The organism is Malikia sp. (genome assembly GCF_028687635.1).
Taxonomy (GTDB): Bacteria; Pseudomonadota; Gammaproteobacteria; order Burkholderiales; family Burkholderiaceae_C; genus Malikia.
On the sequence record NZ_JAQTZS010000013.1, the window covers coordinates 1 to 87,158 of the forward strand.

The following is an 87,158-nucleotide window of genomic DNA, read 5'->3' on the forward strand; positions in this document are numbered from 1 at the left end:
ACAAGAGCAAGGCCACCGAGCTGTTTGCCAAGATGCAAGCCGTGGTCGACACCATCGCCGACAAGGGCATCTTCCACAAGAACAAGGCCGCTCGCGACAAGAGCCGCCTGTCCGCCAAGGTCAAGGCCCTGGCCGCCGCCTAATCAGGCAACCATCGCCCGGTTCGATCGCAGGATCGAACCGCGTTTGCCCCGGGTGCGCTGCCAGCAGAACAGTCAACCCAGCAAAAAGCCGCTACCGCAAAACGGGAGCGGCTTTTTCTTTGCCCGGCGCCAGCCGACGGGAAAACCGCCAGGGCCGTTCCTTGAAAAGGAATAAAATAATAAAAATTACATTGTTGCTGCCACTTGACGAAAATTCGACGGTTCGTGAGGTGATCGCGGCTTAAAACCATTGAAGCGTTATGCACTGCAGATCCTGCGGCTTTGAGCTGCCCGACGAAGCCAAACTCTGTACCGCCTGCGGTGTGGAACAGCCCGCAGGACTCACGGCCGCCACCGAGACCGATTCCGGGCTGGCTCAGCAAAGCCCGGTGACTGCGTCCGATGCAACCGACCAGCAAGCGGCCGATGCCCAGGCACTGCTGGCCTTGATAGGCTCCAAGTCGTCCTTGGTCGCCGACCTCGACGCTGGCGCGCCTCCGCGGACAAGCGAGACAGGCGACGGCACGGCGACGGAGCCAGCGCCAGAGCCCAAGCGCAAGCGCAAGCCCAGGAAGAAGCCCGAGCCAGATGAGGCAGTCTTGCCACCCGAGCCCGAGCCCGAGCCAGAACCAGAACCCGTGCCTGCGCCCAAGCCCAAGCGCAAGGCCAGGAAGAAGTCCGAGCCGCCCGAGGTGGTCTTGCCGCCTGAGCCGGAGCCAGAGCCAGAACCAGAACCAGAGCAAGTTCCAGCCGCAGCGGAACCAGCACCTGCCGCAACGGCCGCACCCATCGTCTCCGAGGACGCCCTGGCCTTGTTCCTGGCGGAAACGCTGGGGGTACCCTCTGCCACGGAGGACAGCAAGCCAGCCGAGAGCCTTGATGAGTCGCTTGAGCAGCCGCCCCGGGCCGCCGAGGATGAAGCTCGATCGGCGGCGGCCAACGAATCCGTCCAGCAGGCCAAGGCCCCTGACGAGATCGTGCCGCTTGCCGACGAAGTCATGACGGCCGGCACGGTGGCAACGGTGGAAAAGACCGCCGAGCCAGAGCCCGAGCCCGTGTCAATGCCAGAGCCAGAGCCAGCCATCGTGGAAGACCGAACGAACATCCCCCTCCCCCCCGAGGAGGCCAGCGCGCTCGCCCAAACGACTGCCGCGCCCGCGCCCGCGCCCGCGCCTGAGCCCGCGCCTGAGACTGGCAAAGCGCCCGATCCCGTGCTGGAACCGCAAGACATTCCATCCCCGCAGCGGCCCGAGCCCAAGCTGAACCACGAACCGGAATCCGCTACATTCAGCGCGAAACCGCTGCCTGCAGCCGGCGTCGAGCCAGTGGCGGCGGTGAAAAAATACAAGACCTGGCTCTATGCGGGAGCCGCCTCGCTGGTGGTCGCTGGCGCCGGCGCAATCGGGTACTGGGGCTGGAGCCAGAAAGCCGTGATCGAGGAGCAGGCGAACGTGATCGCCCGCTATCAGCAGGAAACCCTGATCCGCCTGGCCGACGAAGCGCGAAAGAAAGCCGAGGAGGAAGCGGCCGCGGTGGCAGCCGCCGCCAAGACCGAAATCGAAACCGAAAGCCCGCCGGCAGCCACCGAAGCCGCTGCGCCGACCGCCGGAACGGTCGAGACCGCCAAAACCGGCAAGAACCAGCCAGGCACCGAGGTGAAGCCGCCGCCAGTCAAGCCGAAAGCCCAACCGAGGGAGGACATCGTGCCGGCGGCGCCCAACCCTTCCATGAGGGAGGCGACCCACCACGCGCCGCGCCCGCGCGCGCGCAGCACACCCGAGGAAGCCAGCGGCATGCCGGTGCTGGTGACCCATGCGCCGCGCCCGCGCAGTGCGCCAGTCGAAAGACTCGCGCCGGTCGAGGTCAGATCGGAGCCCGTGGCAATGGTTGCCGCGAATGGCCGCCCCAGCTACAAGCCGGCTACCCAGACGAGCGAGCCATCCATCTCGATCAGCGCCGATATGTCACTGCGGGCACGCTACATGACCGCGACACCGGAAGAGCTGGTGACCCATGCCTCGCAATGCTCGGGCATCAACCCCTGCGCCATGGTCATGATGGCCGCCGCCGACCCACACAACGAGGCCGCGATCCAGGCCGCGATGGCAAAGGCCCAGGCCTACAACCGTGCCCCAACGGGTAACCGCAAAGCCGCCGCCAACCTGAGCCAGCAAGGCCAGGCCGAGCAGCAAAGGGGCAATCACCAGCGGGCCATCGAACTGTTCCGACAAGCCTTGGCATCGGATCCTTCACATGCCGGCACGCTGTCCCTGCTGGCGCAGTCGCTGCTGAGCAGGGGCGAACTCGAAGAAAGCGGCCAGGTACTGGCATCGGCGCTGGCGATAGATCCGTCCCGGACCTCGACCTGGATCGAGGTCGCCGATCTGTTCGCGCTCAAGGGCAATAACGAGATCGCCCACAACGCGATGGTGCTGGCCTACCGCCTATGGCCGGACAAGGTCAGGGCGAGACGGTACTTCCAGGCCAGCGCCCAGAACGATGAACGCCCTGAACTCAGGCCACTCTACCAATCGGCGTTACGCTCGATCCAGAAGATCTCACTCAGAGGCAGCTGACGGCCTGGGGCCGGAGGCGAGTCAGGTGGCGGGAAGGTCGGGTAGCAGGCAGGCCTCGACCACCTGCAGGTCGTTGTCGCGCGCGAAGCCCATCACGAAGTTCCAGGCCATCAGGTCGAAGTCGCGCAGGTCGGCGTGCACCACGACGCACTTGACGCCGTTGATGACCTTGGGAATGCACCAGGGCGAATAGCTGAGGTGGGCACCTGGCAGATTGCCACCCGGTCTGAACTGGCTCATCACGCCCGCCAGCCGCTCCGCCCAGTCACTGGGGCGGAAGGTCCGGCCACTGTGGGTGACACCCTGAATGAAGAATTCTTTGGCGGAGGGAGAGAGCATCGGGGCAGAGTCCTCTGGAAACGGATGGACATGACGGCGCTGAGGATCGCTCAATTCCGTGTGAGGAGTGAGCGAAATTCTATCTTATATAAGACTCAGGACAAGCCATGGCACTTATGCCGGCGCGATATGGGAAGCCGCATCCCGGCGTCATGAAAGCATGCCAGGACTGGACCTAAAATGCCAACAGACGCCATCCGGTCAATGCCCGGGTCCGGCCCGTCCAACACAGACTCACCGTTTTTCACGTTTTTTGGAAACCTCGCCATGTCCAACGCTGCTCCGGTCGAACCGCATGTCATGAACACCTACGGCCGCCTGCCGATCGCGCTCTCGCACGGCCACGGCTGCCGCGTCTGGGACGTGAATGGCAAGGAATACCTGGATGCGCTCGGCGGCATCGCCGTCAACACGCTGGGCCACGCGCATCCCAAGCTGGTACCCGCGCTGCAAGAGCAGATCGGCAAGCTGATCCACATCAGCAACTACTACTACAACCCGGCCACCGAGCAGCTCGCCGCCATGCTGTGCGAACGCTCGGGGCTGGACAAGGTGTTCTTCTGCTCCAGCGGCCTGGAAGCCAACGAGGCCGCGCTCAAGCTGGCGCGCAAGTTCGGCCATGACAAGGGCATCGACCGGCCCGAGATCGTGGTCTACGAGAAGGCCTTCCACGGCCGCTCGATCGCCACGCTGAGCGCGACTGGCAACCCCAAGGTGCAAGCCGGCTTCGGCCCGCTGGTCGAGGGCTTCATCCGCGTGCCGCTCAATGACATCGAGGCGATCAAGCAGGCCACCGCCGGCAACCCGAACGTGGTGGCGGTGTTCTTCGAGGCGATCCAGGGCGAAGGCGGCGTGCACCCGATGGACGCCGACTACATGCGCGAGGTGCGCGCCCTGTGCGACGCCAACGACTGGCTGCTGATGATCGACGAGGTGCAGTGCGGCATGGGCCGCACCGGCAAATGGTTCGCGCACCAGTGGGCCGGCATCCAGCCCGACGTGATGCCGCTGGCCAAGGGCCTGGGCTCGGGCGTGCCGATCGGCGCCGTCGTCGCCGGCCCCAAGGCCGCCAGCATCTTCGGCCCCGGCAACCATGGCACCACCTTCGGCGGCAACCCGCTGGCGGTACGCGCTGGCCTGGAAACGATCCGCATCATGGAGGAAGACGGCCTGCTTGAGAACGCCGCCCAGGTCGGCCAGCACCTGCAGACCGCCCTCGTCACGCAGCTGATGGGCGTGGCCGGCGTGAAAGAGGTGCGCGGCAAGGGCCTGATGCTGGGCATCGAGCTCGACCGCCCCTGCGGCGTGCTGGTCAACCGCTGCGCCGAGGCCGGCCTGCTGCTGAGCGTGACCGCCGACAGCGTGATCCGCATGGTGCCGCCGCTGATCCTGTCGGTGGCCGAGGCCGACGAGATCGTCGCCAAGCTGGTCCCGCTGATCAAGGCCTTCCTGGCCGAACAAGCCTGAGCCCGGTCATGAACGCGTCCATCACTCCCCCGGTGCCGGTCCGGCATTACCTGCAGTTCAAGGACTTCAGCGCCGACGAATACGCCTACCTGCTCGAACGCATCTGGCTGATCAAGCGCAAGTTCAAGACCTACCAGAAGCACCACACGCTGACCGATCGCACGCTGGCCATGATCTTCGAGAAGGCCAGCACCCGCACCCGCGTGAGCTTCGAGGCCGGCATGTACCAGCTCGGCGGCAGCGTGGTGCACCTGACCACCGGCGACAGCCAGCTGGGCCGTTCGGAGCCGATCGAGGACAGCGCGCGCGTGATCAGCCGCATGACCGACATCGTGATGATCCGCACCTTCGGCCAGGAGAAGATCGAACGCTTCGCGGCGCATTCGCGGGTGCCGGTCATCAACGGCCTGACCAACGAGTTCCACCCCTGCCAGATCCTGGCCGACCTGTTCACCTGGCTCGAACACCGTGGCCGGCGCGCCGATGGCAGCATCGACCCGGACGCGCTGCGCGGCAAGACCGTGGCCTGGGTCGGCGATGGCAACAACATGGCCAACACCTGGCTGCAGGCGGCCGAGCTGCTGGGCTTCAAGGTCCATGTCAGCACGCCGAGCGGCTACGAGGTCGATGCCAGCATCGCCGGCGTCAACCGCGGCGACTGCTGGCAGGTGTTCGACGATCCGATGGAAGCCTGCCGTGGCGCCGATCTGGTCACGACCGACGTCTGGACCAGCATGGGCTGGGAGGCCGAGAACGAGAAGCGCATGCAAGCCTTCGCGGCCTGGTGCGTGACGCCCGGGATGATGGCGATGGCGCAGCCCGATGCGCTGTTCATGCACTGCCTGCCGGCGCACCGAGGCGAGGAAGTCACGGCCGACGTGATCGACGGGCCGCAGAGCGTGGTCTGGGACGAGGCCGAGAACCGCATGCATGTGCAGAAGGCGCTGATGGAGTATCTGCTGCTGGGCCGTCTGGCCTGAGCGCGCAGCCGATGCAAGCCCTGCTCGACGCGATCGCGCGTGCCGACAAACCCGCCGAGGCGTCACGCCTGTTCCACGGCCGCGGCGGCCTCTACCCGGGCTGCGAGCACCTGGCGCTCGACGCCTATCCGCCGGTCTGGCTGCTGACCAGCTTCCAGCCGCTGGGCGAAGACGAGCTGGACCAGATCCAGGCAGCGCTGGCCAGGCGCTGGAACGAGATCGCCCCGGGCGAGCCGCTGAACTGGGTCTACCAGTGCCGCTTCGAGGGCCGCACCGACACCCGGCTGATGGCCGGCAGCGTGCCCGAGCCGCATGTGGTGAACGAGCGCGGCGCGCGCTACCTGGTGCACCTGCTCAGGGGCCAGAACCACGGCCTGTTCCTCGACATGGCCGAGGGCCGGGCCTGGGTGCGCGACCACGCGGCCAGCCATCCGCGCCTGAAGATGCTCAACCTGTTCGCCTACACCTGCGCCTTCTCGGTCGCGGCGCTGCAGGGCGGCGCGCGCCAGGTGGTCAACCTTGACATGAGCGCGGGCGCCATCGCTACGGGTCAGCAGAACCACGCGCTCAACGACCTGCGGGGGCGCGCCAGCTTCCTGTCGCACGACCTGTTCAAGACCTGGGGCAAGATCACGCGCGGCGGCCCCTACGACCTGATCGTGGTCGACCCGCCCAGCTACCAGAAGGGCAGCTTCGTCGCCAGCCAGGACTACCGCAAGCTGATGCGCCGCCTGCCCGACCTGCTGATTCCGGGCGCACGGGTGCTGATCTGCCTCAACGCCCCCGAACTGAGCCCGACCTTCCTGCGGGAGCAGATGCAGGAGGCCGCGCCCGAACTGGTCTTCGAGCAGCGGCTGCCGAACCCGGCGGCATTCGCCGACATCTCGCCCGACCGCGCGCTCAAGGTACTGGTGTACCGCGCGCCCGACCTGCCATCACCATGAGCCAATGCCAGAGCTGCGGCGCCTGCTGCGCCAACTTCCGCGTCGATTTCTCGATCTACGAACTCGATACCGAGGGCGGATCCGTGCCCGCCGGCCTGACGGTCGAGGTCAACGGCAACACCGCGCGCATGCGCGGCACCGACCATGTGCCGATCCGCTGCGCCGCGCTGTGCGGCAAGCTGGGCGAGCAGATCGGCTGCGGCATCTACGAATGGCGGCCCTCGCCCTGCCGTGAGTTCGAGGAAGGCAGCGATGCCTGCAACCGCGCGCGGGCGCGCCACGGCATGCCGGCGATCGGCAGCCCCTTCTGAGCCGTGTCATGAGCCGGATCTGGGACATCTCGCCGCCGGTCGCGGCGTCCAGCCCGGTCTACCCGGGCGATGCGCCTTACCGCCGCGAGTGGCAGAGCCGGATCGGTCCGGACTGCGCGGTCAACCTCAGCGCCATCACGCTCACGCCCCATGTCGGCGCCCATGCCGATGCCCCGCTGCACTATGACACGGCGGGACAATCGGCTGGCGGGATGGACCTGGCGCCCTTCATCGGCCACTGTCGCGTGATCCATGCCATCGGCTGCGGCCCCCGGGTGCGGTGGCGCGACCTCGCCCACGCGCTGCCCGCTGACCAGGCCATCCCGGCGCGCATCCTGATCCGGACCTACCGGCGGCAACCCAGGCAGTGGGACCCGGACCTGGCCGGCATCGCGCCCGAAGCGATCGAACGCCTGGCCGGGCTCGGCGTGCGGCTGATCGGCATCGACAGCGCCAGCATCGACCCGGCCGACAGCGTCGCGCTGGAAAGTCACCAGGCGCTGCGCCGCGGCGACCTGCGCGTGCTGGAAAACCTCTGCCTCGACGCGGTGGCCGAAGGCGACTACGAGCTGATCGCGTTGCCGCTCAAGCTGATGGACTGCGAGGCCAGCCCGGTGCGCGCGGTGCTGCGGCCGTTCACGGACGGGCCGCCCTTGGCCATGCCAAGGTAGTACCGCCCGCCGCGTCAGGCGGACTTGAACACCGCGATGACCTGGAGCAACTGCTCGGCCTGGTTGTTGAGGCTGCGCGCCGCGGCCAGCGACTGCTCGGCCAAGGCCGCGTTGCGCTGCGTCGAGTCATCGAGCATGTTGACGGAATCATTGATCTGACGAATGCCACTCGCCTCCTCGCCCGTGGTGCGGCTGATGCCTTCGATGATCACGCTCACCCTGCCCGCGCTCTCGACCACCTCGGAGATCGTCGTTCCAGCGGAACGCACCAGCAGGGTGCCGGCCCCGACCTTTTCGATGCTCGCGCCGATCAGCTCCTTGATTTCCTTGGCGGCGAGCGCGCTGCGCTGCGCGAGCGTGCGCACCTCGGCGGCCACCACGGCGAAGCCCCGGCCCTGCTCGCCGGCGCGCGCGGCCTCGACCGAGGCATTGAGCGCCAGGATATTGGTCTGGAACGCGATGCCGTCGATCACGCCGATGATGTCGCCGATCTTCTGGCTGCTCTCGTTGATGTCGTCCATCGTGCTGACCACCTTGCCGACGACCTGGCCACCACGCTGCGCGGCATCGGCGTTGAGCTGTGCCATCTCCCTGGCCTGGTGCGCGAAATCATCGCTCTGCCGGATGGCGGAGGTGAACTCCTCCAGGCTGGCCGCCGTCTGCTCGATGCTGCTGGCCGCGCTCTCGGTACGGGCGCTGAGGTTCTGGTTGCCCGCGGCGATCTCCTCGCTGGCCGAGCGCATGTGGTCGATCGAGTCACGCATCGTCGTCACGGCCTGCTGCATGCGCTGCAAGGTGGACTGCAGCGCCTGACCCAGCGGCGTGCTGGCCTCGAAACCCTGGGCGTCGAGCGCGATGCCGTCGGGCTGGTTGACGCGCTGCACCATGACCTGCAGCTCAACGCCCTCGCGCGCCACGCGCACCAGACCCGCGACCAGTATCAACTCAAGAGAGGTCTGCACGACGACATAGATCGCGTGCAAGACGACACGCGCGAAATCGGGTTCATTGAGGCAGTAGAAGCCCAGGCCGCTCGCGAGCAGGCGATCGAACAGCAGATGGTGGACGGCGAACAGCACGGCCCCCAGCACGATTGGCCGCCAGTCCAGGTAGACCATCACCAAGGACAGCGTCACGAAAACACCGAAATGGAATTCAACCATGCCGCGCGCGAGCTGGATGTGCAGGATCACGAGACCGACCAGGGTGGCGGTCAGCACCAGGCGCGAACCCAGGCTGGCGCGCGCGGTGAAATAGGCACCAGCGGCCAGCAACATCAGCACGGCCGCGACCACGAAGGCCAGCGTGGACTCAACGAACTGCAGGCCGAGCACGACGGCGCCCACCGCGCCAATGGCATTCGAGAGCAACAGGATCTTGTCGCCCAGCAAGGCACGCTGATCCACGGTGGAAACACTTTGGGCAGCCAAGGTCATGAGTTCACTTTCAGGGGCTGGTGAGGGACGGAAACGAGCGACAAGCCAAGGCGAAGCCGACACCTGGAAGCGGCAGCAGACTCAGCACGTCATGGTCTATGTGCAGAGTGTAACGTTCTCGTCAAAACGGTCAGATCTACCCTTGGTCAGCCGCGATCGCACATCCCATGATCGAGCTGGTCGAGGCGGCGACGGCGCTGGGCTGGCTCGCGCCAGCCGGCGTCGGCTAGCCAGGCACGAGCTCGCGCAAGGCCTGCGCCAGCAGTGGCGCCATCGCCACCACATTGCTGGCATGCGGGATGCAGTCGGTGCTCCAGACCGCGCCGACGCCGGCCTCATGCAGCGCCTGCTCGGCCCCCTCGGCGAACAGCGCATGCGTGACCGCGACATCGACCGAGACCGCGCCCGCCGCCAGCGCCAGCCGCGCGGCCTGCGCCACCGTGTGGCCGGTGCTGGCCATGTCGTCGAGGATCACGACCGAGCAGCCGCGCAGCTCGACCTTGGGCAGCACGATCTCGACCGCTCGGTCACCATGGCGCACCTTGCGGCAGACCGCGCTGTCATGACCGATGCGCAGCGCCGCCTGGCTGATCCACTGGGCTGACTCCTCGTCGGGTCCCAGCAGCAGCGCGCCCGGGCGCTCGCGCGCGATCCAATCGGCCAGCGCCGGGGCGCCGCTGATCCAGATCGGGTCGGGGATTGGGATCGCCTCGCCCAGGGTCGCGATGCGGTGCAGGTGCGGGTCGACCGTGATCACGGCGTCAAACAGCTCGGCCAGGAAGCCGCCGATGACGCGCTGGCTGACCACCTCGCCGGGCGAGAAGGCCATGTCCTGGCGCATATAGGCCAGATAGGGCGTGACCAGCGTCAGGTGGCGCGCGCCAAGCTCGCGCGCGCTGCGCGCGACCAGCAGCAGCTCGACCAGCTTCTCGTTGGGCTGCTGCAGGCCGCGCAGCAGCACGACGCGCTCGGGCAGCCGCGGTGGCAGCCTGAGCTTGAGCTCGCCGTCGGGGAAGCGATGCCGCGCGACGGCGACCGGGGTCAGGCCGGACTCGGCGGCCAGGCGCGAGGCCATCACGGCCTCGTCATCAAAATACAACAGCATCAGAATTCCACGAAAACATGAGGCAGCTCGCCCGGCTGGCCGAGCTGGTAGCCGCTGGATTTGTCACTGGCCTGGCGCGCGAAGTCGAGGTCGGACTGGAAGCCGGCGTGCACGCGATAAAGCAGATCGCCCGGCTGCACCGGATCGCCGAGCTTGCGCGCCAGATCGACCCCGGCGGCGCTCACCTTGGGCGCGCCAGCCAGCCGCGCGATGCGCGCGATCTGCAGATTATCGATGCCCGTGACCACGCCGACCTGGGTCGCGCGGACCTCGAAGCTCAAGGCGCCGAGCCGGGGCCGCTCGTGCTCGAACGGCCTGGCGCCCTGGGCCTCGATGATGGCGCGCATCTTCTCGAGCGCGCGGCCCGAATCGAGGATGTCGCGCGCGATCGCGAAACCGTCGCCGCCCCGGATGTCGGGATCGCATTCGAGCAGGCGGCCTGCCAGGCGCAGCGCCTTCTGGCGCAGGTCCTGCGGCGCGAGCGGGTGGTTCTCGAGCACGCGCATGACATCGCGCGCCTCCAGCACCGGCCCGATGCCGTTGCCGATCGGCTGGCGGCCATCGGTGATCACGACGTCGAGCGAAAGGTCGAGCCGGCGCGCCACGTACTCGAACAGCCGGCGCAGCTTTTGCGCCTCGGGCATCGATCGCACCTTGGCGGTGGGACCGATCGGGATGTCGAGCACCAGGTGGTTGGAGCCGGCGGCGATCTTCTTCGACAGGATCGACGCCACCATCTGCCCCGGCGAATCGAGCGAGAGCGGGCGCTCGACCGAGATCAGCACATCGTCGGCCGGCGACAGGTCGGCGGTGCCACCCCAGGCCAGGCAGGCGCGGTGCTCGCGCACGATCTCCTGCAGCCGCTCCAGCGGCAGCTCGACATCGGCCAGCACCTCCATGGTGTCGGCGGTGCCGGCCGGCGAGGTGATCGCGCGCGACGAGGTCTTGGGGCAGACCAGGCCATGCGCCGCGACGATCGGCACCACCAGCATCGAGGTCCGGTTGCCCGGGATGCCACCGATGCAATGCTTGTCGACCACCAGGCGCTCATGCCAGTCGATGCGGCGACCGGAGGCGATCATGGCCTCGGTCAGGAAATAGACCTCCTCGCGGTCGAGCTCGCCCCGGTTGGTCGCCACCACGAAGGCCGACAGCTCGATCTTGGAATAGCGGTGCTCGGCGATGTCGCGCACGATGGCCTGGAAGTCCTCGCGCCCGAGCCGCTCGCCGTCGATCTTGCGGTGCAGCGCCGAGATCGAGACCGGCGGCTCGGCCTGCGCGATCACCGCCGGATGACCCTTTTCGCAGCCCAGCTGGTCGAACGCATCCTGCGACAGGCCGACCTCATGACACTGCACGATGCGCGGATCGCTCGTGACGTTGAGCGTGGCCAGGATGCGGCGCCCATTGGCCCGGACCTCGACCTTGGACAGGGCCTGAAAGCCCTCGGCGCGATAGACCGCGCAGTCGCGGTTCAGGTAGGCGACGTTCTCGCGGTAGGTGTCGATCGCGACGCGGCGCAGGCGCAGCGGGGCGGTGTCCGGCCGGGTCTGGCAGGGGGTGGCTCCCTCGGCGGTGGCGGGTTCAGCGGGCTTCATGGCGGGCAATCTCCGTGCACGGGGCATGCCCGCACGATACTCCAGTTCAGACTGGCCGCGGCGGACCCCGATAGAGCTCGGGCAGGTCGATCAGGCGCTCGCCCAGCAATCCCATCGCGAGATCACGCCCCCAGCGCAGCGGCCCCGAGGCATGGAAGATGAGGCCGTTGCGGCGCGAGCGCTGCTGGATCCAGCCATTGCGGCGCCAACGCTGCTGCGCCAGCGCCTGCAGCAGGCCGGGCCAGTCGAGCCGGCCCGCCACGCGCCAGCGCGGCTGCTCCAGCAGACGGCCCAGCGTCCAGGCGTCTTCCAGCGCCATCGCCGCGCCCTGCGCCAGGTAGGGCCGGGTCGGGTGCGCGGCGTCACCCAGCAGCGCCACCCTGCCCCGCGCGTGCTCGCGCGGGCCGCGCATCGGCGGGCGAACATTGAGCGGCCAGAGCCGCCATTCGGCCACGGCCTGCAGCAGGCGGTCGAAGTCGCCATGCACGGCCCCCAGCGCGGCGCGCAGCCGCGATGCCTGCGCGGCGTGGTCCCAGCTCTCGGGGTCGGACGGGATCTCGCCCTCGACCACCACGATGATGTTCATCCACTCGCCGGCGCGCACCGGGTAGTTCACCGCGTGCAGCCCGGGCGCCAACCAGACGGTGACCTCGTTGCGGCGCAGGTCCGGCGGCAGATCGGCGACGGGCACCATGGCCCGATAGGCCAGGTCGCCGCTGAAGACGGGCGGGCCGTCGGCCAGCAGCTGGGCACGCACCCGGCTCCAGAGTCCGTCGCAGCCCAGCAGCGCGTCGGCCTGGTAGCGCGCGCCATCCTCGGTCTGCAGCCTGACCCGGGCCTCGTCCTGCTCGAAACCCTGCACCCGCTGGCGCAGCCGGCAATCGACGGACCCCAGCACCTGACGCAGCAGGATCTGGTGCAGGTCGGCGCGGTGCAGGGTCGCGTAGGGCTGGCCGTAGCGCTGGCGTATCGCGGCGCCCAGCGTGAGCTGCCCCAGCAGGCCGCCCGAACGGGCGTCGCGCACACATAAGGCCTCGGGGAAGGCCGCGACCGCGCGCAACCTGGCCTCCAAGCCCCAGTCGTGCAGCACGCGCACCGCATTGGGGCCGAGCTGGATGCCGGCTCCGACCTCGGAGAAGACCTCGGCTTGCTCCAGCAGCGTGACCTTCAGCCCGGCGCGGAGTGCCACCAGCGCGGCACTGAGGCCAGCCATGCCGCCACCCGTCACCAGCAAGTCGTCCATGGCCCCCCCTTAACGCAGCGCCGGCACGGCACGCTGCAACAACAGCATGGCGCTCTCGCCCACGCCGGCGCCGAAGCGCTTGACCAGACGCGAGGCCACGTTCTCGTGCTGGGTGTAGTCGACGATGTCCTCGGCCTTGACCACCTCGCGTGCGACCTGGTCCAGGCTGCCGAAGTCGTCCGCCAGGCCGAGCGCGACCGCCTTCTGGCCGCTCCAGGCCAGGCCACTGAAGAGTTCGGGCGTCTCCTTGAGTCGGTCGCCACGGCCCTGACGCACGACGGCGATGAACTGGGCATGGATCTCGTCGAGCATCTCCTGCGCGTAGGCGCGGTGGGTCGCGTTCTGCGGGCTGAAGGGGTCGAGGAAGCCCTTGTTGGCGCCGGCGGTCAACAAGCGGCGCTCGACGCCGACCTTGTCCATCAGGCCGGTGAAGCCGAAGCCGTCCATCAGCACGCCGATGCTGCCGACGATGCTGGCCTTGTCGACATAGATCCGGTCCGCCGCCGCCGCGATGTAATAGGCGGCCGAGGCGCAGGTCTCCTCGACCACGGCATAGACCGGCTTGTCGTGCAGCTTGCGCAGACGCTGGATCTCGTCGTTGATGAGGCCGGCCTGCACCGGGCTGCCGCCAGGCGAGTTGATCAGCAGCACGATCGCCTTGGCGCCCTCGTCCTCGAAGGCCGTGCGCAGCGAGCCCAGGATGAACTGCGCGCTGGCCTCGGTGTCATGCGAGATCTCGCCACGGATCTCGATCATGGCGGTGTGCGGCGTGGTGATCGCCGCGCCGTCCGGCATCTCGCGATAGGCCAGCCAGAGCAGCACCGACAGGAAAGCCAGCCAGAGCAGGCGCAAGCGGACCTTCCAGCGCCTGGCGGCGCGCTGCTCTTCGAGCGCGGCAAAGGCCAGCCGCTCCAGCGTCTTGCGTTCCCAGCCAGCCTCGGCGGCGGGAGCCGTGGGAGTGGGAATGGATGAAACGGGATCGCTGGCGGGGGCCTGTACGGGGTCTTGCATGGGAGGAATCTGGTGTCGTCGGGCGCGGGGTCCTGCCCTGACTGCCAGCACAAGACGCCATCCCGCTCCAAGAGTGCTATTTTCACCAGCGGACGACGCCCCGTCCCGCCAACCGAGGTCGTGGTGTCGGGTAAAAACAACGCTCCAGAGGCCCGATCATGCCGGATCGAGGTGGCAAGAATCCTGACAATAGCGGTCATGACGCAACAACACCCACTGTCCCACGGCGCCCGCGCGCTGGTGCTGGGCTCGACCTCGCGCTACCGCCGCGAGCTGCTGCAACGCCTGCGCCTGCCGTTCGAGGTGCTGGCCCCCGAAGTCGACGAAACCCCGCTGCCCGGCGAGGCACCGGCCGCGCTGGCGCAGCGCCTGGCGCTGGCCAAGGCGCGCGCCGTCGCCGCGCAGCGCCCCGACGCGATCGTGATCGGCAGCGACCAGGTCGCCGACCTCAACGGCGAGCCGCTCGGCAAGCCCGGCAACCACGAGCGCGCCGTCGCCCAGCTGCGCCGCATGAGCGGCCAGACCGTGCTGTTCCAGACCGCTCTGGCGGTGGTCTGCCAGGAAACTGGCTTCGAGGCCAGCGAGCTCGCCGTGGTCGAGGTCGTGTTCCGCACGCTCGACGACGCCACGATCGAGCGCTACCTGCGCGCCGAGGAGCCCTACGACTGCGCCGGCAGCGCCAAGAGCGAGGGGCTCGGCATCGCGCTGCTGGAGCGCATCGTCAACGACGACCCGACCGCGCTGATCGGCCTGCCGCTGATCCACACCGCCCGCCTGCTGCGCCAGGCCGGGCTGCAGCTGCCATGAGCGCGGCACAGCCACGCGGCAAGCTGTATCTGGTGCCGACGCCGCTGGACTTCGGCTGCGAGGTCGACGCCGGGCTCGGCGCCGCGCTGCCAGATCAGACCATTGCCATCGCCGCCGGCCTGACGCATTGGATCACCGAGAACGCCAAGAGCACGCGCGCCTTCCTGAAACGGGTCGGCGGCTTGCGGGAACTGGCCGCGCCGCTGCAGGAGCAACGGATCACCGAGCTGCCACGTCAGGTGCACAAGAAGGGCGACCACGACGTCGGCGGCGGCTTCGACGCCAAGCCGCTGCTGGCCGCCGCGCTGCGGGGCCAGGACATCGGCCTGGTCAGCGAGGCCGGCATGCCGGCGATCGCCGACCCTGGGTCATCGGTGGTGCGCGCCGCGCACGCGCTGGGGCTGGAGGCGGTGCCGCTGGTGGGGCCGATCTCGCTGATGCTGGCGCTGGCCGCCAGCGGGCTGAACGGCCAGAACTTCGCCTTCGTCGGCTACCTGCCAGCCGACGCCACCGGCCGCGCGCAGCGCATCCGCGAGCTCGAAGCCTTGGCGCAGAAAACCGGCCAGACCCAGCTTTTCATCGAGACGCCCTACCGCAACGCGGCGCTGCTGCGAGGCCTGCTGCAGACGCTCAAGGGCACGACCCGGCTGGCGGTCTGCTGCGGCATCACGCTGCCGCAGCAGCGCGTGCACAGCGGGCTGGTGGCGGATTGGAAGCAGCGTGCGCCCACGCTGCCGCTGGAGCTGCCGGCGGTGTTCTTGATCGGGAAGTGAACTTTTCGATCAGGTGAGGCCGTGCGGGGGCGGGTCCATGGCCTCATCTGTCCGTTACGCGGCCAGCAAATCGGCCATGGGCCTGCCCCCGCACGGCCAAAAACTGGGTGGCCAACGTCCTTCTGCCTGCTCAGAGTTGCTGGTGTGAACCGTCGCAGAAGGACTGCTGCTGGCTCTCGCCACAGGCACACCAGAAGTAGCTCTTGCCCGCCTCGACCTCGACCGGGTAAGGAGCTTTTTGTGCGATGTGGGGTTGCATTGTGAAACTCCCGTTGTTGGACCGAATGGCTCAGGCAGCGAGCTGGCTGGCCTGATGCGCCTTCAGACGACGGCGCAGCTTGCGCATGTAGCCGAAGGCGGCAAAAGCCCCCAGGATGGCAGGCGGGGCGGGAACCTCTTGGTTAATTACAGTCTGGCGCACAGCCCAGTCCTCGGAGCCTGACGAAGCACTCACACCACTTTTTCCTGCGGCGGTTGCCAAATTAATTGCCGCCTGACAATTGGCATCGTAATCTGCATCAGCAGTTGTCGAACAGCCGAACCTCGTATAGAAGAAGACATGGGTGCCTGCCGCTGGATTATAAATTCGCGGCAAATAGACTGTCATGTCCGGACGCCCCCCTCCCGACCCCAGCAAGCCGTAATCAAGCAAGATCGCTCTATCAAAAGGATCAAGATCACCATCAGTGTCAGTGTCTTTCAAATCCAGATCAAAAGCCTTTATCGTTTGGTGACCCGCATTGGGATCGGTCAGCGTCGTGGTAGCCCAAGACTCCAGTGTCGACTGCTTGCCATCAAAGCCTGTGAGATTAGGACTATCAGAGATATAAACCTTCAATTCCGATAGGATGACATACGAAGGGTCATTATCCGGCTCATTCACATCCAGCAAAAACTCGCGGTAGAACTTGTCACGATAAGGATCAGCCAGTCCCGGTATGTTGTAGCCACTAAGAACCGAACTCTCCTCTCTCCTCAAGCTATGAGTCCATGTCCCTGCAGATTCGTCGTATTGAAGATCACTCTGTTTCAGATCGCTATTGATACCTCTTTCAACCGGTGAATCCTGAACTCGAAGGAATGGCTGCATGACACCCGCTCCCGAACTACCCACCCAGTAATTAGGCTGCGCCGTCGTAAATACACCCGCAAAATCACCGATATATGGAAAGATTTCCGTCTTGTTCAGGCTCCCCGTCAAATCGATGAGTTGCTGAGCATGCACTGGAACGCTCGTCAGCACTGACACCAAGCCAGCCAGCGCAATGATTGATTTTTTTGTTTTCAACATACCACCTCCCAAGAAAGTTAATCAGATTCAATCCATAGCAGAAATTACCTGGCATACACACCGATCCAAGCTGCTGGGCAGCCAAGAAAACAAGCCAACCCAGCCACACTCCACGCAACCGTGGCTGATCCTAGATGCACCACCATCAAGTGTCAATATACTCATTTAACCCAGGACATCCCGCAGGAATAGAGGACAAATATCCTATAGGCCTGCTATCTGGGGCTGGGCCAAGATGCACGAATTGCCCGCATCCATTCGGAGACTGCTTGCCAACTGCGGCCTATCATTCCCCTGAAAAGAAGCCATCAGCTCAACAGCCCGGACAAGATTCATCCAATATGAAATACGGCTTTATCGCTAAAAACAGCAAATATATCAAACGAAGGGAGGAAATCAATGGACAACGACAGGTACTCGATAGGGATCGGTGAACAAGCTGCGGCCAGCAGATGGCGCGCAGGCAGTTCCCGGCTGGCGTGGCTCGTGCTGCTGATCACCCCGTGCTGGCTGGCGTCGACTGGCCACGCGCAACAGCTCGCCACCGAGCCCAGTGGCAAACGCGTCGCTGCGCAGGTCAATGGCGCCGAAATCAGCCTGGCTGAAGTCGATCTGCTCTACCGCCGCTCCGCCGCCCCCAACATCCCGCCTGCCGCCGCTGCGGCCCAGCGCCGCGCCATACTGGAGCAGCTGGTGCACACCGAGCTGATGGCGCAGCGTGCGGTATCCATGGGCATGGACACCAACCCCGACCTCAAGGTCGAGGCCCGCCTCCAGCGGCGCCAGGCCCTGGCGCGACTGTTCGAGGCCAAGGCGGTGACGCTCATCCCGGGGACAACGGCCGAGATGGTGCGCCAGACCATCGCGGATAACCCGCTGGTTTTTGCGCAGCGCCATATGATCGAATTCGACCAGGTGCAGCTCGCGCCCGCCGACAAGGCGCTGCTGAAGAAGCTGGACGGTGAGGCCGCCAAAGGCGCCAGCCTTGAGCGCCTGATCGAGCTCGCGCAGGAGGCCGGCGCCAAGCCACGCCGGGTGCTGCGCAAGCATTCGACCGAAAGCATTCCGCCGATACTGGCCCGGGCCATGCTGGCCTCCAAGCCTGGCAAGCCGATCGCCGCCATCCTCGATGAACGCAGCGGCGTCCTGCTGACCGTACGCTCGGCCACCCCGACTCCGCTCGTCGGCCAGGCCGCCGAAAAAGCGGCAGCAGCACTCCTGAACCGACAGCGCAGCCGGGCCGGTCTAGCAGGCTTCAGGGCACAATTTGCCAAGACGGCCTCGATCAACTACTACGGCGAATTCGCCGCCGGTGCCCAGCCCCTGCGCGCTGACAGCGCAGCACTGAAGGACGAAACTGCTGATGCGACGGGGCCGGAAACCCTCGGTCTGGCACTGGATGCCGTACCGTTGCGCGGCACTCCGATTGCACTGACCGCTGCAAGCGCGCTGCTGGTGCTGGCATCCGTCACGCTGGCGGTGCTGCTGCTGCTCACGAGCTTGCGCTGGATCCGTGGCGAGTTCTGGCTGCCGCGCCTGCGCTTCTGGCGCCAGCAAACCCAGCCTGAACTGCTTGTGCCCACCCCGGTGGCAACACCGCCCATGTCGGACGACGACGCGCCCGAAGTGCCGAGCGAGACGCTGCAGGAGGAGGAGCGTGCAGGTCTGCTCGGCCACCTGTTCCTGCTGTCATGGGTCGGCGCCAGCCTGGCACTGCTGGGCTGGCAGTTGCTCATGGTTTGGCAGCGCCTGCCCTGGTGGCTGCTGTCACTGGCGACATTGACCGGCCTGCTGCTGGGTGCCGTGGCAAGCCATGGGTTCGCCCAATCGAACCTGCGCCTGTGGCAGCGTCAGAGGATCTGGTGGCAGCCGCTGCTGTTCGGGTCGCTGCTGCTGGTGAACGCTTTCATCGGCGGCCTGCTGGCAGCGCTGCGCTGAAACCTGCCACTCAGTAATGGTAAGCTGGCGGGTGAAGTCAATCCTCAAGAAAATTCGACAACCCCCAACCCAGGAAACAAGCAATGTCTTCCCTCAAGAACCAGACTGTCGGCGAAGCCATCGGCTACGAAATGATTCTCGCGGTGCTGTTTGCGTCGCAGGACTGCATCAAGCCCGAGTCGCTGTCCGAGATCAGCCAGTCGCTGATCCACACCAACATGTTCGATGCCGTCGAGTCCATGGAGTCGCACGAGAAGCAGGAAATCATCGATGCCGCGCAAGGCGTGGTCGAGCGCGTGAAGAACCTGGCGAGCGCGATCCGTACCGCGACCGGCAAGCAAGGCGACTGACAGTCGTCGCGGCGGCGAGCCCAGAAGCCCGCCAGTTTGGCCAATGCCAGTCGGTTCACGCTGACTGGCATTTTTCGTTGCCGCCTAAAAAGGAGGCGAAAGCCCATGACGGGGTCGGGACGGGAGCTGACGGCCGATTTGCTGGCCGCGCAGCGGACAGATGAGGCAGGCGCGGCTCCCGCCCCGACCTCGTCTGCCTCCAGAAGCACAAAAAGCGATCAGTGACGGAAGTGGCGCACGCCCGTGAAGACCATCGCCACGCCGCGCTCGTTGGCCGCGTCGATGACTTCCTGGTCACGCATCGAGCCGCCCGGCTGGATCACGCAGGTCGCGCCCGCATCGACCACCACGTCCAGACCGTCTCGGAACGGGAAGAAGGCGTCGCTGGCGACAGCCGTGCCCCGCAGCGTCAGCTTGGCGTGCTCGGCCTTGATGCTGGCGATGCGGGCCGAGTCCAGGCGGCTCATCTGGCCGGCACCGACGCCCATGGTCATGCCGTCCTTGCAGAACACGATCGCGTTGGACTTGACGTACTTGGCCACCTTCCAGGCGAACAGCAGGTCTTCCATCTGTTGCGCGGTCGGCTGCTTGACGGTCACGACCCTGAGGTCGGCCAGCGTCATGTCGTGGTTGTCGGCGCTTTGCAGCAGCAGGCCGGAACCGATGCGCTTGATGTCGACCGCGTTGCGGCTGGCTTCGGCGGCGCCTTGCGGCAGCTCGATCTTCATCAGGCGCACATTGGCCTTGGCCTTGAACACGGCCAGCGCCTCGGGCGTGAAGTCGGTCGCGATCAGCACCTCGACGAACTGCTTGGAGACCGCCAGCGCGGCCTCGCCGTCGAGCGGGCGGTTGAAGGCGATGATGCCGCCAAACGCGCTGGTCGGATCGGTCTGGAAGGCCTTGCCGTAGGCTTCGAAAGGATTGGCGCCCACGGCCACGCCACAGGGATTGGCGTGCTTGACGATCACACAGGCGGGCACGTCGAAGCTCTTGACGCATTCCCAGGCGGCATCGGCATCGGCGATGTTGTTGTAGGACAGCTCCTTGCCTTGCAGCTGCACGCCGGTGACCAGCGAGCCCTGGGCCGGGTTCATGTCGCGGTAGTAGGCGGCGCTCTGGTGCGGGTTCTCGCCATAGCGCAGGTCCTGCAGCTTGACGTAGTTGGCGTTGCTTTGACCCGGGAAGGCCAGGCGCTGTGGCTCGGCTTCGTCGCCCGGCACGCCAGCGCTCAGGTTGACCGAGGACAGGTAGTTGCTGATCGCGGCGTCGTAGTTGCTGATGCGGTTGAAGGCAGCGACCGACAGCTTGAAGCGGGTCGTGCTGCTGATGCCGCCGGCCTTGAGCTCGGCCACGACTCCGGCATACTGACCCGCGTCGGTCAGGACCGCGACGTCCTTCCAGTTCTTGGCGGCGGAGCGCACCATGGCCGGGCCGCCGATGTCGATGTTCTCGATCGCATCACCCAGCGTGCAGCCAGGCTTGGCCACGGTGGCCTCGAACGGATACAGGTTGACCACCAGGATGTCGATGGTGCCGATGTTGTGCTCTTTCAGCGCCGCCATGTGCTCGGGGAAGTCACGGCGTGCCAGCAAGCCGCCATGTACCATCGGGTGCAGGGTCTTGACGCGGCCGTCCAGCATCTCGGGGAAGCCGGTCACCTCGGCGACCTCGGTCACGGGCAGGCCGTTGTCGGCCAGCAGCTTGGCGGTGCCGCCAGTCGAGATCAGCTGCACGCCCAGGGCATTGAGTTCGCGCGCGAGCTCGAGCACGCCGGTCTTGTCGGAGACGGAAAGGAGAGCTTTCATGGGTTTTCCAGAGTGAGTAAACAGTAATGCGGTCGCCGCGGCTTCAGCCGATCAGGCCATGCTCTAGCAGCTTCTTGCGCAGGGTGTTGCGGTTCAGGCCCAGCCAGGCTGCGGCACGCGACTGGTTGAACTGGGCACGCGCCATCACGACTTCGAGCATCGGCTTTTCGACCGCGTGCATCAGCATGTCGTGCAGGTTGGCGGGCGCGGTGCCATCGAGATCGGCGAAATAGGTTTCGACGTTCTCGCGCACGCAGTCTTGCAGGGATTGCTTGGGGGGGCTCATGCGGCCAGTTTCCAGGGTTCGAAGGGGGTGGCATCGAAGAATTCGCGCACGCAGTCCAGCTGCGCCGCGCAGTCCTCGATCGCGTTGATGCGGGTGCGGAACTGCGCCACGGCCAAGGGGTCGACCGGCAGCGCGCGCGCGTACCAGCCCAGGTGCTTGCGCGCGCTGCGCACGCCGGTGTACTCGCCGTAGAGCTCGTAATGCTCCTGCAGGTGCTCCAGCATCAGCGCGCGCAGCTCGGCCGCCGTCGGCGGCGCCAGCTGAAGACCCGTGGCCAGGAAATGTCCGATCTCGCGAAACAGCCAGGGCCGGCCCTGCGCGGCGCGGCCGATCATGACCGCGTCGCAGCCGGTGCGGCTAAACACATCCCGCGCCTTTTGCGGGCTGTCGATGTCGCCGTTGGCCACCACCGGAATGCGCACGCGGGCCTTGATCGCGGCCACGGTGTCATGCTCGGCGACGCCCTGGTAGCCCTGCTCGCGGGTGCGGCCATGCACGGTCAGCATCTGCACGCCGGCGCGCTCGGCCGCCAGCGCGAGCGCCGGGGCGTTCCTGACCGACTGGCACCAGCCGGTGCGCATCTTGAGCGTGACCGGCACGCCATGCGGCGCGCAGGCGGCGACCACGGCCTCGACGATCCGCAGCGCGAGCGCCTCGTCCTGCATCAATGCCGAACCGGCCCACTTGTCGCAAACCTTCTTGGCCGGGCAGCCCATGTTGATGTCGATGATCTGGGCGCCACGCTCGAGGTTGTAGCGCGCGGCGTCGGCCATCATCGCGGCATCGGTGCCGGCGATCTGGACCGCGATCGGGCCTGGCTCGCCACGGTGGTCGGCGCGGCGCGAGGTCTTCAGGCTGTCGCGCAGGTCGGGGCGCGAGGTCACCATCTCGCTGACCGCGTAGCCGGCGCCGAGCTGCTTGCACAGCCGGCGAAACGGCCGGTCCGTCACCCCCGCCATGGGGGCAACGAACAGGGCGTTCGGAAGAACGTACTGGCCTATGCGCATGCGATCGTGAAGGTCTTCGGGGGAATAAAAGAAAAAGCCGCCGACCGACGCAAGGAATGGCGCCGGACAGCGGATGCTCAAAAAGGAGGCACGAATTGTAGCCGGTCGCGCGGGTCGAGGGGGAATTTTCCGTTGCGCGAGGCTGTGCCGTGCGGCCTATACTGCGACGATGGAAGCCTGGATGACGACGCTGCTGCAGACGCTGAGCCTGCCCGAATACGGACTGGTCACGGTGTTCATCGTCGCCTTGGTCTCGGCCACGCTGCTGCCGCTGGGCTCGGAGCCGGTGGTGTTCGGCCTGATCAAGCTCAACCCCGAACTGTTCTGGCCCGTCATCGGGGTCGCCACGCTCGGCAACACGCTGGGCGGCATGGTCAGCTGGGCCATGGGCCGAGGCGCGCACGAACTGATCGATCGCGAGCGCGGCCATCCGACCCACCTCAGGGCGCTGGACTGGCTGGAGCGCTTCGGCCCCAGGGCCTGCCTGCTGTCCTGGCTGCCGCTGGTGGGTGACCCGCTTTGCCTGATCGCGGGCTGGCTCAAGTTTGCGCCGCTGGCCTGTGCCTGCTACATGGCGATCGGCAAGTTCCTGCGCTATCTGACGATGACCGGGCTGCTGCTGTGGGCCGCGCAGGGCGTGCAGCTGCCGGCCTGGCTGCTCAAGACCGCAGGCTGAAGGTCGAGACCATGCGAGCGCGCAACTCGCGCCAGCCTGTGACGGCAAGTTCCCAGGGGGACTGTTCAACTGCCAGCTCGACGCTCTTGGCAAGGGCGGAAAGTTCGGCATGGCCCAGCGTCAGCAGCACGCCCTTGAGCGTGTGCGCGGCGCGGCGCAAGGCCTGGACGTCGCCTGCGGCCTCGGCCGCATCGCCCTGCTGCAAGTCAATGGGGAACTGCGCCAGCGCCGAGGCACGGAAGACCCGGTAGAACTCGGCATCGCCTTCGAAATAGGCGACGACGGCTTGCTGCTCGTGGGCGGGAAGTTCGTCTCGCGGCCCCATGGCAAGGGTCACGTCGCGTCGACGCTGCTGTCAGCCACGGTTTCTTCTTCCTGCGCCTCTTCGGGCTGGGCGGCAGGAGCGAACAGGTGACCGAGCGCCTTGTCGATCAGCGGGGGCAGCTCGCTGACCAGGCGCGGCTTGTGCACCAGGTCCACCCCCTGCAGCGCGAAGGCATAGGGCGCGCGCTGGTCGTCATCGAGCGAGGTCAGCACGACCAGCTTGCAATTGCCAAACAGGGCATGGCGGCGCAATCCGGTGATCATGGTCGCGCCGTCGATGCCGGGCAGCAGGATGTCGACGATGATCAGGTCGGGCTGCAGGTGACCGAAGGAAACCAGGCCCGTGATGCCGTCGTTGGCCACATGCAGGTCGACCGACGGGAACTTCTGCTTGACCAGCATGGTGACCAGGTTCTGGAAATGCGAGGAGTCCTCGATCAGCAGCACGCGCGGCACATGCACGACGGCGCGGCGGCGACCCGGGCCGCGGATCTCGCCGGTGTGACCGGTGAAGCTGGCCACGCCCGTCACGCCGGCCCGGCTACCCTGGATCCAGCGCTCGAGCGACTCGCGCGTGATGCGGCGGTGGCCGCCCGGCGTCTTCCAGGCCTGCAGGTCGCCCCGATCCACCATCAGCTGCACGGAACGCACCGCCATGCCCAGGATCTTGGCCACCTCCAGCGTGGTGTAGTAGTTGGACGAGGACATCTCAGTATTGGACATGGTACAGCTCGCAAATCGACAGGACAAGACTCACTTTGGTGAGCACAGCAGGAAGCTTATTTAGCTATTTTATTAAATATTCCTGCCTGCACAAGAAAAAAACGCCCCCATATGGCTAATAGGGGCGCATTTTTTCGCCATGAAGAGCCGATCCCGGCGCCTGGCGGCGCGGGAGCCCCGTGTCAGCGCGCCGAAAGCAGGCGCTTCCAGCCTTCGAGGCCGAGCGCGCGCACGGTCTTGAGGTTGCGCTCGACGATGTCCTCGGCGCTGTCGCCCGATTCGACCGCGCGGTCGATGCTGTCCTCGCGCAGCAGGTGCAGCGTCGGATAGGGCGCGCGGTTGGTCAGGTTGTCGGCGTCGTCGGCCTCGGTGTCCTCGAACTGGAAGGCCGGGTGGAACGGCGCGACCTGGATCACGCCCTCGAGCTCGTGCTCCTCGACCACTTCGTCGACCACGTTCAGGAAATCGTTGAAGACGAAGAAGTCCGGGAACAGCGTCGGGTGCACCAGCAGCGTGGTGTCGACCTGCTCGGCCGGGGTGGACTTGAGCAGTTCGAGCTCGCGGTCGAGGTCATCGAGCAAGGCGTCGATGTTGCGCGCGCGGCTGACCACCAGGCGGACCTGGTTCTTGACGTAGACCGACTTGGCGAACGGACAGAGGTTCAGGCCGATGACGGCCTGCTCGATCCAGTGGCGCATCTCGGCCAGCACCTGCTCGTCGCTCGGGGCCTGGGTGTTGTCGGACATGGGATGACGGCTCCGGATTACTTCAGGGCCTTGAAGCGCACGCGCTTCGGACGCGCGCCCTCTTCACCCAGGCGACGCTTCTTGTCGGCTTCGTACTCGGTGAAGTTGCCGTCGAAGAACTTCCACTGCGAGTCACCCTCGCAAGCCAGGATATGGGTACAGATGCGGTCGAGGAACCAGCGGTCATGCGAGATCACCATGGCCGAGCCGGCGAACTCGAGCAGCGCCTCTTCCAGCGCGCGCAGGGTTTCGACGTCGAGGTCGTTCGACGGTTCATCGAGCATCAGCACGTTGCCGCCCTGGGCCAGGGTCTTGGCCAGGTGCAGACGGCCGCGCTCACCGCCCGACAGGTTGCCGACCAGCTTCTGCTGGTCGTTGCCCTTGAAGTTGAAGCGGCCGATGTAGGCACGGCTCGGCATCACGAACTTGCCGACCACGATGTTGTCGAGGCCGCCCGAGACGTCTTCCCAGACCGTCTTGCTGGCGTCCAGGCTCTCGCGGCTCTGGTCGACGAAGGCCAGCTTGGCGGTCTGGCCGATGGTGACCTCGCCGGCGTCCGGCGTCTCGACGCCCTGGATCATGCGGAACAGGGTCGACTTGCCGGCGCCGTTGGGGCCGATGATGCCGACGATGGCGCCCGGCGGCACCGAGAAGCTCAGGTTGTCGATCAGCAGACGCTCGCCGAAGGACTTGCTGACGTTCTTGAACTCGATGACCTGGTTGCCCAGGCGCTCGGCGACCGGGATGAAGATCTCGTTGGTCTCGTTGCGCTTCTGGTAGTCGACGTCCGACAGCTCCTCGAAGCGGGCCAGACGCGCCTTGCTCTTGGCCTGACGGCCCTTGGCATTGCTGCGCACCCACTTGAGTTCTTCCTTCATCGCCTTGGTGCGGGCGTCCTCGGTGCGCTGCTCGGTCTCCAGACGGCTTTCCTTCTGGTCCAGCCAGTCGGAGTAGTTGCCCTTGTAGGGGATGCCGTGGCCACGGTCGAGTTCGAGGATCCACTCGGCGGCGTTGTCGAGGAAGTAGCGGTCGTGGGTGATCGCGACCACGGTGCCGGGGAAGCGACTCAGGAACTGCTCCAGCCACTCGACCGATTCGGCATCCAAGTGGTTGGTCGGTTCGTCGAGCAGCAGCATGTCGGGCTTGGACAGCAGCAGGCGGCACAGCGCGACGCGACGCTTCTCGCCACCCGACAGGTTCTTGATCAGCGCGTCCCAGGGCGGCAGGTTGAGCGCGTCGGCGGCCAGCTCAAGCTGCAGGTCGGTGTTCTCGGATCCGGCGGCGGCGATGATGGCTTCGAGCTCGGCCTGCTCGGCGGCCAGCGCATCGAAGTCGGCATCTTCCTCGGCGTAGGCGGCGTAGACCTCTTCCAGACGGGCCTTGGCCTTCAGCGAGCCGCCGATGCCCTCTTCCACCGCCTGGCGCACGGTCTGCTCGGGATCGATCTGCGGCTCCTGCGGCAGGTAGCCGATCTTGATGCCCGGCATGGCGATGGCTTCGCCCTCGATGTCCTTGTCGATGCCGGCCATGATCTTGAGCAGGGTCGACTTGCCGGAACCGTTCAGGCCGAGCACGCCGATCTTGGCGCCGGGAAAGAAGCTGATGGAAACGTTCTTCAAGATCTGCCGCTTGGGCGGCACGGTCTTGCTGACGCGGTTCATGGAAAAAACGTATTGGGCCATGGAGACAGGTAGTAGGTGATAAATCGGCAAAAACGCAAAGCCACTTGCGTGCAACACCGCATTATCCCTTTATGCGACAATGTCAGCGTGTGCACCTGCAGTCAGTGCCACGCCAGCGCCCTGCTGGGGCTTACCGCCCGACCCGTCCGGTCGGCTACGGAGCCCGCCTTCGATTCGCATCAGCCCGCTAGACTGGCCGGTCGCCCGCATCAAACCGGGCGCTGGAATGGCCGATGTCCCAAGCGCAACGGACTTGCGCCCCACACAACATGACATTTGAAGAACTGAAGCTGGCCCCGGCCATTCTGGAAGCCGTGCGCGAGCAAGGCTACGAACACCCGACGCCGATCCAGGCCGAGGCCATCCCCGCCGTGCTCGCGGGCCACGACCTGCTCGCCGGCGCCCAGACCGGCACCGGCAAGACCGCGGCCTTCACGCTGCCGATGCTGCACCGCCTGCAGGAGAACGCGCCCGAAGCCGTCAAGGGCAAGGCCCGTCCGGTGCGCGCGCTGGTGCTGGCACCGACGCGCGAACTCGCGGCCCAGGTCGAGGAATCGGTCAAGGGTTACGGCAAGCACCTCAAGCTCAAGTCGGCCGTGATCTTCGGCGGCGTCGGCATGAACCCGCAGATCAACGCGCTGCAAAAGGGTGTCGACATCCTGGTCGCGACCCCGGGCCGCCTGCTCGACCTGATCGAGCAGGGCCATATCGACCTGTCCCGGGTCGAGATCCTGGTGCTCGACGAAGCCGACCGCATGCTCGACATGGGTTTCATCCACGACGTCAAGAAGGTGCTCAAGCTGGTGCCCAAGAACAAGCAGAGCCTGCTGTTCTCGGCCACCTTCAGCGACGAGATCCGCGAACTGGCCAACGGCCTGCTCAACAGCCCCAAGAGCATCCAGGTCACGCCGCCCAACACCACGGTGCAGCGCATCAAGCAGACCATCCACCCGGTCGGCCGCGGCAAGAAGAAGGCGCTGCTGGCGCACATCATCAACCAGCACAACTGGAGCCAGGTGCTGGTGTTCACGCGCACCAAGTTCGGCGCCAACAATGTCGCCGACTTCCTGAACAAGAACAACATCAGCGCCATGGCGCTGCACGGCAACAAGAGCCAGACCGCGCGCACCCAGGCGCTGGCCGGCTTCAAGACCGGCGAGCTGCGCGCCCTGGTGGCGACCGACATCGCCGCGCGCGGCATCGACATCGACGAACTGCCGCATGTCGTGAACTACGAGATCCCCAACGTCTGCGAGGACTACGTGCACCGCATCGGCCGCACCGGTCGCGCCGGCGCGCTGGGCGAGGCGGTCAGCCTGGTGAGCCTGGACGAGGAAGGCTTCATGATGGCGATCGAGAAGTTCACCAAGCAGCAGATCCCGGTCGAGATCTTCCCCGAGTTCATGCCCGAGCCGGGTGAGCAGGCCGAGCCGATCGCGATGGGCCGCCAGACCATCTGGGGTGGCGCCGGCAAGCCGCCGAGCCGCGAGGTGATGGCCGCTGCCGCCAAGGCCGCGCGCAGCGAGATGATGGAACGCATCCGCGACAAGAAGACCACCGAGAAGGCGCCCCGGGCGGCCAAGCCGCGCGGCGCGCGGGCTGAAGGCGAGCAGGCCGACGACAGCCAGCCGCTGCGCCAGGACGGCCAGCGCCGTCGTGGCCCGGGTGGCCAGGGCGCTGCCGGTCAGGGTCAAGGTCAGGGTCGCAACAACCGTCCGCGCCAGGACGGCGCTGCTCGCCCGGCTCAGCCGCGCGGCGAAGGTCGTGCTGATGCACGCGGCGAGTTCCGTGGCGAAGGCCGCCGCGGCGGTCCGGGTAGCAGCCAGGGTGGCGGTCAAGGCAGTGGTCAGGGCGGCGGCCAGCGCCAGCCCGACCCGCTGCGTACCGGCATCGATGCGCTCGGCGAGCGCGGCCGTGGCCGCGGCGGTCGCCCGGGCAGCGGCGGTGGTCGTCCCGGCAGCGGCGGCCAGGGTCGCCAGGGTGGTGGCGGCGGCGGTGGCGGCATCGACCCGCTGCGCACCAGCTATGGCCGCATCAAGTAAGCGCTTGCTGCATTGACGAAGAAGCGGCTGGCTCCTGACGGGGCAAGCCGCTTTTTTCATGCGCGGGCGGCAGGGAAAGCGTCAACGCAGTCCCCGCGCCAGGCTCACCAGTTGCGCACGCGGCCGGTATCCATGTGCACGAACTGCGAGCCCGGATAGAAGCCGACACCGCCGGCCTGCATGGACAAGGCCGCGTCGCGCAGCTCGGCCAGTGGCACGCCGGGCAGACGCACGTCAATGGCGCGCCCTTCCATGTGCAGGCTCTTCCTGGCCACGCCACCGCTGCCCTTGTTGCGCAGGCGGCCGTTGGTCTCGGGACAGCGGTAGCCCGAGATCACCTCGTAGGGCATGCGCGCGCCGAGCAGCTCGCGCACCCGGTGCAACTGCTCGAACAGCAGCGGGTCCATGCTGCCGACTTCGCCGGTGTAGTGGTCGCGCAGGAAACGGTTCAGGCGCCCGAGCGAATCCGGCTGGAACTGGTCGCCCACCGCGTAGACCAGGTTCAGGCGTTCATGCGTGTGGGTGTGAAAGAAATCGAGCGCGCGGCCCTCGGTGGCGTTGGTGCTCGTGCTCGCGCGCGCCCAGGCGGGCAGAGCGGCGGCGGCGATCAGCCCGGTGGTGCGGGCAAGGAAAAGGCGTCGAGCCGGCAGATGCGGTGGTGTCATGGCAAGCTTGGGTGTCAGCCTGGCCGGCGTTGCCGCAGTGCGGCGGCGAGCAAGCGGTCATGGCCGTAGAGATCGTTGAAAAAGAATATTTGATCGCCCTTGACCAAGGTAGTTCCGTAGTGGATCAGCACCGGCACCGGCTCGGCCAGCCTGAGCGTGTTCGACTTGCCTGATCCCATCGCCGACTCGATGCGCGCGCGATCCCAGCCCGCCATGCCCTGCAGCACGAACTCGGCCAGTTCGACCGGCTTCTCGACCCGGATGCAGCCGTGGCTGTAGTCGCGCCGCTCGCGCCCGAACAGCGAGACGGCCGGCGTGTGGTGCAGGTAGATGTTGTCGGCGTTGGGAAAGACGAACTTGATGTCGCCCAGCGCATTCTGCGGGCCGGGGCGCTGGCGGATGCGCATCGCGCCGGCCAGCACCGCGTCGAGGGCAGCGCCCGACAGGCCGCGCTGGACGCTGCCGCCGGCACCAGCGAACTCGAAACCCATGCGATTGAAGTAGCCCGGATCGCGGCGCAGCTTGGGTATGGTTTCGGCGCGCGCGATCGAGGGCGGTATGTTCCAGTAGGGGCTGAACTCGATGAAGCGCATGTCCTCGTCGAACAGCGGCGTGCGGGTGTCGAGCGCGCGCCCGACCACGACCTTGGACTCGAGCGCGACGCGCACGCTGCCGTCGGCCGCGACCTCGTAGGCGCGCAGCACGAACTCGGGCAGGTTGACGACCACCATGCGCCTGGCCTGCAACAGCGGGGTCCAGCGCAGGCGTTCGAGCGCCAGCTCGATCTGCTGCGCACGGGCGGCGGGTGCGACCTCAAGCTGCGCCCGGGTGGTGACGCCAATCACGCCATCCGGCTCCAGACCGTGGCGCGACTGGAAGCGGCGCACCGCCTCGACCAGCTCGCCCTCGTAGCGCGGCGCGCCGGACAATGGATCCAGCACGACCGCCGATGCCGATGCGGGTACAGATGCAGATCCAGCTGCGCGTGCCGGCAAGACGAAGCCAGGGGCGAGATCACCGAGCGCCTGCAAGCGCTGAGCCAGCCGGGCCAGGCCGCTCCAGGGCTGACCGGGATCGAGCCTGGGCGTGCGCGACTTGGCCGGTCTGGGCAGCTGCGGCAGCGGCTCGTCCCATGCCGGATGTGCGGCCAGGCCGCGGTAGCGTGCCAGCGCCTGGCGCAAGCGGCCGTATTGAGGCAGTTGCGGCACTGCCGCTGCGACAGCGGCAGCCGGATCCTGCCGTTGCAAGGCAGCACGCAACACCTGGCCAGGGTCGAAAGGAACGCTGCGGCCCGGCCGGTAGCGTTGACCGAGCTTGACCGGGTCGATGCGGCCGCGATGCAGATCCGCCAGGTAGCGCTCGAAAGCCCGCGTCAGCGCCTGATCGGCGGCATCGGCTTGCGGTCCAGGCGCCAGCGGCCGATCCAGCAGGCGCGCCAGCCCGGCGGCATCGTAGTCCTGCGGATCGAGGCCATGGCTGGCCGCATCGGCCAGCAGGCGCAAGGCCGCGCTGGTCTGCGGCAGCAGACGGCCGGACTCGTCGAGCCAGAGCCGGCTCGTGTTGACCGCGGCGGTCTCCAAGGCCTGCAGCGGACCGGCCACTCCGCAGGCCAGCGCAGCCATCAACAGGCGACGCCTGTCGGGACATGGCAGTGCGCCGCCGGGCACCGATGGCAAGGCAAGGCGCTTCATCGCGTCAGGTAGGCGATCACGCCGCGCAGCGTGAACAGCCTGGGATAGTCGGCCTCGGGGATGGCAACGCCGCTGCCGCGGTGCAGCCCGATCACGAAATTCTGGAAGTCCATCGAGTCGAGATCAAGTGCCTCGCGCAGGTCGGCGTCGTCGCGCACGGTCCCGAGCTCGGCCTCGGGGGCGATTCCGGCCAGCACGCTGGCGGCCAGGGTTCTGATGTCGGATTCGTTCATGACGTCATCTTCGCAGGTTCAGAGCGTCCCGGGGCTTTGCAGGGCTCGGTCTATCGCGGCCAGCAAGCGGCCGCCCTGGTGACCGTCGCTGACGCGGTGGTCGGCCGCCAGGCTGACCTGGACCAGGGGACGCGGCACGACCTGGCCGTCGACCACCCAGGGTCGCTCGACGACGCGACCGAAACCGATGATCGCGACCTGGGGCGGATAGATCACGCCCCAGACCGCCTCGGCGCCACGCTCGCCCAGGCTGGTCACGGTCACGGTCGGGTCGGTCAGCTCGGAGCTGCGCAGCCCGCCGGCACGGGCGCGCTGCACCAGGTCGCGCAGCGCAGCCATCAGCTCGGGCAGCACCAGGCGGTCGGCGTCGTGGATGGCGGGTGCAATCAGGCCACCGCCGCGCAGCGCGACAGCCCAGCCGACATGGATGCCGTCACCGGCCCGGAACAGGCCGTCCTCGCAGAAGCCGTTGAATTCGGGCAGCTCGCGCAGCGCGAGCGCCGTGGCCTTGAGCAGCAGCGCCGCCGGCAGCAGCCGCTGTTCGGGTTCCCGGTCGCGGTTGTAGCCCGCCAGCCATGCCGTTGCGGCCTGGAAATCGATCGGGCTGCCCAGGTAGTAGTGCGGGATCTCGCGCTTGGAGCGCCCCATCGCGGCGGCGATGGCCTGCCGCATCTGGGACGGATCGAAGCCACGCCGGGCTGGTGGCGGAGCTGCTGCAGCCGCAGCCACCGGCTCGACAGGCGCTGAAGTCATGGACGACGCGACGCGTTCCACATCGGCCAGCACGACAGCGCCGCCGACTCCGCTGCCACGCAGCCCTTCGAGACTGACGCCGAGCTCGCGCGCACGCCGGCGCGCGGCCGGGCTCACCAGCGGCCGCTGCCCCGGAGTTGGGGCAGCAGCGGGGATGGCAGACGTGGCAGGCGAAGGGGATGCGACGGCTGGCCCGACCCGGGCCAGCCGCGCACCCACCTTCATGTCCTGTCCCAGCGGCGCGAGCTCGCTGATCACGCCGTCGAGGAAGATCTCGACATCGATCGCGCCCTTGTGCGTCTCGACCACCGCGACGACATCGCCGCGCCTGACGCGGTCGCCGGGCTTGACCAGCCACTGCACCAGCCGGCCGGTCTCCATGTCGGCGCCCAGCGCGGGCATCAGGAAATCTGCCATCGTGCTCATCCCGGCCTGGCCGGACGCACCAAGGCGCGTACCGCGTCGACGATGTCCTCGACCTGCGGCAGGCTGGCCGCCTCCAGCTGCTCGGCGTAAGGGATGGGCAGCTCGCGGGCACAGATGCGGCGTACCGGCGCGTCGAGCTCGTCAAGCGCCTCCTCGGCGATGCGCGCGGCCAGCTCGGCCGAGATCGAGCCACTCTTCCAGCCTTCGTCGACGATCACGAGCCGGTGCGTCTTGCGCAGCGACTCGATCACGCTGCCTGAGTCGAGCGGTCGCAGCACGCGCAGGTCGATCACCTCGGCCTCGATTCCCTCGCCAGCGAGTCGCCGCGCGGCCTCCAGGCATTTTGACAGGCCCCAGCCATAGGTCGCGAGCGTCACATCGCCCCCTGGGCGCCTGACCTTGGCGCGCTCGATGTCGACTGCTGTCACGGCCGGGTCGAGCAAGGCCTCGCTCGCGTAGAGCATGATGTGCTCGAACAGCAGCACCGGGTTCGGGTCGGCCAGCGCGGCCGCGAGCATGTGTCGCGCGTCCTCGACCGTCGCGGGTGCCAGCACCTTGAGACCGGGGATATGCGCGAACCAGCCCTCGAAGCTGTGCGAATGCTGCGCCGCCAGCTGACGACCGCCGCCGGTCGCCATCCGGACCACCAGCGGCACCGCGAACTGCCCGCCCGACATGTGCGCGAGCGTCGCCGCGCCGTTGACGATCGGGTCCAGCGCGAGCAGGCTGAAGTTGCAGGTCATGACCTCGACGATGGGTCGCAAGCCCGCGACCGCCGCACCGATACCGGCGCCGACGACAGCGTTCTCGGCCAGCGGCGTGTCGACGATGCGCTCCGCTCCGAACTCGTCAAGCAGGCCCTTGCTGACCGCGTAGCAACCACCGTAACGGGCCACATCCTCGCCCAGCAGCAATACGCGCGGGTCCGCCCGCAGCGCGTCGCGGATCGCCTGGCGGCAGGCTTCGCGGTAAGTGATTTTCTGGCCGCCGGCCGGCAGCGACTGGACGGGCGCGGGCTGTGACTCAGCTGTTTGCAGCAGATCCGTGTCGCTGGTACCTGCGGCAGCTGCCCCAGGGACGGCACCGCCCTCCTCCTGCACCACCTTGTCCATCAACACGAAGCGCTCCAGGTCGGCGAACGGCTCGGGGCTGCCGGCCTCGGCCCAGGCCAGCGCCTCGGCGATCTCGGCCTCGACGCCGGATTCGATAGCGACGAGCTCGGCCTCGCTGATCTGGTGGCTGGCCTGCAACCAGGCACGCATCCTGGCGACCGGGTCGCGCTCGCGCCAGGCCTCGACCTCCTCGCGGCTACGGTAGGACTGGGCGTCGAACATCGAGTGGGCGCGAAAGCGGTAGGTGCGGCATTCGAGCAGATAGGGACCCTGGCCGGCGCGCAGTCGATCGACCGCCCGCCGGGCCGCGACCGCGACCGCGACCGGGTCCATGCCGTCGACCGCCTCGGCCTCGATCCGGTAGGCGGCGGCCTTGCGGAAGATCTCGGGCTGGGATTCGCCGATCGCCAGCGGCACTCCCATCGCGTAGCCGTTGTTCTCGCAGACGAACAGCAGCGGCAGCTTCCAGAGCGCGGCCAGGTTCAGGCTTTCGTGAAACGCACCCTCGGCCACCGCGCCCTCGCCGAAGAAGCAGGCCGTCACGGCGCCCGGGCGCAGCCGCTGGTCGGCCAGCGCGATGCCGGCAGCCAACGGCAGCCCGGCGCCGACGATGGCGTTGCCGCCGAAGAAGCGCCGCGCCCGGTCGAAGATATGCATCGAGCCGCCGCGACCGCGACAGCAGCCCTCGACCTGGCCCAGCATCTCGGCCAGCAGTTCGCGCATCGGCAAGCCACGCGCCAGCGCCTGGCCATGCTCGCGGTAAGTCGCGACCACCGCGTCGCGCGGCTCCAGCGCATGCATGACGCCAGCCGCGACCGCCTCCTCGCCGTCGTAGAGGTGCAGGAAGCCCTTGATCTTTTGTGCCTGGTACAGCTCGACGCAGCAAGCCTCGAAGCGACGCATGCGCAGCATCTCGCGCCAGAGCTGCCGCAGCGCGGCGCGGTCGATGTGGAGTTTTTCGCTCATGGCAAAGGCCTCACTTTTGTTCGTCGCTCTCTAGCGTCGAGAGGTCGCCCTCGGGCAGGCCGAGCTCGCGCGCTTTCAGCAGGCGGCGCATGATCTTGCCGCTGCGCGTCCTGGGCAGGTTGCTGCGAAAGGCGATTTCCTTCGGCGCCACGGCGGCGCCCAGGCGCGATCGCCCATGTCCGAGCAACTCGCGCATCAGGGCCTCGGACGGCTCGAAGCCGGGCTTGAGCACGACGAAGGCCTTGACCAGCTCGCCCAGCGTGGGGTCGGGCTTGCCGATCACGCCGACCTCGGCCACCGCCGGGTGTTCCATCAGCGCGCTTTCGACCTCGAACGGGCCGATCAGGTGGCCAGCCGACTTGATCACGTCGTCGGCACGGCCGACGAACCAGTAATAGCCCTCGGCATCGCGCCGCGCGAGGTCGCCGGTCAGGTACCAGCCATCGACGAAGCATTTGCGGTAGCGCTCCTCCTCGTTGAGGTAGCCGCGCAGCATCGAGGGCCAGGGGGTCTTCAGCGCGAGTTCACCGTCGGTGTCGGGCTGCTCGACCAGTTCGATGCCGCCACCCTCCTTGCGCCTGACGATGGCCGCCGTGATGCCCGGCAAGGGCTTGCCCATCGAGCCGGGCTTGATGTCCATGGATGCATAGTTCGCGATCATGATGCCGCCGGTCTCGGTCTGCCACCAGTTGTCGTGGAAGGGCTGTCCGAAGGCCTGCAGCCCCCAGACCACGGCCTCGGGATTGAGCGGCTCGCCGACGCTGGCCATGAAGCGCAGCGCCGACAGGTCGTGGCCTTTCACGGCGTCGGCGCCGAGCTTCATCATCATGCGGATCGCCGTCGGCGCGGTGTACCAGACGCTGACACGCTCGACTTCGAGCACGCCGTACCAGGTCTGGGCGTCGAACTCGGCCTCGACCACCACGCTGGTGACGCCATTGCACAGCGGCGCCAGCACGCCGTAGCTGGTGCCCGTGATCCAGCCCGGGTCGGCGGTGCACCAGAAGACATCGTCCGGGTGCAGGTCGAGCGCGTAGCGGCCCGTGACGCTGTGCGCGAGCACCGCGCCATGCACATGGACCGCCCCCTTGGGTTTGCCCGTGGTGCCGCTGGTGAAGTGCAGCAGCGCCATGTCCTCGGAATCGGTCGGGCCGATGGCGTAGTTGCCAGAGGCCGTATCGACCAGCTTGCTCCAGCACTGCACCCCGGGATCGGACAGCAGCTCGGGATCGGCCACACCGACCAGGAGCACATGGCGCAAGCCCGGCAAGCGAGCGCGCAGGCTCCTGACCTTGCGCCGGTAGAGCTCGGGCGTCGTGACCAGCACGCGGGCGTCGCCCATCTCGCAGCGGGTCGCGATCGGCTCGGGGCCGAAGGCCGAGAACAGCGGCGAAACCACGCAGCGCGCCATCAGCCCGCCCAGCAACGCGAAATAGAGCTCGGGCAGCCGCCCCAGCAGCAGGAAGACGCGCTCGCCCGGCTGCACGCCGAGCTGGCCCAGCACATTGGCGAAGCGGTGGCAATGCGCGGACAGCTCGGCATAGCTGAACTCGCGCCGCTGGCCGGACTTGCCGAGCCAGCGCAGCGCCACCTTGCCGCCTCGCCCTTCAGCCAGATGGCGCTCGACCGCCTCATGGGCCATGTTCAGCCCGCCGCCCGGCAGTCCGGTCAGGCCAGCGGCGGCGGACTCCCAGCTGAAGCTGGCGCAGGTCGCGGCGTGGTCGGCCAGATTCGGCGCCGGCCCGAGCAGGCCGGGCTGCTTGACGATGCGGCTCGGGATCTCCATCTCCCACCTCCCTGTGGCGATCGGCTCTGGACGGCCGACTGTCAGGAAGGATTCAACGCCACGGCTCCCGCGACGTCAAGTGGCCACATTTTTTCTCCATAAGTTTTCCCTAAGTCTGGCCGCGCAGAATCGATCCCATGGTGGTTGGAACGATCCAGCCGCACGCAACCTCACCTTAGGAGCCTGACATGAAAAAATCCCTGTTCGCCATCCTGACCGCTGCTGCCGTCACCGTCCGTCCGGCCCAGTTGCAGAACGCCGCCTGAGCATGAAACAGGGCCGTCAGGCCCTGATAGCGGACGCTTCCGGCTTGCGTGCCGCTTTTTGCCGACAATCCAGGCATCCATTACGAACGATGCCATGCGACTGTTATTAGCCGAAGATGACGACATGCTGGGCTCCAGCATGCAAAAAGCCCTCAAGCTGGCCGGATTCCAGGTCGACTGGGTCAAGGAAGGTGCTGCCGTGCTCACGGCGGCGAGTGCGGCCAGTTACGATGCCCTGCTGCTCGATCTCGGCCTGCCCGGGCTCGACGGACTGCAGGTGCTCCAGTCCCTGCGCCAGCGTGGCAACCACCTGCCCGTGTTGATCGTCTCGGCGCGCCAGACGGTGCAAGACCGCATCGGCGGACTCAACTGTGGCGCCGACGACTACATCACCAAGCCCTTCGATCTCAACGAACTGGTTGCGCGCCTGCACGCGCTGATCCGACGCAACCAGGGCCGCAGCCAGCCGGTGCTCAACTGCGGTGCGCTGGTGCTCGATCCGATCCGGCGCGAGGCCCAACTGGCCGGCCAGCCGCTTGAGCTCTCGCAGCGCGAGTTCGACCTGCTCCAACACCTGATGGAACGCCCCGGCGCGGTGCTGTCGCGCGAGCAGCTCGAATCCCGGCTCTACGGCTGGCAAGAAGAGGTCGCGAGCAACGCGATCGAGGTCCACCTGCACCACCTGCGCCGCAAGCTCGGCAGCGACTGGATCAAGAACGTGCGCGGCGTCGGCTACAAGCTGGTCGATGCCTCGGCGATCAAGCCCGCGGCATGAACTCGATCCGCGCCCGGCTGCTGGTCTGGCTGATCGGCTCCCTGCTGTTGGCCAGCCTGCTGGCCAGCGCGCTGACCTACGAGATGGCCTGGCGCGGCTTCAACACCATGCGCGACTACAACCTGGAGCAGATCGCCTATTCGATCGTGCGCCACGACACCCAGGACTGGCTGGCCGATCAACCCGAACCGGAACCGGTCGCGCCGACCAGCGAGGCAGCAGCGGGCGACCCGACACAGAACCCAGATCAGGCCCAGGACGAGGGACAGTTCGTGAGCCAGATCTGGACCACCAATGGCCGGCTGATCTATTCCTCGCTGACCGACACCGGCCCAGCGCTGCAGGAGCCGGGTCTGCATCAGGTCGAATGGGACGGCACGCTCTGGCGCACCTACACGCTGCACGACCGCGAGCGCGTGATCCAGGTCTCGAACCTGGCCGAGCGCCGCTGGCGCGCCTTCCTCGACTATGTGCCCAGCTTGCTGGCCCCACTGGCCTTGCTGCTGCTGTTGCTGGGTTTCCTGATCAGCGCGGCCGTCAGCGGCGCCTTGCAGCCGCTGCGCCGGCTGCGCGACGAGATCGGCGCCCGCGACGTCGCGCTGCTGAGCCCGCTCGATCCGCTTGAGATGCCCGACGAGATCCAGCCCCTGGTCGAGACGCTGAACCAGCTGCTGGCCAAGGTCGAGCGCCTGTTGACGACGCAGCGCAGCTTCCTAGCCGACGTCGCGCATGAGCTCAACACGCCACTGGCCGCGATCAAGCTGCAGGTCCAGCTGGCGCAACAGGCCCGCGCCACCGGCCAGCCCATCGTGCTCGACGACCTGGAAGCCGGCATCGAACGCTCGGTGCACCTGGTCGCGCAGCTGCTGCAGATGGCCCGGCTCGAACCCGATGCCAGGCCGCTGGAGCCGCAAGCGGTCGAACTCGAACGGATGGCGCGCGAGCGCGTGCTGGCCTTCCTGGCGCAGGCCGAGCAAAAGGACATCGACCTCGGACTGGAGTCGGAAGGCCCGCTGGAGGTGCATGGCGATCCGCAGCAGTTGCGCGTGCTGTTCGACAACCTGATCGACAACGCGCTGCGCTATTGCCCCACGGGCGCGCGCATCGACGTGCGGCTGCGGCAGGACGATGGCGGCACGGTGATCGAAGTGGCTGACAACGGCCCCGGCATCGTCGAAGCCGACAAGGCGCGCGTGCTGCAGCGCTTCGTGCGACTGCGCCCGGCCGACACCACGGGCAGCGGCCTGGGCATGGCCATCGTGCGCCAGATCGCCGAGCAGCACCAGGCATCCTTGAGCCTGCTCGACACCCCGGGCGGCGGCCTCACGGTGCAGGTCCTGTGGCCAGCTTCAGGACAAACCTGAAACCCGGCAGATATGCAGGGAGTTTTGTGTGACGGCATAGGTTCGACACGCGCATGTCGCACAATGGTTGACATGAGAATCCTGCACACAATGCTGCGCGTCGGCCACCTCGAGCGCTCGATCACCTTCTACACCCAGGTGCTGGGCATGAGCCTGCTGCGCCGCTCGGAAAACCCCGAGTACCGCTATTCGCTGGCCTTCCTGGGCTTTGAGGGCGGCAATCCGGCCCAGGCCGAGATCGAGCTGACCTTCAACTGGGACACCGAGCATTACGAAATGGGCACGGCCTACGGCCATGTCGCCATCGGCGTGCCCGATGCCTACGCCGCCTGCGAGAAGATAAAGGCCGCCGGCGGCCAGGTCACGCGCGAGGCCGGCCCGGTCAAGGGCGGCAGCACCGTGATCGCTTTCGTCACGGACCCGGACGGGTACAAGATCGAGCTGATCCAGCGCGCCGAGGACCAGGCCGGCGTCGGCCTGCGCTGAGCCCCGGTGCCGAGGCGGCTCACGCTCCGAGCGTGACCACGCCGCCCAGATAGGGCCGCAGCGCGCCCGGCACCGTGATGCTGCCGTCGGCGTTCTGATAGTTCTCCAGCACCGCGACCAGGGTGCGGCCGACCGCCAGGCCGGAGCCGTTCAGGGTATGAACCAGCTCGTTCTTGCCCTGCGCGTTCTTGAAGCGGGCCTGCAGGCGGCGGGCCTGGAAAGCCTCGCAGTTGGACACCGAGCTGATCTCGCGGAAGGTGTTCTGTGCCGGCAGCCAGACCTCGAGGTCATGCGTCTTGGCAGAACCAAAGCCCATGTCGCCCGTGCACAGCGCGATCACGCGATACGACAGGCCCAGCGCCTGCAGCACGGCCTCGGCGTGACCGGTCATCTCTTCCAGCGCCTCGTAGCTCTGCTCGGGGTGGACAATCTGCACCATCTCGACCTTGTCGAACTGGTGCTGGCGGATCAGGCCGCGCGTGTCGCGACCGGCGCTACCGGCTTCGGAGCGGAAACAGGGGCTGTGCGCGGTCAGCTTGATCGGCAGCTCGGACTCGGCCACGATCTCGTCGCGCACGAAGTTGGTCAGCGGCACCTCGGAGGTCGGGATCAGGTACAGGGCCTGGGTGTCGGGCACCTCATCGCCCTCCTGGCCGCCCTTCTTGGCCGCGAACAGGTCGGCCTCGAACTTGGGCAGCTGGCCGGTGCCGCGCAGCGACTCGGCGTTGACGATGTAGGGCACATAGCACTCGGTGTAGCCATGCTGCTGGGTCTGCAGGTCGAGCATGAACTGGGCCAGCGCGCGGTGCAGGCGCGCGACCGGTCCCTTCATGACGGCGAAGCGCGAACCCGATAGCTTGGCCGCGGTCTCGAAATCCAGCCCCAGCGGCTCGGCCAGCGCGACATGGTCCTTGGCCTCGAAGCCGAGCTCGGGCGGGTTGGCGCCGAAGCCGCCCTGCGGGCTCCAGCGGCGCAGCTCGACGTTGCCGGACTCGTCCGCGCCGACCGGCACGCTCTCGTGCGGCAGGTTCGGCACCGCCTGCAGCAGCGCCAGCAGCTCGCCCTGGATCTGGTCCAGCCGCGCGGCGGAGTGCTCAAGCTCGGTCTTGTACTGGCCGACCTCGGCCATCACGGCATCGGCCTCGGCGTGCTGGCCCTTGCCCTTGAGCATGCCGATCTGCTTGGACAGGGTGTTGCGGCGGGACTGCAGCTCCTCGGTACGGATCTGCAGCGCCTTGCGCTCGTGTTCGAGCGACTGGAAAGCGTCCACGTCGAGGAAGGCTTGCGGGTTCTTGCGGGTTTGCAGGCGGGCCACGACGGCGTCGAGGTCCTTGCGCAGGAGGGTGATGTCTAGCATGGGTTCTGATTGTGCTGAAATATTGGGAGCCGGGCAGGCGCAGCAGCGCTCAGGCCGGATCGGCTTCGATCTTGAGTCCCTTGGGCAGCGGGAACTTGGTGGTCTCGCGCACGCCGTCGAGGCTGCGCACCGCGACCGCGCCGAGCGCCTTCAGGCGCTGGACCACGCCCTGCACCAGGTCCTCGGGGGCGGAGGCACCGGCGGTCACGCCGACGCTGGAGCGGCCCTCGAACCAGGCGTCCCGCAGCTCGCTGGCGTCGTCGACCATGTAGGCCGGCACGCCCAGTCGCTCGGCGAGTTCGCGCAGGCGGTTGGTGTTCGAGCTGGTCGGGCTGCCGACCACGACCACGGCGTCGACCTGGGTTGACAGCAGCTTGACCGCGTCCTGGCGGTTCTGCGTCGCGTAGCAGATGTCCTGCTGCTTGGGGCGGCGGATCTGGGGGAAGCGTGCCTTGACGGCGGCGGTGATCGCGGCCGCGTCATCGACGCTCAGCGTGGTCTGCGTCACCACGGCGAGCTTGTCGATCTGCGACGGCTGGACCTTGTCGACGTCCGCCAGGTCCTCGACCAGGTGGATGCCGCTGTCGAGCTGGCCCATCGTGCCCTCGACCTCGGGATGACCCTTGTGGCCGATCATGATGAACTCGTAGCCTTCCTGGTGCAGCTTGGCGACCTCGACATGGACCTTGGTCACCAGCGGACAGGTGGCGTCGAAGATGCGGAATCCGCGCGCCTCGGCCTCGCGCTGCACCGCCTGGCTCACGCCGTGGGCGCTGAACACCAGCGTCGCGCCCGGTGGCACCTCGTCGAGTTCCTCGATGAAGATGGCGCCGCGCTGTTTCAGGTCGTTGACGACATGGGTGTTGTGCACGATCTCGTGGCGGACGTAGATCGGGCGGCCGAATTTCTCCAGCGCGCGCTCGACGATCTCGATCGCGCGATCGACACCGGCACAGAAGCCGCGCGGCTCGGCCAGCAGCACCTGCTCCATCACAGCACCCCGATCAGCTGGACCTCGAAGCGCACCGGCTGGCCGGCCAGCGGGTGGTTGAAGTCGAAGCGGACCGCGCCGTCCGCGTTGACCTCGAGCACCGTGCCGGCATAGCTGCCCAGACCGTCCGGGGTCGGGAACTGCACCACATCACCCGCCACGTACTGCTCGTGGCGATCGCCGAGCTGGTCGAGCAGCTTGCGCGCGACCCACTGCACCATCTCGGGCTGACGCTCGCCGAAGGCCTCGCCAGCGGCGAGCTCGATCACGGTGTGGCCGCCCTCCTCCAGGCCGAGCAGGCGCGCCTCGATGGCGGGCGAGAGTTCGCCGCCGCCCAGGCTGAGCGTGGCGGGCTGGGCCTCGAAGGTGTTGATGAAGTCGCGTCCGTCCGGACCCGAGAGGCGGTAGTGCAAGGTGAGGAAGGAATCGGTTTCGACTTGAGCCATGGGTGACACCTGCGGACGCAAAGATGGTAGAAAGACACCAGACCCGGCCAGGCGCCATCGGAAGCGCCGGCCACGGATCAGGGCGTAGACCCCTATTGTAGGAAAGGGAGGATGGGCGAATGAGCAGCATCAGTATTCCCCTCAAGGGGCTGCCGGCCGACGCGCGACCGCGCGAGAAGCTGCTGCAGCGCGGCCCCTCGGCGCTGAGCGACGCCGAACTGCTGGCGCTGCTGCTGCGCACCGGCGTGCAGGGCAAGAACGTGCTCGAACTGGCGCAGGAACTGGTCGACCGCTTCAAGGGGGTGCGCGGTCTGCTGCACAGCGGCGCCGAAGCGCTCGGGCAGGTCAAGGGCCTGGGGCCGGCCAAGCTCGCCGAGCTGCTGGCGGTGGTCGAGCTCGCACGGCGCGCGCTGGCGCAGGAGCTGAAGGAGCAGCCGCTGTTCGACAGCCCGCAGGCGGTCGCGCATTACCTGCAGCTGCATTTCGGCCACAAGCCGCACGAGGTGTTCGCGGTGCTGTTTCTCGACAGCCAGCACCGGCTGCTGGCGCTGGAGGAGATGTTTCGCGGCACGCTCGCGCAAACTTCGGTCTACCCGAGAGAAGTCGTGCTGCGCGCGCTGCACCACCATGCGGCGGCCGTGGTGTTCGCGCACAACCACCCCAGCGGCACCGCCGAGCCCTCGCGCGCCGACGAGATGCTGACACAGACGCTCAAGTCCGCGCTGTCGCTGGTCGACGTGCGCGTGCTCGATCATTTCGTCGTCACCGCGTCAGCCTGCCGCTCGATGGCCGAACTCGGCCTGGTCTGAACCGATCAGATGCCGGCATCCGCCTTGAGCTTGCGGATGGCGTGGATGACGACCTGGGAGGCCTGGGAGAACGGCGCATGGGCCTCCAGCATGTCGGAGGCCTTCCCGTACTCCTCCTGATTGATGGCATGCGCCACCTGGCCGGCCTGCTGGTGAAAGTCGGCGTGCTTGCGCACGAGGTCGGAGAACACCGGCAAATGCCCGAACCTCTGCCCGCCGGAGCCATGCACCCACTCGCCCAGATTGCAGCAGTCGTCGCGCGACGCCTTGGCGGCGTCGATGGTTTCGCGGGCGGTGATCGCATGGCGCAGCTTCAGCTTCCAATCGGCGTGGGCCTTGATGGCGCTGTTGAGGTCGATCCCGATATCGGTCGTCGATGCCAGCGACGCGCCCGACTCGCTGCCCGCGTCCTTGGCCGCTTCCGATAGCCGGAACACCGCCACCGCCTGCACGAGCCCATGCGACTGCTGCTTGAGGTTTTCTCCGGCGGCGGACATCTCCTCGACCAGCGCGGCGTTTTGCTGCGTCGCGTGATCCATCTGGAGCATGGCCGCGCCGATCTGCCCCACGCCCGTGCTTTGCTCGGCGCTGGCGGCGCTGATCTCGGTCATGATCTCGTTGACGCGCTGGATGCTGGACACCACCTCGGTCATGGTGGCGCCGGCCCGATCGACCTGCTGCGTCCCCTGATCGACGCGCTCCACGCTGGTGGTGATCAGCCCCTTGATCTCCTTGGCCGCCTCGGCGCTGCGCACCGCCAGGTTCCTGACCTCGGCCGCCACGACAGCGAAGCCGCGACCCTGCTCGCCAGCGCGCGCGGCTTCCACGGCGGCGTTCAGTGCCAGGAGATTGGTCTGGAAGGCGATGCCATCGATCACGCCGATGATGTCGGCGATGCGACGCGAGCTGTCGTTGATGCCCTTCATCGTGTCGACCACCTGGGCCACCGCCGCGCCACATTCCTCGGCCACCGCGCTGGCGCTGCGCGCGAACTGATTGGCCTGCTTGGCGTTGTCCGAGTTCTGGCGCACCGTGGAGCCCAGTTCCTCCATCGAAGCCGAGGTCTGCTCGAGCGCGCTGGCCTGGTGTTCCGTGCGGGCCGACAGGTCCATGTTGCCCTGCGCGAGCTCGACGCTGGCCGTCGAGACCGTCATCGCGGCGTGGCGCACGGTGCCGACCACGCGCGCCAGCGCCTCCTGCATGTCGCTCAGCGCTCGCAGCAGTTGCCCCATCTCGTTGCTGCCGCTGGCGTCGATCTGCCGGGTCAGGTCACCGCCGGCGACGGCGCGGGCGATATCAACCGATTGCTCGATCGGACGGACGATGGAGCGGATGAGCCACAGCGCCAGCCAGACAGAGACCAGCAGCGCGATGACGCACGCGATGCCGACCTCGATCTCGATCGAGCTGGCGGCATCCTCGGCGGAGCGAGCGGAGCGAGCCGCGTGCTCGTTCTGTATCCTGGTCTCGTCGTGCAGGGCGGCAAAGTAGGCCTGCTGCACCGGCCGCACCGTATCGAAGAGCGCGGCGACCGCCTCGTCATGACGGCCCTGCTCCAGCAAGCCCAGATAACGGTCCAGCTCGACCTGGTATCGCTGGCGCTGCTGCTCGATGCGCTTGAGCGCCTCGCGCCCATCCGTCGACTGGATCAAGGGGTCGAGGCGCCCCAGTATCTGGTCAACCGCCTGGCGTGAAGCCTGCAGGCGCCTAGACTCCGCCTGGATCGGCTCGGCGTCTCGCATCAGGGCGATGTTGCGGATCACGCGCGCTTGCAGGTTGACCTCGTCGCGCAGGTCGCCGAGTTCGTGCAGCGTGCTCATGCGCCGGTCCGTGATGTCCACCAGACTGCGCTGCATATGACGCGCTTGCAGCACCGTCAAGGTGCCCATGGCGACCAATATCAAAACCACAAGACCAAAAGCCAGCGAGAGACGCGTCGAAATCTTGATATCTTTGAAATTCATGAGGATTCTCTATGGGTCCAGCGATCGGAACGGGAACACCCAGGGCGCAGCAAGTCCCCCATTCGATGGGGTGGACTTGATGAGGCAGCCCTGATTTCAAGGCCATGAAGGGTGTTCAAAAGTCGATATTCCGACTGAAATCTGCTAGCAACCTATTGATTTAAAAAGGATTATGAACAGATTTTTGATATTTTAACTTTAAATATTATCAATATTTTGATAAAAATATGATACACCAAAATAATGACGTTTGGATTACAAGACGAATTCAGCATCGGCGTCAGGCTCGACCCCCTCACCGATAGCGCCGACACAACCCGGGACAAGGGGGCTGCGCGACAATCAGCGCCATGAAGGTGCGCTCACTCTCCGAACTCAAGACCCTGCGCAAGGCGCTGGCGGAGCAGGCCGCGCGCCTGGTCGCCGAGCGCGCCGCCGCCGAGGCGGCCCGACGCGAGGCCGAGGAGCGCACGCACAGGGACCGCCTGCTGTTCGAGCGCACGGTCGGCGTGGTGCAGCGGCTGCCGCACCACGGCCGTCATCTGCTGCGGCCACACCCGCCCCTGCCGCGGCCGCAGCAGCGCGAACTCGACGAACAGGCGGTGATGCGCGAGGCGCTGAGCGACCTGTTCGATGCCGAGACCCTGCTGCACACCGACGAGCACCTGAGTTTCCGCCGGCCCGGCGTCGGCCCCGAGGTGGCGCGCAAGCTGCGCCAGGGCGACTGGAGCATCCAGGCCCAGGTCGACCTGCACGGTCTGCGCACCGACGAGGCACGCGAAACCCTCGGGGTCTTCATCCGCGAGGCGCACAAGCGCGGCCTGCGCTGCGTGCGCGTGGTGCATGGCAAGGGCCTGGGCTCGCCCGGCAAGACGCCGGTGCTCAAGAGCCGGGTGCACAGCTGGCTGGCGCAGAAGAACGAGGTCATGGCCTTCGTGCAGGCACGTCCGGCCGAGGGTGGAGCGGGCGCGCTGGTGGTGCTGCTAAGGCCTTCGCACCGGACTCACTGAACTGGCTTGCGCTCACGGTAGGCCTGGTTGCCTAGGGCGAGCCGGACCACCAGCTGGCCAGCGGTGTTGCTCAGGTGCCGCCGGCCGGCAGGGTTGCATTCAGTTACCGTAAAATCTGCTCAATTCTTATCTTTCATGCTCATACCTGCTCACGCACTGTGACGGCATGACGGGAAGAACCGCAGCCCTGTTCAAGCCGTGCGGGTTTGTGCCAGAATCATGCCGCCATGCTGATCGCGCACAAGATTGCTCTCGATCCGAACAACGCACAGGCCACCTATCTGGCCCGCGCGGCGGGTGTGGCGCGCTTCGCCTACAACTGGGCGCTGGCCGAGTGGAAGCGCCAGTACGAGGCCTGCAAACTGGATCCGACGCTGCCCAAGCCTTCCCAGGCTGCCTTGCGCCGCCAGTTGAACGCCATCAAGCGCGAACAGTTCCCCTGGATGCTCGAAGTCACCAAGAACGCACCGCAGATGGCGATCATCCAGCTGGGCCAGGCGTTCCAGAACTTCTTCGCCGGCCGCGCCAAGTACCCACAGTTCCGGAAGAAGGGCGTTCACGACCGCTTCAGCCTCAGTAACGACCAGTTCAGTCTTGACGGTTCACGCATCCGCATCCCCAATCTCGGCTGGGTACGGATGCGCGAAACGTTGCGCTTTGCTGGCAAGCTCCTGTCAGCCACGGTTTCCCGCGTGGCGGACCGCTGGTTGGTCAGCATTGCCGTCGATACCCAGGACGATTCACACCTACCCCAGGCCGAAAACGAGCCCCAAGACGAAAACCAAGTCAAAGGCGAGTCTCGACGTAGCCAAGACCAAGGCGCGGTCGGTGTGGATCTGGGCGTCTCGGCACTCGTCACGCTTTCGACGGGAGAGGTGATTCCCGGTCCCAAGCCCCACAAGGAGCTGCTGTGCCGCCTGCAACGGCTGTCACGCAGCCTGTCGCGCAAGCAGAAGGGCTCGGCCAATCGCAAGAAGGCCAGGGCCAGGCTGGCCAAGCTCCATGCCCGCATCGCGGCGATCCGTTCCGATGCCCTGCACAAGCTCACGACGGACCTCACGTGGCGCTTTCACACCATCGGCATCGAAGACCTGAACGTCAAGGGCATGGTCAGGAACCGCAGCCTGGCCCGGTCGATCGCCGACATGGGATTCTTCGAGTTCCGGCGGCAACTGGACTACAAGGCGGCGATGCGTGGGGGGCAGGTGATCGTGGCGGACCGCTGGTACCCCAGCAGCAAGACCTGTTCGGGCTGCGGGCACCAGCTCGACCAACTGCCGCTGTCGGTGCGCGACTGGACTTGTCCGCACTGCGGCGCGAACCACGACCGCGATGTGAATGCGGCGATCAATTTAAGAAATTTGGCCGTGAGTTCCACGGTTACAGCCTGTGGAGAGGAAGGCTCTGGCCGCTGTCGCAAGACGGGGGCGAAACCGGCCTCGGTGAAGCAGGAAGTCAGCTTTGTTGATGTTTGTACATGAATGAGCAAGTCTGTCAGAACGGCATGGACCTCGGCCTCGCTGAGCGACTCCACCCGCTGCTTGGCCACCAGTCCGGTCACGCCCATGGCGACCAGCCGCTCCTTGACTAGGAGCGCGGCAAGCCTCCCCCTTCAGGGAGAGGTCAAGAGCGCCGGCCCGCGCAGCGGGCCACATGGCTCACTGCACAGACCACTTCGCTGCTACGATAATCCGCCCATGTCGATCAAGGCTTTTCGTTTCCAGCTTCGGGTCAAGCCCGGCACCGAGCGTGCCTTGCGCCGGTACGCCGGCTCGTGCCGCTGGGTGTGGAATGCCGCGATTGCCGAGCAGCAGCGCCGGCGCGAGATGGGTGAGAAGTTCGCCGGGCACGCGGCCATGTGCCAATGGCTCACCGGATGGCGGCACTCGCCCGCGACCCAGTGGCTGGCCGAGGCCCCGATCCATCCGCTGCAGCAGACGCTGCGCCGGCTCGAAGCCGCCTACCAGCGCTTTTTCGCGGGCCAGGGCGGCTACCCGAAGTTCAAGCGGCGCGGGCAGGAGCCGGGTCTGCGCTTCCCCGATCCGAAGCAGTTCGCGCTGGACCCCGTCAACGCCCGAGTGAAGCTGCCCAAGCTGGGTTGGCAGCGCCTGCGCCTGTCGCAGCCCGTGGTCGGCGAACTGCGCAACGCCACGGTCACGCGCGAGCGCGGCCATTGGTTCGTGTCGCTGCAGGTGGAGTTGCCCGACGTGCTGCCGGCCGCAGATCTGGCGCCGACGCTGGGCATCGATCTGGGCGTGGCGCTGTTCGCTGCGACCAGCGACGATCAGAAGATCCAGCCGCTCAAGGCACTGGAGCGCCAGCAGCGCCGCCTCAGGCGCTACCAGCGCGCCGTCTCGCGCAAGGTCAAGGGCTCGCGCAACCGCCGCAAGGCAGTGGACCGGCTCGGCCGCATTCACGCGCGCATCGCCGCGCAGCGCAGCGACTGGCTCCACAAGCTCAGCACCCGGCTGGCCGATTCGCATCCCGTCATCGCCATCGAGGATCTGAGGGTCGCGGCGATGTCGGCCAGCGCCGCTGGTACGGTGGAGGCACCGGGCAAGCAGGTGCGACAGAAGGCGGGCCTGAACCGCGCGATCCTCGATCAGGGCTGGGCCGAGTTTAGGCGCCAGCTCGAGTACAAGTGCGCCACCCGAGGCGGTGCGGTGGTGCCGGTGAACCCGGCCTACACCAGCCAGCGATGCAGCCAGTGCGGCCATGTCTCGGCCGACAACCGCCAGACGCAAGGCGCCTTTGCCTGTGTGGCCTGTGGCCACGCCGAAAACGCGGACACGAACGCCGCAAAGAACATTCTGGCCGCCGGACTGGCGGTCTGGTCCCGTGGGACCGCAGCCTGTGGAGCGGAAGTCAGCCGCGCCAAGCCCGCGAGGGCGAAGCGCGCAGCCGCGAAGAAGCAGGAACCCACCGAGGGGTTGGTGCATGTCTAGCGCGCGTACCAACCCGGTAGGAATCCCCGGCCTTCAGGCCGGGGAGGAAGTCAACGACTCCACCGTCACATAGACATGCTCGTAGCCGCAGGCCGGGGCATCCGTCAGCGCCAGCTTCAGCGTGCCGCTGGAGTTGTCCGAGCCGCCACCGCCACAGGCGGCCAGCAACAACGTGGCAGCCGATACAGCAGCCAGCGACCAGGCAGAGGATTTTGCAAGCTGGGGCATGGAGATCTCCTACGATTCGTGATGAAGCAGCCGATCGTCCGCGAAGCCGGCCGTCTGTCAGTAAGCAAATGAAACCGATGATTCGCAATCATTTGCACCCGCTGGTTCAGTATGAGCAATCGCTGGATCAACTGCCAGGGGTGATACACAGGCTTACAAATTGGTCCTCGGAACGCGGAACCGAGCCTGTCATGGAGGCAACAATCCGGCACACGCTATGCTGCGGTGCATGACACCGACCGGCTTTGTCTGGATTGAAAAGGAAAACGCATGAACAAGTCACTGATCTCCTGGGCCGTCGCCGCCCTCGCGCTGGGAAACGTCGGTCTGGCCCAGGCTGAAGGGCTGCCCGAGGGCGCCCTGACGCCCAAGGCCCAATATGCCGCCGACGCCCAGGCAGCGCAGTCACGCTACAAGTCGGACCTGAAGCTCTGCGCCGACGAGCCGGAGTCCACCGGCCGCATGCAGTGCAAGCGCGATGCGAAGGCCGAATACGAGCAGGCGCTCACGGACGCCAAATGGCGCCAGGATTCCGCCGGCAAGGTGGCGCCGGCCCAGACCTTCAAGCCCAAGGCCCTGTGCGCGGATTGCGGCAAGGTGAGCTCGGTCCAGTTGCTGGATCGGGCCGGTGAAGGCAGCGCGGTCGGCATGATCGCTGGCGGCGCGGCTGGCGCCTTGCTGGGGCGCCAGGTCGGCGCCGGCCTGGGCAAGGACCTGGCCACGCTGGCGGGGGCGGCTGGCGGGGCCTACGCCGGCAAACAGCTCGAACAGCGGATGAAGACCCAGAAGGTCTGGGATGTCACGGTCGCCTACCCCGGTGGCGACACCCTGCATTACGAGTTCACCCAGGACCCCGGTTTGCAGGTGGGCGATGTCGTGCGCAAGAGCGAGCTGTCGATCGTGCGCTATTGAGTCTTCTTATTTCAGGAAGACGCGCGCCTTCTTCGGCGACAGCACCAGCTTTTCTCCGTCGCGCAAGGCCAGCTCCCGGAAGCGCTCGGCCGGGATCTGCGCCTCGATCAGCGGGTCGTGGCCGCTGGGGACCTGCGGGTCCTCGGGCAGCAGCTCCAGGCGGGCGATCGGTCCGACCACGACCGCGCGCTCGAGCTTGGCCACGATGCCGCTCGCGCCGGGCTGCCAGCGCTCGACCTCCAGGTCGTGCGGGCGCACATAGGCATAGGCCTGGGCATCCTGAGCGGCCGCGTGTTCCGGCGTCTCGATCGCCACGCCGTCGAGGTGCAGCAGCCCCTCGTGCGCGCGGCCGTGGAACAGGTTGACGTCGCCCAGGAAGCCGTAGACGAAGGGGCTGGCCGGCTGGTCCCAGACCTGCTGCGGCGTGCCGGCCTGCTCGACCTGGCCCTTGTTCATCAGCACCACGCGGTCGGCGACCTCGAGCGCTTCCTCCTGGTCGTGGGTGACGAAGATGCTGGTGACATGCAGCTCGTCGTGCAGGCGGCGCAGCCAGCGGCGCAGCTCCTTGCGCACCTTGGCATCCAATGCGCCGAACGGCTCGTCGAGCAGCAGCACCTTGGGCTCGACCGCCAGCGCGCGTGCGAGCGCGATGCGCTGGCGCTGGCCGCCCGACAGCTGTGACGGGTAGCGGTCGGCCAGCCAGTCGAGCTGCACCAGGCTGAGCAGCTCGTGCACCTTGGCCTTGATCTGGGCCTCGGACGGGCGCAGCTTGCGCGGCTTGACGCGCAGGCCGAAGGCGACGTTCTCGAACACCGTCATGTGGCGAAACAGCGCGTAATGCTGGAACACGAAGCCGACCTGGCGCTCGCGCACATGGACGTCGGTGGTGTCCTCGCCGCTGAACAGGATAGCCCCCTGGTCGGCCGATTCCAGCCCGGCGATGATGCGCAGCAGCGTGGTCTTGCCGCAGCCCGAGGGGCCGAGCAGCGCGATCAGCTCGCCCGAGTCGATGTGCAGGTTGATGTCGCGCAGGGCCTGGAAGTCGCCGAACTGCTTGGAGACGTTGCGGATTTCGATGCTCATGATGGGTCTTCTCTTGCGGTCCGGATTCAGTGCGTCGCCGCGCCTGCGGCGGCGGGGCGCTCGGGCGGCAGCTCGGCGACGCCCTTGAGCTCGCGCTCGTGGCGCCATTCGACCGCGCTCTTGATGGCCAGCGTCACCAGGGCCAGCAGCGCCAGCAGCGAGGCGACCGCGAAGGCCGCGACCGACTGGTATTCGTTGTAGAGGATCTCGACATGCAGCGGCATGGTGTTGGTCTGGCCTCGGATATGGCCCGAGACCACCGAGACCGCGCCGAACTCGCCCATGGCGCGCGCGTTGCAGAGGATGACGCCGTAGATCAGGCCCCACTTCATGTTGGGCAGGGTCACGTACCAGAAGGTCTGCCAGCCGCTGGCGCCAAGCACGATCGCGGCCTGCTCCTCGTCGTTGCCCTGGGCCTGCATCAGCGGGATCAGCTCGCGGGCGATGAAGGGAAAGGTCACGAACACGGTGGCCAGGATGATGCCCGGCACCGCGAACACGATCTTGATGTCATGCGCCTGCAGCCAGGGGCCGAACCAGCCCTGGGCGCCGAACACCAGCACGTAGATCAGGCCCGCCACCACCGGCGAGACCGAGAACGGCAAGTCGACCAGCGTGGTCAGGAAGGCCTTGCCCTTGAACTCGTACTTGGCGATGCACCAGGCGGCCGCGATGCCGAACACCAGGTTCAGCGGCACAGCGACCACGGCGGTCAACAGGGTCAGGCGGATCGCCGACCAGGCATCGGGGTCCTGCAGCGCCTCCAGATAGGCCGCCCAGCCGTTGCGCAGCGCCTCGGTGAAGACGGCGGCCAGCGGCAGCAGCAGGAACAGCGCCATGAAGGCCAGCGCCAGGCCGATCAGCAGCCAGCGCACGGCGCGCGACTCGGTGGTGCCGGCCTGCACGCGCGAGGGGGTCTTGTTGACGGAACTCATGCCGGGGCTCCCGAACGGCGGCGCTGCCAGCCCTGCAGCAGGTTGATGAGCAGCAGCATCACGAAGGCGAAGCCCAGCATCACGCTGGCGACCGCGGTGGCGCCGGCGTAGTCGTACTGTTCGAGCTTGCCGATGATGATCAGCGGCGTGATTTCGGACACCATCGGCACGTTGCCGGCGATGAAGATGACCGAGCCGTATTCGCCCAGCGCACGGGCGAAGGCCATCGCGAAGCCGGTCAGCAACGCGGGCAGGATCGAGGGCAGGATCACCAGGCGGAAGGTCTGCCAGCGGGTCGCGCCCAGGCAGGTGGCGGCCTCTTCGAGCTCCTTCTCGGCGTCTTCCAGCACCGGCTGCACCGTGCGCACCACGAAAGGCAGGCCGATGAAGATCAGCGCGATCACGATGCCGTTGGGATTGAAGGCGAGCTGGATGCCATGCGGCTCCAGGTACTGGCCAATCCAGCCGTTGCCGGCCAGCAGCGCCGACAGCGAGATGCCGGCGACGGCGGTCGGCAACGCGAACGGCAGGTCGACCAGCGCGTCGACCAGTCGCTTGCCCGGGAATCGGTAACGCACCAGCACCCAGGCCACCAGCAGGCCGGCGACCACGTTAACGCCGGCCGCCAGCAGCGAGGCACCGAAGGTCAGCCGGTAGGAGGCCAGCACGCGCGGCGAGGCCACGGCGGACCAGAACTGATCGAGCGTCAGGCTGAAGGTCTTGAACAGCAGCGCCGACAGCGGGATCAGCACGATCAGGAACAGATAGAACAGGGTGTAGCCCAGCGTGAGCTGGAAGCCGGGCAACACCTTCTTGCCAGCCGCCATTTACTTGCCCGCCGTGTAGAGCTTGTCGAACTGGCCACCATCATTGAAGTGGACCTTCTGCGCCTCGGCCAGCGAGCCGAAGTACTGCTCGACGGTGAACAGCTTGATCGGCTTGAGCTGCTGGCTGTGCTTCTTGAGGATGGCCGGATTGCTCGGGCGGATCGCGTGCTGGGCCGCGATCTCCTGCGCCGCATCGCTGTAGAGGAAGTCCAGGTAGGCCTTGGCCTCAAGGGCGGTGTTCTTCTTCTTGACCGTGCGCTCGACGATGGCGACCGGGTTCTCGGCCACGATGCTGGCCGAGGGGTGGATGGCATCGACCTTGCCGGCGCCGAACTCCTTGTCGACCGAGACCACCTCGGACTCGAAGGTCACCAGCACGTCGCCGATGTTGCGCTGCAGGAAGATGCCGGTCGCGTCGCGCCCGCCGCGCGCCAGCACCGGCACGTTCTTGTACAGCTTGCCGACGAAATCGGCCGCCTGCGCGTCCGTGCCGCCCTTGGCGCGCACCGAGCCCCAGGCCGCCAGATAGGCCATGCGGCCGTTGCCGCCGGTCTTGGGGTTGACCAGCACCACCTGGATGCCCGGCTTGACCAGGTCGTCCCAGTCCTTGATGCCCTTGGGGTTGCCGTTACGCACCAGGAACAGCATGGTCGAGCTGGTCGGCGCGGCGTCATGCGGGAAGCGCTTGCGCCAGTCCTTGGCGACCACGCCCTTGTCGGCCAGGAAATCGATGTCGGTGGTGGTGTTCATCGTCACCACGTCGGCGTCGAGCCCGTCGGCCACGGCGCGCGCCTGCGCGCTGGAGCCGGCATGCGACTGGTCGATCTTGATGTCCTTGCCGGTGCTCTTCTTGTAGCTGGCGACGAAGGCCGCGTTGACGTCCTTGTAGAACTCGCGCGAGACGTCGTAGGAGACGTTGAGCAGGCTGGTCTGGGCCGAGGCCAGCGAGCTGGCGGCGAGGGCGACGGCGGCCAGGGCGGTGCGCAGGGTGGTCTTCATGGATCTTGCTCCGGAATTTCGGGAATGGCCCGATTCTGGCCGACGCCCTTAAATTCACAAACTACTTATTTATTGTTTTCTTATGCGTAAATCAACTATCAAGCAGCGGTCTCGCCCTGCTCCACCGAATGAACCCAGCGCGATGGCAGGCCGGCCAGCGTTTCCAGCAAGGCCAGCCCGAGCGGCCAGTCGCCGTGACCGCTGTCGACGTTGATGTGGCCAGCCTCCTGCAGCCGCATGAACTCGCTGCCCCAGGCCCGCGCATAGGCCCCGGCCAGCCGCGCCGGACAGAAGGGATCGTTGCTGCTGGCGACGACGATGCTGCGGTAGGGCAAGGCCTGGTAAGGCACGGGCGCGAAGTCGGCCAGCACGCCGCGACGCTCCGGGTCGGCCGGCGCGACCAGCAGCGCGCCCTGGATGCGCGCGGCCACCTCGTGCGGCAGGTGCACGGTGGTGATGCAGCCCAGGCTGTGCGCCGCGACCACCACCGGACCCTCGACGGCCAGGATGGTCTCGGCCAGGCGATCGACCCAGGCCCGCCGCAGCGGCGAGACCCAGTTGTCCTGCACCACGCGCCGCACCCGGGGCAGCCGCTCGGCCCACCGGGTCTGCCAGTGACCCGGGCCGGAGTCACGCCAGCCGGGAACGATGACGACGGTCGGGAGTTCGGCCATGGCTCGGATCCTTCGCAGGCAATCAGACGCTGTACTGGACGGATTCGAACGCGACCGGCGCGAAACCCGGCTTGACCGGCAGTCGCAAGCCTTCGTGCAGCAGGATATGCACCGCGTCGTCGAGCCGGTCCTGGATCTCGTCGCCGATCCGGTAACTGCCGTCTTCGTCCTTGGGAATCTGGTTGTCGGAGGCGTAGACCCCTGGCAGGATATGCTTGGCGCCGAGCGACTGCAGCACCGGGCGCAGCGCGTAGTCGAGCGCGAGCATGTGGTGCGGACTGCCGCCGGTGGCCAGCGGCAGCACCACCTTGCCCTTGAGCGCGGTCTGCGGCAACAGGTCCAGGAAGACCTTGAGCACGCCGCTGTAGGCGGCCTTGTAGACCGGGGTCGCGACCACCAGCGCCGAGGCAGACTCGACCTGGGCGATGGCGCGCTTGATGCTCGCGTGATTCCAGTCGGCCAGCAGCAGCGCCTGCGGCGACAGGTCGCGGATCTGCACACGGTCGATGTAGAGCTGGCGGCTGCCTGCCTGCTGTTCCAGGCGCTGCTGCACCCCGTCGAGCAGGGCGGCCGAGCGCGAGTGCTCGGAGGGACTGCCGGCGATCAGTAACACGGACATGGTGGTTTCCTCGGGTGAATTTCGGTTCGATGCCGGGGGCGAGCCGGCTCAGATCGCCCAGCGCAGCGCGTGCGCCGGCAGCCAGGATGGTTCGGGCGCGGGCGCATCGACCTCGGGCAATTGCAGCACGCGGTCGAGGATGCGCTTTTCGGTCGCGGCAAAGGCGGCGTCGCCACGCGAACGCGGGCGCGCCAGCTCGATGCGTTCGTCGAGCGCGATCTCGCCGTTCTCGATCAGGATCACGCGGTCGGCCAGCGCGACCGCCTCCTGCACGTCGTGCGTGACCAGCAGCGCGGTGAAGCCGTTGCGGCGCCACAGGCCCTCGATCAGCTCGTGCATCTCGATGCGGGTCAGCGCGTCGAGCGCGCCCAGTGGCTCGTCAAGCAGCAGCAGGCGCGGCTGGTGCACCAGGGCGCGCGCCAGCGCCACGCGCTGGCGCTGACCGCCCGAGAGCCGGGCCGGCCAATCCCGCAGGCGGTCGCCGAGTCCGACCTGGGCCAGCACGCGCTCGGCGTCGGCGAGGCGCTCGGGCGGCAGGCCCAGCGCCACGTTGTCGATCACGCGCTTCCAGGGCAGCAGGCGCGCCTCCTGGAACATGATGCGGATGTCGTCGCGGCCCTGGCGGGACCGGCTGCCGTCGAGCAGCAGCTCGCCGCTGCTGGCCTGGTCGAGGCCAGCCACCAGGCGCAGCAGCGTGCTCTTGCCGCAGCCGCTGCGGCCGACGATGGCGACGAACTCGCCAGGCGCCACATTCAGGTTGTTGTGGCGCAGCACTTCGCGCTGGCCGAAGCGCTTGCCAAGCTGGCGCAGTTCCAGACGCACGCCACCGGCGCAGGATGTGTTGTCGTTCATTTCGGATCTCCGTATCGGTCGCGTCACTGGTAGCCAGGGTGCCAGCGCAGCCAGTAGCGTTCGAGGCCGCGCGCGAACAGGTCGGCGAGCTTGCCCAGCAGCGCGTAGAGCAGGATGCCGACCAGCACGATGTCGGTCTGCAGGAATTCGCGCGCGTTCATGGTCAGGTAGCCGATGCCGGCCTGGGCCGAGATGGTCTCGGCCACGATCAGGATCACCCACATCAGGCCGAGCGAGAAGCGCAGGCCGACCAGGATCGAGGACAGCGCGCCCGGCAGCACCACCTGGGTGTAGAGGCCCCAGCGGCTCAGGCCGTAGGTGCGCCCCATCTCGATCAGGCCCGGGTCGACGTTGCGGATGCCGTGGAAGGTGTTGATGTAGATCGGGAAGAAGACCGAGATCGCGATCAGGAACAGCTTGGCCGTCTCGTCGATGCCGAACCACAGGATCACGAGCGGAATCAGCGCCAGCGCCGGGATGTTGCGGATCATCTGGATCGTCGAGTCGAGCAGGGTCTCGATCCAGCGCACCGATCCCGTCAGCAGGCCCAGCACCAGGCCGAGGCCGCCACCGACCGCCAGCCCCAGCAGGGCGCGGCCGGCACTGATCCGGACATGGGTCCAGAGCTCGCCTGAAATGGTCAGCTGCCATGCGGCCCGGCCGACATCAAGCGGCGCCGGCAACACGCGGGTCGAGAGCCAGCCGCGCGACGCGGCCAGCTGCCACGCGACGATCAGTACCAGGGGCAACAACCAGGGCAGCAACGGCCTGCCGATGCGCGCGAGCAAGGGCCGCAGCAGGGAAGTGGAAGGACCGGCCGGTATCTCGGCGAGCGTGATTTCGGCCAGGCGGGCGGAGGTGGACAGGCTCATGGGTGTTCCCTCGCGCTCAGTTCAGGCTGACCGGGGCGGCATGCCGCAGGTTGAGCGACCTGGGAATCAGCTTGAGGTCGAAGAAGGCGTCGGCGATCGCCTGCTGCTCGGCCAGCACATCCCCCTTGACGGGCACCACGCCGAAGGTCGTGCGGCTGATCCACAGCTCGGTGATCGCCTGATCCAGACCCAGGATCCTGGAGAGCTCCTGCGCGGCGGCGGGCTTGTTCTTCTCGACCCAGCGATCGATCTTGTCGATTTCTTCCAGCGCGATGCGCAGCAGGTCGGTGTTGTGGGTGGCGAACTCGCGCGAGCTGAAGAAGTACCAGCGGTTGCTGACCACGCCCGTGCCGTCGGCCAGGACCCGGGCGCCGAGCGTTTTCTGGGCCGCCGCGAGGAAGGGGTCCCAGATCGCCCAGGCATCGACCGCGCCGCGCTCGAAGGCGGCGCGCGCGTCGGCCGGCGGCAGGAAGACCGGCTGCACGTCGCTGTACTTGAGGCCATGCTTTTCCAGCAGCTTGACGATCAGGTACTGCACGTTGGAGCCCTTGTTGAAGGCGATCTTCTTGCCCTTGAGATCGGCCACGCTGCGGATGGGCGAGTCCTTGGGCACGACGACGGCCTCCAGCTTGGGGCGCGGATTGCTGGAGCCGACATAGACCAGCGGCGCGCCCGCGGCCTGGGCAAAGATGGGCGGCGCTTCGCCGACATCGCCGAAGTCGATCGAGCCGACGTTGAGCGCTTCAAGCTGCACCGGACCGGCGGTGAACTCGGTCCAGCTCACGCTGGCGCCCAGCGGGGCCAGCCGTTTTTCCAGCGTGCCACGGGCCTTGAGGATCGAGAGCCAGCCCTTCTGGTAGCCGATGCGCAGCACGCGCGGGGCTTTCGCGGCACCGGCCTGGGCCAGCGCGAGGCCGCTGACACCGAGGGCGCTGGTGGCGGCGAAGGTCTTGAGCAGGAGACGGCGTTGCAGGTTGTTGCGGGTCGACATGGGCTTTCCTTGTTTGACGTGCGGCCCGTTTGACATCGGGGCCTGTGAGCGAATGGACGAATCATCCGCATTCGCCCATGCTTGGTAAACGAAGAAAAGCGAATCTTCAAATTACAAAAACAAGCAAGACAGGCCGAATCCCGCAATGGCAGCCGCCACCACGAGATAGGTGGCCCATTCCAGCGGGGTCATGCCGTTGTCGGGCGGCAAGCCTTCCCTGGACAGGTAATGCGGCGGGATGTCATCGATGTTCATGCTCGTCTCAAGGCAAGTTGATGGGAATCGTCCCGGCGTCGAGCTCGGTGACGGATGACAGACTGACCTTGAACCGGGTCAGCAGATGCACCGAGGCGCGGTCGAAGTCGAAGACCGCTGCAGCAAGCCTGCGGCGGCTGGGATGAAAGTTGCTCAATTCATGCATGACGCACCTCCGAATGATGAATTGGGCTATCTTCGGCGAGACATATTGCGGCGTGAAGCGAGAAAAACTCAGTTGCATATTCGCTCCCTGATGAATCAGGGCGCAGCTCAAGCCAGGCACTCCACTTATCCGAATTTCGAATATCCATATTCGGAAACCGTTTCCTGATATCCAGATTTGGAATAGATCGTTGGATTAATTCCGGCCGCTGGCTAGCATCCATCACATCCAATCATCAGGAACCGCAATGAGCCGCCCCTACCGAATCACCGCCCTCGTCGGCAGCACCAGCACCCAGTCCCGGACCCAGGTCCTGGTCGACGCCATCGTCAAGGCGCTGGCCACCCAGGTGGCCGTGGATGTCAAGCTGGTCGAACTGTCCAAGCTCGGCACCCGCTTCGGCGCCGCCGTCCTCAAGGACCAGCTTGACGCGCCAGCGCTGTCGGCGCTCGACCAGATCGAGCAGGCCGATCTCGTCATCGCCGCGAGCCCGGTCTACAAGGGCAGCTATACGGGCCTGTTCAAGCATGTGATCGACTTCGTCGGCATCGACACGCTGGTCGACACCCCCGTGATCCTGGCGGCGACCGGCGGCGGCGACCGCCACGCGCTGGTGGTCGAGCACCAGCTGCGCCCCCTGTTCGGCTTCTTCCGCGCCCACACCATCCCGACCGCCGTCTACGCCTCGGAGGCCGAGCTGGCGGGGTACGAGGTCAGCAGCCTCGCGCTGCAGGAGCGCATCAACGAGGCGGCCGCGCAGGCAGCCCAGGTGCTGCGCCAGACCGGCTCGACCGACGCCCTGCTCAAGCGCGCCGCCTGAACGCTCGCCAGCCCCGTTTCATTCATGTCAGGCCTGAACGCAGGCCAGCCCATTCTTTCAGCAGGAGATAGCCATGAGCACCAGCAGAATCCCCACCGGCGAGCACATCAAGTTTGCCTACTGGGTCCCCAACGTCAGCGGCGGACTCGTGATCAGCAAGATCGAGCAGCGCACCCACTGGGACATCGACTACAACCGGCGCCTGGCGCAGACGGCCGAGAAGGCGGGCTTTGACTATGCGCTGAGCCAGATCCGTTTCACCGCCGGCTATGGCGCCGAGTACCAGCATGAATCGGTGTCGTTCACCCATGCGCTGCTGGCCTCGACCGAGCGCCTGAAGGTGATCGCCGCGATCCTGCCGGGTCCCTGGACACCGGCCCTGCTGGCCAAGCAGGTCGCCACCATCAACCACCTGACCCACGGCCGCATCGCGGTCAACATCGTCAGCGGCTGGTTCCGGGGCGAGTTCAACGCGATCGGCGAGCATTGGCTGGACCACGACGAGCGCTACCGCCGCTCGGAGGAGTTCATCCGCGCCATCCGCGGCATCTGGAGCCAGGACAATTTCAGCTTCAGCGGCGACTTCTACCGCTTCAACGACTACACGCTGCGTCCGAAGCCGCTCGACCCGCAGCCCGAGATCTTCCAGGGCGGCAGCTCGCGCGCCGCGCGCGACATGGCCGCGCGCGTGTCCGACTGGTATTTCACCAACGGCAACACGCCCGAGGGCATCAAGGCCCAGATCGACGACATCCGCGCCAAGGCCGAGGCCGAAGGCCGCACGGTCAAGATCGGTGTCAATGCCTTCGTGATCGCCCGTGACACGGAAGAGGAAGCCCGGCAGGTGCTGGCCGAGATCGTCGAGCAAGCCGATCCCGAAGCCGTCAACGCCTTCGGTCACGAGGTCAAGCAGGCCGGCAAGGCCTCGCCCGAGGGCGAGGGCAACTGGGCCAAGTCGACCTTCGAGGACCTGGTCCAGTACAACGACGGCTTCCGCACCAACCTGATCGGCACGCCGCAGCAGATCGCCGAGCGCATCCTGGCGCTCAAGGATGTCGGCGTCGACCTGGTGCTGACCGGCTACCTGCACTTCATCGAGGAAGTCGAGTATTTCGGCCAGAAGGTGCTGCCGCTGGTGCGCGAGCTCGAGGAGCGCCGCCTGCGGAAGGCCGCCTGAGACGGCAGGCCGCCCTGGAACAGACCATGAGCCATTCGCGCTACCCGCATCCATCGTCGCCAGCCAACGCCAGCGGGCATCCCGTGCTGCTGAGGCTCGAAGGCATCACCGTGCGCTTCGGCGGGGTCAAGGCGGTCAGCGACATCAGCTTCACGGTCCACCAGGGCGAGCTGCTCTCCGTCATCGGCCCCAACGGCGCGGGCAAGAGCTCGCTGCTCAACGTCATCAACGGGGTCTACCGACCGGCGGCGGGCCATATCGAATGGGCGGGAGAACGCTACCCACGGCTCCTGCCCGAGCAGGCCGCGCAACTGGGGATCGCGCGCACCTTCCAGAACCTCGCGCTGTTCAAGGGCATGAGCGTGATCGAGAACCTGCTGACCGGACTCAACCTCAAGACCAGGAGCACCGCCCTGGCGCACGCGCTGCGTCTGCCCGGCGCACGCCGCGAGGAAGCCGCGCAGCGCGCGCAGGCCGATTCCATGCTCGAACTGCTGCGGATCCAGCGCTACCGCGACACCCCGGTCGGCCAGCTGCCCTACGGCCTGCAGAAGCGCGTCGAGCTGGCCCGGGCGCTGGCCGCCGAGCCGCGCCTGCTGCTGCTCGACGAACCGATGGCCGGCATGAACGCGTCCGACAAGCACGAACTCGCCCGCCTGATCGTCGAGGTCAACCGGCGGCTGGGCACGACCATCGTGCTGATCGAGCACGACATGGGCGTCGTGATGGACATCTCGGACCGGGTCGTCGTGCTCGACTACGGTCGCAAGATCGCCGACGGACTGCCCGCCGAGGTGCGCGAGCAGCCCGACGTGATCGCCGCCTACATCGGCGCGGTGCACTGAGCGCCGCGTCCACACTGGAGACGAATTCATGGAATTCTTCATCGAGGTCCTGATCGGCGGGCTGCTCGCGGGGGTCATGTATTCCATGGTCGCGATCGGCTTCGTCCTGATCTACAAGGCATCGGGCGTGTTCAACTTCGCGCAGGGCTCGCTGGTGCTGTTCGCCGCGCTGACCTATGTGAGCCTGGTCGAGCGCGGCTTCGACGCCTGGCTCGCCCTGCTGCTCACGCTCGCCGCGATGATCGCCATCGCCTGCTCCGTCGGCCAGGTGGTGCTCAAGCCGCTGATCAACCGGCCGCCGATCGTGCTGTTCATGGCCACGCTGGGCCTGAGCTTCATCGTCGAGGGGCTCGCCCAATGGCTCTGGGGCGCGCAGGTGCACCAGCTCGAGCTCGGCATCGATGACAAGCCGCTGGATCTGGCCGGCGTCTTCGTCAGCGAGTTCGACCTGTTCGCCGCCGCCACCGCCGCGCTGCTGGTCGGCCTGCTGAGCCTGGCATTCAACCGGACAAGGGCCGGACTCAAGCTGCGCGCGGTCGCCGACGACCCGCTCGCCGCGCTCGCGATCGGCATCCATATCGAGCGCGTCTGGGCGCTGGTCTGGTCGGCAGCGGCCACCGTGGCGCTGGTCGCTGGCCTGCTCTGGGGCGCGCGCACCGGGGTGCAGTTCTCGCTCTCGCTGGTGGTGCTCAAGGCACTGCCGGTGCTGATCATCGGCGGCTTCTCGTCGATTGCCGGCGCCATCGTCGGCGGGCTCATCGTGGGCGCGAGCGAAAAGCTGGCCGAGGTCTACATCGGCCCCTTCTTCGGCGGCGGCATCGAGAACTGGTTCCCCTACTTCCTCGCGCTGGCCTTCCTGTTCTACCGGCCCTACGGCCTGTTCGGCGAGCGCACCGTCCAGCGCATCTGAACCGAGACACCATGAGCCACACCTTGACTTCCGAGCTGCCGGCGCCGCTGCAGCCGGCGCCACCCGTCGCAGCCCCGCGCCGTCCGAAATGGGGCTGGATCGCCGGCCTGCTGTTCGCGGCCCTGGTCGTGCCGCGACTGGGCAACGACTACTGGTTCTCCGCCGTGCTGGTGCCTTTCCTCGTTTTCGCGCTCGCGGGCCTGGGCCTGAACCTGCTGACCGGCTACACCGGCCAGCTCTCGGTCGGATCGGCCGCCTTCATGGCGGTGGGCGCCTTCGCCACCTACAACTTCGCGCTGCGCCAGCCCTGGCTGCCGCTGCCGGTCAGCCTGGTCCTCGGCGGTCTCGTCGCCGCGCTGTTCGGCGTGCTGGTCGGCCTGCCCTCGATCCGGATCAAGGGCTTCTACCTGATCGTCTCGACGCTGGCGGCGCAGTTCTTCGTCCAGTGGGTGCTGGTCAAGTTCGGCTGGTTCTCCAACCACAACCCGTCGGGCGTGATCTCGGCGCCCAGGCTGGAGCTGTTCGGGCTCGACTTCAGCTCGCCCTCGGGCCGCTACCTGTTCACGCTCGCGGTCGTGGTGGCGCTGACCTGGGTCGCGCGCAACCTGGTCACCAGCGCGACCGGGCGCAACTGGATGGCCGTGCGCGACATGGACACGGCCGCGGCCGTGATCGGCATCCCGGTGCGCCGCGTCAAGCTGCAGGCCTTCGCGATCAGCTCCTTCTACCTCGGCGTGGCCGGCGCGCTGTGGGCCTTTGCCTATGTCGGCACGGTGGAGCCGCACGGCTTCGACCTGACGCGCTCGTTCCAGCTCCTGTCCATCATCATCATCGGCGGCCTCGGCAGCCTGAGCGGCGCCTTCCTCGGCGCGGCCTTCATCGTGCTGTTCCCGATCCTGCTGTCCCACCTGGCGGCGCAGTTCCTCGGCGGGCTGATCGACCCGGCCAACGTCGAGAACGCCCAGAAGATCGTTCTGGGCAGCCTGATCATCTGGCTGCTCATCAAGGAGCCCGAGGGCCTGGCCCGCCTCGTCGCTCGCGCCTGGGCCAGCCGGCCCGGCCGGACCTCGAAACCGACCGCCTGAAGCCGTCGCCCGAATTCCAGCACCCCCCATCCCCCCATTCAGGAGTGAACCCAATGAAAAACCGATTCCATCGCCTACTGCACCTGACCGCGCTGGCAGCAGCCGTCGGCCTGGCTTCGGTCGGCGCGCAGGCGCAGACCAAGGCCCCCAGCGAGCAGTATTTCCCGCTGCAAAGCTACCGCGTCGGCCCCTATGCCGCCGGCGGCACCGGCTTCTTCGGTGGCTTCATCGACTACCTGCAGCTCGTCAACCAGCGCGATGGCGGCGTGGGCGGCGTCAAGTTCAGCTGGAGCGAATGCGAGACCGAATACGTGGTCGAGAAGGGCGTCGAGTGCTACGAGCGCCTCAAGAAGGGCCTCAACGGCGCCCCCGCTGCCGCCACCAACCCGCTGTCGGTCGGCATCGCCTACGCGACGCTGGAGCGTTCGACCGCGGACAAGCTGCCGCTGATCACGATCAACCATGGCCGCACCGATTCGACCGACGGCCGCGTCTTCCCCTATGTCTTCCCGCTGCAGCTCAACCCCTACAGCGAGGTGTCCGCGATCGTCAACTACATCGGCCAGCAAAGCGGCGGCCTCGACCAGCTCAAGGGCAAGAAGATCGTCACGCTCTACCACGGCTCGCCCTACGGCAAGGAAACCATCCCGGTGCTGGACATCCTGGCCAGGAAGTACGGCTTCCAGGTCCAGCATGTCGAGGTGCCGCACCCTGGCAACGAGCAGCAGTCGCAGTGGCTGACCATCCGCAAGGAAAAACCCGACTGGGTGATCCTGCGCGGCTGGGGCGTGATGAACCCGGTGGCGCTCAAGAACGCGCAGAAGGTGGGCTTCCCGGCCAACAAGGTGATCGGCAACATCTGGAGCAACTCCGAGGATGATGCCGCGCCGGCCGGCGACGCCGCCAAGGGCTATATCTCGATCACCACCCACCCGTCCGGCACCGAATTCCCGGTGCTCAAGGACATCAGGAAGCACGTGGTCGATGCCGGCAAGGGCAACCTGGCCGATCCGAAACGCTTCGGCAATGTCTACTACAACCTCGGCGTGGTCAACGGCATCCTCAACGTCGAGGCGGTGCGCGTCGCGCAGGCGAAGTTCGGCAAGCGCGCGCTGAGCGGCGAGGAAGTGCGCTGGGGCTTCGAGAACATCCACATCGACGATGCCCGCCTCAAGCAGCTCGGCGCCAGCGGCCTGCTGCAGAAGCTAAAGCTCAGCTGCGCCGACCACGAAGGCGGCGGCGCGGTGCGCTTCCAGCAATGGGATGGCAAGGGCTGGAAACTGATCAGCGACTGGGTGCAGGCCGATCGCGCGCTGCTGCGCCCGATCATCGAGGAGTCTTCCGCCAAGTACGCCAAGGAAAAGGGCATCACCCCGCGCGACTGCGCCAAGGAATTGGCGGCCAGGTAATGCCCGGGAGCCCTGCCATGCGCGTGACAGACGGACCAGTGCCCGCCCTGCTCGAACTCGATGCGGTCGAGGCGGCTTATGACGGCGTGATCGTCGCGTTGCGCGGCGTCTCGCTGCGCGTGCCCAGGGGCGAGATCGTCGCCCTGCTCGGCGCCAACGGCGCGGGCAAATCCACCACGCTGAAGGCGGCCTCCAGCCTGCTCGGCGCCGAGCGCGGCACCATCGTCGCCGGCCGCGTGCGCCTGGACGGCCGCGAGGTCACGGGCCTGGCGCCGCACCGGCTGGTCGAGCTCGGCGTGTCGCAGGTACTGGAAGGCCGGCATGTGTTCGCCCATCTGTCGGTCGAGGACAACCTCAGGCTGGGCGCCTTCGTGCGCCGGCCCAGCCGCGCCGACCTCAAGGCGTCGCTGGAGCAGGTGTACCAGCGCTTTCCGCGCCTGAAGGAGCGCCGGCGCAGCCAGGCCGGCTACACCTCGGGCGGCGAGCAGCAGATGGTCGCCATCGGGCGCGCGCTGATGGCCAGGCCTCGACTGGTGCTGCTCGACGAGCCGTCGATGGGCCTGGCGCCGATCGTGGTGCACGAGATCTTCGAGGGAATCAGGCAGCTCAACGAGCAGGACGGCGTCAGCTTCCTGCTGGCCGAGCAGAACGCTGCGATCGCGCTCGAATACGCGCACCACGGCTACGTGCTGGAGACCGGCCGGGTGGTGCTCGACGGCAGCGCCGAGACGCTGCGCGCGCGCGGCGACGTGCGGCGCTTCTACCTCGGCGAGGGCGAGGCGCAGCGGCTGTCGTTCATCGACCCGCACCAGCGGCGGCAGTTCCACGCCGCAAGCGCTTGATGGTTCGCCCGGCCTGCCGATCGGCAGGCTTTTTTCATAACCGTTTCGCGCATAAACACAGGCGGAAAACTTCGTTGGTGAATCGGTGGCCGGCTCCTAGACTGGATTCATATCTCACCGATCCACACCAAGATGCTTCTCACCGATTCAGCCACTCAACCATCTGGACATGCGGTTCCATCGCTGGCGGAAATCGAACGCCGCACAGAAGCACTCGCGCAGCTGCTCGCCACCAACGCGGTCGAGCGCGACCGCGCGGGCGGCCACGCCGCCGCCGAGCGCGAGCTGATCCGCGCCAGCGGCCTGCTCGACCTCACGACGCCGCGCGCCCAAGGCGGCTGGGGCCAGTCGTGGCAGACCTTCTATGCCGGACTGCGCCGCATCGCCCAGGCCGACAGCTCGCTGGCGCATCTCTATGCCTTCCACCACCTGCAGGTCGCCACGGTCCTGCTCTATGGCAAGCCCGAGCAGCACGAATTCTTCCTGCGCCCCACGGTCGAGCAGCGCCTGTTCTGGGGCAATGCGCTGAACCCGAACGACAAGCGCGCGCTCGCGACCGAGGATGGCGAAGGCTGGCGCATCAGCGGCCCCAAGAGCTACTGCTCGGGCTCGGTCGGATCCGACCGCCTGACCTTCTCGGCCTGGCACGAACCGACGCAGAGCCTGCTGATCGGCGCGCTGCCGAGCGACCGCGCCGGCGTCACGATCCGCGGTGACTGGGATGCCTTCGGCCAGAAGCAGACTGACAGCGGCAGCGTCACCTTCGACCAGGTGCGGCTGGAGCCGCACGAGGTGCTGGTACGGCCCGGCGAGCAGGCAACGCCGCGCGCGACGCTGCGGTCCCAGATGGCGCAACTGATCCTGACCAACCTCTACGTCGGCATCGCCCGTGGCGCGCTGGAGCAAGGCCTGCGCTACACGCGCGACTCATCGCGGCCCTTCTTCGCTGCCGGCGTCAGCCGCGCGATCGACGACCCCTATGTGCAACAGCGCTACGGCCAGCTCGCGGTGCTGGTACGGCCGGCCGAGGTATTGGCCGATATCGCGGCACAGGCCATCGACCAGGCGCTCGCGCTGGGCGATGCCGTCACGGCGGCGGACCGTGGCCGGGTGGCGATCGCGGTCGCCGAGGCCAAGGCGGTCGCCCACCGCGCCGCGATCGAGGTCAGCAGCCAGCTGTTCGAGCTGACGGGCGCGAGCGCGACCTCGTCGCGCTTCGGGCTCGACCGCTTCTGGCGCAACGCGCGCGTCCACACCCTGCACGACCCGATCGACTACAAGCTGCGCGACCTCGGCCGCCATGCGCTGACCGGCGCCTTCCCCGAACCCACTTCCTATTCCTGAAAGATCGCATCATGAGCCTCGACATCTTCTGGTTCCTGCCCACCTCGGGCGACACCCGCTACCTCGGCAAGTCCGATTTCGGTCGCCCCGCCACCAACGACTACATGAGGCAGATCGCCGTCACGGCCGAAAGCCTGGGCTACGACGGCCTGCTGATCCCGACCGGCAGTTCCTGCCTCGACCCCTGGGTGACGGCCGCCAGCCTGATTCCCGTGACCCAGCGCATCAAGCTGCTGGTCGCGCTGCGCACCTCGGTCAGCGGGCCGACGGCCTCGGCGCGTCAGGCCGCGACGCTGGACCAGGCGCTCAAGGGCCGGCTGCTGCTCAACGTGGTGGCGGGTGGCGATGCCACCGAATTCGCCGCCGAGGGCGTCCACCTCTCGCACGACGAGCGCTACGAGGTGGCAGACGAGTTCCTGACCGTCTGGCGCCGCCTGCTGCAGGGCGAGCAAGTCGACTTCGACGGCAAGCATTTCCAGATCGAGGGTGCCAGGAACCATTTCCCGCCGGTCAGCCAGCCCTACCCGCCGCTCTACTTTGGCGGCTCCTCGCCGGCCGCGCATGAACTGGCGGCCCAGCATGTCGATGCCTACCTGACCTGGGGCGAGCCGCCCGCCGCCGTGGCCGAGAAGATCGCCGATGTGCGCGCGCGCGCCGCCAGGCACGGCCGCACCGTGCGCTTTGGCGTGCGGCTGCAGGTCATCGTGCGCGAAACCAACGCGGAGGCCTGGGCCGCCGCCGAGCACCTGATCAGCAAGCTGACCGACGAGGAAATCCAGACCGCGCAGGCCAACTTCGCCAGGATGGACTCGGTCGGCCAGAAGCGCATCACCGAACTGCACGGCGGCGACCGCAACAAGCTCGAAATCAGCCCCAACCTGTGGGCCGGCGTCGGCCTGGTGCGCGGCGGTGCCGGCACCGCGCTGGTCGGCGACCTCGAAACGGTGGCCGCGCGCCTGAAGGAATATGTCGATCTCGGCGTCGACAGCTTCGTGCTGTCGGGCTACCCGCACCTGGAGGAAGCGATCCGCTTCGCCGAGCTGGTGTTCCCGCTGCTGCCGGGCAAGCAGCCGGTCACGCTGCGCGACCAGACCATGACCGGCGGCGCCTTCGACGTGCGCGCCACCGAAAAAACCGAACTGAGGAAGGTCGCATGAACGTGATCGACATGCGCTGCCGGCCCGCCTACCTGCACGACTTCTTCGGCGCGACGCCGGGCACGGCGGCCAACGAGACCGCGCGCTGGCTGAATCGCCGCGTCGGCACCCGGGGCGACGACGAGCATTACGCGCGCTCGCGCACCCACGAGGGCTTCCTGGCCGAGATCACCGACGCCGGCCTGAGCCAGGCGGTGGTGGTGGGACGCCACACGCCCGCGCAGCACCTGCCCAACGACCACATCCACCAGATCGTGCGTTCGGACCAGCGGCTGGTCGGCGTCGGCGCGGTGGACCCGGAGCTGCTCGGCGCAGCCACGCTGGCCGAGGTCGACCGGATCGTCAACGATCTCGGGCTGGCCGGGGTCAACCTGGAGCCCGGCTTCGGCGCTCCGGCGCGCCATCCGGACGACCGCGTCTTCTACCCCATCTACGAGCGGCTGTCCGAACTCGGCGTGCCGGCCTTCCTGATGTCGGGTCCGACCACGCCCGACCAGCGCTACAACGACCCGGCGCCGCTGGCGCGGGTGGCGGCCGATTTTCCGCAGCTGCGCCTCGTGGCCTACCACGGCTACTGGCCCAACGTGCAGCAACTGCTCGGCGTCGCCTTCCGGCACGAAAACGTCTTCCTGGTGCCCGACATGTACCTGTTCCTGCCGGGCAGCGAGCTGCTGGTCGACGCCGCCAACGGTTTCCTGTCGGAGCAGCTGCTGTTCGGCTCGTCCTACCCGTTCCGCCCGATCAGACAGAGCATCGAGGATGCGCGGCGGCTCGGCTTCAGGGACAGCGTGCTGGACAAGTTCTTCCACGACAACGCCAGCCGCCTGCTCGCCAGGGCTTGATCAGGCTTGACGGCAGTACCGCGCACTGCGGCGCATGGCGAGCGTGCTACGCTCACGCCTCGCCAAGGACCGGGATAATCACCTCTTTGGCTAGAGATCACTGTCTGTACCGCCAGTACAGCTTGAACCTGACCGAACCCCCTGATTTTCCTGGACTGATGATGCTTGAGCGCATTTTTCGCTGCCTCCCCCTGGCCGCCCTGCTGTACCTTGGCCCGTCGCTGGCGGGATCGGCGGCGGAGTTGCCGCCCGAGGCCGTCTCGGTGCTGACCGGGTCTTGCGCCAATTGCCATGGCCCGGACGGCAATGGATCGGCGGGCATCCCGCCCCTGCGCGGCCAGTCGGAAAGCAGCCTGCGCGCCAGCTTGCTGGCCTTCCACGAAGGCAAGGTCGAGGAGGTGACGGTGATGACACGCTTGATGAAGGGCTACGACCGGCCGCAAATCGAGGCGCTGGCCAAGTGGTTTGCGGCGGAGGGCAAGCGATGAGCACGCTATCGCGCCGCGAGACGCTGAAGACGCTGGCCGCCAGCGGAATGACGCTGGCCATGCCGGCGCTGGTGCGCGCGCAATCGACCGCCGCCCGCGTGGTGGTGGTGGGCGGCGGGTTTGGCGGGGCCACGGCGGCCCGCTACCTGAAAATGCGCGCCCCGGACGTGCGGGTGACGCTGATCGAGCCGGCGCCGCGCTTCTACACCTGCCCGTTCTCCAATCTCTACCTGGCCGGCCTGCGTGACTGGCAAAGCCTGGGCCACGGCTTTGACGGCTTGCGGGCGGCCGGCATCGAGGTGATCCAGGCCTCGGCGCAGGACGTGGACGCGCATGGGCGCACGGTCACGCTGTCGACGGGCGACAAACTGGCCTGGGACCGCCTGGTCCTCTCGCCGGGCGTCGACATGCGCTGGAACGCGCTGGCCGGCTACGACGAGGCGGCCGCGCAACACGCCCCGCACGCCTGGAAGGCCGGGCCGCAAACGCAGCTGCTGCGCCGGCAACTGCAAGCCATGCCCGATGGCGGCACCTTCGTGATGGTGATCCCGGACAACCCGTTCCGTTGCCCGCCTGGCCCCTACGAGCGGGCGGCGCTGGTGGCGCATTACTTCAAGCAGCACAAGCCGCGCTCCAAGGTGCTGCTGCTGGATGCCAAGGACAATTTCTCGAAGAAACCGCTGTTCCAGCAAGGCTGGAAGGCGCTCTACGGCGAGATGGTGGAATGGGTGGGCCTGGCCGACGACGGCCGGGTGATGAGCGTCGATGCCCAGGCATTGACCGTGCGGACGGCCTTCGGCCAGACCCATCGGGCGGACGTCCTGAACGTGATCCCGCCGCAGCAGGCGGGCTGGATCGCGCAGCGGGCCGGCGTGGTGGATGCGAGCGGCTGGGTGCCGGTGAGGCCGGAGAGCTTCGAGACCACCCGGGCGCCGGGCATTTACGCCTTGGGCGACGCGACGCTGGCCGCGCCGATGCCGAAATCGGCCTTTTCCGCCAACATGCAAGGCAAGATGGCGGCGGCGGCCATCGCGGCGGAACTGACGGGCCAGCCCCTGCCGCCCGCAGTGTACGCCAACACATGCTACAGCCTGCTGGCCCCGGGCCATGGCATCTCGGTGGCCGGGGTCTATCGGCCGGAGCAAGGCAAGATGATCGAGGTCCCCGGCTCGGGCGGCGTCAGCCCGCTGGCGGCGACGCCCGCCTTCCGTGCCGCCGAGGCGGCCCATGGCGATGCCTGGTATGCGTCCATCAGCGCCGATGTCTGGGGAGCCTGAGGCATGAGCCTGCTGTGGGCGGGTTTCCTGCTGGGCTGCGGCTTTGGCGTGTCGGCCCGTTTGGGGCGCCTGTGCTTGCTGCGTGGACTGCGGCAGCGACTGCGGGGCGATGCGGCGGCACCGGCGCTGCGCGCCTTCGCGCTGGCGCTGGCCACCGCCATGGCTACGACGCAGTATCTGGCCGCCATCCATGAGATCGATCTGTCGCAGACGGTGTTGCTGCGCACGGAATTCGCCGCGGGCGGGCTGCTGATCGGCGGCCTGCTGTTCGGCCTGGGCATGAGCCTGGCGCGCAGTTGCGGCGCCCGGGCGCTGGTGCTGCTGGCCGGTGGCAACCTGCGCGCGCTGGTGGTGCTGGCCGGCCTGGGGCTGGCGGCACAGGCGTCGCTGACGGGCGTGCTGGTGCCGCTGCGACAGTGGCTCCAGCTCGGCCAGGTGAGCCTCGATGCGGCTTCCTTGCCGGCCTACCTGGCCAGCCAGGGCCTGGCGACCGGGCCGGCGCTGCTGCTGGGCGCGGGCCTGCCGGTGATGGCCCTGCTGTTTTTTGCCCTGCGTGGCGGGCTGTTGCGCCGCGCCCCTGGCGAGGCGGCCATGGCGGTGGCAGTCGGCCTGCTGGTCACGCTGGGCTGGTGGATCACGACCCATGTCGGGGTGGACGAGTTCGATCCGGTGCCACCGACCTCGCTGAGCTTCATCGGCCCGGTGGCGGAATCACTGCTGTATGTCCAGCTGGCGGTCGGGCGGGCGTTCAGCCTGGGGCCGGCGATCGTGTCGGGCACGCTGGCCGGGGCGGGTGTCACGGCGCTGGTCTCGCGCAATTTCGTGCTGGAAGGCTTCGAGGCGCCCAGGCCACTACTCAGCTATCTTGCCGGCGGCCTGCTGATGGGCTTTGGCGGGGTACTGGCCGTGGGTTGCTCCATCGGCCAGGGCCTGTCGGGCCTGTCCACCCTCGCCCTGGCCAGCTTGCCGGCCTGCGGCGGGATTATTATCGGAGCCTGCATTGGCCTCGCCATAAAAAATACATTTATTAAAAAGTAACTACCAATGAAACGTCGTGAACTCCTGCTGACACCCTCCAAGCTCGCCCTGACAGCGGGCATGGCCTCCCTGTCGCTGCCCTCGCTGGCCACGCCGGCCGCACCGGCGGCGCCGGCGCTGCTCACCCTCAACAACCGCCTCCTGCCGCGCGCGGGCAAGAAGCCGCGCATCGTGATCTGCGGCGGCGGCTGGGGCGGCATGACAGCCGCCCGCTACCTGCGCGAGCTGGTGCCGAATTCGGACGTGATCCTGCTCGAGCGCAACCCCACCTTCTGGTCGGGCCCGATGAGCAACAAGTGGCTGCTCGATATCGTGTCGACGGACTTCGTGAACCACGACATGCAGCGCCCGGCCAACCAGTACGGCTACAAGCTGATCCAGACCGAAGTCATCGGCTTTGACCGCGACCGCAAGCTGGTGTACACGGCCATGGGCGCGCTCGATTACGACTTCCTGATCCTGTCCGGCGGCATCCGCAATGCCTACGACGCCTGGTTCGGCAACGACCAGCGCGCCATCGACTACACCCGCGAGCATTTCCCCTCGGCCTATATCCCGAACGCCGAGATGTTCGCCCTCAAGCGCAAGATCAAGGAATTCAAGGGCGGCACCATCGTCATGACGCTGCCGCCGCCGCCGCACCGTTGCCCGCCCTCGCCCTATGAGCGGGCCTGCCTGATCGCGGCGCACATCAAGAAGAACAAGATCCCGGGCAAGATCGTGATCCTGGATCCCAAGCCGAAGGTGGCGCCGATCAGCATGGGCTACCAGACCGCCTTCCGCGAGCTGTATCCGGACATCATCACCCATGTGCCGAATGCCAAGGTGCAGGAACTCGATCCGTTCAAGAAGCGCATCAAGACGACCGCCGGTGAATTCGAATTCGACGACGCCATCCTCATGCCGCCGCACCAGGCGGCCGACATGGTGCGGCACGCCGGCCTGATCGGTACCGACGCCACCGGCAAGCCGACCGGCTGGGCCGACATGAACCCGCGCCTGTTTACCGCCAACAGCGATGACAGCGTGTATTTCGTCGGCGACCTGATGGGCGCCATCTCGCCGCAGTTCGGCCACTACCCGAAGAGCGGCCATGTCGCCAACTACATCGGCAAGATCGTCGCCCAGAACATCGCCGAGCGCGTCGCCGGCAAGCCGGTCATCGCCCGCCTGCCGGACAACCTCTGCTACATGATGGTGAACATCGAGCCGATGGAGGAAATCTCCGTGAAGTTCGAATACGAGGTGGATCAGGCTGGCCAGGTCAACCAGACCCAGATCGACGTCGATGTGCGTACCGCCGACATGGTGAAGGAAGACTTCGACTGGATCAACGGGAAGTTCCAGGACTTCCTGGCCATCTGACGGAGCGCGCGATGAAACGACGAGATTTTGTCGCGGGCGGCACCCTGCTGGGTTCTGCCTTGGCGCTGCCGGCGGCCTGGGCGCAACCCCCGGCCCGGCCAGCCCAGTCCAGGCTGCTGGAGCCCAACCCGGCCGAGTTCCGGCGCCAGTGGGCGGCGTTTGTCGGCAAGGCCAAGCCGATCGAGGGCGGGCTCAAGCTCGACCTGCCGGTGCTCGCCGACAACCCGAGCGCGGTGCCGGTGGGCGTCCTGCTGACGGCCCCCGTCACGGAAAGCCACTACTGCAAGGAACTGATCCTGCTGGCCGAACTCAACCCGGCCCCGCTGACCTGCCGCCTGCAGTTCTCCGCCATCTCCGGCACGACGGAAGTCGCCGTCCGCCTGCGCCTGAGCCAGTCGCAAACCGTCCACGCGCTGGCCCTGATGAGCGATGGCCGCATCCTGGTTGCCCGCCAGGCCGTCACCGTCGCCGCCAGCGGCTGCGGGATGTAAAGGAGATCGCCATATGAGTACCAAACCGCCCCGCGTCTGGGTCAGCAACCTCAAGCCCGCCAAGGGCGAGCTGGTGCGCGTGCGCGCCCAGGTCGAACATCCGATGGAAAGCGGCCTGCGCCTGGACGCCAACGGCCAGCTTCGCCCGCGCCACATCATCAGTCGATTCGAGGCAAGATTCGGTCCTCACCTGCTCCTGAGCTGGGAGCCTGGCATCAACATCTCGCCCAACCCCTACCTGGAATTCACCTTCCTCGCCCGCGAAGCCGGTGAACTCGTGATGATGTGGACCGACGAAAAAGGCCCGACCATCGAGGCCCGCAGGACCATCGCGCTGGCGTGAAAAGGGCCTCGCTCCTTTTACTTCATGGCGTCCATCAGCGTGCTCGCAAGCGCCCGACCCAGAAGTCGCCCGCGAACTGCACCAGGCTGACCAGGGCGATCAGCACCACGATCACCGCGATCATCACCGTCGTGTCGAAGCGCTGGTAGCCGTAGCGGATCGCCAGGTCGCCGAGCCCGCCAGCGCCCACGGCGCCGGCCATGGCCGAGGCACCGATCATCGACACCAGCGTGATCGTGAAGCCGCCGATGATGCCGGGCAGCGCCTCGGGCAGCAGCACATGGCGCACGATATGCCAGCGCCGGCAGCCCATGGCCTGGGCGGCCTCGATCAGTCCGTGCTCGACCTCGCGCAGGCTGACCTCGGCGATGCGCGCGAAGAACGGCGTGGCGCTGATCGACAGCGGCACCACGGCGGCCCAGATGCCGATCGTCGTGCCCGTGATCAGTCGCGTCAGCGGGATCAGCGCCACCAGCAGCACGATGAAGGGCGTGGCGCGGAAGGCGTTGACGACGCTGCCCGCGATCCGGTTGAAGCGTGGCGCTTGCAGCACCCCGCCCGGCGATGTCAGCACCAGCAACACGGCCAGCGGAATGCCCGCGACCAGCGCGATCAGCCCCGAGGCACCGACCATGAGCAGCGTGTCGAGCAGGGCCTCCCAGAGGCGTTCATACATGATCGGCGACATATCCGAGCTCCTTGGCGTGGTGGCAGAGTTGTTGTTGGACCAGCTCGGCGGCGGCAGGCCCCTGGGCGGCGGTGGCGATCAGCAGCCGGCCGTGCGTATGGCCCTGGATGCGATCGACGCCGCCATGCAGCAGCCGCACCCGGCTGCCGAGCGCGCCGGCGATGCGGTCGAGGTCGGGTTCGATCCGGCCCTGGCCGGTAAAAACGAGTTCCAGCACCCGCTGGTACGACCCGCTCGCTGGCGCCTGCAGCGAGAGCCTCTGCGGCAGGTCCTGCGGCAGGTCGTGCTCCAGCGGACGCAGCAGCGCGCGCGTGGCGTCGTGCCGGGGATCGCCGAACACCGACCAGACCGGCCCGGTTTCGGCGATGCGGCCCTGCTCCAGCACCAGCACCTGGTCGCAGATCTCGCGGATCACGCCCATCTCGTGCGTGATCAGCACCACCGTCAGGCCGAGCTGGCGGTTGATGTCGCGCAGCAGCGCCAGGATGGACTGGGTCGTTTCGGGGTCGAGCGCCGAAGTGGCCTCGTCGCACAGCAGGATCTCGGGGTGGTGCACCAGCGCGCGCGCGATGCCCACGCGCTGCTTCTGCCCGCCCGACAGGCGACCGGGGTAGGTGTTTTCCTTGCCCTTGAGCCCGACCAGCTCCAGCAGTTCGTTGACGCGCTGGCGCACCTGCGCCTCGCGCACGCCCGCCACGCGCAGCGGCAGCGCCACGTTGTCGAACACGGTCTTGGCCGACAGCAGGTTGAAATGCTGGAAGATCATGCCGATGCGGCGGCGCAGCGCGACCAGTCCGTTCTCGTCGAGGCGGCTGATGTCCTCGCCGTCCACCAGCACGCGACCGGCGGAGGGCTGTTCGAGCCGGTTGATGGTGCGCAGCAGGCTGGACTTGCCCGCCCCGCTGCGGCCGATGATGCCGAAGATGCGGCCAGCCGGAATCTCGAGGTCGATGTCGGCCAGTGCCGTCACCGGACCGGCCGACGAGTGATAGGTCTTGCCGATGTGCTCGAAGCGCACCGAGCCGGCCGCCGGGCGCAGCGACGCGCCAGTGCCAGCCGGCACGGCGGGTTGCGCGTACGGAGCGGCCTCGGGAGCCGGGACAAAGAAGGACTTGGAGCCTAAGGTCAGATCGATGGCGCTCATTGCACTTTTCCCTTCAGCCAGGGCAGGCCGTGGCATTGGTGGTTGCCCGTGAAGGCGACATGGATGGCTTACTTGTTCAGCCAGGCCAGCGTGTAGAGCTTCGGGTCTCCCCCGAAGGATTTCTGCACCTGGTCGCGCACGGCCTTGGATTCCTGGAAAATCTTCACGAACTGCTTGATGCGCGGGTCGTTGGCGTTGTCCTGACGGGAGACGAAGCGGATCGCGTAGTAGCTGTCAGCCGCCCCGGAGTAGATCAGGCCGGCACTGGCGAACCGCGGCTTGCCCGCGCTCACGAAATGCGCCGGAATGCCCTGCGCCAGCTCCACGTCGTCGATGGCGCGCACGAGCTGCGGACCCTCGACTTCGACGAACTTGAGCTTCTTCGGGTTGCTGACGATGTCGTTGACGCTGACCTTGGCGCCGGCGCCGTCGCGCAACTTGATCAGGCCGGCCTTTTCCAGCAGCAGCAGGCCGCGCCCCTGGTTGACCGGGTCGCTGGCCACGGCCACTTTCGCGCCGTCCTTCAGTTCATCGAAGCGCTTGATCTTGTACGAGAACAGACCGATGTTGGGCAGCACGCCGATGCCGGCCACGGCGAACTTGTAGCCGCGCTGCTGGATGGCGTTGTCCAGGAAGGCCTGGTGCTGGAAGTAGTTCAGGTCCAGATCGCCCGCGGCCACCGCCTCGTTGGGCGTGGTCCAGTCGGTGAACTCGACAATCTTCACGTCCAGGCCGGCCTTCCTGGCATCCGCCACCGCCGCCGCCAGGGCATCGGCATGCACACCGGCCGAGGCGCCGATCTTGAGGGTCTGGGCCTGCGCCGCGCAGACCAGCAGCAGGGAAGAAACGGCGGTCAGCAGCAAACGGGTCAGTTTCATGATGAGGTCCTGTTGTGGGTTCAGAGGGGGGGAAAGCTCAGGCGAGCTGGCGGAACTGCGCGGCGGCATGGCGCTCGGGCAGGCGGTCGCCCTGGCCGAACAGCTTGTGGCGCAAGCTGCCTTCGGCATAGGCGGTCTTGTAGAGGCCACGGTTCTGCAACTCGGGCACGACGAAATCGACGACATCCTCGAAGCTCTCGGGCACCACGGTGCGCGTGATGTTGAAGCCGTCGATGCCGGTCTCGTCGGCCCAGGACTGCAGTTCATCCGCGACCTGATTGCCGTCGCCGACGATGGCCGGGTAACGCCCGCCCAGCTTGAAATGTTCCAGCAGCTTGCGTCGGGTGCCGCCCAGCTGCTGGAGCGCACGCACCGAGGACTGGATCGCATTGGTCTGGCCCGACTCGATCGGCTCGTCGAGCCCGTGGCGCGACAGGTCGATGCCCACGCTCGACGAGAAATGCGCCAGCCCGGCCTCCGGACTCGCATGGCGCAGATACTCGTCGTGCTTGTCGCGCGCCTCCCGTTCGGTGGCCGCCGGCACCAGCGTCAGGCCCAGCACGATCTTGAGGTCGTCGGCGCGGCGGCCCGCCTTGACCACCTGCTTGCGCAGCTCCTGCACGGTCTGGCGCACGGCGGCCTTGTCGTTGCCGCCGATGAAGACCACTTCGGCATGGCGCGCGGCAAAGACCTGGCCCCGGCCCGAGGTGCCGGCCTGGAACAGCACCGGCGTGCGCTGCGGCGACGGCTCGCAGAGGTGATAGCCCTCGACGTCGTAATAGCGGCCGTGGTGGCGCACCTGATGCACCTTAGCCGGATCGGCGAAGATCCGGGCCGCCTTGTCCCGCTTGACGGCATCGTCTTCCCAGCTGCCCTCAAGCAGCTGATAGAGCACGTCGAGGCATTCGTCGGCGCGCTCGTAGCGCTCGTCGTGCAGCAGTTGCCGCTGCTGGCCGATGGCGCGCGCGGCGCTGTCGAGGTAGCCGGTCACGATGTTCCAGCCAAAGCGCCCGCGCGTGAGCTGGTCCAGCGTCGAGAAGCGCCTGGCCAGCAGATAGGGATGTTCGGACAGCGGGTTGACCGTGACGCCGAAACCGAGGTGCCGGGTCGCGGCCGCCATCGCCGAGACCAGCAGCATCGGGTCGTTGACCGGCAGCTGTACCGACTCCCTGAGCGTCAGGTCGATGTTGCCCTGGTAGACGTCGTAGACGCCCAGGATGTCGGCGATGAAGAGGCCGTCGAACAGGCCGCGTTCGAGCGTGCGGGCCATGCCGGTCCAGTACTCCAGCGTGTTGTATTCGGTGGTCCGGTCGCGCGGGTGGGTCCACAGGCCGTGGTTGATGTGGCCGACGCAGTTCTCGTTGAACGCGTTGAGGATGAGTTGTTTTTTCTGGGTCATGACGTTCGCGATGGAAGGCGGTGCGTTGCGAGGGATGAAGGCTCAATCCACCAACGCGGCCAGCGGAATTTCCCGGTCCTCGACCGGCGCTGTGACATCGATCACCGTTTCAGCCCCAGCCGCATCGGGGTGGCTCACGCTGGCTGGGTGGCTGCTTGAGGAGGCCGGCTCAGGTTGACGCGACGCGCGCAGGCCTTCGGTCGCGGATCGGGCCAGGTTGGCGATGACCATGTCGTCCTGGGGCGGGTTGTAGCGGCTGCACTGCACATCGCGGAAATAGCGTTCCAGCGGCAGCTCCCTGGACAGCGCATGTCCGCCGACGATGCCCATCGCCAGCTCGACGATGCGGATCGCCTGGTTCGTCACCTGATGCTTGGTGATCGCGACCTCGTGGTCGAGCCGGTGCTTGATCGCGTCGTGGCGCTCCCAGCGCTCGGCCAGGCCATAGAGCAGGGTCTTGGACGCGCCGATCAGCAGCTCGATCTCGCCGAGCTTTTGCTGCACCTGGGGCGCGTCGAGGATCGGCCCGCCCAGGCTGTGCGACTGGTAGCGGTCGGCGAAATCGAGCGCGAAGTCGCGCGCCGCCGTCGCGATACCCAGATAGACCGCGGAGATTTGCAGGCCGAAGGCCCGGCTGCCGGTGGTGAAGCTGCTGGGCTGGTCCTTGTCGATGTAGCTCAGCAGCGCGTCGTGGGGCACCAGCACCTGGTCGAACTCGATGTCGTGGCTGCCGGTGCTGCGCATGCCGATCGTGTTCCAGTTCTCGATGATGCGCACGCGTTCCGACCTGGGCACCAGGAACTCCGCCACCCGCCCCTCGTCCTCGACCAGGGCGTAGACGATCATCTGCCCGAGCCCGGGCGCCGCCGAGCAGAAGGCCTTGCGGCCCTGGATCAGATAGCCCTGTCCGGTCCGGCGCGCCACGGTGGTCGGTTGGGAGCCGCGCAGCAGGTTGCCGGCCTCGCGCTCGGTGACCAGCACGTTGACCAGGTCGCCGCGCCGCACCACGTCCCGGCACAGTCGCTCGAAGGCCGGGCGCTGCCACTTGAGGTCGAAGCTCAGGTAGCCGAAGACCATCAGGTGCCAGCCCAGCGCCAGCGCGGTGGAGCCGCTGCCCCTGGCCAGGCGCTCCTGGAACAGCAGCAGCTGGTAGAGCGAGAGACCGTCGCCTCCAAGCGCCTTGGGCAGCGTCAGCTTGAGCGCGCCGCGTTGGCGCAGCAGTTCGAAATGCGCGTGCGGGAATTCGCCCGACTCGTCGTATTGGCGCGCCGTGCTGGCGATCTCGGCCGCCAGTTCGTCGGCATAGGCCGCGAGGGCGGTGTCGCTGGCATCGCGAAGGGTCACATCGACGGTCATCATGGCTGTTTTCCTGGATATTGGGTGAGAGGCGTGGCTGGGTGCGATTCAGAACAGGCCTGAATGCGGCGGCTCGGTTCCCTTGAGCCGGTAGGCACCGACCACCGCCGCCTTCCAGTGCCGCGGGTTGTGGTTGGCCACCGTGCGGGCGTTGCGCCAGTGGCGGTCCAGGTTGTGCTTGCGTGCGGTGGTGGAAGCTCCGCCGACGTCGAACAGCAGTTCCGCGGCCTTGAGCGCCGCTTCGGCGGCCACATACTGGGCCTGCGCCACGTCGATCGCCGCCTGGGTGATGGAGGCATCGTCGAGGCCGGACGCCCAGGCGGCATCGATGCTGTCGGCGGCCTGCAGGACCACGGCCTCGGCCGCGAAGGCGCGCGCCGAGATCTCCCCGACCGAGAACTCCACGTAGGGATCGTCGACCGAGCGGCTGGCCGTGCTGTGCTTGATCGGACGGGCATGGTCGCGGGCGAATGCCACCGCATCGTCGAGCGCGTTGCGCGCGATCCCGGCCTCGACCGCGCCCAGGAACAACTGCGCGTAAGGGGTCACGATGCTGCGCTGGCCGTGCCCGCCGGCATACAGGTTCTGCGGCACGATGTCCTCTTCATGGACCCGCACGTGGTTGAGGTTCGTGGTGCCGCTCGCCGTCAGGCGCTGTCCCATGGCATCGAAATCGTCGATCAGCTCCAGGCCCTCGCGGTCCCGTGGCAGCATGAAGCGCACCTCGCGCCCGGCTTCATCGATCGCCACTGCGCTGACCCAGTCCGAGTACAAGGCGCCGGTGCTGTAATACTTGCTGCCGTTGGCCCGGTAATGGTCCCCTTCGCGCACCAGACTGGCGCTGATGGCACCGTTGGCGCCGCCCACTTCCCAACCCGCGTTGCCGAACAGCTCGCCATTCAGGTAATGCGGCAGCCAGCGTTGCCGGGCGGCCTCGTCGTCGCTGGCGAGCAGGCCTTCGAGGAACAGGAAGCCGGGCCGCAGCGCCTGCGCCACGTTCGAGTCCACCGCGGCGACATCGATGACGAACTGGATCACGTCGCGCACCGACGCCCCGCTGCCGCCCCGGGCCTGTGGAATGCGCCAGGTCAGCAGCTTTTCGGCGCCGATGCGACGAATCGGCTCGTGCGGCAGGATGCGGTGGCGCTCCCGCTCCTCGGCGCCGAGGCGCAACCGGGGCAGCAGCGCAGCCGCGCGGCGCTGGAGCTCGGCCACGCTCAGGCGGCTCCCCGTATCAGCCGGGGGTAGCGATTTTTCAATCGTGATGTCACTGGTCATCGTGGAGCTTCTTTCCTGGATAGCGTCAAAGTCGTGCACTGAAGCGCCGACTGGAATGGGGCACAAGCCGCTGGACTTGAGGCCGTTTTGACGATCGTAGGAAGGCAGCGCGCAGCCAACAAGCAATGAATTCGCATGACGACATCCGCAAAAGATTTCCAGATTTGCTCATGCGGAAAACTTCTCTCAGCCTCGCCCTGCCCGGTGCGATCCCTGAGCCTTGAAGCCGGCATATTCATTTTTGACATATGCAAAGTACAAAAGAATTCTTCCTTCTTATAACGACCCTCCCTATGATCGCGACCTTTACCTCAGGCTGCTGCCGCAACGCCCACCATGTCCACCCGCCAGGATCGCCTGATTCAATGGCTGCTCGGCAGCCTGGACCTGCAAACCACCTTGTTCCACCTGGGGCAGTACTGCGGTTCGTGGAAGGCGACGACCGCCGGCCTGGCTCAGGCGGGCTTTCACGTCATCCTGCATGGAGACTGCTGGCTGCATCTGACCGAGACCGGGCACCAGCAAGCCCTGCAGGCCGGGGACGCGGTCTTCTTTCTGCGCGACGTGCCGCATCTGCTCAGCCCGCACGAGGACCCGGAGGCCGCCGCCCAGGCCCCCCGCAAACCGATGGCGGCGATCGACCTGTCGGCCAGCTGCAACACGGCGCTGGCCTGTGGCTTCTTCGAGTTCCGCGCTCCGCTCAACCAGGTCTTCCTGGCGTCCCTGCCCGCTTACGTGATCGTCTCGCGTCAGCGGCAGGAGCTGCGGGAAATCCGCCCCCTGTTCGACCTGAACCTGACCGAGGTGCGCCAGGGTGCCGACCAGCCTTCGCCCTTGATCACGCGACTGGTGGATCTGATGTTCTTCTACGTGGTGCGGCATCTCTGCCAGCGCCAGGAGGTGCGGGAGGGCCTGTGGGCGGTGCTGGCGCGGCCCGAATTCGCCCCCTTGCTGGAGGCCATCGTTCAGCAGCCCGGCCGCGACTGGAGCGTGGAGAGCATGGCCGAGCTGACCCATATGTCGCGCACCAAGTTCTTCAAGTTGTTCGCGCAGGCCGCCGGCACCTCGCCCAGCCATTTCCTGGCCCAGATCCGCATGCAGCTGGCGTCCCAGTGGATAGGCGAAGGCATGCCGCTTGCGCGCGCGGCGGAGAAGGTCGGCTACCAGTCGGATGCGGCGTTTTCCCGCGCCTTCAAGAAGATCACCGGCACCCTGCCGGGGGCGCTCCGGCGCGCCGCCGGCAACGGTACGTTCGAGCAAGAGAACGGGACTTTCAAACCTGGATCGTGAATGGGGGGCCAGCCAGAATCCACGGGTATTTTTGAATCGGAGTTTTCATGTCCCGCCTGACCATCCAGACCCCCGAAACCGCCCCCGAGGCCAGCAAGCCCTACCTCGAAGCCTCCCAGGCCAGGAACGGCTTCATCCCCAACCTGATGGGGGTGCTGGCCAATGCACCGACCGCCGTCGAGATGTACTTGACTTCCTCCCCTGCCTAAAGGCAGGGGATTTCTACCGGGTGGGTGCGCGCGCTAGGCATGTACCCACCCCTCGGTGGGTTCCTGCTTCTTCGCGGCTGCACGCTTCGCCCTCGCGGGCTTGGCGCGGCTGACTTCCGCTCCACAGGCTGCGGTCCCGCAGGACCAGACCGCCAGTCCGGCGGCCAGGATGTTCTTCGCGGCGTTCGTGTCCGCGTTGTCGGCATGGCCGCAGGCCACGCACTCAAAGCCTGCCTGCGTCGTCCGGTTGTCGGCCGAGACATGGCCGCACTGGCTGCATCGCTGGCTGGTGTAGGCCGGGTTCACCGGAACCACCGTGCCGCCTCGGGCCGCGCATTTGTATTCGAGCTGGCGGCGGAACTCGGCCCAACCCTGATCGAGGATCGCACGGTTCAGGCCTGCTTTCTGGCGCACCCGCCTACCTGGCGCATCAGCCGTGCCAGCGGCGCTGGCCGACATCGCCGCGACCCTCAGGTCCTCGATGGCGATGACGGGGTGTGCATCGGCCAGCCGGGTGCTGAGCTTGTGGAGCCAGTCGCTGCGCTGCGCGGCGATGCGCGCGTGGATGCAGCTGAGCCGCTCCACCGCCTTGCGGCGATTGCGCGAGCCCTTGACCTTGCGTGAGACGGCGCGCTGGTAGCGCTTGAGGCGGCGTTGCTGGCACTCCAGCGCCTTGAGCGGCTGAATCCTCTGATCGTCGCTGGTCGCCGCGAACAGTGCCACGCCCAGATCGATGCCCAGCGTCGGCGCCAGATCGGCGGCCGGCAACACGTCGGGCAGCTCCACCTGCAGCGACACGAACCAATGGCCGCGCTCGCGGGTGACGGTGGCGTTGCGCGGTTTGCCGACCACGGGCTGCGACAGGCGCAGGCGCTGCCAACCCAGCTTGGGCAGCTTCACTCGGGCGTTGACTGGGTCCAGCGCGAACTGCTTCGGATCGGGGAAGCGCAAGCCCGGCTCCTGCCCGCGACGCTTGAACTTCGGGTAGCCACCCTGGCCCGCGAAGAAGCGCTGGTAGGCGGCTTCGAGCCGGCGCAGCGTCTGCTGCAGCGGATGGATCGGGGCTTCGGCCAGCCACTGGGTCGCGGGCGAGTGCCGCCATTCGGTGAGCCATTTGCACATGGCCGCGTGCCCGGCGAACTTCTCGCCCGCCTCGCGCCGGCGCTGCTGCTCGGCGATCGCGGCATTCCACACCCAGCGGCACGAGCCGGCAAACCGGCGCAGGGCGCGCTCGGTGCCGGGCTTGACCCGAAGCTGGAAACGAAAAGCCTTGATCGACATGGGCGGATTATCGTGGCAGCCAAGTGGTCTGTGCAGTGAGTCATGTGGCCCGCTGCGCGGGCCGGCGCTCTTGACCTCCCCCTGAAGGGGGAGGCTTGCCGCGCTATTGGTCAACAGCATCGTCCAGGCCCAGACCTGGACCCAGGACAACCGCGCCGCGACGGCACGCCTGCTGGCCAAGGACGGTCCGAACCGCTACACCCCGCACAGCGTGGAAACCCTGCTGCGGGTGCTGGAGCCCAGCGCCGACCAGGCCAGGCAATACCCGGCCAGCGGTGCGATCCGCCATCCGGAGTGGAAGGAGGAGCGCATCGACTTCCAGCCCTACCCTTTCCCCAGCTACACCGAGAAGATGGTCGAGCTGCTCAAGCTCACGAAGGTGGAAGGCGACGGCGCCTTCATCGCGTCCCTCGATCCCAAGAAGGGGTCGCCTCAGAAAACGGAAAAAATCGTACGTTAAGCCTCTGGCGCGAGAATCTGATCCGTACTTTAAATTCCGTTTTCTGAGGCGCCCTCTATGAGCGAATGTCCACCATGACGCATCTGGTTGCATCCTGCAGCTGCGGACAACTTCGTGCCACCGTCACTCACACGCCGGTGCGGGTTTCGGTTTGCCACTGTCGTGCCTGCCAGCGCAGGACGGGCAGTGCGTTCGGGGTGCAGGCCCGCTTTGAAAGAGGGAGTGTCCACATCCAAGGTCAAGGCACCGAGTTCGTTCGGACCGGCGACTCTGGTCGCCGAATCACCTTCACGTTCTGTCCCCACTGTGGCGCCACCTTGCACTACACATTGGAAGGACTTGAAGACTTCGTTGGCATCCCGGTCGGAGCCTTTGCTGACCGTTCCTTCATCCCGCCCGCGACGGTGCTCTACGAGGAACATGCGCATCCCTGGGTCGAGTTGCAGCTGCCGCCCGCCTCCTCTTGAGAGGGGCGTTTTTCGAGGGGTCGCTTTAGGGAGTCGTCTCAGAATTCGGAAAAAATCTACAGGGACTTCCCACGTAGTCAAGTGCGGTAGGCGTGGTTCTCCTTGAAGACGATTTCCTGGCGACTGACGCGAACCGAGCGGCATGAAACGAGGAACAGACTGCACATCTACAGCCGGGCTTGTTGCACTTGGTGCTGCCCCAGATACGAACCGCTCAGCAGGGCTCCATTCAGTCGGCGTGACATCAATGACTGACTCACTTTGGGTCTATCGAGATTGCCTGCTGCCGGTCTGACCTGTTCAATGCATCTTCGATTTCACGTCTGGCAAGGAAATGGACTTCGTGGCGGACGTTGCCGTCCTGGCCGGTTACGCTGCCGCCGGCATGGCTGCAGTTGGAAGAACGCTGACATGATGGGCGTCATAGCGCTTGTTTCCAGTCATGACTGCCCAGAGAATCCGCGCGTTCTTGTTGGCGAGCGCCACGGCAGCCTTCTGCCAGCCGCAGCGCTTACGCAGTCGCTGAGCCCACTGCGAGATGGGGTCGTCGTTGTGCTTGCCGGTCAACACGGCAGCTTTGGCCCCCTGTATCAGCAGGGTACGCAAGTAGTTGTTGCCGCGCTTGGTGATGCTGCCCAGGCTGGTCTTGCCGCCGCTGGAGTTCTGTTTTGGCGTCAGACCCAGCCAGGCGCCGAACTGGGCGCCGTTCTTGAACTGCTTGAAGTCACCGACCGTGGCCACGACGGCTGACGCGGTGATGAGACCGACCCCCTTGAGCTCGGCGGCTCGCTGGACCTGCTCGTCGTCCTTCTGATGGGCGGCAATGCGCTCGTCGCACCACTGGATATGCGTTTCGAGTTCTCGCCAGTGCTCCTGGGCTCTTTGCAGCACCAGGCGTGCCATGCCGGCGATGTCGTTGCTGGCATCCTCGAGAATCTCGCTGAGATGCTGCCGCAGGATGGCGGGTTTCTGGGGTAGAACCACTCCGAACTCGGTCAGCAGACCACGGATGCGGTTCATGCAGGCCGTGCGTTCCTCCTTGAGGGCTTCGCGCAGACGGTGCACGCACAGCATGCCTTGCTGGGCCAGCGTCTTCGGCGGAACGAAGTTCATGTGCGGTCGTGAAGCTGCCTCGCAGACGGCTGCCGCATCATTGGCGTCGTTCTTGCCGCTCTTGCCCTGGATCCGGTACGGCGCGACGAACTGCGCCGGAATCATGCGGGCATCCAGGCCGCGTTCGCGTAGCTGGCGACACCAGTGGTGGGCGCCGCTGCAAGCCTCCATCGCCACGAGGCAGCCCGCGGGCAGATCGGCACACCAGGCCAGGAACTTCTCGCGCTTGAGCGTCCGGTTCGTGATCACCTTGCCAGCGGCATCGACCGCGTGGACCTGAATCAGGTTCTTGGCCAAATCCACGCCGACTCGTGTAACGTTGCTCATGGGACTTCTCCTTCCACTGGGGTTGAGATTGACTTCCAACACGCCAATCTTGGCACTCGATGCCGTAGCCCGGAAGTGGGAAGTCCCTTCGTATTCGTACGCTAAGCCGTGCGACCCGCTGGCAAGGTCTGGTGTGATGCTGGTGGTGTCAGGCTGAGGCACACCTCAGCTTGGCGTCAGACCGGACAGGCAAAAACCGTCAGAGTAGGGTTGATTTCTGAATTTCTTGACGCCCCAGGTCCGGCGTCTATGGCCTCAACCTGACACCCTTGGCGTACGATTTTTTCCGAATTCTGAAGCGACCCAAGATTGCGGTCTTGTGATAGGATTAAATTGCTTGACGCAGCACCCCCATCCGCCTTGGAACGCAGCCCTTCGCGCTGCAGCGTATCAACCTCATCAAAGCCATTGGTCGCCCTGACAGGAACCTCTGATGCCCATGATTGGTAGCGGATGCAGATCGCGGGCTCAAGGAGTTACCTGATGTCTGCACATACACCTGTGGCGGGAAAAACACCTCCCTCACCGCCTCGCCTCAAGCGCCTTGCCTATCTGCTTCGCAAGGAAAAGCCTGACCTTTCCCATCTAGATGCCTTGGACATGCTCGCGCGTGAGCACGGATGGCCGAACTACAAGGCATATGAGAAAGCTTGGAAGGCCGACCGCGCCAGTGCCTACCGTGCACAGGGCTTTGCGATCACTCTGAGTGCGCGCTGGGCCGACACGCGCACTCGCACTCATGGCGTCGAAATCGCCCAGGTCATGCTTTCTGCGCCGTGGTGGACGTTTTTGAGCTTGGAGCAAAGGCGCTCGCTGGTGGCCGTTTCCCGGTTTCGGATCGAGGGCAAAGACCGAGCCAAGCTGGTGTCCTCGACGAGATTCGACAACGTGGAAAATGCACGGCACTACGCTGGTAAGGCTGCCCGAGTTTTGGCCTTCGTCGATGCACTGCGTGTCGTGCCTGCCAAGCCGCAAGCAGCTTACAGATGGCTTGGCGTGGATTTCTCGGACAGGAGATGCCCGGCTCTGGATCACGAGCGGGCGTGGTTCGACCCTTCGACAGGGAAATTTTTCCTCACCAACGAGCCCTACCTAAACGCTCTAACCCTTAAAACACAGAAGCAGCAAGCGTGGCTCCAGAACCAGGAGCTGCAGACGCTCACGCTGCATGCGATCTCCATCCACAACCCTCCTCAAAGCGTCCTGCAATTCATCACCAAGAAGGCCGATTCGCCGATGCTGGACGCGCGCTTGACGGCACGCTGTGAGCGCCTACAGCAAGCGCTCGCGGCAGTCGATGGCATGACGCCTAGTTGAGGTGTGCCTCAAACAGACGCCGAGCGACCTCACAGCCGGATCCAGACGCTCGCAGTTCACTAACGTACGATTTTTTTCCGAATTCTGAAGCGATCCCAAGAAGACCGCCAGGGACCTGGTGGACGATCGCTTCGTCAAGCAGGCGCTCAAGCAGGTCGGTGGCTTGAAAACCTTCGGTTTCCCCGAGTCGTTCGGGCGCACTGAAATCCTTGGCGCATAAGTTTTCCCGATGAGTCTTTCAGCAAAATCCCCGGGAGCGGCGGGCCGCCTTGCCCTCGGCATGGCGGGCCTCGCGGTCTTGTTGGCCGCCTGGTGGGCCGGCACCTTCTGGCTGCAAGCCCGGGTCCCGCTGGCGGCCTCGCTGGCGCCCGACCGAACCTTTGTCAGCCTCCACCAGCTGCTGCTCGGCAACGAGCTGACCCTGCATATCCTGGTGAGCCTGCGCCGCGTCCTGGTCGGCCTGCTGATCGCGCTGGCGATCGGGGTGCCGCTCGGGCTGGCGATCGGTGCCTCGCGGCCCATCGCGGCGTCGACCGGCATGGCCTTCCAGTTCCTGCGCATGATCTCGCCGCTGTCCTGGATGCCGATCGCCGTCATGGTGCTCGGCGTGGGCGATGCGCCGATCTACTTCCTGCTCGCCTTTGCCGCGGTCTGGCCCATCGTAAGCGCGTGAACAACTACGCCCTGGCGCCGGTGGCCGAGGTTTGACAGGATTGCGTCCGCAACCAAGAACTGCGGACGCAACGATGACAGAAGATGATTTGAGCTTTCTCCCGCTGAAAGTCA

Annotated in this window: 87 protein-coding genes and 1 pseudogene; 43 read left to right on the top strand and 45 right to left on the bottom strand. The window is 66.9% G+C overall.

What is annotated here, in order from left to right; all coding sequences use genetic code 11:
* Positions 1 to 143: 30S ribosomal protein S20 (gene rpsT / locus PHR85_RS09370; RefSeq protein WP_300053665.1), on the top strand; the 143-nt coding region annotated here is incomplete at its 5' end.
* 260 nt (positions 144 to 403) lie between these two features.
* The gene (locus tag PHR85_RS09375; RefSeq protein ID WP_300053448.1) at positions 404 to 2,719 is read left to right on the top strand and encodes a tetratricopeptide repeat protein; all 2,316 of its coding nucleotides are present in this window, start codon (positions 404 to 406) and stop codon (positions 2,717 to 2,719) included.
* 21 nt (positions 2,720 to 2,740) lie between these two features.
* On the opposite strand, the gene PHR85_RS09380 is transcribed toward PHR85_RS09375, so the two are convergent.
* Positions 2,741 to 3,058 carry a DUF3579 domain-containing protein gene (locus PHR85_RS09380; protein ID WP_300053450.1) on the bottom strand — a complete coding sequence of 106 codons (318 nt, stop codon included), beginning with the start codon at positions 3,056 to 3,058 and terminating at the stop codon, positions 2,741 to 2,743.
* A gap of 267 nt (positions 3,059 to 3,325) precedes the next feature.
* On the opposite strand from PHR85_RS09380, the gene PHR85_RS09385 reads away from it, so the two are divergent.
* The 5 genes from PHR85_RS09385 to kynB are packed head-to-tail and all read left to right on the top strand — an operon-like array spanning position 3,326 to position 7,431.
* Positions 3,326 to 4,525 (top strand): aspartate aminotransferase family protein, encoded by a 1,200-nt coding sequence (locus PHR85_RS09385; RefSeq protein WP_300053454.1) that lies wholly within the window; start codon positions 3,326 to 3,328, stop codon positions 4,523 to 4,525.
* Between the two features lie 8 nt (positions 4,526 to 4,533).
* Positions 4,534 to 5,505 carry an ornithine carbamoyltransferase gene (argF, locus tag PHR85_RS09390; protein WP_300053456.1) on the top strand — a complete coding sequence of 324 codons (972 nt, stop codon included), beginning with the start codon at positions 4,534 to 4,536 and terminating at the stop codon, positions 5,503 to 5,505.
* 11 nt (positions 5,506 to 5,516) lie between these two features.
* Positions 5,517 to 6,449, top strand: coding sequence for a class I SAM-dependent methyltransferase (locus tag PHR85_RS09395; RefSeq protein ID WP_300053458.1), 933 nt, complete (start codon positions 5,517 to 5,519; stop codon positions 6,447 to 6,449).
* The gene (locus PHR85_RS09400) at positions 6,446 to 6,760 is read left to right on the top strand and encodes a YkgJ family cysteine cluster protein (protein WP_300053461.1); all 315 of its coding nucleotides are present in this window, start codon (positions 6,446 to 6,448) and stop codon (positions 6,758 to 6,760) included. Before PHR85_RS09395 ends, PHR85_RS09400 begins: the two co-directional genes overlap by 4 nt.
* Before the next feature lie 8 nt (positions 6,761 to 6,768).
* On the top strand, positions 6,769 to 7,431 hold the full coding sequence (gene kynB, locus PHR85_RS09405) for an arylformamidase (protein WP_300053463.1): 663 nt from the start codon (positions 6,769 to 6,771) through the stop codon (positions 7,429 to 7,431).
* A gap of 14 nt (positions 7,432 to 7,445) precedes the next feature.
* Here kynB and PHR85_RS09410 read toward each other — a convergent pair whose 3' ends face one another.
* The 5 genes from PHR85_RS09410 to PHR85_RS09430 form a co-directional block, all read right to left on the bottom strand.
* A complete protein-coding gene (locus PHR85_RS09410) occupies positions 7,446 to 8,861 on the bottom strand; it encodes a methyl-accepting chemotaxis protein (RefSeq protein WP_300053466.1) in 1,416 nt (471 codons plus the stop codon).
* Positions 8,862 to 9,093: 232 nt separating this feature from the next.
* Entirely contained in the window at positions 9,094 to 9,972 is an 879-nt protein-coding gene (locus PHR85_RS09415; RefSeq protein ID WP_300053469.1) for a ribose-phosphate diphosphokinase, read from the bottom strand.
* Entirely contained in the window at positions 9,972 to 11,501 is a 1,530-nt protein-coding gene (locus tag PHR85_RS09420; RefSeq protein WP_300053667.1) for a thymidine phosphorylase family protein, read from the bottom strand. Before PHR85_RS09420 ends, PHR85_RS09415 begins: the two co-directional genes overlap by 1 nt.
* Before the next feature lie 115 nt (positions 11,502 to 11,616).
* Entirely contained in the window at positions 11,617 to 12,813 is a 1,197-nt protein-coding gene (locus PHR85_RS09425; protein WP_300053471.1) for an FAD-dependent monooxygenase, read from the bottom strand.
* 9 nt (positions 12,814 to 12,822) lie between these two features.
* Positions 12,823 to 13,824: a S49 family peptidase gene (locus tag PHR85_RS09430; RefSeq protein WP_300053473.1), complete on the bottom strand. Its 1,002-nt coding sequence runs from the start codon at positions 13,822 to 13,824 to the stop codon at positions 12,823 to 12,825.
* Between the two features lie 198 nt (positions 13,825 to 14,022).
* Here PHR85_RS09430 and PHR85_RS09435 point away from each other — a divergent pair, with 198 nt between their 5' ends.
* Together PHR85_RS09435 and PHR85_RS09440 are read left to right on the top strand one after the other, a co-directional pair.
* A complete protein-coding gene (locus PHR85_RS09435) occupies positions 14,023 to 14,631 on the top strand; it encodes a Maf family nucleotide pyrophosphatase (protein WP_300053475.1) in 609 nt (202 codons plus the stop codon).
* Entirely contained in the window at positions 14,628 to 15,404 is a 777-nt protein-coding gene (locus PHR85_RS09440; protein WP_300053478.1) for an SAM-dependent methyltransferase, read from the top strand. The genes PHR85_RS09435 and PHR85_RS09440 overlap by 4 nt, the downstream gene beginning before the upstream one ends.
* Positions 15,405 to 15,534: 130 nt before the next feature.
* On the opposite strand, the gene PHR85_RS09445 is transcribed toward PHR85_RS09440, so the two are convergent.
* Together PHR85_RS09445 and PHR85_RS09450 are read right to left on the bottom strand one after the other, a co-directional pair.
* Complete coding sequence (locus PHR85_RS09445; RefSeq protein ID WP_300053480.1) at positions 15,535 to 15,663, bottom strand: CDGSH iron-sulfur domain-containing protein; 129 nt, start codon at positions 15,661 to 15,663, stop codon at positions 15,535 to 15,537.
* 30 nt (positions 15,664 to 15,693) lie between these two features.
* A complete protein-coding gene (locus PHR85_RS09450; protein WP_300053482.1) occupies positions 15,694 to 16,695 on the bottom strand; it encodes a hypothetical protein in 1,002 nt (333 codons plus the stop codon).
* 399 nt (positions 16,696 to 17,094) lie between these two features.
* Between PHR85_RS09450 and PHR85_RS09455 the strand changes: the two genes are divergently transcribed.
* Both PHR85_RS09455 and PHR85_RS09460 read left to right on the top strand, forming a co-directional pair.
* Positions 17,095 to 18,633, top strand: coding sequence for a hypothetical protein (locus tag PHR85_RS09455; protein WP_300053485.1), 1,539 nt, complete (start codon positions 17,095 to 17,097; stop codon positions 18,631 to 18,633).
* Positions 18,634 to 18,716: 83 nt separating this feature from the next.
* Positions 18,717 to 18,983: a hypothetical protein gene (locus PHR85_RS09460; RefSeq protein ID WP_300053488.1), complete on the top strand. Its 267-nt coding sequence runs from the start codon at positions 18,717 to 18,719 to the stop codon at positions 18,981 to 18,983.
* A gap of 218 nt (positions 18,984 to 19,201) precedes the next feature.
* On the opposite strand, the gene purH is transcribed toward PHR85_RS09460, so the two are convergent.
* Genes purH through dusB form a run of 3 tightly spaced genes read right to left on the bottom strand, consistent with a single transcriptional unit; the run spans position 19,202 to position 22,081 of the window.
* Positions 19,202 to 20,788: a bifunctional phosphoribosylaminoimidazolecarboxamide formyltransferase/IMP cyclohydrolase gene (gene purH / locus PHR85_RS09465; protein WP_300053491.1), complete on the bottom strand. Its 1,587-nt coding sequence runs from the start codon at positions 20,786 to 20,788 to the stop codon at positions 19,202 to 19,204.
* A gap of 43 nt (positions 20,789 to 20,831) precedes the next feature.
* Entirely contained in the window at positions 20,832 to 21,074 is a 243-nt protein-coding gene (locus tag PHR85_RS09470; protein WP_300053493.1) for a helix-turn-helix domain-containing protein, read from the bottom strand.
* Entirely contained in the window at positions 21,071 to 22,081 is a 1,011-nt protein-coding gene (dusB, locus tag PHR85_RS09475; RefSeq protein ID WP_300053496.1) for a tRNA dihydrouridine synthase DusB, read from the bottom strand. The genes PHR85_RS09470 and dusB overlap by 4 nt, the downstream gene beginning before the upstream one ends.
* Before the next feature lie 169 nt (positions 22,082 to 22,250).
* Between dusB and PHR85_RS09480 the strand changes: the two genes are divergently transcribed.
* Positions 22,251 to 22,757 carry a YqaA family protein gene (locus PHR85_RS09480; RefSeq protein WP_300053497.1) on the top strand — a complete coding sequence of 169 codons (507 nt, stop codon included), beginning with the start codon at positions 22,251 to 22,253 and terminating at the stop codon, positions 22,755 to 22,757.
* Here the strand turns inward: PHR85_RS09480 and PHR85_RS09485 are convergent.
* From PHR85_RS09485 to ettA, 4 genes are all read right to left on the bottom strand, one after another.
* Positions 22,741 to 23,082 (bottom strand): Hpt domain-containing protein, encoded by a 342-nt coding sequence (locus PHR85_RS09485; protein ID WP_300053498.1) that lies wholly within the window; start codon positions 23,080 to 23,082, stop codon positions 22,741 to 22,743. The two genes, PHR85_RS09480 and PHR85_RS09485, sit on opposite strands and share 17 nt — an antisense overlap.
* Before the next feature lie 8 nt (positions 23,083 to 23,090).
* Positions 23,091 to 23,804, bottom strand: a complete 714-nt coding sequence (locus tag PHR85_RS09490) for a helix-turn-helix domain-containing protein (protein ID WP_300053501.1) — start codon at positions 23,802 to 23,804, stop codon at positions 23,091 to 23,093.
* Positions 23,805 to 23,986: 182 nt separating this feature from the next.
* Positions 23,987 to 24,550: a DUF1415 domain-containing protein gene (locus tag PHR85_RS09495; RefSeq protein WP_300053503.1), complete on the bottom strand. Its 564-nt coding sequence runs from the start codon at positions 24,548 to 24,550 to the stop codon at positions 23,987 to 23,989.
* A gap of 17 nt (positions 24,551 to 24,567) precedes the next feature.
* Entirely contained in the window at positions 24,568 to 26,232 is a 1,665-nt protein-coding gene (gene ettA, locus PHR85_RS09500) for an energy-dependent translational throttle protein EttA (RefSeq protein ID WP_300053506.1), read from the bottom strand.
* Positions 26,233 to 26,501: 269 nt separating this feature from the next.
* Between ettA and PHR85_RS09505 the strand changes: the two genes are divergently transcribed.
* On the top strand, positions 26,502 to 28,274 hold the full coding sequence (locus PHR85_RS09505) for a DEAD/DEAH box helicase (protein WP_300053509.1): 1,773 nt from the start codon (positions 26,502 to 26,504) through the stop codon (positions 28,272 to 28,274).
* Between the two features lie 104 nt (positions 28,275 to 28,378).
* Here PHR85_RS09505 and PHR85_RS09510 read toward each other — a convergent pair whose 3' ends face one another.
* Genes PHR85_RS09510 through acsA form a run of 6 tightly spaced genes read right to left on the bottom strand, consistent with a single transcriptional unit; the run spans position 28,379 to position 35,906 of the window.
* Positions 28,379 to 28,939 (bottom strand): DUF882 domain-containing protein, encoded by a 561-nt coding sequence (locus PHR85_RS09510; RefSeq protein ID WP_300053512.1) that lies wholly within the window; start codon positions 28,937 to 28,939, stop codon positions 28,379 to 28,381.
* A gap of 14 nt (positions 28,940 to 28,953) precedes the next feature.
* Positions 28,954 to 30,630, bottom strand: coding sequence for a L,D-transpeptidase family protein (locus PHR85_RS09515; protein WP_300053515.1), 1,677 nt, complete (start codon positions 30,628 to 30,630; stop codon positions 28,954 to 28,956).
* Complete coding sequence (locus PHR85_RS09520) at positions 30,627 to 30,863, bottom strand: acyl carrier protein (RefSeq protein ID WP_300053518.1); 237 nt, start codon at positions 30,861 to 30,863, stop codon at positions 30,627 to 30,629. Before PHR85_RS09520 ends, PHR85_RS09515 begins: the two co-directional genes overlap by 4 nt.
* Before the next feature lie 18 nt (positions 30,864 to 30,881).
* Positions 30,882 to 32,033, bottom strand: coding sequence for a dihydrolipoamide acetyltransferase family protein (locus PHR85_RS09525; protein ID WP_300053522.1), 1,152 nt, complete (start codon positions 32,031 to 32,033; stop codon positions 30,882 to 30,884).
* 5 nt (positions 32,034 to 32,038) lie between these two features.
* Positions 32,039 to 34,120 carry a pyruvate dehydrogenase (acetyl-transferring) E1 component subunit alpha gene (gene pdhA / locus PHR85_RS09530; RefSeq protein WP_300053525.1) on the bottom strand — a complete coding sequence of 694 codons (2,082 nt, stop codon included), beginning with the start codon at positions 34,118 to 34,120 and terminating at the stop codon, positions 32,039 to 32,041.
* 10 nt (positions 34,121 to 34,130) lie between these two features.
* On the bottom strand, positions 34,131 to 35,906 hold the full coding sequence (gene acsA / locus PHR85_RS09535) for an acetate--CoA ligase (RefSeq protein ID WP_300053527.1): 1,776 nt from the start codon (positions 35,904 to 35,906) through the stop codon (positions 34,131 to 34,133).
* A 360-nt stretch (positions 35,907 to 36,266) separates the two neighbouring features.
* On the opposite strand from acsA, the gene PHR85_RS09540 reads away from it, so the two are divergent.
* From PHR85_RS09540 to gloA, 3 genes are all read left to right on the top strand, one after another.
* Entirely contained in the window at positions 36,267 to 36,947 is a 681-nt protein-coding gene (locus tag PHR85_RS09540) for a response regulator (RefSeq protein WP_300053530.1), read from the top strand.
* Complete coding sequence (locus PHR85_RS09545) at positions 36,944 to 38,311, top strand: HAMP domain-containing sensor histidine kinase (RefSeq protein WP_300053533.1); 1,368 nt, start codon at positions 36,944 to 36,946, stop codon at positions 38,309 to 38,311. Before PHR85_RS09540 ends, PHR85_RS09545 begins: the two co-directional genes overlap by 4 nt.
* A gap of 72 nt (positions 38,312 to 38,383) precedes the next feature.
* Complete coding sequence (gloA, locus tag PHR85_RS09550) at positions 38,384 to 38,797, top strand: lactoylglutathione lyase (protein WP_300053536.1); 414 nt, start codon at positions 38,384 to 38,386, stop codon at positions 38,795 to 38,797.
* Between the two features lie 19 nt (positions 38,798 to 38,816).
* Here gloA and serS read toward each other — a convergent pair whose 3' ends face one another.
* The 3 genes from serS to PHR85_RS09565 are packed head-to-tail and all read right to left on the bottom strand — an operon-like array spanning position 38,817 to position 41,591.
* On the bottom strand, positions 38,817 to 40,154 hold the full coding sequence (gene serS / locus PHR85_RS09555; RefSeq protein ID WP_300053539.1) for a serine--tRNA ligase: 1,338 nt from the start codon (positions 40,152 to 40,154) through the stop codon (positions 38,817 to 38,819).
* A 49-nt stretch (positions 40,155 to 40,203) separates the two neighbouring features.
* Positions 40,204 to 41,145, bottom strand: coding sequence for a 4-hydroxy-3-methylbut-2-enyl diphosphate reductase (ispH, locus tag PHR85_RS09560; RefSeq protein WP_300053542.1), 942 nt, complete (start codon positions 41,143 to 41,145; stop codon positions 40,204 to 40,206).
* On the bottom strand, positions 41,145 to 41,591 hold the full coding sequence (locus PHR85_RS09565; protein ID WP_300053544.1) for an FKBP-type peptidyl-prolyl cis-trans isomerase: 447 nt from the start codon (positions 41,589 to 41,591) through the stop codon (positions 41,145 to 41,147). The genes ispH and PHR85_RS09565 overlap by 1 nt, the downstream gene beginning before the upstream one ends.
* 134 nt (positions 41,592 to 41,725) lie before the next feature.
* Between PHR85_RS09565 and radC the strand changes: the two genes are divergently transcribed.
* Entirely contained in the window at positions 41,726 to 42,400 is a 675-nt protein-coding gene (radC, locus tag PHR85_RS09570) for a DNA repair protein RadC (protein ID WP_300053669.1), read from the top strand.
* Positions 42,401 to 42,405: 5 nt separating this feature from the next.
* Here the strand turns inward: radC and PHR85_RS09575 are convergent, their stop codons facing one another.
* Positions 42,406 to 44,364, bottom strand: coding sequence for a methyl-accepting chemotaxis protein (locus tag PHR85_RS09575; protein WP_300053546.1), 1,959 nt, complete (start codon positions 44,362 to 44,364; stop codon positions 42,406 to 42,408).
* Between the two features lie 350 nt (positions 44,365 to 44,714).
* On the opposite strand from PHR85_RS09575, the gene PHR85_RS09580 reads away from it, so the two are divergent.
* From PHR85_RS09580 to PHR85_RS09590, 3 genes are all read left to right on the top strand, one after another.
* Complete coding sequence (locus PHR85_RS09580) at positions 44,715 to 45,374, top strand: Smr/MutS family protein (RefSeq protein WP_300053549.1); 660 nt, start codon at positions 44,715 to 44,717, stop codon at positions 45,372 to 45,374.
* Positions 45,375 to 45,601: 227 nt separating this feature from the next.
* Positions 45,602 to 46,855, top strand: a complete 1,254-nt coding sequence (locus PHR85_RS09585) for an RNA-guided endonuclease TnpB family protein (protein WP_300053552.1) — start codon at positions 45,602 to 45,604, stop codon at positions 46,853 to 46,855.
* A gap of 216 nt (positions 46,856 to 47,071) precedes the next feature.
* Positions 47,072 to 48,319, top strand: a complete 1,248-nt coding sequence (locus PHR85_RS09590; RefSeq protein WP_300053554.1) for a transposase — start codon at positions 47,072 to 47,074, stop codon at positions 48,317 to 48,319.
* A gap of 60 nt (positions 48,320 to 48,379) precedes the next feature.
* Here PHR85_RS09590 and PHR85_RS09595 read toward each other — a convergent pair.
* Positions 48,380 to 48,547: pseudogene (locus PHR85_RS09595) on the bottom strand (hypothetical protein); the annotation flags it as partial.
* Between the two features lie 270 nt (positions 48,548 to 48,817).
* On the opposite strand from PHR85_RS09595, the gene PHR85_RS09600 reads away from it, so the two are divergent.
* Positions 48,818 to 49,459, top strand: coding sequence for a glycine zipper 2TM domain-containing protein (locus PHR85_RS09600; protein WP_300053556.1), 642 nt, complete (start codon positions 48,818 to 48,820; stop codon positions 49,457 to 49,459).
* A 6-nt stretch (positions 49,460 to 49,465) separates the two neighbouring features.
* Here PHR85_RS09600 and PHR85_RS09605 read toward each other — a convergent pair whose 3' ends face one another.
* From PHR85_RS09605 to PHR85_RS09655, 11 genes are all read right to left on the bottom strand, one after another.
* The gene (locus tag PHR85_RS09605; RefSeq protein WP_300053559.1) at positions 49,466 to 50,542 is read right to left on the bottom strand and encodes a sulfate/molybdate ABC transporter ATP-binding protein; all 1,077 of its coding nucleotides are present in this window, start codon (positions 50,540 to 50,542) and stop codon (positions 49,466 to 49,468) included.
* Between the two features lie 26 nt (positions 50,543 to 50,568).
* Positions 50,569 to 51,477: a sulfate ABC transporter permease subunit CysW gene (cysW, locus tag PHR85_RS09610; RefSeq protein ID WP_300053561.1), complete on the bottom strand. Its 909-nt coding sequence runs from the start codon at positions 51,475 to 51,477 to the stop codon at positions 50,569 to 50,571.
* Positions 51,474 to 52,304: a sulfate ABC transporter permease subunit CysT gene (cysT, locus tag PHR85_RS09615; RefSeq protein WP_300053563.1), complete on the bottom strand. Its 831-nt coding sequence runs from the start codon at positions 52,302 to 52,304 to the stop codon at positions 51,474 to 51,476. The genes cysW and cysT overlap by 4 nt, the downstream gene beginning before the upstream one ends.
* On the bottom strand, positions 52,305 to 53,303 hold the full coding sequence (locus PHR85_RS09620; protein WP_300053566.1) for a sulfate ABC transporter substrate-binding protein: 999 nt from the start codon (positions 53,301 to 53,303) through the stop codon (positions 52,305 to 52,307).
* A gap of 98 nt (positions 53,304 to 53,401) precedes the next feature.
* Positions 53,402 to 53,977 carry an alpha/beta hydrolase gene (locus tag PHR85_RS09625; RefSeq protein WP_300053569.1) on the bottom strand — a complete coding sequence of 192 codons (576 nt, stop codon included), beginning with the start codon at positions 53,975 to 53,977 and terminating at the stop codon, positions 53,402 to 53,404.
* Between the two features lie 22 nt (positions 53,978 to 53,999).
* Positions 54,000 to 54,596, bottom strand: coding sequence for an NADPH-dependent FMN reductase (gene ssuE, locus PHR85_RS09630; protein ID WP_300053572.1), 597 nt, complete (start codon positions 54,594 to 54,596; stop codon positions 54,000 to 54,002).
* Between the two features lie 48 nt (positions 54,597 to 54,644).
* Complete coding sequence (locus PHR85_RS09635; RefSeq protein WP_300053575.1) at positions 54,645 to 55,448, bottom strand: ATP-binding cassette domain-containing protein; 804 nt, start codon at positions 55,446 to 55,448, stop codon at positions 54,645 to 54,647.
* A 23-nt stretch (positions 55,449 to 55,471) separates the two neighbouring features.
* A complete protein-coding gene (ssuC, locus tag PHR85_RS09640) occupies positions 55,472 to 56,314 on the bottom strand; it encodes an aliphatic sulfonate ABC transporter permease SsuC (RefSeq protein ID WP_300053671.1) in 843 nt (280 codons plus the stop codon).
* A 22-nt stretch (positions 56,315 to 56,336) separates the two neighbouring features.
* Complete coding sequence (locus PHR85_RS09645; protein WP_300053578.1) at positions 56,337 to 57,311, bottom strand: sulfonate ABC transporter substrate-binding protein; 975 nt, start codon at positions 57,309 to 57,311, stop codon at positions 56,337 to 56,339.
* 111 nt (positions 57,312 to 57,422) lie between these two features.
* Positions 57,423 to 57,566, bottom strand: coding sequence for a hypothetical protein (locus PHR85_RS09650; protein ID WP_300053581.1), 144 nt, complete (start codon positions 57,564 to 57,566; stop codon positions 57,423 to 57,425).
* Positions 57,567 to 57,573: 7 nt separating this feature from the next.
* The gene (locus PHR85_RS09655; protein WP_300053583.1) at positions 57,574 to 57,843 is read right to left on the bottom strand and encodes a hypothetical protein; all 270 of its coding nucleotides are present in this window, start codon (positions 57,841 to 57,843) and stop codon (positions 57,574 to 57,576) included.
* Positions 57,844 to 57,979: 136 nt separating this feature from the next.
* Between PHR85_RS09655 and msuE the strand changes: the two genes are divergently transcribed.
* The 16 genes from msuE to soxZ all read left to right on the top strand — a co-directional run bounded on the left by msuE (position 57,980) and on the right by soxZ (position 73,165).
* A complete protein-coding gene (gene msuE, locus PHR85_RS09660) occupies positions 57,980 to 58,552 on the top strand; it encodes an FMN reductase (protein WP_300053586.1) in 573 nt (190 codons plus the stop codon).
* A 73-nt stretch (positions 58,553 to 58,625) separates the two neighbouring features.
* Positions 58,626 to 59,729, top strand: coding sequence for a dimethylsulfone monooxygenase SfnG (sfnG, locus tag PHR85_RS09665; protein WP_300053589.1), 1,104 nt, complete (start codon positions 58,626 to 58,628; stop codon positions 59,727 to 59,729).
* 26 nt (positions 59,730 to 59,755) lie between these two features.
* Positions 59,756 to 60,574, top strand: a complete 819-nt coding sequence (locus PHR85_RS09670; RefSeq protein ID WP_300053591.1) for an ABC transporter ATP-binding protein — start codon at positions 59,756 to 59,758, stop codon at positions 60,572 to 60,574.
* Positions 60,575 to 60,602: 28 nt separating this feature from the next.
* Positions 60,603 to 61,484 carry a branched-chain amino acid ABC transporter permease gene (locus PHR85_RS09675; RefSeq protein ID WP_300053594.1) on the top strand — a complete coding sequence of 294 codons (882 nt, stop codon included), beginning with the start codon at positions 60,603 to 60,605 and terminating at the stop codon, positions 61,482 to 61,484.
* 11 nt (positions 61,485 to 61,495) lie between these two features.
* Complete coding sequence (locus tag PHR85_RS09680; protein ID WP_300053597.1) at positions 61,496 to 62,569, top strand: branched-chain amino acid ABC transporter permease; 1,074 nt, start codon at positions 61,496 to 61,498, stop codon at positions 62,567 to 62,569.
* Between the two features lie 53 nt (positions 62,570 to 62,622).
* Positions 62,623 to 63,978 carry an ABC transporter substrate-binding protein gene (locus PHR85_RS09685; RefSeq protein WP_300053600.1) on the top strand — a complete coding sequence of 452 codons (1,356 nt, stop codon included), beginning with the start codon at positions 62,623 to 62,625 and terminating at the stop codon, positions 63,976 to 63,978.
* A gap of 17 nt (positions 63,979 to 63,995) precedes the next feature.
* The gene (locus tag PHR85_RS09690) at positions 63,996 to 64,820 is read left to right on the top strand and encodes an ABC transporter ATP-binding protein (protein ID WP_300053602.1); all 825 of its coding nucleotides are present in this window, start codon (positions 63,996 to 63,998) and stop codon (positions 64,818 to 64,820) included.
* 132 nt (positions 64,821 to 64,952) lie between these two features.
* Positions 64,953 to 66,164, top strand: coding sequence for an acyl-CoA dehydrogenase family protein (locus tag PHR85_RS09695; RefSeq protein WP_300053604.1), 1,212 nt, complete (start codon positions 64,953 to 64,955; stop codon positions 66,162 to 66,164).
* Positions 66,165 to 66,175: 11 nt separating this feature from the next.
* Positions 66,176 to 67,321, top strand: coding sequence for an FMNH2-dependent alkanesulfonate monooxygenase (gene ssuD, locus PHR85_RS09700; protein WP_300053606.1), 1,146 nt, complete (start codon positions 66,176 to 66,178; stop codon positions 67,319 to 67,321).
* Positions 67,318 to 68,163 carry an amidohydrolase family protein gene (locus tag PHR85_RS09705; protein ID WP_300053609.1) on the top strand — a complete coding sequence of 282 codons (846 nt, stop codon included), beginning with the start codon at positions 67,318 to 67,320 and terminating at the stop codon, positions 68,161 to 68,163. Before ssuD ends, PHR85_RS09705 begins: the two co-directional genes overlap by 4 nt.
* A 122-nt stretch (positions 68,164 to 68,285) precedes the next feature.
* Positions 68,286 to 68,651 carry a c-type cytochrome gene (locus PHR85_RS09710; protein WP_300053612.1) on the top strand — a complete coding sequence of 122 codons (366 nt, stop codon included), beginning with the start codon at positions 68,286 to 68,288 and terminating at the stop codon, positions 68,649 to 68,651.
* On the top strand, positions 68,648 to 69,928 hold the full coding sequence (locus tag PHR85_RS09715) for an NAD(P)/FAD-dependent oxidoreductase (protein ID WP_300053615.1): 1,281 nt from the start codon (positions 68,648 to 68,650) through the stop codon (positions 69,926 to 69,928). The genes PHR85_RS09710 and PHR85_RS09715 overlap by 4 nt, the downstream gene beginning before the upstream one ends.
* 3 nt (positions 69,929 to 69,931) lie before the next feature.
* Positions 69,932 to 70,966 (top strand): YeeE/YedE thiosulfate transporter family protein, encoded by a 1,035-nt coding sequence (locus PHR85_RS09720; RefSeq protein WP_300053618.1) that lies wholly within the window; start codon positions 69,932 to 69,934, stop codon positions 70,964 to 70,966.
* Between the two features lie 6 nt (positions 70,967 to 70,972).
* Positions 70,973 to 72,331: an FAD/NAD(P)-binding oxidoreductase gene (locus PHR85_RS09725; protein WP_300053619.1), complete on the top strand. Its 1,359-nt coding sequence runs from the start codon at positions 70,973 to 70,975 to the stop codon at positions 72,329 to 72,331.
* Positions 72,332 to 72,342: 11 nt separating this feature from the next.
* Positions 72,343 to 72,822, top strand: a complete 480-nt coding sequence (locus tag PHR85_RS09730; RefSeq protein WP_300053622.1) for a thiosulfate oxidation carrier protein SoxY — start codon at positions 72,343 to 72,345, stop codon at positions 72,820 to 72,822.
* Positions 72,823 to 72,835: 13 nt separating this feature from the next.
* The gene (gene soxZ, locus PHR85_RS09735) at positions 72,836 to 73,165 is read left to right on the top strand and encodes a thiosulfate oxidation carrier complex protein SoxZ (RefSeq protein ID WP_300053625.1); all 330 of its coding nucleotides are present in this window, start codon (positions 72,836 to 72,838) and stop codon (positions 73,163 to 73,165) included.
* A gap of 34 nt (positions 73,166 to 73,199) precedes the next feature.
* Here the strand turns inward: soxZ and PHR85_RS09740 are convergent, their stop codons facing one another.
* The 6 genes from PHR85_RS09740 to PHR85_RS09765 all read right to left on the bottom strand — a co-directional run bounded on the left by PHR85_RS09740 (position 73,200) and on the right by PHR85_RS09765 (position 79,908).
* The gene (locus tag PHR85_RS09740) at positions 73,200 to 73,853 is read right to left on the bottom strand and encodes a methionine ABC transporter permease (protein ID WP_300053628.1); all 654 of its coding nucleotides are present in this window, start codon (positions 73,851 to 73,853) and stop codon (positions 73,200 to 73,202) included.
* On the bottom strand, positions 73,834 to 74,997 hold the full coding sequence (locus PHR85_RS09745) for a methionine ABC transporter ATP-binding protein (RefSeq protein WP_300053631.1): 1,164 nt from the start codon (positions 74,995 to 74,997) through the stop codon (positions 73,834 to 73,836). Before PHR85_RS09745 ends, PHR85_RS09740 begins: the two co-directional genes overlap by 20 nt.
* A gap of 68 nt (positions 74,998 to 75,065) precedes the next feature.
* Positions 75,066 to 75,875 (bottom strand): MetQ/NlpA family ABC transporter substrate-binding protein, encoded by an 810-nt coding sequence (locus tag PHR85_RS09750; protein ID WP_300053634.1) that lies wholly within the window; start codon positions 75,873 to 75,875, stop codon positions 75,066 to 75,068.
* A 37-nt stretch (positions 75,876 to 75,912) separates the two neighbouring features.
* A complete protein-coding gene (locus tag PHR85_RS09755) occupies positions 75,913 to 77,274 on the bottom strand; it encodes an LLM class flavin-dependent oxidoreductase (protein ID WP_300053637.1) in 1,362 nt (453 codons plus the stop codon).
* 42 nt (positions 77,275 to 77,316) lie between these two features.
* Positions 77,317 to 78,633 carry an acyl-CoA dehydrogenase family protein gene (locus tag PHR85_RS09760; RefSeq protein ID WP_300053639.1) on the bottom strand — a complete coding sequence of 439 codons (1,317 nt, stop codon included), beginning with the start codon at positions 78,631 to 78,633 and terminating at the stop codon, positions 77,317 to 77,319.
* A gap of 45 nt (positions 78,634 to 78,678) precedes the next feature.
* Positions 78,679 to 79,908 (bottom strand): acyl-CoA dehydrogenase family protein, encoded by a 1,230-nt coding sequence (locus tag PHR85_RS09765; RefSeq protein WP_300053641.1) that lies wholly within the window; start codon positions 79,906 to 79,908, stop codon positions 78,679 to 78,681.
* Positions 79,909 to 80,244: 336 nt separating this feature from the next.
* Here PHR85_RS09765 and PHR85_RS09770 point away from each other — a divergent pair, with 336 nt between their 5' ends.
* A complete protein-coding gene (locus tag PHR85_RS09770; protein ID WP_300053643.1) occupies positions 80,245 to 81,198 on the top strand; it encodes an AraC family transcriptional regulator in 954 nt (317 codons plus the stop codon).
* Between the two features lie 47 nt (positions 81,199 to 81,245).
* Positions 81,246 to 81,407 carry a hypothetical protein gene (locus PHR85_RS09775; RefSeq protein ID WP_300053646.1) on the top strand — a complete coding sequence of 54 codons (162 nt, stop codon included), beginning with the start codon at positions 81,246 to 81,248 and terminating at the stop codon, positions 81,405 to 81,407.
* A gap of 33 nt (positions 81,408 to 81,440) precedes the next feature.
* On the opposite strand, the gene PHR85_RS09780 is transcribed toward PHR85_RS09775, so the two are convergent.
* Entirely contained in the window at positions 81,441 to 82,688 is a 1,248-nt protein-coding gene (locus PHR85_RS09780) for a transposase (RefSeq protein WP_300053648.1), read from the bottom strand.
* Positions 82,689 to 82,794: 106 nt separating this feature from the next.
* Here PHR85_RS09780 and PHR85_RS09785 point away from each other — a divergent pair, with 106 nt between their 5' ends.
* Together PHR85_RS09785 and PHR85_RS09790 are read left to right on the top strand one after the other, a co-directional pair.
* The gene (locus PHR85_RS09785; RefSeq protein ID WP_300053651.1) at positions 82,795 to 83,148 is read left to right on the top strand and encodes a hypothetical protein; all 354 of its coding nucleotides are present in this window, start codon (positions 82,795 to 82,797) and stop codon (positions 83,146 to 83,148) included.
* A 74-nt stretch (positions 83,149 to 83,222) separates the two neighbouring features.
* Positions 83,223 to 83,615 (top strand): GFA family protein, encoded by a 393-nt coding sequence (locus PHR85_RS09790; RefSeq protein ID WP_300053654.1) that lies wholly within the window; start codon positions 83,223 to 83,225, stop codon positions 83,613 to 83,615.
* 369 nt (positions 83,616 to 83,984) lie between these two features.
* Here the strand turns inward: PHR85_RS09790 and PHR85_RS09795 are convergent, their stop codons facing one another.
* Positions 83,985 to 85,055, bottom strand: a complete 1,071-nt coding sequence (locus PHR85_RS09795; protein ID WP_300053657.1) for an IS110 family transposase — start codon at positions 85,053 to 85,055, stop codon at positions 83,985 to 83,987.
* Positions 85,056 to 85,538: 483 nt separating this feature from the next.
* Between PHR85_RS09795 and PHR85_RS09800 the strand changes: the two genes are divergently transcribed.
* Complete coding sequence (locus tag PHR85_RS09800) at positions 85,539 to 86,372, top strand: hypothetical protein (RefSeq protein WP_300053660.1); 834 nt, start codon at positions 85,539 to 85,541, stop codon at positions 86,370 to 86,372.
* A gap of 229 nt (positions 86,373 to 86,601) precedes the next feature.
* Positions 86,602 to 87,045 carry a hypothetical protein gene (locus PHR85_RS09805; protein WP_300053662.1) on the top strand — a complete coding sequence of 148 codons (444 nt, stop codon included), beginning with the start codon at positions 86,602 to 86,604 and terminating at the stop codon, positions 87,043 to 87,045.
* Positions 87,046 to 87,158: the final 113 nt, after the last annotated feature.

Coding starts and splice junctions, on each gene's coding strand:
- PHR85_RS09805 (WP_300053662.1), top strand. CDS start 86,602: ATGAGTCTTTCAGCAAAATCCCCGGGAGCGGCGGGCCGCCTTGCCCTC.
- PHR85_RS09575 (WP_300053546.1), bottom strand. CDS start 44,364: ATGAATTTCAAAGATATCAAGATTTCGACGCGTCTCTCGCTGGCTTTT.
- PHR85_RS09760 (WP_300053639.1), bottom strand. CDS start 78,633: ATGATGACCGTCGATGTGACCCTTCGCGATGCCAGCGACACCGCCCTC.
- PHR85_RS09375 (WP_300053448.1), top strand. CDS start 404: ATGCACTGCAGATCCTGCGGCTTTGAGCTGCCCGACGAAGCCAAACTC.
- PHR85_RS09765 (WP_300053641.1), bottom strand. CDS start 79,908: ATGACCAGTGACATCACGATTGAAAAATCGCTACCCCCGGCTGATACG.
- PHR85_RS09645 (WP_300053578.1), bottom strand. CDS start 57,311: ATGTCGACCCGCAACAACCTGCAACGCCGTCTCCTGCTCAAGACCTTC.
- PHR85_RS09745 (WP_300053631.1), bottom strand. CDS start 74,997: ATGAGCGCCATCGATCTGACCTTAGGCTCCAAGTCCTTCTTTGTCCCG.
- PHR85_RS09695 (WP_300053604.1), top strand. CDS start 64,953: ATGCTTCTCACCGATTCAGCCACTCAACCATCTGGACATGCGGTTCCA.
- PHR85_RS09780 (WP_300053648.1), bottom strand. CDS start 82,688: ATGTCGATCAAGGCTTTTCGTTTCCAGCTTCGGGTCAAGCCCGGCACC.
- PHR85_RS09525 (WP_300053522.1), bottom strand. CDS start 32,033: ATGGCAGATTTCCTGATGCCCGCGCTGGGCGCCGACATGGAGACCGGC.
- PHR85_RS09635 (WP_300053575.1), bottom strand. CDS start 55,448: ATGAACGACAACACATCCTGCGCCGGTGGCGTGCGTCTGGAACTGCGC.
- acsA (WP_300053527.1), bottom strand. CDS start 35,906: ATGGAGATCCCGAGCCGCATCGTCAAGCAGCCCGGCCTGCTCGGGCCG.
- PHR85_RS09790 (WP_300053654.1), top strand. CDS start 83,223: ATGACGCATCTGGTTGCATCCTGCAGCTGCGGACAACTTCGTGCCACC.
- gloA (WP_300053536.1), top strand. CDS start 38,384: ATGAGAATCCTGCACACAATGCTGCGCGTCGGCCACCTCGAGCGCTCG.
- PHR85_RS09400 (WP_300053461.1), top strand. CDS start 6,446: ATGAGCCAATGCCAGAGCTGCGGCGCCTGCTGCGCCAACTTCCGCGTC.
- PHR85_RS09585 (WP_300053552.1), top strand. CDS start 45,602: ATGCTGATCGCGCACAAGATTGCTCTCGATCCGAACAACGCACAGGCC.
- PHR85_RS09675 (WP_300053594.1), top strand. CDS start 60,603: ATGGAATTCTTCATCGAGGTCCTGATCGGCGGGCTGCTCGCGGGGGTC.
- PHR85_RS09395 (WP_300053458.1), top strand. CDS start 5,517: ATGCAAGCCCTGCTCGACGCGATCGCGCGTGCCGACAAACCCGCCGAG.
- PHR85_RS09470 (WP_300053493.1), bottom strand. CDS start 21,074: ATGAGCCCCCCCAAGCAATCCCTGCAAGACTGCGTGCGCGAGAACGTC.
- PHR85_RS09705 (WP_300053609.1), top strand. CDS start 67,318: ATGAACGTGATCGACATGCGCTGCCGGCCCGCCTACCTGCACGACTTC.
- PHR85_RS09380 (WP_300053450.1), bottom strand. CDS start 3,058: ATGCTCTCTCCCTCCGCCAAAGAATTCTTCATTCAGGGTGTCACCCAC.
- PHR85_RS09565 (WP_300053544.1), bottom strand. CDS start 41,591: ATGGCTCAAGTCGAAACCGATTCCTTCCTCACCTTGCACTACCGCCTC.
- cysW (WP_300053561.1), bottom strand. CDS start 51,477: ATGAGTTCCGTCAACAAGACCCCCTCGCGCGTGCAGGCCGGCACCACC.
- cysT (WP_300053563.1), bottom strand. CDS start 52,304: ATGGCGGCTGGCAAGAAGGTGTTGCCCGGCTTCCAGCTCACGCTGGGC.
- PHR85_RS09520 (WP_300053518.1), bottom strand. CDS start 30,863: ATGAACGAATCCGACATCAGAACCCTGGCCGCCAGCGTGCTGGCCGGA.
- PHR85_RS09720 (WP_300053618.1), top strand. CDS start 69,932: ATGAGCCTGCTGTGGGCGGGTTTCCTGCTGGGCTGCGGCTTTGGCGTG.
- msuE (WP_300053586.1), top strand. CDS start 57,980: ATGAGCCGCCCCTACCGAATCACCGCCCTCGTCGGCAGCACCAGCACC.
- PHR85_RS09800 (WP_300053660.1), top strand. CDS start 85,539: ATGTCTGCACATACACCTGTGGCGGGAAAAACACCTCCCTCACCGCCT.
- PHR85_RS09620 (WP_300053566.1), bottom strand. CDS start 53,303: ATGAAGACCACCCTGCGCACCGCCCTGGCCGCCGTCGCCCTCGCCGCC.
- PHR85_RS09670 (WP_300053591.1), top strand. CDS start 59,756: ATGAGCCATTCGCGCTACCCGCATCCATCGTCGCCAGCCAACGCCAGC.
- PHR85_RS09490 (WP_300053501.1), bottom strand. CDS start 23,804: ATGTCCAATACTGAGATGTCCTCGTCCAACTACTACACCACGCTGGAG.
- PHR85_RS09440 (WP_300053478.1), top strand. CDS start 14,628: ATGAGCGCGGCACAGCCACGCGGCAAGCTGTATCTGGTGCCGACGCCG.
- kynB (WP_300053463.1), top strand. CDS start 6,769: ATGAGCCGGATCTGGGACATCTCGCCGCCGGTCGCGGCGTCCAGCCCG.
- PHR85_RS09740 (WP_300053628.1), bottom strand. CDS start 73,853: ATGTCGCCGATCATGTATGAACGCCTCTGGGAGGCCCTGCTCGACACG.
- argF (WP_300053456.1), top strand. CDS start 4,534: ATGAACGCGTCCATCACTCCCCCGGTGCCGGTCCGGCATTACCTGCAG.
- PHR85_RS09435 (WP_300053475.1), top strand. CDS start 14,023: ATGACGCAACAACACCCACTGTCCCACGGCGCCCGCGCGCTGGTGCTG.
- PHR85_RS09750 (WP_300053634.1), bottom strand. CDS start 75,875: ATGAAACTGACCCGTTTGCTGCTGACCGCCGTTTCTTCCCTGCTGCTG.
- PHR85_RS09725 (WP_300053619.1), top strand. CDS start 70,973: ATGAAACGTCGTGAACTCCTGCTGACACCCTCCAAGCTCGCCCTGACA.
- PHR85_RS09540 (WP_300053530.1), top strand. CDS start 36,267: ATGCGACTGTTATTAGCCGAAGATGACGACATGCTGGGCTCCAGCATG.
- PHR85_RS09455 (WP_300053485.1), top strand. CDS start 17,095: ATGGACAACGACAGGTACTCGATAGGGATCGGTGAACAAGCTGCGGCC.
- PHR85_RS09430 (WP_300053473.1), bottom strand. CDS start 13,824: ATGCAAGACCCCGTACAGGCCCCCGCCAGCGATCCCGTTTCATCCATT.
- dusB (WP_300053496.1), bottom strand. CDS start 22,081: ATGCGCATAGGCCAGTACGTTCTTCCGAACGCCCTGTTCGTTGCCCCC.
- PHR85_RS09795 (WP_300053657.1), bottom strand. CDS start 85,055: ATGAGCAACGTTACACGAGTCGGCGTGGATTTGGCCAAGAACCTGATT.
- serS (WP_300053539.1), bottom strand. CDS start 40,154: ATGCTAGACATCACCCTCCTGCGCAAGGACCTCGACGCCGTCGTGGCC.
- PHR85_RS09495 (WP_300053503.1), bottom strand. CDS start 24,550: ATGTCCGACAACACCCAGGCCCCGAGCGACGAGCAGGTGCTGGCCGAG.
- ettA (WP_300053506.1), bottom strand. CDS start 26,232: ATGGCCCAATACGTTTTTTCCATGAACCGCGTCAGCAAGACCGTGCCG.
- soxZ (WP_300053625.1), top strand. CDS start 72,836: ATGAGTACCAAACCGCCCCGCGTCTGGGTCAGCAACCTCAAGCCCGCC.
- ssuE (WP_300053572.1), bottom strand. CDS start 54,596: ATGTCCGTGTTACTGATCGCCGGCAGTCCCTCCGAGCACTCGCGCTCG.
- ispH (WP_300053542.1), bottom strand. CDS start 41,145: ATGGAGCAGGTGCTGCTGGCCGAGCCGCGCGGCTTCTGTGCCGGTGTC.
- PHR85_RS09515 (WP_300053515.1), bottom strand. CDS start 30,630: ATGAAGCGCCTTGCCTTGCCATCGGTGCCCGGCGGCGCACTGCCATGT.
- ssuD (WP_300053606.1), top strand. CDS start 66,176: ATGAGCCTCGACATCTTCTGGTTCCTGCCCACCTCGGGCGACACCCGC.
- PHR85_RS09625 (WP_300053569.1), bottom strand. CDS start 53,977: ATGGCCGAACTCCCGACCGTCGTCATCGTTCCCGGCTGGCGTGACTCC.
- PHR85_RS09730 (WP_300053622.1), top strand. CDS start 72,343: ATGAAACGACGAGATTTTGTCGCGGGCGGCACCCTGCTGGGTTCTGCC.
- pdhA (WP_300053525.1), bottom strand. CDS start 34,120: ATGAGCGAAAAACTCCACATCGACCGCGCCGCGCTGCGGCAGCTCTGG.
- PHR85_RS09485 (WP_300053498.1), bottom strand. CDS start 23,082: ATGGGGCCGCGAGACGAACTTCCCGCCCACGAGCAGCAAGCCGTCGTC.
- PHR85_RS09755 (WP_300053637.1), bottom strand. CDS start 77,274: ATGACCCAGAAAAAACAACTCATCCTCAACGCGTTCAACGAGAACTGC.
- PHR85_RS09385 (WP_300053454.1), top strand. CDS start 3,326: ATGTCCAACGCTGCTCCGGTCGAACCGCATGTCATGAACACCTACGGC.
- PHR85_RS09450 (WP_300053482.1), bottom strand. CDS start 16,695: ATGTTGAAAACAAAAAAATCAATCATTGCGCTGGCTGGCTTGGTGTCA.
- PHR85_RS09580 (WP_300053549.1), top strand. CDS start 44,715: ATGAAGGTGCGCTCACTCTCCGAACTCAAGACCCTGCGCAAGGCGCTG.
- PHR85_RS09425 (WP_300053471.1), bottom strand. CDS start 12,813: ATGGACGACTTGCTGGTGACGGGTGGCGGCATGGCTGGCCTCAGTGCC.
- PHR85_RS09605 (WP_300053559.1), bottom strand. CDS start 50,542: ATGAGCATCGAAATCCGCAACGTCTCCAAGCAGTTCGGCGACTTCCAG.
- PHR85_RS09445 (WP_300053480.1), bottom strand. CDS start 15,663: ATGCAACCCCACATCGCACAAAAAGCTCCTTACCCGGTCGAGGTCGAG.
- PHR85_RS09545 (WP_300053533.1), top strand. CDS start 36,944: ATGAACTCGATCCGCGCCCGGCTGCTGGTCTGGCTGATCGGCTCCCTG.
- PHR85_RS09590 (WP_300053554.1), top strand. CDS start 47,072: ATGTCGATCAAGGCTTTTCGTTTCCAGCTTCGGGTCAAGCCCGGCACC.
- PHR85_RS09680 (WP_300053597.1), top strand. CDS start 61,496: ATGAGCCACACCTTGACTTCCGAGCTGCCGGCGCCGCTGCAGCCGGCG.
- PHR85_RS09505 (WP_300053509.1), top strand. CDS start 26,502: ATGACATTTGAAGAACTGAAGCTGGCCCCGGCCATTCTGGAAGCCGTG.
- PHR85_RS09770 (WP_300053643.1), top strand. CDS start 80,245: ATGTCCACCCGCCAGGATCGCCTGATTCAATGGCTGCTCGGCAGCCTG.
- PHR85_RS09685 (WP_300053600.1), top strand. CDS start 62,623: ATGAAAAACCGATTCCATCGCCTACTGCACCTGACCGCGCTGGCAGCA.
- sfnG (WP_300053589.1), top strand. CDS start 58,626: ATGAGCACCAGCAGAATCCCCACCGGCGAGCACATCAAGTTTGCCTAC.
- PHR85_RS09460 (WP_300053488.1), top strand. CDS start 18,717: ATGTCTTCCCTCAAGAACCAGACTGTCGGCGAAGCCATCGGCTACGAA.
- PHR85_RS09480 (WP_300053497.1), top strand. CDS start 22,251: ATGGAAGCCTGGATGACGACGCTGCTGCAGACGCTGAGCCTGCCCGAA.
- PHR85_RS09690 (WP_300053602.1), top strand. CDS start 63,996: ATGCGCGTGACAGACGGACCAGTGCCCGCCCTGCTCGAACTCGATGCG.
- PHR85_RS09650 (WP_300053581.1), bottom strand. CDS start 57,566: ATGAACATCGATGACATCCCGCCGCATTACCTGTCCAGGGAAGGCTTG.
- PHR85_RS09510 (WP_300053512.1), bottom strand. CDS start 28,939: ATGACACCACCGCATCTGCCGGCTCGACGCCTTTTCCTTGCCCGCACC.
- PHR85_RS09715 (WP_300053615.1), top strand. CDS start 68,648: ATGAGCACGCTATCGCGCCGCGAGACGCTGAAGACGCTGGCCGCCAGC.
- PHR85_RS09600 (WP_300053556.1), top strand. CDS start 48,818: ATGAACAAGTCACTGATCTCCTGGGCCGTCGCCGCCCTCGCGCTGGGA.
- PHR85_RS09775 (WP_300053646.1), top strand. CDS start 81,246: ATGTCCCGCCTGACCATCCAGACCCCCGAAACCGCCCCCGAGGCCAGC.
- PHR85_RS09415 (WP_300053469.1), bottom strand. CDS start 9,972: ATGCTGTTGTATTTTGATGACGAGGCCGTGATGGCCTCGCGCCTGGCC.
- purH (WP_300053491.1), bottom strand. CDS start 20,788: ATGAAAGCTCTCCTTTCCGTCTCCGACAAGACCGGCGTGCTCGAGCTC.